At 54.1% G+C, this 115,343-nt stretch carries 107 protein-coding genes and 3 tRNA genes (2 of these 110 cut by a window edge); 35 read left to right on the top strand and 75 right to left on the bottom strand.

Going from position 1 to position 115,343, the window contains the following annotated elements; translation table 11 throughout:
• Together pyrI and ridA are read left to right on the top strand one after the other, a co-directional pair.
• Positions 1-348, top strand: the 3' portion of a protein-coding gene (gene pyrI / locus OOJ59_RS14005; protein WP_003025816.1) for an aspartate carbamoyltransferase regulatory subunit. Its footprint begins 114 nt before the window's first position; the window shows 348 of its 462 coding nt (coding positions 115-462); its start codon lies beyond the left edge, outside the window; its stop codon occupies positions 346-348.
• Between the two features lie 76 nt (positions 349-424).
• A complete protein-coding gene (gene ridA, locus OOJ59_RS14000; RefSeq protein ID WP_000047544.1) occupies positions 425-811 on the top strand; it encodes a 2-iminobutanoate/2-iminopropanoate deaminase in 387 nt (128 codons plus the stop codon).
• Positions 812-902: 91 nt separating this feature from the next.
• Here the strand turns inward: ridA and OOJ59_RS13995 are convergent, their stop codons facing one another.
• The 5 genes from OOJ59_RS13995 to mgtL all read right to left on the bottom strand — a co-directional run bounded on the left by OOJ59_RS13995 (position 903) and on the right by mgtL (position 7,051).
• Positions 903-2,189, bottom strand: coding sequence for a TRAP transporter large permease (locus tag OOJ59_RS13995; RefSeq protein WP_003839607.1), 1,287 nt, complete (start codon positions 2,187-2,189; stop codon positions 903-905).
• 30 nt (positions 2,190-2,219) lie between these two features.
• On the bottom strand, positions 2,220-2,729 hold the full coding sequence (locus tag OOJ59_RS13990; RefSeq protein WP_038636733.1) for a TRAP transporter small permease: 510 nt from the start codon (positions 2,727-2,729) through the stop codon (positions 2,220-2,222).
• Positions 2,730-2,791: 62 nt separating this feature from the next.
• Positions 2,792-3,769, bottom strand: a complete 978-nt coding sequence (locus tag OOJ59_RS13985) for a TRAP transporter substrate-binding protein (RefSeq protein ID WP_087857461.1) — start codon at positions 3,767-3,769, stop codon at positions 2,792-2,794.
• 375 nt (positions 3,770-4,144) lie between these two features.
• Complete coding sequence (gene mgtA, locus OOJ59_RS13980) at positions 4,145-6,853, bottom strand: magnesium-translocating P-type ATPase (protein WP_268063415.1); 2,709 nt, start codon at positions 6,851-6,853, stop codon at positions 4,145-4,147.
• A 144-nt stretch (positions 6,854-6,997) separates the two neighbouring features.
• Positions 6,998-7,051, bottom strand: coding sequence for a mgtA regulatory leader peptide MgtL (mgtL, locus tag OOJ59_RS28220; RefSeq protein ID WP_226809309.1), 54 nt, complete (start codon positions 7,049-7,051; stop codon positions 6,998-7,000).
• A gap of 190 nt (positions 7,052-7,241) precedes the next feature.
• Here mgtL and treR point away from each other — a divergent pair, with 190 nt between their 5' ends.
• The 5 genes from treR (at position 7,242) to nrdG (ending at position 14,599) form a co-directional block, all read left to right on the top strand.
• A complete protein-coding gene (treR, locus tag OOJ59_RS13975) occupies positions 7,242-8,189 on the top strand; it encodes a trehalose operon repressor TreR (protein ID WP_038636723.1) in 948 nt (315 codons plus the stop codon).
• 156 nt (positions 8,190-8,345) lie between these two features.
• On the top strand, positions 8,346-9,764 hold the full coding sequence (gene treB / locus OOJ59_RS13970; protein WP_159121895.1) for a PTS trehalose transporter subunit IIBC: 1,419 nt from the start codon (positions 8,346-8,348) through the stop codon (positions 9,762-9,764).
• Between the two features lie 49 nt (positions 9,765-9,813).
• Positions 9,814-11,466 (top strand): alpha,alpha-phosphotrehalase, encoded by a 1,653-nt coding sequence (treC, locus tag OOJ59_RS13965; protein WP_087857463.1) that lies wholly within the window; start codon positions 9,814-9,816, stop codon positions 11,464-11,466.
• Between the two features lie 409 nt (positions 11,467-11,875).
• The gene (nrdD, locus tag OOJ59_RS13960; RefSeq protein WP_038636715.1) at positions 11,876-14,014 is read left to right on the top strand and encodes an anaerobic ribonucleoside-triphosphate reductase; all 2,139 of its coding nucleotides are present in this window, start codon (positions 11,876-11,878) and stop codon (positions 14,012-14,014) included.
• 120 nt (positions 14,015-14,134) lie between these two features.
• The gene (nrdG, locus tag OOJ59_RS13955; protein ID WP_069324767.1) at positions 14,135-14,599 is read left to right on the top strand and encodes an anaerobic ribonucleoside-triphosphate reductase-activating protein; all 465 of its coding nucleotides are present in this window, start codon (positions 14,135-14,137) and stop codon (positions 14,597-14,599) included.
• Positions 14,600-14,620: 21 nt separating this feature from the next.
• Here nrdG and OOJ59_RS13950 read toward each other — a convergent pair whose 3' ends face one another.
• From OOJ59_RS13950 to tssB, 11 genes are all read right to left on the bottom strand, one after another.
• Positions 14,621-15,142 (bottom strand): toxin-antitoxin system YwqK family antitoxin, encoded by a 522-nt coding sequence (locus OOJ59_RS13950; RefSeq protein WP_160955384.1) that lies wholly within the window; start codon positions 15,140-15,142, stop codon positions 14,621-14,623.
• Entirely contained in the window at positions 15,142-17,106 is a 1,965-nt protein-coding gene (locus tag OOJ59_RS13945; RefSeq protein ID WP_160955383.1) for a type VI secretion system Vgr family protein, read from the bottom strand. Before OOJ59_RS13945 ends, OOJ59_RS13950 begins: the two co-directional genes overlap by 1 nt.
• 137 nt (positions 17,107-17,243) lie before the next feature.
• Entirely contained in the window at positions 17,244-17,492 is a 249-nt protein-coding gene (locus tag OOJ59_RS13940) for a type II toxin-antitoxin system Phd/YefM family antitoxin (RefSeq protein WP_087857466.1), read from the bottom strand.
• Between the two features lie 192 nt (positions 17,493-17,684).
• A complete protein-coding gene (locus OOJ59_RS13935) occupies positions 17,685-18,281 on the bottom strand; it encodes a DNA/RNA non-specific endonuclease (RefSeq protein WP_160955382.1) in 597 nt (198 codons plus the stop codon).
• 8 nt (positions 18,282-18,289) lie between these two features.
• Positions 18,290-20,800 carry a type VI secretion system ATPase TssH gene (gene tssH, locus OOJ59_RS13930; RefSeq protein WP_160955381.1) on the bottom strand — a complete coding sequence of 837 codons (2,511 nt, stop codon included), beginning with the start codon at positions 20,798-20,800 and terminating at the stop codon, positions 18,290-18,292.
• Positions 20,791-21,735, bottom strand: coding sequence for a type VI secretion system baseplate subunit TssG (locus tag OOJ59_RS13925; RefSeq protein WP_160955380.1), 945 nt, complete (start codon positions 21,733-21,735; stop codon positions 20,791-20,793). The genes tssH and OOJ59_RS13925 overlap by 10 nt, the downstream gene beginning before the upstream one ends.
• Entirely contained in the window at positions 21,699-23,420 is a 1,722-nt protein-coding gene (gene tssF / locus OOJ59_RS13920) for a type VI secretion system baseplate subunit TssF (RefSeq protein WP_121529885.1), read from the bottom strand. Before tssF ends, OOJ59_RS13925 begins: the two co-directional genes overlap by 37 nt.
• 19 nt (positions 23,421-23,439) lie before the next feature.
• A complete protein-coding gene (gene tssE, locus OOJ59_RS13915) occupies positions 23,440-23,817 on the bottom strand; it encodes a type VI secretion system baseplate subunit TssE (RefSeq protein ID WP_121529884.1) in 378 nt (125 codons plus the stop codon).
• Between the two features lie 9 nt (positions 23,818-23,826).
• A complete protein-coding gene (locus OOJ59_RS13910; protein WP_121529883.1) occupies positions 23,827-24,309 on the bottom strand; it encodes an Hcp family type VI secretion system effector in 483 nt (160 codons plus the stop codon).
• An 18-nt stretch (positions 24,310-24,327) separates the two neighbouring features.
• Positions 24,328-25,809, bottom strand: a complete 1,482-nt coding sequence (tssC, locus tag OOJ59_RS13905) for a type VI secretion system contractile sheath large subunit (RefSeq protein ID WP_069324762.1) — start codon at positions 25,807-25,809, stop codon at positions 24,328-24,330.
• A gap of 18 nt (positions 25,810-25,827) precedes the next feature.
• Positions 25,828-26,340 (bottom strand): type VI secretion system contractile sheath small subunit, encoded by a 513-nt coding sequence (tssB, locus tag OOJ59_RS13900; RefSeq protein ID WP_038636686.1) that lies wholly within the window; start codon positions 26,338-26,340, stop codon positions 25,828-25,830.
• 372 nt (positions 26,341-26,712) lie between these two features.
• Here tssB and OOJ59_RS13895 point away from each other — a divergent pair, with 372 nt between their 5' ends.
• The 6 genes from OOJ59_RS13895 to OOJ59_RS13870 are packed head-to-tail and all read left to right on the top strand — an operon-like array spanning position 26,713 to position 34,101.
• The gene (locus tag OOJ59_RS13895; protein ID WP_038636684.1) at positions 26,713-27,171 is read left to right on the top strand and encodes a hypothetical protein; all 459 of its coding nucleotides are present in this window, start codon (positions 26,713-26,715) and stop codon (positions 27,169-27,171) included.
• Between the two features lie 14 nt (positions 27,172-27,185).
• A complete protein-coding gene (gene tssK / locus OOJ59_RS13890) occupies positions 27,186-28,523 on the top strand; it encodes a type VI secretion system baseplate subunit TssK (protein ID WP_038636681.1) in 1,338 nt (445 codons plus the stop codon).
• Positions 28,504-29,253, top strand: a complete 750-nt coding sequence (locus tag OOJ59_RS13885) for a DotU family type IV/VI secretion system protein (RefSeq protein WP_160955496.1) — start codon at positions 28,504-28,506, stop codon at positions 29,251-29,253. The genes tssK and OOJ59_RS13885 overlap by 20 nt, the downstream gene beginning before the upstream one ends.
• Positions 29,253-32,792 carry a type VI secretion system protein gene (locus OOJ59_RS13880; RefSeq protein WP_202416033.1) on the top strand — a complete coding sequence of 1,180 codons (3,540 nt, stop codon included), beginning with the start codon at positions 29,253-29,255 and terminating at the stop codon, positions 32,790-32,792. The genes OOJ59_RS13885 and OOJ59_RS13880 overlap by 1 nt, the downstream gene beginning before the upstream one ends.
• The gene (locus OOJ59_RS13875; protein WP_226809247.1) at positions 32,789-33,712 is read left to right on the top strand and encodes a type VI secretion system protein TssA; all 924 of its coding nucleotides are present in this window, start codon (positions 32,789-32,791) and stop codon (positions 33,710-33,712) included. Before OOJ59_RS13880 ends, OOJ59_RS13875 begins: the two co-directional genes overlap by 4 nt.
• Entirely contained in the window at positions 33,709-34,101 is a 393-nt protein-coding gene (locus tag OOJ59_RS13870; RefSeq protein ID WP_069324757.1) for a DUF4280 domain-containing protein, read from the top strand. Before OOJ59_RS13875 ends, OOJ59_RS13870 begins: the two co-directional genes overlap by 4 nt.
• Before the next feature lie 68 nt (positions 34,102-34,169).
• Here OOJ59_RS13870 and OOJ59_RS13865 read toward each other — a convergent pair whose 3' ends face one another.
• The 11 genes from OOJ59_RS13865 to pmbA form a co-directional block, all read right to left on the bottom strand.
• A complete protein-coding gene (locus OOJ59_RS13865) occupies positions 34,170-36,083 on the bottom strand; it encodes a BglG family transcription antiterminator (RefSeq protein ID WP_160955494.1) in 1,914 nt (637 codons plus the stop codon).
• A 21-nt stretch (positions 36,084-36,104) separates the two neighbouring features.
• Positions 36,105-36,845, bottom strand: coding sequence for a 2-dehydro-3-deoxy-phosphogluconate aldolase (dagF, locus tag OOJ59_RS13860; RefSeq protein WP_137346751.1), 741 nt, complete (start codon positions 36,843-36,845; stop codon positions 36,105-36,107).
• Entirely contained in the window at positions 36,842-37,960 is a 1,119-nt protein-coding gene (locus tag OOJ59_RS13855; RefSeq protein WP_061382749.1) for a DgaE family pyridoxal phosphate-dependent ammonia lyase, read from the bottom strand. Before OOJ59_RS13855 ends, dagF begins: the two co-directional genes overlap by 4 nt.
• Positions 37,944-39,077, bottom strand: coding sequence for an amidohydrolase/deacetylase family metallohydrolase (locus OOJ59_RS13850; RefSeq protein WP_268063414.1), 1,134 nt, complete (start codon positions 39,075-39,077; stop codon positions 37,944-37,946). Before OOJ59_RS13850 ends, OOJ59_RS13855 begins: the two co-directional genes overlap by 17 nt.
• Positions 39,078-39,135: 58 nt before the next feature.
• Positions 39,136-39,780, bottom strand: coding sequence for a DUF4310 family protein (locus tag OOJ59_RS13845; protein WP_038636652.1), 645 nt, complete (start codon positions 39,778-39,780; stop codon positions 39,136-39,138).
• A gap of 11 nt (positions 39,781-39,791) precedes the next feature.
• Complete coding sequence (locus tag OOJ59_RS13840) at positions 39,792-40,568, bottom strand: DUF4311 domain-containing protein (protein ID WP_006686375.1); 777 nt, start codon at positions 40,566-40,568, stop codon at positions 39,792-39,794.
• A gap of 22 nt (positions 40,569-40,590) precedes the next feature.
• Positions 40,591-40,890, bottom strand: a complete 300-nt coding sequence (locus OOJ59_RS13835) for a DUF4312 family protein (protein WP_038636649.1) — start codon at positions 40,888-40,890, stop codon at positions 40,591-40,593.
• Positions 40,891-40,892: 2 nt separating this feature from the next.
• Positions 40,893-41,255, bottom strand: coding sequence for an SFCGS family glycine-rich protein (locus OOJ59_RS13830; RefSeq protein ID WP_038636646.1), 363 nt, complete (start codon positions 41,253-41,255; stop codon positions 40,893-40,895).
• Between the two features lie 10 nt (positions 41,256-41,265).
• Positions 41,266-41,574, bottom strand: coding sequence for a PRD domain-containing protein (locus tag OOJ59_RS13825; protein WP_016151467.1), 309 nt, complete (start codon positions 41,572-41,574; stop codon positions 41,266-41,268).
• Positions 41,575-41,883: 309 nt separating this feature from the next.
• The gene (gene cybC, locus OOJ59_RS13820) at positions 41,884-42,270 is read right to left on the bottom strand and encodes a cytochrome b562 (RefSeq protein WP_038636643.1); all 387 of its coding nucleotides are present in this window, start codon (positions 42,268-42,270) and stop codon (positions 41,884-41,886) included.
• 86 nt (positions 42,271-42,356) lie between these two features.
• The gene (gene pmbA, locus OOJ59_RS13815) at positions 42,357-43,709 is read right to left on the bottom strand and encodes a metalloprotease PmbA (RefSeq protein WP_160955493.1); all 1,353 of its coding nucleotides are present in this window, start codon (positions 43,707-43,709) and stop codon (positions 42,357-42,359) included.
• A gap of 95 nt (positions 43,710-43,804) precedes the next feature.
• Here pmbA and yjgA point away from each other — a divergent pair, with 95 nt between their 5' ends.
• A complete protein-coding gene (gene yjgA / locus OOJ59_RS13810) occupies positions 43,805-44,356 on the top strand; it encodes a ribosome biogenesis factor YjgA (protein WP_038636638.1) in 552 nt (183 codons plus the stop codon).
• Between the two features lie 98 nt (positions 44,357-44,454).
• On the opposite strand, the gene mpl is transcribed toward yjgA, so the two are convergent.
• A complete protein-coding gene (gene mpl, locus OOJ59_RS13805) occupies positions 44,455-45,831 on the bottom strand; it encodes a UDP-N-acetylmuramate:L-alanyl-gamma-D-glutamyl-meso-diaminopimelate ligase (protein WP_038636634.1) in 1,377 nt (458 codons plus the stop codon).
• 175 nt (positions 45,832-46,006) lie between these two features.
• Here mpl and fbp point away from each other — a divergent pair, with 175 nt between their 5' ends.
• Positions 46,007-47,005 (top strand): class 1 fructose-bisphosphatase, encoded by a 999-nt coding sequence (gene fbp, locus OOJ59_RS13800; protein WP_032940279.1) that lies wholly within the window; start codon positions 46,007-46,009, stop codon positions 47,003-47,005.
• Between the two features lie 99 nt (positions 47,006-47,104).
• On the opposite strand, the gene OOJ59_RS13795 is transcribed toward fbp, so the two are convergent.
• The 5 genes from OOJ59_RS13795 to ytfQ all read right to left on the bottom strand — a co-directional run bounded on the left by OOJ59_RS13795 (position 47,105) and on the right by ytfQ (position 52,962).
• A complete protein-coding gene (locus OOJ59_RS13795; protein WP_074458528.1) occupies positions 47,105-48,217 on the bottom strand; it encodes a methyl-accepting chemotaxis protein in 1,113 nt (370 codons plus the stop codon).
• A gap of 103 nt (positions 48,218-48,320) precedes the next feature.
• A complete protein-coding gene (gene yjfF, locus OOJ59_RS13790) occupies positions 48,321-49,322 on the bottom strand; it encodes a galactofuranose ABC transporter, permease protein YjfF (protein ID WP_085048453.1) in 1,002 nt (333 codons plus the stop codon).
• Positions 49,309-50,331, bottom strand: a complete 1,023-nt coding sequence (ytfT, locus tag OOJ59_RS13785; protein WP_038642975.1) for a galactofuranose ABC transporter, ATP-binding protein YtfT — start codon at positions 50,329-50,331, stop codon at positions 49,309-49,311. Before ytfT ends, yjfF begins: the two co-directional genes overlap by 14 nt.
• Before the next feature lie 13 nt (positions 50,332-50,344).
• Positions 50,345-51,847 (bottom strand): galactofuranose ABC transporter, ATP-binding protein YtfR, encoded by a 1,503-nt coding sequence (gene ytfR, locus OOJ59_RS13780; protein ID WP_038636628.1) that lies wholly within the window; start codon positions 51,845-51,847, stop codon positions 50,345-50,347.
• Positions 51,848-52,005: 158 nt separating this feature from the next.
• The gene (gene ytfQ, locus OOJ59_RS13775; protein WP_006686362.1) at positions 52,006-52,962 is read right to left on the bottom strand and encodes a galactofuranose ABC transporter substrate-binding protein YtfQ; all 957 of its coding nucleotides are present in this window, start codon (positions 52,960-52,962) and stop codon (positions 52,006-52,008) included.
• A 309-nt stretch (positions 52,963-53,271) separates the two neighbouring features.
• Between ytfQ and ppa the strand changes: the two genes are divergently transcribed.
• Positions 53,272-53,799: an inorganic diphosphatase gene (gene ppa / locus OOJ59_RS13770; RefSeq protein ID WP_038636623.1), complete on the top strand. Its 528-nt coding sequence runs from the start codon at positions 53,272-53,274 to the stop codon at positions 53,797-53,799.
• A gap of 104 nt (positions 53,800-53,903) precedes the next feature.
• On the opposite strand, the gene OOJ59_RS13765 is transcribed toward ppa, so the two are convergent.
• Genes OOJ59_RS13765 through tamA form a run of 3 tightly spaced genes read right to left on the bottom strand, consistent with a single transcriptional unit; the run spans position 53,904 to position 59,757 of the window.
• Positions 53,904-54,248: a gamma-glutamylcyclotransferase family protein gene (locus OOJ59_RS13765; protein ID WP_003025723.1), complete on the bottom strand. Its 345-nt coding sequence runs from the start codon at positions 54,246-54,248 to the stop codon at positions 53,904-53,906.
• 2 nt (positions 54,249-54,250) lie between these two features.
• The gene (gene tamB / locus OOJ59_RS13760) at positions 54,251-58,027 is read right to left on the bottom strand and encodes an autotransporter assembly complex protein TamB (RefSeq protein ID WP_160955492.1); all 3,777 of its coding nucleotides are present in this window, start codon (positions 58,025-58,027) and stop codon (positions 54,251-54,253) included.
• The gene (gene tamA, locus OOJ59_RS13755) at positions 58,024-59,757 is read right to left on the bottom strand and encodes an autotransporter assembly complex protein TamA (RefSeq protein ID WP_038636617.1); all 1,734 of its coding nucleotides are present in this window, start codon (positions 59,755-59,757) and stop codon (positions 58,024-58,026) included. Before tamA ends, tamB begins: the two co-directional genes overlap by 4 nt.
• A 212-nt stretch (positions 59,758-59,969) precedes the next feature.
• Here tamA and msrA point away from each other — a divergent pair, with 212 nt between their 5' ends.
• On the top strand, positions 59,970-60,608 hold the full coding sequence (gene msrA / locus OOJ59_RS13750) for a peptide-methionine (S)-S-oxide reductase MsrA (protein WP_032940276.1): 639 nt from the start codon (positions 59,970-59,972) through the stop codon (positions 60,606-60,608).
• 151 nt (positions 60,609-60,759) lie between these two features.
• Positions 60,760-62,100, top strand: coding sequence for a hemolysin family protein (locus OOJ59_RS13745; RefSeq protein WP_003025713.1), 1,341 nt, complete (start codon positions 60,760-60,762; stop codon positions 62,098-62,100).
• 67 nt (positions 62,101-62,167) lie between these two features.
• Here OOJ59_RS13745 and OOJ59_RS13740 read toward each other — a convergent pair whose 3' ends face one another.
• On the bottom strand, positions 62,168-62,374 hold the full coding sequence (locus OOJ59_RS13740; RefSeq protein WP_003025710.1) for a DUF1107 domain-containing protein: 207 nt from the start codon (positions 62,372-62,374) through the stop codon (positions 62,168-62,170).
• A 327-nt stretch (positions 62,375-62,701) separates the two neighbouring features.
• Between OOJ59_RS13740 and OOJ59_RS13735 the strand changes: the two genes are divergently transcribed.
• Entirely contained in the window at positions 62,702-63,259 is a 558-nt protein-coding gene (locus OOJ59_RS13735; RefSeq protein WP_038636612.1) for a YtfJ family protein, read from the top strand.
• Here OOJ59_RS13735 and cysQ read toward each other — a convergent pair.
• Entirely contained in the window at positions 63,249-63,989 is a 741-nt protein-coding gene (cysQ, locus tag OOJ59_RS13730; RefSeq protein ID WP_038636607.1) for a 3'(2'),5'-bisphosphate nucleotidase CysQ, read from the bottom strand. The genes OOJ59_RS13735 and cysQ overlap by 11 nt on opposite strands.
• A gap of 186 nt (positions 63,990-64,175) precedes the next feature.
• Between cysQ and OOJ59_RS13725 the strand changes: the two genes are divergently transcribed.
• On the top strand, positions 64,176-66,119 hold the full coding sequence (locus tag OOJ59_RS13725) for a bifunctional 2',3'-cyclic-nucleotide 2'-phosphodiesterase/3'-nucleotidase (protein ID WP_038636604.1): 1,944 nt from the start codon (positions 64,176-64,178) through the stop codon (positions 66,117-66,119).
• Between the two features lie 62 nt (positions 66,120-66,181).
• Here the strand turns inward: OOJ59_RS13725 and OOJ59_RS13720 are convergent, their stop codons facing one another.
• The gene (locus tag OOJ59_RS13720) at positions 66,182-66,562 is read right to left on the bottom strand and encodes a winged helix-turn-helix transcriptional regulator (RefSeq protein ID WP_038642973.1); all 381 of its coding nucleotides are present in this window, start codon (positions 66,560-66,562) and stop codon (positions 66,182-66,184) included.
• A gap of 90 nt (positions 66,563-66,652) precedes the next feature.
• Here OOJ59_RS13720 and OOJ59_RS13715 point away from each other — a divergent pair, with 90 nt between their 5' ends.
• The 3 genes from OOJ59_RS13715 to OOJ59_RS13705 all read left to right on the top strand — a co-directional run bounded on the left by OOJ59_RS13715 (position 66,653) and on the right by OOJ59_RS13705 (position 69,452).
• Positions 66,653-67,501 (top strand): SDR family oxidoreductase, encoded by an 849-nt coding sequence (locus tag OOJ59_RS13715; RefSeq protein ID WP_160955491.1) that lies wholly within the window; start codon positions 66,653-66,655, stop codon positions 67,499-67,501.
• Positions 67,502-67,582: 81 nt separating this feature from the next.
• Positions 67,583-68,407 carry an AraC family transcriptional regulator gene (locus OOJ59_RS13710; protein WP_137351294.1) on the top strand — a complete coding sequence of 275 codons (825 nt, stop codon included), beginning with the start codon at positions 67,583-67,585 and terminating at the stop codon, positions 68,405-68,407.
• A gap of 76 nt (positions 68,408-68,483) precedes the next feature.
• On the top strand, positions 68,484-69,452 hold the full coding sequence (locus OOJ59_RS13705) for a DMT family transporter (protein WP_110496170.1): 969 nt from the start codon (positions 68,484-68,486) through the stop codon (positions 69,450-69,452).
• 61 nt (positions 69,453-69,513) lie between these two features.
• On the opposite strand, the gene OOJ59_RS13700 is transcribed toward OOJ59_RS13705, so the two are convergent.
• Positions 69,514-71,085 (bottom strand): methyl-accepting chemotaxis protein, encoded by a 1,572-nt coding sequence (locus tag OOJ59_RS13700; protein ID WP_061382738.1) that lies wholly within the window; start codon positions 71,083-71,085, stop codon positions 69,514-69,516.
• 244 nt (positions 71,086-71,329) lie between these two features.
• Here OOJ59_RS13700 and ytfE point away from each other — a divergent pair, with 244 nt between their 5' ends.
• Positions 71,330-71,992: an iron-sulfur cluster repair protein YtfE gene (gene ytfE, locus OOJ59_RS13695; protein WP_079225626.1), complete on the top strand. Its 663-nt coding sequence runs from the start codon at positions 71,330-71,332 to the stop codon at positions 71,990-71,992.
• Positions 71,993-72,075: 83 nt separating this feature from the next.
• Here the strand turns inward: ytfE and cycA are convergent, their stop codons facing one another.
• Positions 72,076-73,485, bottom strand: a complete 1,410-nt coding sequence (cycA, locus tag OOJ59_RS13690; protein WP_038636591.1) for a D-serine/D-alanine/glycine transporter — start codon at positions 73,483-73,485, stop codon at positions 72,076-72,078.
• 308 nt (positions 73,486-73,793) lie between these two features.
• Positions 73,794-74,414 (bottom strand): FKBP-type peptidyl-prolyl cis-trans isomerase, encoded by a 621-nt coding sequence (gene fklB / locus OOJ59_RS13685; RefSeq protein ID WP_038642968.1) that lies wholly within the window; start codon positions 74,412-74,414, stop codon positions 73,794-73,796.
• A gap of 219 nt (positions 74,415-74,633) precedes the next feature.
• On the opposite strand from fklB, the gene OOJ59_RS13680 reads away from it, so the two are divergent.
• Positions 74,634-75,284 carry an OapA family protein gene (locus tag OOJ59_RS13680; RefSeq protein ID WP_069324743.1) on the top strand — a complete coding sequence of 217 codons (651 nt, stop codon included), beginning with the start codon at positions 74,634-74,636 and terminating at the stop codon, positions 75,282-75,284.
• A gap of 47 nt (positions 75,285-75,331) precedes the next feature.
• Here OOJ59_RS13680 and OOJ59_RS13675 read toward each other — a convergent pair whose 3' ends face one another.
• The 6 genes from OOJ59_RS13675 to OOJ59_RS13650 all read right to left on the bottom strand — a co-directional run bounded on the left by OOJ59_RS13675 (position 75,332) and on the right by OOJ59_RS13650 (position 78,759).
• The gene (locus OOJ59_RS13675; RefSeq protein WP_085048461.1) at positions 75,332-76,255 is read right to left on the bottom strand and encodes a DMT family transporter; all 924 of its coding nucleotides are present in this window, start codon (positions 76,253-76,255) and stop codon (positions 75,332-75,334) included.
• Between the two features lie 141 nt (positions 76,256-76,396).
• Positions 76,397-76,846 carry a 50S ribosomal protein L9 gene (gene rplI, locus OOJ59_RS13670; RefSeq protein ID WP_003025676.1) on the bottom strand — a complete coding sequence of 150 codons (450 nt, stop codon included), beginning with the start codon at positions 76,844-76,846 and terminating at the stop codon, positions 76,397-76,399.
• A 41-nt stretch (positions 76,847-76,887) separates the two neighbouring features.
• On the bottom strand, positions 76,888-77,115 hold the full coding sequence (rpsR, locus tag OOJ59_RS13665) for a 30S ribosomal protein S18 (protein ID WP_000135199.1): 228 nt from the start codon (positions 77,113-77,115) through the stop codon (positions 76,888-76,890).
• A gap of 4 nt (positions 77,116-77,119) precedes the next feature.
• Positions 77,120-77,434 (bottom strand): primosomal replication protein N, encoded by a 315-nt coding sequence (gene priB / locus OOJ59_RS13660; RefSeq protein WP_006686338.1) that lies wholly within the window; start codon positions 77,432-77,434, stop codon positions 77,120-77,122.
• 6 nt (positions 77,435-77,440) lie between these two features.
• Positions 77,441-77,836: a 30S ribosomal protein S6 gene (gene rpsF, locus OOJ59_RS13655; protein WP_003025672.1), complete on the bottom strand. Its 396-nt coding sequence runs from the start codon at positions 77,834-77,836 to the stop codon at positions 77,441-77,443.
• 158 nt (positions 77,837-77,994) lie between these two features.
• Positions 77,995-78,759 carry a TSUP family transporter gene (locus OOJ59_RS13650; protein ID WP_042312783.1) on the bottom strand — a complete coding sequence of 255 codons (765 nt, stop codon included), beginning with the start codon at positions 78,757-78,759 and terminating at the stop codon, positions 77,995-77,997.
• Positions 78,760-79,057: 298 nt separating this feature from the next.
• Between OOJ59_RS13650 and yjfY the strand changes: the two genes are divergently transcribed.
• Both yjfY and OOJ59_RS13640 read left to right on the top strand, forming a co-directional pair.
• Positions 79,058-79,333: a DUF1471 family protein YjfY gene (yjfY, locus tag OOJ59_RS13645; protein ID WP_038636575.1), complete on the top strand. Its 276-nt coding sequence runs from the start codon at positions 79,058-79,060 to the stop codon at positions 79,331-79,333.
• A 168-nt stretch (positions 79,334-79,501) separates the two neighbouring features.
• The gene (locus OOJ59_RS13640; RefSeq protein ID WP_160955490.1) at positions 79,502-80,695 is read left to right on the top strand and encodes an MFS transporter; all 1,194 of its coding nucleotides are present in this window, start codon (positions 79,502-79,504) and stop codon (positions 80,693-80,695) included.
• Positions 80,696-80,757: 62 nt separating this feature from the next.
• Here the strand turns inward: OOJ59_RS13640 and OOJ59_RS13635 are convergent, their stop codons facing one another.
• From OOJ59_RS13635 to ulaA, 6 genes are read right to left on the bottom strand one after another with little or no spacing between them, the layout of a single operon-like run.
• The gene (locus tag OOJ59_RS13635; protein WP_160955489.1) at positions 80,758-81,444 is read right to left on the bottom strand and encodes an L-ribulose-5-phosphate 4-epimerase; all 687 of its coding nucleotides are present in this window, start codon (positions 81,442-81,444) and stop codon (positions 80,758-80,760) included.
• Positions 81,444-82,298 carry an L-ribulose-5-phosphate 3-epimerase gene (locus tag OOJ59_RS13630; RefSeq protein ID WP_160955488.1) on the bottom strand — a complete coding sequence of 285 codons (855 nt, stop codon included), beginning with the start codon at positions 82,296-82,298 and terminating at the stop codon, positions 81,444-81,446. Before OOJ59_RS13630 ends, OOJ59_RS13635 begins: the two co-directional genes overlap by 1 nt.
• A 9-nt stretch (positions 82,299-82,307) precedes the next feature.
• A complete protein-coding gene (gene ulaD / locus OOJ59_RS13625; protein WP_032940270.1) occupies positions 82,308-82,958 on the bottom strand; it encodes a 3-keto-L-gulonate-6-phosphate decarboxylase UlaD in 651 nt (216 codons plus the stop codon).
• Between the two features lie 12 nt (positions 82,959-82,970).
• The gene (gene ulaC, locus OOJ59_RS13620) at positions 82,971-83,438 is read right to left on the bottom strand and encodes a PTS ascorbate transporter subunit IIA (RefSeq protein WP_038636563.1); all 468 of its coding nucleotides are present in this window, start codon (positions 83,436-83,438) and stop codon (positions 82,971-82,973) included.
• 11 nt (positions 83,439-83,449) lie between these two features.
• Positions 83,450-83,755: a PTS ascorbate transporter subunit IIB gene (ulaB, locus tag OOJ59_RS13615; protein WP_001577590.1), complete on the bottom strand. Its 306-nt coding sequence runs from the start codon at positions 83,753-83,755 to the stop codon at positions 83,450-83,452.
• A gap of 15 nt (positions 83,756-83,770) precedes the next feature.
• On the bottom strand, positions 83,771-85,168 hold the full coding sequence (ulaA, locus tag OOJ59_RS13610; RefSeq protein WP_038636554.1) for a PTS ascorbate transporter subunit IIC: 1,398 nt from the start codon (positions 85,166-85,168) through the stop codon (positions 83,771-83,773).
• Between the two features lie 366 nt (positions 85,169-85,534).
• On the opposite strand from ulaA, the gene ulaG reads away from it, so the two are divergent.
• Together ulaG and ulaR are read left to right on the top strand one after the other, a co-directional pair.
• Entirely contained in the window at positions 85,535-86,599 is a 1,065-nt protein-coding gene (ulaG, locus tag OOJ59_RS13605; protein WP_038636551.1) for an L-ascorbate 6-phosphate lactonase, read from the top strand.
• Positions 86,600-86,707: 108 nt separating this feature from the next.
• Positions 86,708-87,463, top strand: coding sequence for an HTH-type transcriptional regulator UlaR (ulaR, locus tag OOJ59_RS13600; RefSeq protein ID WP_042312798.1), 756 nt, complete (start codon positions 86,708-86,710; stop codon positions 87,461-87,463).
• On the opposite strand, the gene yjfP is transcribed toward ulaR, so the two are convergent.
• Positions 87,460-88,209 (bottom strand): esterase, encoded by a 750-nt coding sequence (yjfP, locus tag OOJ59_RS13595; RefSeq protein ID WP_160955487.1) that lies wholly within the window; start codon positions 88,207-88,209, stop codon positions 87,460-87,462. The two genes, ulaR and yjfP, sit on opposite strands and share 4 nt — an antisense overlap.
• A gap of 181 nt (positions 88,210-88,390) precedes the next feature.
• On the opposite strand from yjfP, the gene bsmA reads away from it, so the two are divergent.
• Positions 88,391-88,720: a biofilm peroxide resistance protein BsmA gene (gene bsmA, locus OOJ59_RS13590; RefSeq protein WP_038636544.1), complete on the top strand. Its 330-nt coding sequence runs from the start codon at positions 88,391-88,393 to the stop codon at positions 88,718-88,720.
• 147 nt (positions 88,721-88,867) lie between these two features.
• Positions 88,868-89,143, top strand: coding sequence for a DUF1471 family protease activator YjfN (yjfN, locus tag OOJ59_RS13585; protein ID WP_077223936.1), 276 nt, complete (start codon positions 88,868-88,870; stop codon positions 89,141-89,143).
• A gap of 76 nt (positions 89,144-89,219) precedes the next feature.
• Here yjfN and OOJ59_RS13580 read toward each other — a convergent pair whose 3' ends face one another.
• The 15 genes from OOJ59_RS13580 to nnr all read right to left on the bottom strand — a co-directional run bounded on the left by OOJ59_RS13580 (position 89,220) and on the right by nnr (position 106,854).
• On the bottom strand, positions 89,220-90,842 hold the full coding sequence (locus OOJ59_RS13580) for an isovaleryl-CoA dehydrogenase (protein WP_038636537.1): 1,623 nt from the start codon (positions 90,840-90,842) through the stop codon (positions 89,220-89,222).
• A gap of 120 nt (positions 90,843-90,962) precedes the next feature.
• The gene (gene rlmB / locus OOJ59_RS13575) at positions 90,963-91,694 is read right to left on the bottom strand and encodes a 23S rRNA (guanosine(2251)-2'-O)-methyltransferase RlmB (protein ID WP_038636534.1); all 732 of its coding nucleotides are present in this window, start codon (positions 91,692-91,694) and stop codon (positions 90,963-90,965) included.
• Positions 91,695-91,766: 72 nt separating this feature from the next.
• Positions 91,767-94,229: a ribonuclease R gene (gene rnr, locus OOJ59_RS13570; protein ID WP_268063413.1), complete on the bottom strand. Its 2,463-nt coding sequence runs from the start codon at positions 94,227-94,229 to the stop codon at positions 91,767-91,769.
• Between the two features lie 38 nt (positions 94,230-94,267).
• Complete coding sequence (gene nsrR, locus OOJ59_RS13565) at positions 94,268-94,693, bottom strand: nitric oxide-sensing transcriptional repressor NsrR (RefSeq protein WP_038636528.1); 426 nt, start codon at positions 94,691-94,693, stop codon at positions 94,268-94,270.
• A 216-nt stretch (positions 94,694-94,909) separates the two neighbouring features.
• On the bottom strand, positions 94,910-96,208 hold the full coding sequence (gene purA / locus OOJ59_RS13560) for an adenylosuccinate synthase (RefSeq protein ID WP_003025606.1): 1,299 nt from the start codon (positions 96,206-96,208) through the stop codon (positions 94,910-94,912).
• Positions 96,209-96,310: 102 nt separating this feature from the next.
• A complete protein-coding gene (locus OOJ59_RS13555) occupies positions 96,311-96,508 on the bottom strand; it encodes a DUF2065 domain-containing protein (protein ID WP_006686310.1) in 198 nt (65 codons plus the stop codon).
• An 82-nt stretch (positions 96,509-96,590) separates the two neighbouring features.
• Positions 96,591-97,595 (bottom strand): protease modulator HflC, encoded by a 1,005-nt coding sequence (hflC, locus tag OOJ59_RS13550; RefSeq protein ID WP_003830491.1) that lies wholly within the window; start codon positions 97,593-97,595, stop codon positions 96,591-96,593.
• 2 nt (positions 97,596-97,597) lie between these two features.
• The gene (gene hflK / locus OOJ59_RS13545; RefSeq protein WP_069324734.1) at positions 97,598-98,851 is read right to left on the bottom strand and encodes an FtsH protease activity modulator HflK; all 1,254 of its coding nucleotides are present in this window, start codon (positions 98,849-98,851) and stop codon (positions 97,598-97,600) included.
• A 120-nt stretch (positions 98,852-98,971) separates the two neighbouring features.
• Positions 98,972-100,252, bottom strand: coding sequence for a ribosome rescue GTPase HflX (hflX, locus tag OOJ59_RS13540; protein WP_003025589.1), 1,281 nt, complete (start codon positions 100,250-100,252; stop codon positions 98,972-98,974).
• 74 nt (positions 100,253-100,326) lie between these two features.
• Entirely contained in the window at positions 100,327-100,635 is a 309-nt protein-coding gene (hfq, locus tag OOJ59_RS13535) for an RNA chaperone Hfq (RefSeq protein WP_003025584.1), read from the bottom strand.
• 84 nt (positions 100,636-100,719) lie between these two features.
• Entirely contained in the window at positions 100,720-101,670 is a 951-nt protein-coding gene (gene miaA / locus OOJ59_RS13530; RefSeq protein WP_038636521.1) for a tRNA (adenosine(37)-N6)-dimethylallyltransferase MiaA, read from the bottom strand.
• Complete coding sequence (gene mutL, locus OOJ59_RS13525; RefSeq protein WP_137346741.1) at positions 101,663-103,516, bottom strand: DNA mismatch repair endonuclease MutL; 1,854 nt, start codon at positions 103,514-103,516, stop codon at positions 101,663-101,665. The genes miaA and mutL overlap by 8 nt, the downstream gene beginning before the upstream one ends.
• Before the next feature lie 9 nt (positions 103,517-103,525).
• Positions 103,526-104,857, bottom strand: coding sequence for an N-acetylmuramoyl-L-alanine amidase AmiB (gene amiB / locus OOJ59_RS13520; protein WP_160955486.1), 1,332 nt, complete (start codon positions 104,855-104,857; stop codon positions 103,526-103,528).
• 16 nt (positions 104,858-104,873) lie between these two features.
• Positions 104,874-105,335, bottom strand: a complete 462-nt coding sequence (gene tsaE / locus OOJ59_RS13515; protein ID WP_008786002.1) for a tRNA (adenosine(37)-N6)-threonylcarbamoyltransferase complex ATPase subunit type 1 TsaE — start codon at positions 105,333-105,335, stop codon at positions 104,874-104,876.
• Positions 105,307-106,854, bottom strand: a complete 1,548-nt coding sequence (gene nnr, locus OOJ59_RS13510; protein ID WP_160955485.1) for a bifunctional ADP-dependent NAD(P)H-hydrate dehydratase/NAD(P)H-hydrate epimerase — start codon at positions 106,852-106,854, stop codon at positions 105,307-105,309. Before nnr ends, tsaE begins: the two co-directional genes overlap by 29 nt.
• Between nnr and queG the strand changes: the two genes are divergently transcribed.
• Positions 106,853-107,992: a tRNA epoxyqueuosine(34) reductase QueG gene (gene queG / locus OOJ59_RS13505; RefSeq protein WP_085048474.1), complete on the top strand. Its 1,140-nt coding sequence runs from the start codon at positions 106,853-106,855 to the stop codon at positions 107,990-107,992. The genes nnr and queG overlap by 2 nt on opposite strands.
• 269 nt (positions 107,993-108,261) lie before the next feature.
• Here queG and OOJ59_RS13500 read toward each other — a convergent pair.
• From OOJ59_RS13500 to orn, 4 genes are all read right to left on the bottom strand, one after another.
• A tRNA-Gly gene (locus OOJ59_RS13500) sits at positions 108,262-108,337 on the bottom strand.
• A 156-nt stretch (positions 108,338-108,493) separates the two neighbouring features.
• Positions 108,494-108,569: transfer RNA gene (locus OOJ59_RS13495), tRNA-Gly, on the bottom strand.
• A 37-nt stretch (positions 108,570-108,606) separates the two neighbouring features.
• Positions 108,607-108,682: transfer RNA gene (locus OOJ59_RS13490), tRNA-Gly, on the bottom strand.
• A gap of 241 nt (positions 108,683-108,923) precedes the next feature.
• Entirely contained in the window at positions 108,924-109,469 is a 546-nt protein-coding gene (gene orn / locus OOJ59_RS13485; RefSeq protein WP_006686300.1) for an oligoribonuclease, read from the bottom strand.
• Positions 109,470-109,574: 105 nt separating this feature from the next.
• Here orn and rsgA point away from each other — a divergent pair, with 105 nt between their 5' ends.
• From rsgA to mscM, 3 genes are all read left to right on the top strand, one after another.
• Positions 109,575-110,627 (top strand): small ribosomal subunit biogenesis GTPase RsgA, encoded by a 1,053-nt coding sequence (gene rsgA / locus OOJ59_RS13480; RefSeq protein WP_170973222.1) that lies wholly within the window; start codon positions 109,575-109,577, stop codon positions 110,625-110,627.
• A gap of 90 nt (positions 110,628-110,717) precedes the next feature.
• A complete protein-coding gene (gene asd, locus OOJ59_RS13475) occupies positions 110,718-111,686 on the top strand; it encodes an archaetidylserine decarboxylase (RefSeq protein WP_160955484.1) in 969 nt (322 codons plus the stop codon).
• Positions 111,687-111,703: 17 nt separating this feature from the next.
• Complete coding sequence (gene mscM, locus OOJ59_RS13470) at positions 111,704-115,018, top strand: miniconductance mechanosensitive channel MscM (RefSeq protein WP_038636503.1); 3,315 nt, start codon at positions 111,704-111,706, stop codon at positions 115,016-115,018.
• Positions 115,019-115,112: 94 nt separating this feature from the next.
• Here mscM and yjeM read toward each other — a convergent pair whose 3' ends face one another.
• Positions 115,113-115,343 carry the 3' portion of a glutamate/gamma-aminobutyrate family transporter YjeM gene (gene yjeM / locus OOJ59_RS13465; protein ID WP_038636500.1) on the bottom strand. 1,272 nt of this gene lie beyond the right edge of the window, so 231 of the gene's 1,503 nt are visible here — the last part of the coding sequence; its start codon lies beyond the right edge, outside the window; the stop codon is at positions 115,113-115,115.

Below are 115,343 nucleotides of genomic sequence, written 5' to 3'. Positions count from 1 at the left end.
GACCAGCGAATCACCATCGGTCTGAACCTGCCGTCCGGTGAGATGGGTCGTAAGGACCTGATCAAAATTGAAAATACCTTCCTGACCGACGAGCAGGTTAACCAACTCTCTCTGTACGCGCCGCAGGCAACGGTGAACCGCATTGACGATTACGACGTGGTGGGTAAATCACGTCCGAGTCTGCCAGAGCGCATCGACAACGTGCTGGTGTGCCCGAACAGCAACTGTATCAGTCATGCTGAGCCGGTTTCTTCCAGTTTTGCAGTGAAAAAGCGTGCTGATGACATCGCACTCAAATGCAAATACTGTGAAAAAGAGTTTTCGCATTATGTGGTGCTGGCCAACTAATTAGGGTTGGTTATGAGATCCCTGCTCCCTATAATGAGCGGGAACATTCTATTACCGCTGTAATTCAGGAGAAATCATGAGCAAGACTATCGCGACGGAAAATGCACCAGCAGCAATCGGCCCATACGTACAGGGTGTTGACCTGGGTAGCATGGTAATCACTTCCGGTCAGATCCCGGTCGATCCGAAAACCGGCGCCGTAGCGGAAGACGTGTCCGCTCAGGCGCGTCAGTCGCTGGAAAACGTAAAAGCTATCGTTGAAGCAGCAGGTCTGAAAGTGGGCGACATCGTTAAAACGACCGTCTTCGTGAAAGACCTGAACGATTTCGCTACCGTCAACGCCACCTACGAAGCGTTCTTCACCGAGCACAACGCGACCTTCCCGGCGCGTTCTTGCGTGGAAGTTGCTCGTCTGCCGAAAGACGTGAAAATCGAGATTGAAGCGATCGCCGTTCGTCGCTAAACCACCTTGTGCCGGATGGCGGCTTCGCGTAATCCGGCCTATGCAAACGTAGTTTGTAGGCCCGGTAAGCGCGAGCGCCACCGGGCATTTATCACATCACGCCAAACAGTTTCGGCAGAAACAGCGAAATCGCTGGAATGTACGTCACCAGCATCAGCACCAGGAACAGCACCAGGTAGAATGGCAGCATCGCCTTCACCACCTGCTCGATTTTCTGCTTACTCACCGCACTGGCCACAAACAGCACCGACCCCACCGGCGGCGTAATCAGGCCGATCCCTAAGTTCACCAGCATGATCATGCCAAAATGGACCGGATCAATACCGAGCGCGTTGGTCACCGGTAGTAGCACCGGCGTCAGGATCAGGATCAGCGGTGCCATGTCCATCAGCGTACCGATCAGCAGCAGCATGATGTTAATGCACATCAGGATGACATATTTGTTATCCGAGATGCTGGTGAAGGCTTCGGTAATCCGCATCGGCAACTGCATATAGGTCATGACGGCCCCAAACGCGGCGGCAAAACCTATCAGGATCATGACGATAGTGACCGTCTTCACCGTGCGGAACATCAGCTTCGGCAGCTCTGACCATTTATAGTCACGATAGATAAACATGGTGACAAAGAAGGCCCAAAGACAGGCAATCGCCGCGGATTCCGTTGCGGTAAAGATACCTGACAGGATCCCGCCCATGATGATCACCACCGTCATTAATCCCCACAGTGTATCGACGAAAATCTTCAGCGCCTGGCGAAACGGTACGCGCTCCCCTTTTGGATAACCGCGTTTATGGGCAAAAGCCACGCACATCACCATCAGGCTAAAGCTCAGCAACAGGCCCGGCAGGATCCCGGCGATGAACAGCGCGGCAATCGACACCGTCCCGCCCGTTGCCAGCGAGTAGATAACCGAGTTATGGCTGGGCGGCGTGAGGATCGCCTGCACCGAGCCGCTGGCGGTTACCGCCGCGGCAAAGTCGCGCGGGTAGCCTTTTTTGTCCATCTCCGGGATCATCACTGAACCGATAGAAGCGGTATCAGCCACCGACGATCCTGAAATTGCGCCAAAAAAGGTCGAGGCGACGATATTTACCAGCGACAGCCCGCCGCGGATAAAGCCAACGAAAATATAGGCAAAATTCACCAGGCGGCGCGCGATCCCCCCTTCCGCCATGATTGCCCCGGCCAGAATAAAGAATGGGATCGCCAGCAGCGAAAACTTGTTTACTCCGCTGGTCAGTTGGATCATCACGGCTTCCAGCGGAATATCAATATACCAGGCTCCAATGATGGCGCTAATGCCAACCGCGTACGCTACCGGTACCCCAATCGCCAGCATAATGCCAAGCGTAAAGACGAGAATAAATGCATCCATCTGCTTTCCTTAATGAAATGGGGGCGGTAACTAGCTGGTTGAACCCAGCATGACAACGGGACGTTGATATTGCGGGCCGCGGAAAATCTTTTCTGCGATAAACAGCAGCGTGATAGCGGAGCCAATCGGCAACGGCAGATAGTTTTGCCCGGCGCTTAAAAGCGGGAATTCCGCGACAGGCTGGTCCCACAGCTCAAGACACAGATTGATTCCATACCAGAGAATAAACAGGCTGATCGCCACCAACATGATATCTGCGACAATCGAGCAGTAACGACGGGCGGACTCCCCCAGACGGTCAATCACCATGCTCACCGCGATATGCGAACCTGCGCGATAGCTCACCGCCGCGCCAATAAAGGTGAACGTCACCATACAAAGAATGGCGACCGGTTCAGGCCATGACAGGGCATTGTTCAGGACATAGCGTGCAAATATGCCAATAGGGATAATGGCGACCATAACCAATAATGCGACACCGGCAATCCACATAGAGACCCGATAAAGAAAATCCATTACCGATGAATAACATTCACCCATAATTATCACCTCGAATTAATCAAAAGACTCAGGCAGAGGATTGCTCCCCTCCGCCTGATGAATTACTTCACATCCTGAATACGTTTGATCAAATCCTGGTGGTCTTTACCGTAATTATCCCGCACTGACTGCGTGGCTTTATAGAAATAGTCCGTATCAATATCGTGGAACTGAACGCCATTGGCTTTCATAGTTTCCAGAGATTTCGCATTATATTCTTGCCAAAGTTTGCGTTGTTCAACCTGCGCTTCTTTGGCGAGCTTAATAATGAGTTCCTGGTCTTCTTTTTTCAATTTATCCCATTTGGCTTTGGAAAACAGAAAAAGCTCAGGAATAATAAAGTGTTTGCTCCAGGTATAGTTTTTAACGACCGGTAAATAGTTGTGCGCAACAAATGTTGGCGGGTTATTTTCCGTACCATCAATAACGCCGGTCTGCATACCGCTAAACACTTCGCTGACGCCCATCACGATAGAGTTAGCGCCCATCGCCTTTAAGGTATCCAGCGCTATCGGACTCGCCTGAACGCGGATTTTCATACCGTGTAAATCTTCCGGTTTCACCACCGGATTTTTGGTAATCAGGTTGCGCGTCCCGGCGTCCATCCAACCCAGGAATACCAGCCGCGATTTCGTATTGGCCGTCAGGCGGTCGCCAATCTCCTGACCGATCATGCCGTCAAGGACCTTATGCATATGGTCTTCATCGCGAAAGATATACGGCAGGGTAAATACGTTAATTTCAGGAAGAATGGCGGCAACAGGCGTCATTGAGACGCGAATAATATCGATAGCGCCTAATTGCGCCTGCTCAATCATCTGTTTTTCATCACCTAACACGCCACCTGGAAATGTTTTAATCTCCAGACGACCATCGGTCGCGGCGCTGAGTTTCTCCCCCATATGTTTCACTGCGACGACGTTCGGGTAATCAGCCGGATGCACATCCGCGGCGCGAAAAGTTTGTGCCAGCGTTGCATGACTCGCCAGTAATACGGACGCGCCAATACACAGACTTAACAGGTTTTTTGTCAGTTTCATTTGTCCTTCTCCAGAAGTTCATAATATCCATTAACAGGAATAGCTTGCAGAGCAAATGACTGCCGGAATTAAAACGGGCAGCGAGAAACTTTCTTAACGACGTTACCTGCGCAGCCTAGCTGGTGTAACAATTTATTTCGATGACTGCGTTCACAAAAAATCGCAGACGCTAATAATTTTTAGCACAGTGTTTCATTTTTGCAACGCAGATCGTTTTATTGATAAAAAAGCAACGCAAAGAAGGCGATTTGATACTAATTCCCTCAGCTAGCATTTCAATAAAAATAAAACACTACGATTTCGCGAGAATATCTTTCGAATGAAAAAGAGAAATGCAGGATGGTATTTACACCATCCTGCTGAGAAGTTTGATGTTTACTGCCAACCGTAGCGACGGCTATAAAAACCTTTCACTAATTGGGTCAATGTCATGTAGCCCGCCAGAATCGCAATCAGCCACGGGAAGTAGCTCAGCGGCAGCGCCTGCAATTGCAGATAGCTGGCCAGCGGCGAGAACGGTAAGGCAATGCCCACCACCATCACGACCAGCGTCATTAGCATCAGCGGCCATGCGGCGCGACTTTGGATAAACGGCACGCGACGGGTACGGATCATATGCACAATCAGCGTTTGCGACAGCAGGCCCACCACGAACCAGCCCGAATGGAACAACGTCTGATGCTCTGGCGTATTGGCATGGAAGACAAACCACATCAGGCAAAAGGTCAGAATGTCAAAGATCGAGCTGATCGGCCCAAAGAAGATCATAAAGCGGCCCAGTTCGGCGGGATTCCAACGCTGGGGCTTTTTGATCTGCTCTTCGTCGACGTTATCAAACGGAATCGCCACCTGGGATACATCATACAGCAGGTTCTGAATCAGTAAGTGCAGCGGCAACATCGGCAGGAACGGTAAAAAGGCGCTCGCCACCAGCACGCTAAACACATTACCGAAGTTAGAACTGGCCGTCATTTTGATGTACTTCAACATGTTAGAAAAGGTACGGCGTCCTTCGATCACCCCTTCTTCCAGCACCATCAGGCTCTTTTCCAGCAGGATAATATCCGCCGCTTCACGCGCAATATCGACCGCGCCATCAACAGAGATACCGATGTCCGCCGCGCGCAGCGCCGGAGCGTCGTTGATGCCATCGCCCATAAAGCCAACCACGTGACCTTCACGCTTGAGCAGCGTGACAATACGCTCTTTGTGCATTGGCGTCAGGCGGGCAAACAACGTAGTGCGCTGAGCAAGCGTTGCCAGTTCGTCATCGCTTAATCCTTCAATGCTGCTGCCAATCACCACATCGCCCGCATCCAGCCCCACTTCATGGCACACTTTTGCCGCCACCAGCTCGCTATCGCCGGTGAGAATTTTCACCGTAATACCGCTGGCTTTCAGCGCCTTCAGCGCCGGCGCGGTGGTCTCTTTCGGCGGATCGAGGAACGCGATATAGCCTTCGAGGATCAGATCCGACTCATCAATACGCTGGTAATCACCTTCACGCGCGGGCAGGTACTTGGTGGCCACCGCCACTACGCGCAGCCCCTGACGGTTCAGCGTATCGGTAACGCGTTTCACCCGACGCAGCATGCCCTCATCCAGGGGGACAATCTCGCCGTTGTGGCGCACCTGGGTGCAGACGCTGAGGATCTCCTGCAGCGCGCCTTTGCACACCAGGTGGTGCACATCCGTTTCTTCCGCCACCACCACCGACATGCGGCGGCGTTCAAAATCAAACGGGATCTCATCGATTTTCTGCCAACGGGTAGAAAGCTGGCGGGCAGACTCCTCATCCACGCCTTCCAGTACCGCCGTATCCAGCAGATTCTTCAGCCCGGTCTGGTAATGGCTGTTCAGCCACGCGGAATGCAGAACGTGCTCGCTGGGTTTTCCAGAGATATCAGTATGATTCTCCAGCACAATTTTATCCTGCGTCAGGGTCCCGGTTTTATCGGTGCACAGGATATCCATCGCGCCAAAGTTCTGGATGGCATCAAGGTGCTTGACGATGACTTTCTGTTTAGACAGCTTCACCGCCCCGCGCGCCAGCGTCGAGGTGACGATCATCGGCAGCATTTCTGGGGTCAGCCCTACCGCAACAGACAGCGCAAACAGCGCCGCCTCCCACCAATCGCCTTTGGTATAGCCGTTAATGATGAGCACAATGGGCGCCATCACCAGCATAAAGCGGATCAGCAACATGCTGACGCGGCTGATCCCTTTCTGGAAGGCATTCTGCTCGCTTTCCTGCTCGCTGACGCGGCCCGCCAGTTGCCCGAACCAGGTATTGGCTCCGGTCGAAATCACAATAGCCTGCGCCGTGCCGCTCACCACATTGGTCCCCATAAAGCACAGCGTATCGCACTCCAGCGGGTTGCTTTGCTGCGGGTCGCGGCTGGTTGCGACTTTCTCCACGGGCAGCGATTCCCCGGTCAGCGAAGCCTGCGCCACAAACAGATCGCGCGCCTGGACGATACGTAAATCCGCCGGGATCATATCCCCTGCCGCCAGCTTGATGACATCACCGGGTACCAACTGGTCAATTGGCAGTTCAACCCAACTGTTCTCGCCTTTTTCGTTGATAACGCGCAGCACCGTAGCGGTGTTGCTGACCATCGCTTTTAGCGCATCTGCCGCTTTGGTGGAACGCGCCTCCTGCACAAAATTCAGCAGCGTCGAGATGGCGACCATCAGCGCGATGACGCCAGCAGCAAACAGATCCTCAGTGGCATAGGAAATGGCGCCAAGAATGGTCAGCAGAATATTAAACGGATTGCGGTAGCAGACCCACAGATGCACCCACCACGGCGACGGCTTCTGCGCCGGCAACTGGTTTTCGCCATGGATTTCGCGGGCGCTCTCGACCTCTGCGGCGTTTAATCCTTCCGGATGTGCGCCAAACGTTTTCCACAGCGCGGCTTCGTCCATCAGCGCCATTTTCAGGCAATGTTCGCTCAGCGAGGGCGGGATCGGTGTGCTGGCAACGGTCTGCGCATTGGGCAACGGATCGCGATGCACCAGACGATGTGGTAAATGGCGGTTAAGCCGGGCAAACAGCTGGCGAGTAATATTTTTGAACATAGGCAGTCCCCCTGCGCCAGTCTTAACAGGCGCAGTAAATCTTTCAGGCGTGGCAAAGCCTTGCCTGATGGCAATTTTAAAATCACAACAGGGACGTCAGAACGTCACTGTCTTACGCATCCGGTAAGACAGTGAAAGACAGGCTTACCGGAAAGTGTTGTTTCTCCGTCTCGGGAGAGGGGTGGGATCGGGATCCATATAGCCTCCGGTAAGTGAATGATAAGCGCCGCGGATTATACGCAGAAAACCATAAGGTTTGTGGCAATTATGGCGGTATGATAAAGCATAGAAACTAAACCAAACGTATACCAGACTTTGCCCATTGCACTGTGCTTGAGTAAAGTTATTCTCTTTTGGCATAACTTCACACGCGACACGGGAAAACAGGATGCAAAATCGGCTGACCATTAAAGACATCGCCCGCTTAAGCGGTGTGGGGAAATCCACGGTTTCCCGCGTTCTCAACAACGAAAGCGGCGTCAGCGAACGTACCCGTGAACGCGTCGAAGCGGTGATGAATCAGCACGGTTTTTCCCCTTCCCGCTCCGCACGCGCCATGCGTGGGCAAAGCGACAAGGTGGTGGCGATTATCGTCACGCGCCTGGATTCTCTTTCAGAAAATCTCGCCGTGCAGACCATGCTGCCCGCTTTTTATGAACAGGGTTACGATCCGATCATGATGGAAAGCCAGTTCTCGCCTGAACTGGTCGAAGAACATCTGGGCATGCTCAGACGCCGTAATATTGACGGTGTGGTGCTGTTTGGTTTTACCGGCATTACCGAAACGATGCTCACCTCCTGGCAGGATTCTCTGGTGCTGCTGGCCAGAGATGCCAAAGGCTTTGCCTCCGTCTGCTATGACGATGAGGGCGCTATTCATACCCTGATGCAGCGTTTATACGATCGCGACCACCGCCATATTAGCTTTCTTGGCGTCCCCCATAGCGACGTGACCACCGGTAAGCGCCGTCATGAAGCCTACCTGGCATTCTGTAAGAAACACAAACTGCATCCGGTTGCCGCGCTACCGGGCCTGGCCATGAAGCAGGGCTATGAGCAGGCTGCCAATGTCATCACCCCGGAAACCACCGCCTTAGTCTGTGCGACGGATACCCTTGCCCTTGGGGTCAGCAAATATCTGCAGGAGCAGCGGATTGATAATCTGCAGTTGGCGAGTGTGGGCAACACACCGCTAATGAAATTCCTCCATCCGGAAATTATCACCGTCGATCCCGGTTACGCTGAAGCCGGACGACAAGCGGCCTCGCAGCTGATCGAGCAGATCAACGGCCGTAGCGAACCGCGACAAATCGTTATTCCCTCCACCCTCGCCTGATCGCTTTCTGAGCGCTAATTTGTGATCTTCGCTGCGTTTCGGGAACGTTCCCGTTTTTAAATATTCATCGAAGATATACTCTTGCGCCAACAACGCGGGAGTTGCCGGATGGCGACCTAACGCGTCTTATCCGGCCTACGGGGAATACACGTCATCATGAGCAAAATAAAACAAGCAGACATCGACCGGCTGATTGAGCTGGTAGGCGGGCGCGACAATATCGCTACGGTGAGCCACTGCATCACTCGCCTGCGTTTTGTGCTGAATCAGCCTGCGAATGCCAGGCCAAAAGAGATAGAGCAGTTGCCGATGGTCAAAGGCTGCTTCACCAACGCCGGGCAGTTTCAGGTGGTGATTGGCACCGAGGTGGGCGATTACTACAAAGCGCTGCTGGCGACCACCGGCCAGGCCAGTGCCGACAAAGAGCAGGCGAAAAAAGCCGCCCGGCAGAACATGAAGTGGCATGAACAGCTCATTTCTCATTTTGCAGAGATCTTCTTCCCGCTGCTGCCAGCGCTGATTAGCGGCGGCTTGATCTTAGGTTTTCGCAATGTGATCGGCGATCTGCCAATGAGTAACGGGCAGACGCTGGCGCAGATGCATCCGTCGCTGAAAACCCTCTACGACTTCCTGTGGCTGATTGGCGAAGCGATCTTCTTCTATCTGCCTGTCGGGATCTGCTGGTCAGCGGTGAAGAAAATGGGCGGTACGCCGATCCTCGGTATTGTGCTGGGTGTGACCCTGGTTTCGCCGCAGCTGATGAACGCCTATCTGCTCGGTCAACAGGTGCCGGAAGTGTGGAACTTCGGCCTGTTCAGCATAGAGAAAGTGGGCTACCAGGCGCAGGTTATCCCGGCCCTGCTGGCTGGCCTGGCGCTCGGGTTTATTGAAACGCGCATGAAACGCATCGTCCCGGATTATCTGTATCTGGTGATCGTCCCGGTGTGCTCGCTGATCCTCGCTGTGTTCCTTGCACACGCGTTTATCGGTCCGTTTGGCCGCATGATCGGCGACGGCGTGGCGTTCGCGGTTCGTCATCTGATGACCGGCGGCTTTGCGCCGATTGGCGCGGCGCTGTTCGGCTTCCTGTATGCGCCGCTGGTGATCACCGGCGTACACCAGACCACGCTGGCTATCGACATGCAGATGATCCAGAGCATGGGCGGTACGCCGGTATGGCCGCTGATTGCGCTGTCAAACATCGCTCAGGCTTCTGCGGTGGTCGGCATCATTATCTCCAGCCGCAAACACAATGAACGCGAAATATCAGTACCTGCGGCGATCTCGGCTTATCTCGGGGTAACGGAACCGGCGATGTACGGGATCAACCTGAAATACCGCTTCCCGATGCTGTGCGCGATGATCGGCTCCGGTCTCGCCGGTCTGCTGTGCGGCCTGAACGGCGTGATGGCGAACGGCATTGGCGTCGGCGGCCTGCCGGGTATCCTCTCCATTCAGCCGACTTACTGGCAGGTGTTTGGCATGGCGATGGTCATCGCGATCGTTATCCCGATGGTACTGACCTCATTCGTCTACCAGCGTAAATACCGTCAGGGCACATTACAGATTGTGTAACTTTTCTTCGGGGCGCAGTTGCGCCCCATCGTATCTCCAGGAAACAGCAATGAATATTCCACACTGGTGGCAAAACGGCGTTATCTATCAGGTGTATCCCAAGAGTTTTCAGGACACCACCGGCAGCGGCACGGGTGATTTGCGCGGCGTAACGCAGCGCCTCGGCTATCTGCAAAAGCTGGGCGTGGACGCTATCTGGCTGACGCCGTTCTACATTTCGCCGCAGGTTGATAACGGCTACGATGTCGCCGACTACATGTCAGTTGACCCGGCTTACGGCACGCTTGCAGACTTTGACGAACTGGTAGCAGCGGCGAAAGCGCGCGGCATACGCATTATTCTGGATATGGTGTTTAACCACACCTCAACCCAGCACGCCTGGTTTCGTGAGGCGCTGGATAAAGACAGCCCGTATCGTCAGTTTTATCTCTGGCGCGACGGCGAACCGACCACCCCGCCGAACAACTGGCAGTCAAAATTTGGCGGCAGCGCCTGGGGCTGGCACGCCGAAAGCGAGCAGTATTATCTGCATCTCTTTGCCCCTGAGCAGGCCGACCTGAACTGGCAAAACCCGGCGGTACGCGCCGAGCTGAAAAAAGTGTGCGAGTTCTGGGCCGATCGCGGCGTGGACGGCCTGCGCCTCGACGTAGTCAATCTTATCTCCAAAGATCAGGACTTCCCGAACGATCCCGACGGCGATGGTCGCCGTTTTTATACCGACGGTCCGCGCGCGCATGCGTTTTTACGCGAGATGAACCGCGACGTTTTCACCCCACGTAGCCTGATGACAGTCGGCGAAATGTCTTCCACCACGCTGGAAAACTGTCAGCAATACGCCGCGCTGGACGGCAGCGAACTGTCGATGACTTTTAACTTCCACCACCTGAAGGTGGATTACCCCAACGGGGAAAAATGGACGTTAGCCAAACCGGACTACGTGGCGCTCAAAACTCTGTTCCGCCACTGGCAGCAGGGCATGCACAACGTCGCATGGAATGCGCTGTTCTGGTGTAACCACGATCAGCCGCGCATCGTGTCGCGTTTTGGCGATGAAGGGAAATACCGTGTGCCCGCCGCCAAAATGCTGGCGATGGTGCTGCACGGTATGCAGGGCACGCCCTATATCTACCAGGGGGAAGAGATTGGCATGACCAACCCGCACTTCCGCCAGATTACCGATTACCGCGATGTAGAAAGCCATAACATGTTCGCCGAATTGAACGGGCAGGGACGCGATGCCGAAGAGTTGCTGGCAATCCTCGCCAGTAAATCCCGCGATAACAGCCGCACGCCAATGCAGTGGGATGCCAGCCAACACGCGGGTTTCACCGCGGGCGAACCGTGGATCAATCTGTGTGACAACGCAGCCGAGATCAACGTTGCAGCGGCGCTTGATGATGCTGATTCTGTGTTTTACACCTATCAGAAGCTGATCGCCCTGCGTAAAACGGAGCCGGTTATCACCTGGGGCGATTACCAGGATCTGTTACCAGACAGCCCACACGTATGGTGTTATCAGCGCGAATGGCAAGGACGGCGGCTGCTGGTTATTGCCAACCTGAGCGATACCTTCCAGAGCTGGCAACCGACGCATGCCGACGGAAACTGGCAGGTGCTGATGCACAACTATGCCGAGGTCGCCAGCCAACCCGTTGACATGACGCTGCGTCCTTTTGAAGCCATCTGGTGGGTGCAAAAATAGCTTGCAATGATGTTCAGGCCCGGTACGCATAGCGTGGCCGGGCGTTGTCGCCTACGCTCAGCTTACCTTCCTGTTTTTGCTGAATAATTAATCAGAATTTTCCAGGGGTAATTTACAATCGGCTGTAGCGCCCGTCATCTGTACGCTCCGATTTTTACTTTGCGCTACATCAAAAAAATCGTAAACATCCTTGATGCAAATCACTACATATAGAACTTAAAATGCACGCCGACCCAATATGTTGTATTAATCGCCTATAATTGCTACAACTACAATGCACCGCTTCACGGTGGAATTGTGGATAACGTGGGTCAGGATTGCGGGAAGTCATTGGCAATAGAGATGAATAAAGCCATGGTCGCTTCCCCAACCTCTGTGGATAACCTGTTCTTATAAATATGGAGTGATCATGACACCGCATGTGATGAAACGAGATGGCTGTAAAGTGCCGTTTAAATCAGAGCGCATCAAAGAAGCCATTCTGCGTGCAGCTAAAGCAGCGGGAGTCGATGACGCAGATTACTGTGCCACCGTCGCAGAAGTCGTTAGTAGCCTGATGAATGAGCGCAGCCAGGTCGATATCAACGAGATCCAGACAGCGGTAGAAAACCAGCTGATGTCTGGCCCGTACAAACAACTCGCCCGTGCGTACATCGAATATCGCCACGACCGTGATATCCAGCGTGAAAAACGTGGCCGTCTGAACCAGGAGATTCGTGGTCTGGTTGAGCAAACCAACTCTGCTCTGCTGAACGAAAACGCCAACAAAGACAGCAAAGTGATCCCGACCCAGCGCGATCTGCTGGCCGGTATCGTCGCCAAACACTATGCGCGCCAACACCTGCTGCCGCGTGATGTCGTTCAGGCGCACGAGCGTGGTGATATTCACTATCACGATCTCGACTACTCGCCGTTCTTCCCGATGTTTAACTGCATGCTGATCGACCTGAAAGGCATGCTGACGCAGGGCTTTAAGATGGGTAACGCGGAGATTGAGCCGCCAAAATCCATCTCTACCGCGACCGCCGTGACCGCGCAGATTATCGCGCAGGTTGCCAGCCATATTTATGGCGGTACTACCATTAACCGTATTGATGAAGTTCTCGCGCCGTTCGTGACCGAGAGCTTTAATAAACATCGCAAGACCGCTGAAGAATGGCAGATCCCGGACGCCGACGGTTATGCCCATTCCCGTACCGAAAAAGAGTGCTACGACGCTTTCCAGTCCCTTGAGTATGAAGTGAACACCCTGCATACCGCCAACGGTCAGACGCCGTTCGTCACCTTTGGTTTTGGCCTGGGCACCAGTTGGGAATCGCGTTTGATCCAGCAGTCTATTCTGCGTAACCGCATTGCTGGCCTCGGTAAAAACCGTAAAACCGCGGTGTTCCCGAAACTGGTGTTCGCGATTCGCGATGGTCTGAACCACAAGTTTGGCGATCCGAACTACGACATCAAGCAGCTGGCGCTGGAATGCGCGAGCAAGCGTATGTATCCGGACATTCTGAATTACGATCAGGTGGTCAAAGTCACCGGTTCGTTCAAAACGCCAATGGGCTGCCGCAGCTTCCTCGGCGTGTGGGAAAACGAGAACGGCGAACAGGTTCACGATGGTCGCAACAACCTCGGCGTTATCAGCCTCAACCTGCCGCGTATCGCGCTGGAAGCCCATGGCGATGAAGCCACCTTCTGGAAACTGCTCGACGACCGTCTGGTGCTGGCGCGTAAAGCGCTGATGACCCGTATCGCGCGTCTGGAAGGCGTAAAAGCCCGCGTTGCGCCCATTCTGTACATGGAAGGTGCCTGCGGCGTGCGTCTGAAAGCGGACGATGACGTGTCTGAGATCTTTAAAAATGGTCGCGCCTCTATCTCTCTGGGCTACATCGGCATTCATGAGACCATCAACGCGCTGTTTGGCGACAAACATGTCTATGACAGCGAGCAGCTGCGCGCCAAAGGTATCGCCATTGTGGAACGTCTGCGTCAGGCGGTCGATCAGTGGAAAGACGAGACCGGCTATGGCTTTAGCCTGTACAGCACGCCGAGTGAAAACCTGTGTGACCGCTTCTGCCGTCTGGATACCGCCGAGTTTGGCGTGGTGCCGGGCGTAACCGACAAAGGTTACTACACCAACAGCTTCCACCTCGACGTGGAGAAAAAGGTGAACCCGTACGACAAGATCGATTTCGAAGCGCCATACCCGCCGCTGGCGAGCGGGGGCTTCATTTGCTACGGCGAGTACCCGAATATTCAGCACAACCTGAAAGCGCTGGAAGACGTTTGGGATTACAGCTATCAGCACGTGCCGTATTACGGTACCAACACGCCAATCGATGAATGCTACGAGTGCGGCTTTACCGGTGAGTTCGAGTGCACCAGTAAAGGCTTCACCTGCCCGAAATGTGGTAACCACGACGCCGCGCGCGTGTCGGTCACCCGCCGCGTGTGCGGTTATTTAGGCAGTCCGGACGCACGTCCGTTTAACGCCGGTAAGCAGGAAGAAGTGAAGCGCCGCGTTAAGCATTTAGGCAATGGGCAGATAGGTTAATATCCGTTTGCAAAGGCCGTAGGCCTGATAAGACGCAATCGCGTCGCCATCAGGCATCACAATGTTGCCGGATGCGGTGCAAGCACCTTATCCGGCCTACATGCTTTCTGGACATCCTCTATGCGCTACCATCAATACTATCCTGTCGATATCGTCAACGGCCCAGGAACCCGATGCACCCTGTTTGTGTCAGGGTGCGTGCACGAATGCCCCGGTTGCTATAACAAAAGCACCTGGCGGCTCAATTCCGGCGAGCCGTTTACCAAAGAGATGGAAGATAAGATCATTGCCGATCTGAACGACACGCGTATTCACCGTCAGGGAATTTCGCTGTCGGGCGGCGATCCGCTGCATCCGCAAAACGTGCCGGATATTCTGCAACTGGTACAACGTATTCGCGCTGAGTGTCCGGGAAAAGATATCTGGGTGTGGACCGGCTACAAGCTCGATGAACTCAACGCCGCACAGATGCAAGTGGTGGATCTCATCAACGTGCTGGTTGATGGCAAATTTGTGCAGGACCTCAAAGACCCGGCGCTGATCTGGCGCGGTAGCAGCAACCAGGTCGTGCATCATTTGCGATAAAATCACTCAGGAGAGGCGTGTTCACAGCCTCTCCGTCCATTTACTCATTCGCGATTGCGCTTTACCACGGGCATCAATGGCACGCCCATCCGGCAGCCAGCGCTCCGCTTCCCCTTTCAGTATCCCCTTTTCGTAACAGAGACGCTGGGCAAGCGAGCCGTCCGGATAGAACTGTTCGCTGAGCTGGTGACGCAACCCCTGACACCACTGCTCACGCTGCTGTAGCTGCCCGGAAGGATAAAAGCTGCGGCATTCGCCGTGCAGCAGGCCGTCAAGCCACTGCTCTTCTCGCAGTAGCTCGCCATTTTCCGAGAAGTAACGAGCAATACCGTCCGGCCTGCCCTCACGGTACGCCTGCTGCATAGCTAGCTGACCGTTAGGATGCCAGCGCTCCATTATCCCATGCAGCGCCCCCTGTTGATATCGCAAAACTGCCAGCAGGCGTCCGTTCTCTTCAATTCTCGTCTCACCGTTTAGCTGGTCGTTCGCAAGATTTGCCCGTAGCAGGGTGTTATCCAGGTGATATTCCTGCGTATCGCTCATCAGTTAATCTTCACCAGGCCACCTTTAATCATCAGCATCCCGCCACCATCCACCGTTTGGGTCGCGCTGGCTTTGCTGGTGAGCGTGGCTTTTGCTTCGTGGCTGATGGTTGCGGCTTTCTGGGTCAGCGAGGCTTTCGCTTCACTGGCTATGCTGGTGGCATCCAGCTTCATGCTGCCCGACGCGCTGGCGTTAAGACCCGACCCGCTCTTGATGTCCAACGTTTTACCGCTCTCGAGAGTTAGTGTACCGCTGACCTTAATCGTCAGGTTGCCATCGACGTTCAGCGTATAGTTGCCCTTTACCTTATGCGTCTCGTTGCCGTCGATGGCGTACTCCTGATCGCCTTTCACCGTCACGCTGCGCTTCTCTTTTACCTCCAGTGTGTCGCTGCCTTTTTCGATTTTCACCGCACGATTGCCTTTTTTTAGGGTGACGGTTTCGTTGCCCTCTTCAACGGTACGCGTGCGGTCGTTTTTGACGTTCTGAATGTCGTCATGGCTGATAGTCGTTTTGCTGTCGTTAAGAACGGTAAGCTGGAAGTCTTTTTGCGCCTGCATCGCCAGCAGCTCGGCATCTTTTTTGTCGTCGAAGCGTAGTTCGTTGAAGCCTTTTTCACTTTTGGTTTTAATGCCCGACTGGGTCTGGTTCGCCGGAAGTGCGTACGGCAGCGCATTCGCGCCGTTGTAGACGCAGCCGGTAATCAGCGGTTTATCCGGGTCGCCGTCGATAAAGCTCACCACCACTTCCTGACCGATGCGCGGGATAAACTGCGCGCCGAAGCCGTTGCCGCTCCACGCCGTCGCCACCCGCAGCCAGCAGGAGCTGGTTTCGTCGCTTTTGCCCTCTCTGTCCCATGGGAACTGCACCTTCACCCGACCAAGTTTGTCGGTCCAGATCTCCTCGCCGCTTTTACCCACCACCGTCGCCGTTTGCGTATGCATAAAGGGCTGTGGCGTCACGGCGAGGGGGCGATACGGCGTGGCCTTTGGAATAGCAGTGAAGCGGTTGCGATAGCGTTCACCGTCGTACTCGTGGCTAACGGCGGTGATTAGCCAGTCGATGTTCAGAGATTTGTCGTCATGATCGGTTAGCGTAAACCAGTGCCCGGCCATCAACGCCGCGCAGTCGCTTTCACCGACCAGCTGTTTCGCCTGCGCTTTCAGGGCGTTAACCTTCCACGCCGTCAGCGCGTCGCCTTCGGCTTTAACGCTAAAACGCCCCGGATGCTGATACTGCATCCCGCCCTTCTTCTCACCGGCCTGCGAAAACAGCGCCGCTTTTGGTTGTTCGTAGTTAAAATCCCTGCTCTGGAAGCCCTGGGCGGTGGCCTGTAAATGCAGTTCTGCCGAGCGAATCATCCCGGTTTCCCGTGCGCCGCTTGCTGCGGCCTGATACTTCACTTTTTTGTCGCCAGGTATCGGCAGAAAAGCGCTGTTATCATCCGCCAGCACCAGGGTGTGCTTGCCCGCTTCATAGGTGAAGAACCAGAAGATCCCCTCCTGCTCCAGCAGGCGCGAGACAAAATTAAAATCGCTTTCGTTATATTGCAGGCAGTATTCGCGTTTTGCCGGTTTGGTTTTGAGCTGGAATTTATAGTCGCTAAAACCGCCGTCCTTAAACACCTGCTCGACGATCTCCTGCGCGCTGAGGTTCTGGAACACACGGTTGTTACTGGCAAGCGTCAGCCACCACAGCCAGGGACGCAGGACAAACTGGTAGCGATCGGCGTTAGCGGTGGCGGGGAGCTGGTGCGCCTCGGCAATCAGCCCGTCGTAGCTGGCGTTGTTGATGGTGGCGGTCAGATGGGTGGCCAGCGCGCTGTCTAAGGTTAACGGCGCGGAGGTGGTTCCAGCGATGGTGGCGGTGGTCAGGCCGTTAAGCTGTGATTCGTTGTACGCGGTGGCGGCGGTAAGACCGGTTAGCGCCGGGGCGGTGAGTTTGATGATGGTGGAATCTGACATGGGAAATTCCTTTTATATTTGTAGAGTACGTAATGCCCGGTGGCGCTACGCTTACGCGGGCCTACTGAATATGCAGCCTTTGTAGGCCGGATAAGGCGAAGCCACCATCCGGCGGTTCTGCATTCAAAATAACGTGATTACAGATCATTTAAAGACACCTTTATTCGCTTTCCACCTTCACGCTCGTCGGCAATGCGGGTAAGTTCGGCGTCTTCTGCCAGCTCCAGAAGATAGGCATAAACCGCAGGCGGCACGCAGTAGAACGCAGGCTCATTGCGGTTCAAAATCGCCACCGCTTCACCCTCCCCGGCGTTTACCGTTCCCATTGGGTTACGTTTCAGATCGGTAATGCTGGCAGCGGTCTTGGTCAGGATATAAAATGGCATGGTTTTTTCCTCTTTAGTGAGGTTTTAGTATAGGCCATAAAAGATCCTTTAAAAGTACCATTAAAGGCATCTTAATAGTATTAAGAATTACCCTCGCCCAATCTGTATATTTTGTTTGCTGTTGGTTTTAGAGAACACAATGAAGTCATTCACTACAGTTAAAGTAGCTGATTATATTAATTCCTCATTAAACTATGCAGCAAAACACCCTTTACTTATATGTGCAGCACTACCTTCATGATGTTTATATATCCCATTAGGGATAATAACTGCGTCACCAAGTCTACTCAAAGAAGGTACATCGAGGATCATTACAGATGTGTTTATTTGAAAAAATTCAATAGATAAAGATTCAGGGCATGGAAATGGGCAATATGGATTTCCCATTGCTCCTAATGGAGAACCATAATGGGTTAAGCTTGTCGGCACAGGTACATATTTTGAAGCGTCATAATTTGCAGTTACCTTATAAATGAATTTCATCCCGGGATTTGCTTTAACATGTTTAAATACTCTCTCTTCAAAATCATACATAAAAGGATGATTAGTACCGTCAATAAGCGTAACAAGGTTTCTTGCATCCCCCCCGTCACCACCTAATTTCATGCCTATCATATGGCCTCTCTGGTGATGATAAGGGCATCCACCATTAATAAAACCAGGTGGTTTTATTTTTTGATCAGCTGTAGAACCTTTATCCATATTATTATAAACTAAAATAGCTTCAGCAGTATAAGGCAGATCCATCCCTCGAATATTTGTTGATGTATATGTTGGTGTTAAAGGCATAATAGCTCCTATTCATTTTTACCCATCACTTCCCCAACCACCAGATTCTCAACATCCCTGGCTCCGGCGCCCTTACATTTCTCCATAACCCTTTCTACCAGCCCATCCTCCATATTTAATTTCTCCCCCGTCGCCACAAAATACCGCTGAGCTAATTTCTCCAGCTTCGCCAGCACAATGCCTTTTAATATTTTTTCATCCAATGCCCGATAGACCACCGTGGTCATCCTTGCTAAAAACGCCGGGCGGAAATGTTTTAATAACTCCTCGCGCAATGCCTCGTTAAAGCGCTCGCTGTTTAATTCAGCCGCTGGCGTGTCGAGAATTAATTCCGCGCCGACGTTGCTGGTCGCCAGCATCACCGTGTTTTTAAAATCAACAATCAACCCGGTGCCATCTTCCATTACCCCTTTGTCGAAAACGTTATAAAACGCCTCCAGCACGTCCGGGTGCGCTTTTTCGATTTCGTCGAGCAGTACCACCGAATAAGGTCGACGGCGCACGGCTTCGGTTAACGCCCCGCCGCTGCCATAACCGACGTAGCCCGGCGGCGCGCCTTTGAGCTGGCTGACGGTATGCGCCTCCTGATATTCCGACAGGTTAATGGTGATCAGATTGCGTTCGCCGCCGTACAAAGCATCGGCCAGCGCATAGGCGGTTTCGGTTTTACCCACGCCGGTTGGCCCCACCAGCAGGAACACGCCGACCGGCTTTTGCGGGTCGGTCAGGCCGCTGCGATAGGCGCGCAGACGTTGGGCGATGGTCTCCAGCGCTGCCTGTTGTCCCATTACCCGTTCGCTCATCCGTGTAACCAGCGTGCGCAGGGCGTGGGCTTCATCGGTCTGCATCTGGCCGATTGGGATCCCGGTCCAGCCGCTGATCACCGAAGCCACCGTGGCGGGATCGACGCAGTCCGGCACCAGCGGCACTTCGTCACGTAGCTGGGCGGCGGCAGTTTCCAGTTTGCCGATCAGCGCGGCGCACTCAACCAGTTCCTCTTCCAGTTCATCATCCTCTTCCAGCCGCACGCTGAGATCCAGCATTCGCTGACGGGCGGCCTGTAGCTCGCCGACCCGCTGGCGCTCGTCCTGCCAGCGCTCCTCCACCTCCCGCGCCTGCTGGTGGAGTTTTTCCGCCTGCGCTTCCAGTTCACACAGTCGATCGTGATGATCGACGCCCACCAGCAGCTCACGATTCAGACGTTCGCTCTCTTCTTCAATGGCCGCCAGATGCTGACGGATCTCCTCAAGCTGGGGCGGCACATCATGCTGCGCCAGCGCCACCCGCGCGCAGGCGGTGTCGAGCACGCTGATCGCTTTGTCCGGCAACTGGCGACCAGAGATATAGCGCTGCGAGAGGCGCACCGCCTCGCGGATCGCCGTATCCAGAATTTGCACGCCGTGATGCGCCTCCAGTTTATCGGCCACCGCCCGCAGCATGATTACCGCGCTGTTCTCGTCCGGTTCCTCGATCTGGATACGCTGAAAACGCCGGTCCAGCGCCGGATCTTTCTCGAAATATTTTTTGTACTCCTGCCAGGTGGTGGCGGCGATGGTACGCAGTTCACCACGTGCCAGCGCCGGTTTCAGCAGGTTGGCGGCATCATTACCCCCCTCGGCGCCGCCCGCGCCAATCAGCGTGTGGGCTTCGTCGATAAATAAAATGATCGGCTGCGGGGATTTTTTAACGGCGTCAATGACGCCTTTTAGTCGCTGCTCAAATTCACCTTTCACGCCCGCTCCCGCCTGCAACAAGCCAAGATCGAGCGCCAGCAGAGCGACATCACGCAACGGCGGAGGCACGCTGGCTTCGGCGATGCGCAGCGCCAGCCCTTCTGCGACGGCGGTTTTGCCCACACCTGGCGCACCCACCAGGATCGGGTTGTTCTGCCTGCGACGCAGCAGGATGTCGATACACTGGCGGATCTCCGCGTCGCGCCCGATGATCGGATCGATCCGCCCTTCCCGCGCGTCACGCGTCAGATCGTGCGTATATTGATCCAGAACCCCGCCTTCACGCTTCGGGGATTCGCCCTTGTCAGGGTCTGCAGCCTCCTCAACGGAGTTGCGACACCAGTTCTGCCACTGGCTTTCCAGCTCCGCAGCCGGAAGCTGTAACAATAGTGGCATTCCCTGCGCCAACTGGGTACGCAGCCGTTCTCGGGTGAGTAAGGTCAGGAGCAATAAGGCCGAACGAACCAGAGGAATACGCTGGAACGTCGCCTGCAAAATCGCCCCTTCCAGTAGCTCTATCAGGTGTACGGAAAACACCGGCATCCGCGTACAGCCCGTTTTGAACTGCGCCTGAGCACGCTGGATCTCTTCACGTAACGTATCGGTGGAGATCGCCGCGTTGCTCAGGCAATACGCTAAATCACAGTGTTCATCATCCAGTAAAGCCAGCAGCATATGCTCCGGCTCAACGAACCAGTGTCCCTGCGCCCGGCTGCGTTCGGCGGCCTGTTCCAGCGCACGAAAACAAATTGGGTTCAGTCGTTTTACCAGCGCTTTCAAATCCATTTACTGTTCTCCTCAAGATGCTGTTGGCAATGGAACATGGCGGGCTTGCGCCCTGCCAGTTGCGCGGTATAACCCAGACGCGGCGGTGCAACGCGGGTTAAGCGATGATCCAGAGTCAGGGTTGCGCGCATCATCAATTCCAGCGTTATTCCCGCACCAAACCAGATTTCCGCTAATTTGCTCAGTTGAATAAATCCCCGTCCGCCAGGTAAAAATGTTCGCCACTGCGCGGCATTTTCCGCACACAGATGCACCCGTAGCGCCGCATGCTGATTCCATATTCGCCGACCGGCGACGCTATTGCGCCCCAGCCGACACCCGGTCCGGCTTTGAGACGCCAGCGGCAAGGATTGCCAGCGCCCGATAAACTCCTCAATATGGACGGTGATACCGAGCGTTGCCGCCACCAGCGCCACAAATCCCGCCGTTGAACGCCGACGATTCGCCAGCCCGCTGCTTTGCGACAGCAGACGCTGTAGCTGCCCAGACTGAGGCTTTTTTACGGCATCCAGATCAAAACCACACAGCACCCGCATCAACGTAAACCCCGGCGCATCTTCTCGCCTGGCGTAAGGCGTTGCCAGCCGATACAGGCTCAGGCTACGGCAGTGATGTTGAATCAAGCGCTGTTGAAACAGATGAATAAAGTCCTGCGACGCGCTGTTTTTATCCTGCGCCGCCTGTTGCAGCCATTCCAGCCAGCCGTAGGGCAGCACCCCATCGGCTCCGCCCGGCCCCAGGCTGTGGACCTGAAGGGTACCGTCGCGCAGCGACACCTCCGCAGGCGTGAACGCCAGCCCCAGTTCCCCCCGCAGCGCGGGCGTTTCACCGCTCGCCCGTAAGATGCGGATACACTGCTCGAGCGAAAAGCGCCACGGCTCGCGCCGCAATTGGGCGATTACGCTATCAGCGCGGTCTGTTCGGCTTCTGTCCATAGCGACAGTTCCTCTCCATCTTCCTGCAATACCGTACGAACAAAGCAGTTCGCGGTGGCATTGCGAGCCAGAAAACGGGCGATGATGCCGGCAAATAGCAGTCGGCTATTGCCAGTAAATGATTGTGGTTCAAGGGCTAACGTCACCCGGATGCCGTTATGCCAACCGCGCCAGGCATCACCTCCCCGATGCTCACTGACCCGTTGGCAACGCATCTCGCGAATACCATTAATCTGTTGCCAGACGGCGGGTGACGCGGCGGAAGGGGCATACAGCGCCAGCAGCTCTTTCAGCGACGCCAGCGCCATCTCGCCTTCCACTAGCGACAGGTGATTGAGCGCCAGCGAGGAAAGCAACTTCCAGCGCGTGTCTCGCTGTAATGCTGGCTCAGAAGGCGTGGTCGGCGTACCCAGTAAATGTACTTGCGCAACCGGGCCCGGCACTTCGAAGGTCAATGGCGTTCCCGCTGTAAGTTGTGCGGCCTGCTCACCGTTGCTGCACCAGAGCGTTGCCGTCAGACTGGTTTCTTCATCCGCCACATACGGGTCAAAACGACTGTCCACCAGCGTTAGCCACAGCGCATTCCCCTGGTGGCGGTGACGCCGTGCATACCAGAACCAGCGGGCCTCGCTATGTCCCTGGGCTGAGTAGTACGCAGGAACGCGCCAGGCTTTCTCACGGCGACTCATCCACAGCGCCTGTACGCGGTAGATGTGCACATTTTTGTCATGATGATCGGCGACCAGCCGATGTTCGCTCTGGGTATGTTCGACAAACAGCGGCTCTGAGGTGCGAGTGAAAAGGTTTATTACCGGCACGCAGCCCAGACGAATATCGCCAGGTTTAATATGCTGTGCTGCCTGTGGAGCATTGTCGAAAGGGATACACACCGTGATACTGTCGCCCTCGCCCGTCGACGGCAGCGGTAAATCAAAATACATCAGCGTCTGCGGACAATTCATCCAGGCACTGAGCGCCAGCACGCTGGACTCTACGCCCGGTTCGCTGGGCAAAATCTTTTCGGCATTCAGCAGGCCAATGGGATGTGGGCGCAGCGGCCCAATGACATGGGCGTATAACAAATCAAACAGCGTGGCATTGATTTGCGGCGAACCGCTGAGATGAATGCGCAACTGTGTTACCGCCAACATTGAGAACTGATGCGGCGGCAGGCAGCGTAGCTGAATACGCAATGCGCCACGCGCCTGCGCCATTCCGCTCAACTGCCGGGCTTGTGCGGCATCACACCAGACAACATTTTCAATCTCGATAGGCCATAGCGTTTGCGCCAATGCCGTGCGCCACCAGACCGTTTCTCCACTTTCCGTTTGCGCGTATAACGGCGTTCCGGCAGGAAGCATGTAGCCCTGACTCAGATCGCCCGCCAGCGGATCGGCGGTAAAACAAGCGGTTGCGCAAGAAGGAAAAGGGCGTAACAAATGGGGAGAGAGCTGTTCCAGTAGCGAGTCGCATAGCTCACCAAAGCCGTCATCAAGACGCTGATGCAGCCTGGCGCTTTGCAACGCAAAGCCTTCCAGAAGTCGTTCAACATGGGGATCCGGGCAATCGAATTCACTCAGCCGCAGTCGGGAAGCAACATGCGGATGCCGACGAGCGAATTCACCGCTGGCGGTTCGCAGCCATCGTAGCTCTTGCAGATAATCATCAAGCAATCGATCGTCCATTGATCTCCCCTGATACGGGTTATCGCCAACCGCCATTTTGGTACGCCAGCTCCAGCGTTAGCGGTTCGTCGTCGTTCCACAGCATCGCGTCAAGTTGCAGCGCCAGCGTCTGATGATGGGCATCTTTTACGCTCACGATCAGCGCCTGAATCCGGGGCTCATGGCGCAAAATAGCAGCGCGCAGCTGACGGCAATACCAACGCAGCACCCGTTCATCGCCTGCGTTCAGCCCGTGCCATTCCGGGACGCCCCAGGCAAGCAGCGCCGGCAATATGTCAGCATCTTCTGCCGCACGGGAGTTGAACAGTCTTCTCAACTCCCGGCAAACCGACTCACGCGGCGTAATGTCCTCATCCATCAGTCTGTCGAGCAGCGCGACGGGTAGTGACATGGGCATTACCTCAAGTTACGGTTTCTTATTCATCGCCATATCCCAGACGGAAGAGACGTTACCCTCTTTCTGACCTCCCAGTTTCTGAGCGGTGATTTCCCATTTAATTTTGGTGAAGTTCAGCGACATCGTTTCCACCGGTTTGCCACCGGAACCGCCGCTCACGCTCAGATGCGAGATAACCACGTTATCCAGGGTATACACGATAAGTGGCAGCATTTTGCCGTCATCATTCCGACATAACGTCAGTACAGCCTCTTTAATCATCTTCCCACTACAGCAGTACTCGTTAAGCTTCGGCGTGGAAAGGTCGACAAACTTGGTCAGCGACATTTCCCCCACGTGCGCCCGTCCGGAGGTGCGTTCGGTGTTACTGACGTCGTTGGTGACCTGCATTGCGACGTTATGGCTGTAGGACATGATCTCTATCTGATCTTTAAATCCATCAACCTGACTTTCGCCTTTGATATCGTCGAGCTTTAAAAAAATTGCATCCATGGTTTATCTCCTTAATGATCAAGCGGCTGCCGGTGGCGGCAGTTCGGCGACCAGACGGATAGAGGTGGTTAACTCTTCTAACTGGAAGTGCGGACGCAGGAATACAACCGCGCGATAGACCCCCGGCTTGCCAGGCACAGCACTTACGTCCACCCGCGCTTCGCGCAGTGGATAACGCGCTTTGATCTCCTGTGGGGCGCTGTCGGTGAGCAAGACATAATCGGCAATCCAGTTGTTGAGGTAGCTTTCGATCTCGTCACGGCTCATAAAGCTGCCAATCTTGTCGCGCATAATAACCTTCAGGTAGTGCGCAAAGCGCGAGGCGGCCAGGATGTACGGTAGCATCGCTGAAATGCGCGCGTTGGCGTTGGCTTCCGGCGTGTTGTAGATTTTTGCCTGATTAGTCGTTTGTCCACCAAAGAATGCGGCGGTGTTAGTATTCTTTTTATGGCACAGCGCGATAAACCCGAGATCGTTCAACTCTTTCTCACGGCGATCGGTGATGGCTATCTCCGTTGGGCAGCGCAGACTGATATCGCCGGATGGCGTAGAGAAGGTATGCGCTGGAAGATCTTCCACCAGTCCACCGCCTTCAGCGCCACGAATCGCCGCGCACCAGCCATACAAGGCAAATGCCTCGGTAATGCGGTTAGCCAGCACCCATGCGGCGTTGCCCCACAGGTATTTACTCGCGTCCATGCCGTTAACATCTTCAACGAAGTTAACCCCTTCTACCGGCACCGTATCCGGTCCGTACGGCAGACGCTGCAACACATGCGGTAACACCAGCGAGACATAGCGGGAGTCATCGCTATCGCGGAAGGCTCGCCATTTAATCAATTCGGTGCTTTCGAAGATCTTCGCCAGATCGCGCGGGACGCCCAGCTCAGCGAACGATCCCATATCAAATAAGCGCGGACTGGCGGCAGCAATAAATGGCGCATGGGCCGCTGCCGCCACCTGGGAGATTTTCTCCAGCAGCGCCACGTCCTGCGGATGTCGACCAAACTCAAAATCGCCCACCAACACGCTGTAAGGGTTGCCGCCGAAAGTCCCGTATTCATCTTCATACAGTTTTTTGAACAACGTGCTCTGGTCAAACTCGACCGCTTTTTCCAGATCGTCCTGCAACTCCTTACGTGACACATTCAGCAGACGCAATTTCAGCCGGGTGCTGGTTTCGGTATTCATCACAAATTGATGCAGGCCACGCCAGGAGGCTTCCAGTTTCTGCATCTCCGGGTGATGTAATACTTCATTCAACTGGTCGCTGATGAGCGCGTCAATCTGCGCGATGCGGTGGTTGATCATCGCTACGGTATCGCTTTCAATCACCATCCCTTCATCAAGAATCTGCGTAGCCAGTTCTTCCAGCATGTCACGCGCGTAGGTCTGCTGTAGCTCATCGCGCGCCATTCGCCCTTCCTGAATAATGCGGTCCAGCACGCTCAGCGTAACGGTTTGCCCACCGGTTTCAGCTTGTTCCTGAACATTGTCCATTGTTCTTCCCCTTTTTAGTTACGCGTTGTCAGTCGGTTTTTCTTCAGCAATGGGTCTTAACGCCTGAAGCTCAGCGTTGTCATTGACTACCTGCTGCAACAACGTATCCAGATCGTCGTTACCATCCAGTTTGGTTAGCAGGTCGCGTAAGCGTTGACGGGCAAGAAAAAGACGTTGGAGGGGTTTAACCTGATTAATGATATTGAGAGGAGAAAAGTCGTCGAATTCGTTGAAGTGGAGTTCTACGTTCAGTTTACTGCCATCATTAGCCAGACGATTTTCAACCTGTATCGCCAGACGAGGCGAGGCAGAAGAGAGTACATCGTCGAAATTATCACGATCGATTTCAACAAAACGGCGCTCACGTAATTTAGCCGGTGGAGATGCCGGATGCCCGGATAGATCCGCTAAAATACCAACAACCAAAGGAAGTTCTTTTTTCTCAATCGCGCCACCAGTTTCCACGTCATAGGTTATTTGCACGCGCGGCGGCCTAATACGGTTGAGTTTATGCTGAATGCTCTCTGCCATATTTAATCCTTTTTATTGCAATAGTATCCCTGGTGCTATTTTTGCCGCACCATTATTCGAAAATAGATTTTTCTGAATAACTACATGCAATATAAAAAACACAACAAAAAATAAATATCAACTTAATTTTTCAGTTTTTACACCAGGATTGCCGCTTTGATAAAAATCAAAAGCAATTAAATAACCCACTAAAATCAATAAGATACAAATAAATAATCACTGAAATGATATTTTCAACAAAACTAATTCACCATGTGAATAAATCAAGTAAAACGTTTTTTATTTTATAATCCGCGCTGAATAATGATTTAAATCAAAAAACAAACCTCAACCATTAATTACCGTTCTTATAACAATATAAAAGGACTTTATATGAAAAGCGGCATATGCCATTCGGCCATATTAATATTATTCAGTACCTTAACGTTACTGAATAGCGGCTGTTCATTGTGGCAAAACCGTGTGGCATTTAATGATGTAATTATTGAAACAGTTCCGGATGCCAATGATAACGCACCGGTAGCAGTAGATATTGTCGCTATTACCGATAGCGCGCTGTTACCCACCGTCCAGTCACTCTCCGCGACACAGTGGTTTAATGCCAAATCACAATTATTGCGTGATAACCCTGACGGATTTCGCGTCTGGTCTCTGGAACTGGTGCCAGGTTCACGTTTTGTTGCACAAGAAAATCCCCTGCAGGGCGTTACGACAGAAGCAACACTACTGTTTGCGCGTTATCGCAGTGAAGGCGATCACCGGCTCCGGCTGGATAAAGTCAGTTCACTGCATCTGCTACTGATGACGGATGAGGCAATTCTGGCGCCCTGAACAAGGAAGATACTATGAGCACGATTCCGGCAATGGTCTGCTGGTACGAAGGGATGGCGATGTTGCCGCAACATTTCCAGTTACAGGCGCTGCGCAATGAAATGCTTCCCGCCATGCTGGCGCGGTGCGCCAATCCCGGATTCTGGGGCGTTAACCACCTACATATCGACGAAGCCGCACTGTGTGCCGGTATGCTGCGTATCCTGCGTCTTGAGGCAATCATGCCCGACGGCACGCCGGTTGAGTACGATATCAGCCGCGACTCGCCGCTGGAGTTCGACTGCCAACATCTGCTCCCCGCCGCGCCGGACAGTGAACATATTCTCTGGCTGGCGCTGCCGCCGCTAAACCGCGCCGGACAGTGGCAGTTGATGAATGACCGCTATCGCTCAACGAACAGCGCCCCAATGCCGGATCTGAGCAGCGGAGAATTTCCTGAAAGTATTTCACTGTGGCAGCCCGCACCACGCCTGGTTTGTCAGCATGAACGCGCCGATTTAATCTGTCTGCCGCTACTTCAGATAGTGTATACCGAAGCAGGATTTCGTCAGAGCGACTGGTTTCCGCCCTCGCCCAGCGTCAGTGAAGAGAGCTATCTTTCCCGCAACACGCGACAACTCTGCTTACAGGCAAGAGAAAAAATTCTGTTTTTAAGCCGGGAAATGCAGTTGGCGCAACAGAGCCAACGCACCAATGACTGGCTGTGGCTAACGCTGTCGTTACAAAGTATTCAAGGGGCTTTACCGCTGCTGGAAAGCCTGATTAACGGTGGGCGTCCACACCCTGAGGATCTTTACCGCGCGCTGTGTTTATTTCTCGGGCAGACGGCAATTCTGACCCAGGATAAAACCCTGCCCTTGCTGCCGACCTTCGATTATCAAAACATGCAGCCGGCATTCGCCTCCCTTTTCACCATGTTGAAAAATCAATTGGCGCATATTCATCGCCGCTATCAACGGATCAACTTCAGCAAACTGGATAACATGTTTTCGCTTCAGCTCCCCGCGAATATCCATGCCGGAGAACAGGTGGTGATTGGTCTGCTGATGCCTGCTGGCAGCACCTCCAGAGCAGAAAGCTGGTTACAAAAGAGCCTTATCGCCAGCCAACCGTTTTTGGCCGTTTTGCGTCGTCAGCGAATGCATGGGATGACACTCACTCCACTGTCCGCCGAACAGCACGGCGACTGGGAAGTCGACAGCAGTATCGCCCTGTTCACGTTAACGCTTACCACCCAGTGGTTTGAAAAAGAGACGCCGCTGGTCATTGCTCCGCTGCATGAAACCGATGACATGCCGCAGCGGATCATGCTTTACCGTCAGGAGGATCGCCATGACGCCTACGAATCCTGATATGCCTGCCTGCCGTCTGTTTGATGACGTCTTCTCTCGCTGGCTGGCGCAGTTTGAACGCTGGAAAAGCACCACGCTGCCGCCTGATGAATTGCACACGGAGGCTTTTGAGTACGCCAGTCAGGCGGTGGCAGAGTATAACCGACGTCTAATCCGTGAATTGGGTACCCCCTTTCAGCAGCAGATTGATGACGCGGTTTACGCCCTGGTCGCGCTGATTGATGAATCTGTACTCTATGGCGACTGGCCAGCCCTCTCACTCTGGCAGAGTTGCCCGCTGGAGTACCATTTGTGGCAGACCCATAGCGCCGGCGATCTGATCCCTCATAAGATCACCGCGTTACTCAATGAGCGCAGCCCCGGACAACGCGATTTAGCCGCGCTTTATTTACGTTGCCTGACGCTGGGGTTCGGTTCCCGGCGTGACGATTTTGATCCACAGACCCACCAGGAAACCTGTCAACTGCTATGGCATTTTGCTTTCCAGCATGACGCCAGGTTCAGCGATATTGCCCAGCGAATGGAATCTGCAGCACTGGGAACGCCATTACAGCTTCCGGCGCACCGTCGCCTGCCTGACAACTCACGTCTGCACCTGATTGCCCTCATCATACTGCTCGCTCTGCTGCTGTTAAGCCAACGATTGTGGCTAAGTATTGAAGATGCTATCGGCGTGAATACGTTGCCTGATTTCCCGGTGACCCAGTCCTGCCAGGGAGATTCCAGGTGATGCAACACTGGCTGACTCTGCTGATTATTGTGCTGGTGCTGCTGGCGATTACCCTCTGGTGCGTCTGGTGGCAGTGGGAATACCGCAACGATACGTTCATCCGTGCGCAAAAAGAGATCCAGCGCGCCTGCGGCGGTCAGGATCCTTACGACAGTACGCGCATACTGATGCTGGGCGACGAAGAAGATAACCGTCTGCTTTGTCGCAGTTGGTCACTCACAGACGGCCAGGAGTATTGGTTCGGGCAATGGTGGTTTAACCCTCAGTGTAGTGTTTTGTGCCTGCCGCAAACGTTGCAAACTGCCGCGAAAAAACGGCTTATTCGCCAGAATGACTGGCAAAAAATGCTCGCGGCATTGGTGAAAAGTCGTCCGCAGCGTCCACTGGACGCACTGATTATCACCCTGTCGCTGGATGAGTTGCACGGCGATGAGGCCGCTCGCGCCAGCCTACTGAACAACTGCCAACAGCTACAGCAAGTATGTGGGTTGAGTTTACCGGTCTACCTGCTGATAAGCGGTGTAGAAGCACTGGAAGGGGCTTCGTCTTTGTTAGCCATGTTGCCGGAGGAGGCTCGTCGCAGCCCCATCGGCAGTGCCATCCCGGTCGCCAGAGAGGCCATCTGGAAGCCACAGTGGATAGACAGCGCGCTGGACAATACCCGAAGCTCACTGCGCATGCTCATCACGGAACTCGGCGCGCTGCGGGGAAATACGCCGGAAGATCTGTTTCGTCTGCCGGAAAACCTCCTGCCGCTAGCCGCCCCGCTGCATGATTATTTCGATTCTCTGTTTAACAGCAACGCCCGCGATGAACCTCCACTATTGCGTGGGATCTGGTTTGTCGCCCGTACGCTAACCCATGATAAACCACGGATGCAGTTTTGCCAGACGCTACTGAGCGGCAAAATTGCCGCCGAGCGTGGTCTGGCGCTCCCGGTCCGCCGCCTGCTGCGCCTGAATCTGCGCCGCCATTTCATTACCCTCGCCTGTTATAGCTGCCTTTGTGTTATCTGGCTGGCGGCAATGATCTGGAGCTGGCAATACCAACATACCAACGCCGTTTTACTACACGATCGTCTGCAAGTGCTGGCCACACAAACCCTGCGCGCCAATAACGCAGGCGAACGATCCACCGCACTGTACTGGCGAGTGCTTAACGGTATTCCGCAGTGGCAGTTTCGATCTGTTGTCTGGCCCGGTTCCTTGTTCAGCCATACCGACACAAAATTACGGGACACCTTTAATAACGCCACGTTAGCCAGCCTGTTATTACCTGCGACCAACAGCATCTGTCTGCAAAGTCAAAGTGAGAAGATGTCAGAGCAGGAGGAGCTACTGCCCGAGGAGCGTTACCGCCAGATTCAGCACCTGCTTAGCCAGGCAAAGCAAATGGAGTCGCGTTATTTACCATTACTGCAATTAATGCAGGTGAAGCAACCCACTATACAGACGCTGGCAAACGTCAGCGCCAGCATCTGGGGCGTGACCGTAGATACAGAATCGCTACCGTCGCAGGATCGTCTGAATGGGATGATTGCCACCCTCAACCTTTCACGCCTCAAGTTGCCTGACGCCAGCGAATTAACGCAGCGAAACAGCGAGTATTTTTCTCGCGAAACGATGCGCTGGCTGGAGCAGAATTATGGCAACACCAGTCTGGATAACAACGAAGAGCAGCTCGAACAGTTACTGACGTTATTCAGCAATGACTCACGGGTTACTCCGCTATTTGTGCGTTCCTTAATCCGTCAGGTCAGCCGTTTACAGGCCACGCTAACTACGATTAATAATCTTAGCCGCGATGTGACTCACTCACCTATTCGGCTGCCGTTGGATGAGCTCCTCATCCAGGCACGCACGCTCCGACTGATCGACAATGATGTGATTCAAGACGTTTTACGTCATGAAGCCTTATTGCGCCAACGCTTTCTGGCACAGGTCGATGGTTCCCGTCTGCATTTCTCCTCACTAACCGAGCAGTCGCCGGAAGGCGAGTTCAGCGTGTCACCGGATGTTGTCGCGCTGCAAAAAAGCCTGCGCGATCTGCTCAATCAACCGTTTTGGCAGCGTGGGGCGAGCCTACCAACCGACAGAACAGCAGGTTATCCCGGGAATCTACAACTCCAGCAGGCACTGGCGCTGTTTGGCGGATATGAGCGTTTTATACAACAACTTCCGGACAGTATCTGGCGTCCCAAACTCACTATGCTGGCCCGGCAAGCAGTTGAAAACGCCATGCTTCAGGCACTGTACACGGGGGCTGCCGAGTCACCTGACCATAGCAATCTCAGTACGGCTAGCACGGATCAACTCATTGACGCATTCAACCAGCTTAATCGTCCTCAGTTTGCCATCGCATTACGTCAGCAGGCCGCAGCCCAGGTGATTGCCCGCGTGCGCCAGGACGGCGGCGCGTTACTGCCGGCGATCGCCCCTCCCGCCGTGAATTACGCCACGGCAGAGCAGGCGCAGGTCAGCGGGCAGAAGATTGCCGGTTGGGCCAACGCGCAAGCCGCGCAAATCTCCGGCGCATTGACCCGCTATCAGCAGGATATCGACTGGCTCGACAAACAGCGTCCATGGCTTACCACGACGGAAAACCAGCTTATCGTCCGCTGGAGCAGTTCACTGGCCACAATGCAACGGCTGCAACAACAGGATCCTGGCAGCCCGCCGATGCAAATGACCACGCTTGCCGCCGCGCTGCCCACGCTTTCCGCTCAGAATTGTCAGAGCGAGCTGGCGCAGTTCACCACTTCCGGCGGTAACGATTTTTACAGCCAATCGCTGAACGCGCTGGTAAACGCATCGCAGCAAACATGCCAGCAGCTACGCCAGCAGGCGAGCATAGGCGCGGTGGGGCAAATCTTCACACTGTACAACGTCTGGCTGGCGGGGCATTTCCCCTTTACCGCCGCGCCACAGGCACCGGATGCCGATGTCGATCGGGTTCGCGAACTCACGACTTTACTCGCGCAGCTCCCTCCAGAAACGCTCTCTGCGCAGCCGCCATTGATTCAACAACTGGCGGCGGCGCAGCCATTACTTTCCTCGCTGGTCAGTCCGGAAGGGGTTACGTTACGCGTTATCTGGCGCACCTCTCGTCACCGCGAGGTCGGCGCTGACCAAATTGCCGACTGGCGGCTTACCGGCAATCAACAGGCAATAAGCTACCCCGGCGGCACGACGGATCTGCACTGGCGTATCGGAGACAGCCTGAACTTTAGTCTACGCTGGGCAACAAACTCCGCCTGGCGACCAATGCCAGGTCTGTCACAGACAGGTGTAACGGTAAGCGGTGATACTGGTCGCTGGCGCTGGCAGGGGGCATGGTCACTGCTGAGGATGATCAAACAACAGCGCGTCGGCGGCGCGCTGGCGCAACCGCTGCCATTACGCTTTTCGCTTCCTGTGGGAGATGGTCAGCAACAGTCACAAACCACCATCTTTTGGCAGATCGCGCTGTTGGATGCACAGGGCAAAGCGCCGCTACCGTGGGTACCGCTTACCGAACAGGGATTATCACAAGGAAAATGATGGAACATATTCAGGCATTACTGACGCCTATTCAGGCGGATAAACCGTGCGGAGACGCGATCCGCTATTCACCAGAGTTCGACCGACTGGTCGCCGCTCGCCAGCAGGATGACGAAACGCTGCCCACGGGCGTCTGGCAAAGCACGCCGCGACGCGCTGACTGGGACGCCGTCGCACAGATCGCCACGTCGCTGACAAAAACGCTCAGCAAGGATCTGGTGATTATGAGCTGGCTGGGTGAGGCATGGATTCGGTCACAAGGCTTAACGTCTTTGCCCGATGCGCTGGCATTGGCCACGCTGGCGCTGGAGCGTTATCCAGAGGAATTGCACCCAAAAATCAAAGAGGGCGACTATGATTATCGCGCCGCCCCACTTTGCTGGATGGCGCAGCATTACGCCGTTCTGGTCGCCGAAGCTCCGCTATTTATAGCGAATGGAGAGCATATCTCCTTATCACAGTGGCAGCAGGGAAAATTATCAGACGTTCCCCTACCCGGGGCGGAAGAGTCGATCGTTACGGCGCTAACAGCAAGTCTTGAATGGCTTACGCGGCTTAATACCGTATGTCAGGGCTGGCCCGCAGCATCCGCACCGTCTTTCAATCCGCTGGAACAAAAAATTAAAACCTGCCTGCAAGCATTGGGGGCTAACGTGCCAGCCCCCTCACAGCCTGTCGTACAAGAAGCGGCACCAGCGCCTGGTAATCCCGCCGCATTTGCCCACCGCGGGGAAGCGTATCGGATGATTAAAGAGGTCGCGGATTACCTGGCGCGTACTGAACCACACAGCCCGGTGCCTTATCTGCTCTATCGCGCCTTTGCCTGGGGGAATACGCCGCTACCTGAATTGCTCAATGAACTGATTAGCAGCGATGAGTCCGCTCGCCGACTGTGGAAACAATTGGGGGTACTGCCATGAGTTGTCCTGCCGTATGTACTGGCGCGATGCTGCAATGCTCGTTTGGCATTGCGCCAGCTACACTGAACGTGTTGCCCACCAGCCGAACCATCGTCAACAACATGCCGATGGCGAATATTATGGATAACAAACCGTTTGTAAACATTCTGCCATTCGGGATGTGCAACAGCATCGCTAACCCGACCGTTGCAGCCGCAACCGCGGCGGCGCTCGGCGTGCTAACGCCAATGCCGTGTATCCCCGCCACACCGGCCCCCTGGGCGCCGGGCTCACCCACGGTATTAGTGGGAAATATGCCCGCACTCACCGCCCAGTCAAAGCTGATCTGCATGTGGGGCGGCGTGATCCAGATTAGCTTCCCCGGCCAGGTAATGACCGTTGTGCCGTGATGTGATGCCCTTGAAATTAAGGGGGGAACGATTGCAGGAGACGACGCTGCAGGATAATCGCAGCGTCTTTAAAAGCGACTCACGCACTCCATGGCGACCGTTTTGAACTCGGTGAAATTCCGGCACGCGCAGAGTCGCGTCATGGCCCGCTCGCGCAGGAAAGTGACGAAAATATCATAAATCGCCATTGCTTCTTCATACTCGCTTTTACTGATAGCGAGCAGGAAGATCACGTGCGCCGTTTCATCGCCCCAGGCAATACCCTGCGGGGCGAGAATGGTGTAGACCACCGTTTTCTTTGCCAACAGACCGAGGGAGTGCGGCAGGGCGATGCCGTCACCCAGCATAGTGCTGACGATGGCCTCACGCTCGACAACCGAATCAAGAAACTCCGCATCGACAAAGCCTTCATCCTGCAGCTGACGGCATAGTGTATTGAACAACGTTTGTTGATCCATTGGGCCATCGATAACGCGGAAATGGGCGGCATCGAAAAATTTGTTCAGCATCCACGGACGGGTTCTGTCGACCAGCACCAGTTTGCCAATCTGCTCCAGTTGATAATCGGTAGGGAACGGCGCAATCATCACCACAGGCTTATCTTTTTCTCCGAGCCGCGCGGTCGAAATCACGAAGTCTTCGCTGATGCTTTCCCGCTGTTCGTAGTCGCGCAGCGTCACGGTATCGACGATTTCTATCTGCGGATACTTACGCGCCAACACCGCTTCAATCATCCGTGCCATCGCATTTCCGGCATCGCATACCAGCAGAACTTTCGGTTGCCTTTGATAACCAATGTTGTAACTACGTTCCAGCCCAACGCCGATATGCAGGACAAGGAAACCAATCTCATTTTCACTGATGGTGTACGGCGTATATTTGCCCCATCCCGAGACGGCGGCCAGCGTCATATCCCATGCCATCGGATAGTGTTGTTTAATATTTTCCAGTAGCGGATTGGGGATCATTATCTGGTAACGCACCCGGGTGATCATCGTTTTAATATGCGTCAGCAGGTCGGCATGTAACTGCTTGTCATTCAACAGGTTGTAGTTGTACTGGCTGTTGATAAACCGCAGGATGTAATTGACCAGCGCTTCATCATCATCCGCATTGATGGCACTGGGAGCGATCTCCTGAACCTGGCGAGCAGCAATATGCACCTGCAGCCAGTTCTCTTCAGAAATGGAGAGCGGTTTATCCGCCAACCGATGCAATACCGCCGCGATTTCCCGTGTGGCCAGGCATACAGATTGCTCGGCTTCTTCTGCGGCAAATTCCGGTAGCGGATACCCTTCGCTAATCCGCCGTACCGCCACCGCGCAGTACAAGCGCAAAAACAGCTCGCCCTCATCGGTCAGGCGGATATGAAAACGGGCGAAAATGTCCTGCAAAACGGGTTGCAGCCGCTCAGGAAGCCTGGCATTCAATGCTTCTTCCGTCACCAATGGGTGCTGCGGATCCTGCTGTGCCAGCATCCACAGCAGATCGGTCAAACAGGCGCGGATCGCCATCTCGCTGCCGAACAGCTTCATGCCGTGTCGCGGGCGCGTTTCCAGCGTCAGATGATAACGTTGCAGATGTTCGCGCACCTCTGCCATATCGTTTTGCAGCGTCGCGCGACTGATAAACCATTCATCAGCCAAATCTTCCAGCTTCAGCGAAAAGGCCGAAGTCAGAAAGCGAACCACCAGCCAGTGAACCCGTTCCAGGCTGGTGCGTGGGATACGCAGCAACGAGTCGGGCTGCTGCGTCTGCAGGGTATGAAAACTTGCCGGATCGTCAATTTTGAGCTGATAACCGTTACCCCGGCTGAGGACAAACTGCGCGCCATACTGGGAGAGCAGCGCGTTTAGCGCGGTGATGTCCGCCCGTACGGTGCGTGTGGAAACCGACAACCGCTGCGCCAGCTCGTCCTGTGGAAGCGCTTCGTTTTGCAACATGCCAAATAGCTGCGCTAAACGTTGGTTGGGGAATCGCACGTCAGTTTCCTCATCTGTCAATTAGCCTACGCAGGCCCGGGTCATCGCCATCAGTTGGCGTACGTCGTCCGGACGGGTGTTACCACTCACCTTATCAATAATCGAACTATAGATGTGAGGAATGATTTTGCTCACGCCGGCATCGAGGGCGATCTGCAGGATTTCACTGAAATTATCCAGATCGATCCCGCCCGTTGGCTCCAGCCAGAAGTCATGACGCGCGCAGGCCTGGGCGACCGCGATGTACTCGTCACGGCATTGCAGGCCACCCATTGGAAAGTATTTAATTGAGCTACCGCCCATATCTTTGAGCAGCGCAATGGCGGTTTCTACCGGCACAATGCCGTCCGGCGCTTTGCTGCTTAGCGGACCGGTGGATATCTTTACCAGTCCCGGCGTACCGGTTGGTGAAACCAGACCGTTGACCACCGTGTCCTGCTGGCCCAGCAGCGCACGACTGGTCGCTACGCCGGTAAAGACCTGATTAACATGCTGTGGCTGCACCTGACGGGAAATTTCACTGACCATCGCCGACTGGTTAGGATCGCCCGCCCCCAGCCCCACGGAGAGCGCATTGTCGATCAGCGCCGCGTATTCACGCATATCCGTTACCGCGCTTGCGACATCCGGGTAATTTTTTGACAGTACGCCAACCAGCACATGCCCTTCCGCCGCCGCGTAAATCTCCCGGGCGTTTTCTTTGGAGCCTGCCAGTACGTTCAGGCAGACGCGGTCGCGATAAAAATTAGGGATCAGTTTCATGCTTTTTTCTCCTGCGAAATCACTTCACCAATTCGACGGGCCACAATCTCCAGTTGCGCGCGATCAACGCTGCGTACATCGGCTTCGATAATGCCTTCGTTGGCTTTGTAACCGCGGAAGTAAATCGCGTACTCCCCTTGCTTCAGCGCGTCGACCAGCTCGCCCGTGGCGATCCCGGTTACCGCTTCGTCAAATTTAATTTCCGTGCGTGCGATATCGCGCCCTGCGCTGTCCCACACCACGCGGGCGCTTACGCCGTGAAGCTGATTCAAGTTATTAATAAACGGCGTCATTTTCTCGACCATTTCCGCACCGCTCTCTTTCTGCGCGTTGAGGTACAGTTCAATAGCGCAGGTCAGGCCAAGTATTCCCTCTTTACCCACCTTCATTGCCCGGCCAATACCCGCCGTTTGACGTTTTACCCACTCAACGTATTGAGTTTTACCGATCACCAGACCGCTGGTTGGCCCCTCAATCGCCTTCGCGCCGCTGTAGATAACGAGATCTGCGCCCACGCGGTAGTAGCACTGCAAATCTTCTTCCGCCGCCGCGTCCACAATCAGCGGTAGATTATGCGTGCGCGCCACCACCGCAGCCTGCTCCACGCTGAGCATACTTTTCTGTACGCAGTGGTGAGATTTGATATACAGAATGGCCGCGGTGCGCGGTGTGATGGCCGCTGCCAGTTGCGCCGCGGAACATTCATTGGCATAACCGGCTTCTACGACCTTGCCGCCGCCAAGCGCTACCATGGTGCCCACCGGCGCGCCAAAGTTGACGTTGTGGCCTCTGGGCAACACGATTTCGTTGTTGTCGATGGGCGTGACGTGCAGGTTCTCCAGCAACCAGTCGCTGTCTTTAACCAGCACAGCCGCGACCGACTGGGCGATCCCGGCCGAAGCGCAGGAGACAACGGTTGCCCCTTCCACTTCCAGCAATTTCGCGATGTAGTCACCGGTTTTATTCACCAGGTCTTTCATCTCAAAGTATTGGTTCATCCCCGCCATCGCGGCCTCAACCACTTCGGGTCGCGGCGTAGAGACACCGAGCGCCGTCATGCGGCCTGATGTGTTAATCACCTGTTTTAATTTGTATTTCTCAAAAATCGAAGGCATGTTCCGCGCTCCCTTGTTCGGTCATATAGCCCTTACCCGCACGTATTGCGGCAAGCGGCACCAGCAGTTGTTCAGCCTGCAGGCTGTCGTTTTCTGCATCTACCAGCACGGTTGGCTGGCGCTTAAGCGTAAAGAGGGTTAAATCGGCATCCAGACCGACCTGCAGTCGCCCCTTCTGTTTCAGGCGCAGACCATCGGCAGCATGGGCGGTAACGCATTCAATGACCTGCGGAAGCGACATGCCAATGGCGAGGAATTTCGACATTACATTCGCCAGGGAATGCACCGGGCCGCTGATACGGTTGCGACAGTAAATATCGGAGCTGATGGTGTGCGGCAAAATACCCAGGCCGATAGCGCGTTTTGCCACCGCAAAGCTCAGGCTGGCGGTGCCATGCCCAACATCCAGACGCACGCCGCGTGAAATCGCCCGCGTCACTGACGCCCGCAACTCACCTTGCGGCGTCAGAATGCGGTTCGGCTTACCGTTGTAGCAGTGGGTAATAATGTCGCCCGCGGTGAGGCGTTCGGCGATCTCATCCAGATCCGGCGGGTTGTTGCCGATGTGCACCATCAGCGGCAGGCCACCGTTCTGCGCCTGCATCGCTTTGGCGCGATCCAGCGACGTGATGCCGTTAACCCCTACCACGCTGCTGCTCATGCGCGCCTTCAGGCCGACGATAAAGTCCGGGTAACGTTTCACCGCCTGCCGCACCGCATCGGCGTCAATATTGGCCATGTCAGCCAGCTCGTTTTGGGCAATAAGCCCAACGCGTGAAACATTCAGCAGCGCATAAACCTCGGTGGCCGCGCCACGGGTCAGCGTGTAAAAATCGTCAATATCATCAGCGCCAGTACTCCCGGCATCCACCACGGTGGTTACGCCAGTGGCAATACCCACGCTGTCCGGTTCGTCGTGGTAAATCGGCGATTTCGGGTAGCAGTGAACGTGAGAATCAATCCAACCCGCGCTAACGTAACATTCGCCGCGCAGGTCAATGGTTTTCAGCGCCGGACCATCAACGTCACCCAACGCCGCGATTTTGCCATCCTGAAGGGCAATATTAGTCAGCGTGTCATCGACCAGACGCGCATGGCGCAGGAGTAAATCAAACATCGTTCTCTCCTTTGCCGGATGGCGGCGTAACCGCCTTATCCGGCCTACAAATCAACAGTTAGCTAATCGCAATCGGGAAGATGGAACCGAGGATCATCGCGCCGAGAATCGCCCCGCCGGTGATCGGTTTTTGCCAGATATAAAACAGCAGCGCACCCAGCAGCGAACCCACGCCAATCGGAATAGAGGCCGTCATCGCGCTGAGGATAATCAAGGGACCGAGGAAGCGGCCAGAAGCGTTACCGGCCCCCATCATCACGTCCGCTCCGTAGGTTGAGTCGCTCTGATTGATGGTGAACTTACGCGCCAGAATGATGATGTAGCCAATCGCCAGACCAATCACCAGGCCGGTGACCAGCGAGGCAGCGAAGTTGGCGACCGGGAAGATAATGCCCGCGCCCAGCAGCAGCGCCGGAACGCCTAACCCGACCCCGGTCTGGATCGCCCCGCCGATATCCAGAATCCCCACCAGCGAACCTTCAATGATGCGGGCAAACAGGAAGCTGGCGCCAAATGCCGCTACCGCCCCGTAGGAGCCAGTGTCCATTCCCGCTTTCAACATCGCCACGAACGCCACTTCGTTGAATGCGCCGATACCGTACAGGTAGTACATGTGCGTTCCGGCAAATACGCCGGATGAGAGCAGGCCAACGAAGATCGGGAACGACCAGTCGGCGAACCAAAAACCTTTATTCTGTTCCATGATGGCCTCCGTTATTTACCGCTGAGCGAGTTATGGATAAGTTCCAACCAGTCAGGCACGGTCAGATGGAAGGATTCGATCATCTTCATGTCGAAGCCGCGGAAGAAGCCGCTCAGGACGAACAGCGCGACGATAGCCACCATCATCACTTTCGTCACGTGGTTCCAGCCGCTCTCTTCAACACCTTTGCCGATCAAAATGCCCAGAACCAGACCCGGGACGGCGTTACCCATAATTAACTGCGCCGCGCCGCCAAAAACGGTAGCCCAGAAGCCGGATTTCTTGCCGGCATCAATCGCCGCCAGCCAGAAGATCACTGGCATCACGGTGTTGACCAGCAGGTTTGCCGCGGGCACCAGCACCTTAACGGCAGTAACCTGTAGCGCTTCCGGTACGGATGACGCGGTGAGGTTCAGGAAGGTCACGACAATCATGCCGATAACACCGCAGGCGATCGCCATGCGCTTAGGATCGTGCAGCGTTTCACCAACGTTGCGATTTTTGATCATCAGCGCGGCGGCCCCCCAGTTGGGGATGATGCGATGGTCGACGTCCTGCGTGAACGCCCCTGCGGCAACGGAAGAAGCCCAGGCGTTAAAGAAAAAGCCCAGACCGAATGAGAAGTGAGAAGCCGGATCCCCTTCACAGGAATTCAGTTCTCCCAGAGTACGAAACGCGCCCATCCCTTGAGTGGTCGGCGCATGAAACATGCGTGCAGCCCCAGCGCCGACACCGACGCCAACCAGGCCGCCGATGATGAGCGATTTTATTAATATTATCAGGAACATAATTATGCCTTTTAATAAAAGATCAGCGTTGCGTAACGAAATCCACTTTGTCGAGATTGATGGCAGTCACGTTGACGGTCACGTCCAGCTCCACGCTGAAGGTGCGTCTTTCCCGGCGCAGGAAGAGGAACAAAAACGCCTCTTTGCGCACCGTTTCACGCGCTTGAACAACCTGCACATCCTGTGGCTCAATACGCAGTAAGATATGCGGGGACGCTTTCATCACCGCAGCCTGAACGTGGTTCAGGGCGTCGGCAAAGGCGCGCGCTTTAGCCTCCCCCTTACCCGTGACTCTCACCGTGGTGGTGAATTGCTCTTTCATGCTTAAGCGCCGTATTTCTTTTGCCACGCCTGTACCAGGCGCTCGCCGAGTTCTTCTTTGTCCATAAAACCGAACCCCAACACGTTGCAGCCTTCGTTGATGGCGGTTACCCCTTCATCGACCGAGCGCATGCCATATTTCGCCTTGTAGCCATATTTGGTTTGCGCGGTAATCGCGCCCGCCCCGCCGCTACCGCAAAACGAGATCCCAAAGGTGGCGTTTTCCGCTTTCATCACATCGCCCAGCTTCATATCTGCCGCGACACCCGGCACCACGACCGCGCGGCCACCCGCTTTCTCAACGCCTGCCGCCACTTTCTGGCCTTTACCCAGGCGATCGCCAATCACTACGGTAATTTGATCCATCTTTTGCTCCTTAAAGGTTGTCTTTCGCGACTTCGAAGTGCACCGACAGCAGCCAGGCCTCTTCCTCAGGAAGATTGCCAAACTCAGCGACCACGTCGCGGGCAAGCGCCATTGATTCGGCAGATATTTCATCAAACAAACTGGCATCGACTTCTGGTAAGGGTTCACCCGTTACCGAGCGGTGCGCCATGGCGCGAACATGCGATGTCAGCATCTGTTCCTGTACGGCGTTGGGAATAATGTGGCGTTCACGCAGCAAGGCATACACTTGCGCCAGCATGCGGTCGGCCAGTTCAACCGATTCCCCCATGTCATTCATTACAGCTCCGTTATTCACTCGTCTTACCCCACTAATGGCTCTGAGGGTAAATTAGCGGCGGGGGTTAAAAGTTTGTAGCGAGTTGTTTTCCACTTCGAAGTGGAAAGAGGCGCAGCGATAGTGATCTATGCCGCAGAAAAGGCGATATTTGCGCTTTAGTGGCGGGAAACTGTGACGGGCATCGCAAGAGATGAGCAGAAAACAGCCAGTTCGGCGAATGACTTCTCTAACTCTAAAGTTGAAAAAATGTGACGGGGATAGCCTTTGGCGTCTTATCCGGCCTACGATTTGCAGGCCGGATAGAGCAAATTAACGGAACTTCTTGTGGTTTTCGTTGCGTGTTTTTTTCAGGTCTTCCGCAACGGCTTTCGCCTCTTTGACTTTACCTTCGTTCGCCAGCTTCAACGCGCCGTCGATCTGACCGATCAGCGTGTCAAAGCCGTGGCGGAAATCCTTCATCTCCGGACTGTCCGGGGATTTGTTTTCCAGCTTCGGCGGCGTTCCCTTTTGCGCGTCCAGCGCGGCTGCTCGCATTTTGGTTAACGCGTCTTTCAATTCAGTCGCATTATCCGTTTTTTCGACGATTTTCAGGTTGTCGTTGAGGATCCCCATATCGTCTTCAAGATCGGCTGCAAACGCAGAAGAACCAAGAATCAGCGTTGAAGCTGCGACGATCGCTAACAGGTGTTTACGCATTGCTCACTTCCTTTTTTATTATTCAAAAATAAACAAACGCCAGATGCCCTCAATAATTCACGCCACAGCTTGAAGTATGACGGGTATTATTGCCCGGCGATCTTCATCTCCGGCAACAGGACTGAACCACACTGAATATTACTGCGCGTTTCAATATCGTTGCCAACGGTGACGATATTACGCCACATCTCTTTTAAGTTACCGGCGATGGTAATTTCACTCACCGGATACTGAATTTCGCCGTTTTCGACCCAGAAGCCCGCCGCACCGCGCGAGTAATCGCCGGTAATGCCGCTTACGCCCTGCCCCATCAGCTCGGTCACCACCAGGCCCGTGCCCATCTCTTTGAGCATCTGCTCGAAGCTTAGACCTTGTCCGGGAATACGCCAGTTGTGAATCCCGCCCGCATGACCGGTGCTCTTCAGCCCCAGCTTACGGGCAGAGTAGTTGGTCAGCAGCCACTGGGTCAAAATGCCCTCTTTAATAATGTCACGACGCTCTGTGCGTACGCCTTCGCTGTCAAATGGCGAGGAGGCCAGCCCTTTCAGCAGATGGGGATGCTCTTCAATGGTCAACCATTCCGGCAGAATTTGTTTGCCCAGCGAGTCCAGCAGGAAAGTGGATTTGCGATATACAGAGCCACCAGCAATCGCGCCGACCAGGTGTCCGAACAGTCCGGTCGCCACTTCATTGGCGAAAATAACCGGCGCTTTCATGGTGGAAAGCTTACGCGGAGACAGGCGCGATAAGGTACGGCGCGCACAGTCTGCCCCTACCCATTCCGGCGTTTGCAGATCGCCCATCGCCCGGCCAATGGTGTAAGCGTAATCACGCTCCATATCGCCATTTTCTTCCGCGATCACGCAGCTGGAAAGGGAATGACGCGTGGAGCAGTAGCCCTGCAGCATGCCGTGGCTGTTGCCAAACACTTTGATGCCATAGTGGCTGTTAAAGCTGCCGCCTTCGGTATTGGTGATACGCTTATCAGCCTGCAGCGCCGCCTGTTCAGCACGAGCAGCCAGTTCGATGGCTTCGTCAGGGGAAACGTCCGCGGGGTGGAACAGGTTCAAATCGGGCGCATCAAAGGCCAGCAGTTCTTTATCTGCCACGCCCGCGCACGGATCCGGCGAGGTGTAACGAGCGATGTCCAGCGCGGCCTGCACGGTACGGGCAATCGCCTGCGGGCTTAAATCGGTGGAGGATGCGCTGCCCTTACGGTTCTGGTGATAAACCGTAATCCCCAGCGCACCATCGCTATTGAATTCTACGTTCTCCACTTCACCATAACGGGTGCTGACGCTAATACCCGTGGTCTTGCTAACAGCGACTTCCGCGCCATCCGACTTACCTGACGCTAATTCCAGAGCCGTCGAGACCGCTTCTTCCAGAATCTTACGCTGCGCTTCAACTTGTGAGATTACTTTCATCGCAAATGCCATAATGTAGAGAGAGTTTCTCTGAAGTCTAACAGAGAACCGTTTTTCAGTGCGCATCTTAACTGGTAACATTAGCCTCTTTTTTTAAGGAGCCTGACATGACTAAGCAGCCCGAAGACTGGCTCGACGACGTTCCCGGTGATGACATCGAAGACGAAGACGATGAAATTATCTGGGTCAGTAAAAGTGAAATAAAACGTGACGCCGAGGAGTTAAAACGCCTGGGTGTGGAACTGGTAGAACTGGGGAAAAACGCGCTGGATAAAATCCCGCTCGACGCGGATTTACGTGCCGCCATTGAGCTGGCCCAGCGCATTAAGATGGAAGGTCGCCGCCGCCAGCTGCAGCTGATTGGCAAAATGTTGCGCCAGCGCGATGTTGATCCTATCCGTCAGGCGCTGGACAAGCTGAAAAACCGTCACAACCAGCAGGTTGTTGTCTTCCATAAGCTGGAGCAACTACGTGACCGTATGGTTGACGGCAGCGATGAAGCCATCGAAGAAGTGATGAACCTGTGGCCTGACGCCGACCGTCAGCAACTGCGTTCTCTGGTGCGTAACGCCAGGAAAGAAAAAGCGGGCAACAAGCCGCCGAAATCAGCGCGTCAGATTTTCCAGTACCTGCGTGAACTGGCAGAAAACGAGGCGTAACCTCTTCGTCTGCCGAAAGTGCCGGATGGCGGTGCAAATACCTTATCCGGCCTACAACGCATCGTAGGCCCGGTAAGCGTAGCGCCACCGGGCATTTTTTACTCTTCTTCTGCCTGAGCTTTCTTCGCCAGGCCATCCAGCAGTTTTTGATGGATGCCGCCAAACCCGCCGTTGCTCATCACCAGGATATGATCGCCAGGCTGTGCGGTTTTCACCACCATATCTGCCAGCGCATCGACATCGCCGCTCCAGTGCGCAGGCTGTACGCAGGCCTCAGCGACTTCCGCCACTTGCCACGGAATATGCGGCGGTTGCAGCAGGAACACTTCATCCGCGCGTCCTAACGACGGCGCCAGATCGTCTTTGCTCAGGCCCATTTTCATGGTGTTCGACCGAGGTTCCAGTACCGCGATAATGCGCGCGGTGCCGCCCACTTTACCGCGCAGTGCGGCAAGCGTTGCCAGAATCGCCGTCGGGTGGTGAGCAAAATCGTCATACACCGTCACGCCGTTTGCTTCGCCGCGCAGTTCAAGACGACGACGGGCGTTGATGAACGAGCCCAGCGCATTCGCCGCGTCGGCAGGCGCTACGCCAACATGACGGGCAGCCGCAATCGCCATCAGACCGTTGTGCATGTTATGTTCGCCGACCAGGCCCCACTTCACCTCGCCCACTTTTTCACCGTCCAGCCACACTTCCCAAACGGATGCATCGGTGGTCAGCTTTTTCGCCTGCCAGTGACCCTGTTCACCCACCAGCTCTTGTTCGCTCCAGCAGCCCATCGCCATCGTCTGTTTCAGATTGATGTCGTTTTCCGGGTAGATGATGCGTCCCTGGCCCGGCACGATACGTACCAGGTGATGGAACTGTTTCTGAATAGCTTTCAGATCGTCAAAGATGTCCGCGTGATCGAACTCAAGGTTATTGAGGATCAGCGTACGCGGGCAGTAATGCACAAATTTAGAACGCTTATCGAAGAAGGCGCAGTCGTACTCATCCGCCTCAATCACGAAGAAGTCGCTTTCGCCCAGACGCGCAGAAACCTCAAAGTTGCCCGGTACGCCGCCGATCACAAAGCCAGGCTTATAGCCGCAGGCTTCAAGGATCCAGGTCGCCATTCCGGCAGTGGTGGTTTTACCGTGCGTCCCCGCAACCGCCAGCACCCAGCGATCGCGCAGCACAAAGTCATGCAGCCATTGCGGGCCGGACATGTATGGAATGTTTTTCTCAAGCACCGCTTCCACGCAGGGATTACCACGGGTCATGGCGTTGCCGATGATCACCAGGTCCGGCTGCGGGTCGAGCTGGCTGGCATCGTAACCCTGAATTAAATCAATGCCTTGCTTCTCAAGTAAGGTACTCATCGGCGGATACACATTGGCGTCCGAACCGGTTACTTCATGACCAAGCGAGCGCGCCAGCATCGCCAGACCGCCCATGAAAGTGCCACAAATTCCCAAAATATGAATGCGCATACGTCACTATCCTTTTTTAATCTGGGGGCCATTTTACGCACATGTCCGGCAAGTGAGAAACGCATTTCAGGATATTCCGTAGTTTGCTGGCGCGATTCACCTAAGCGCAACAATGGAAATATTTGTTAATATTGTTGCGGTCGCTTTACTCCACATAAATTGCAGGGAAAGTGTTATGAAAACGTTAGGTGAATTTATTGTCGAAAAGCAGCACGAGTTTTCTCATGCTACCGGTGAACTCACTGCTTTGTTGTCGGCAATAAAGCTGGGCGCCAAGATCATCCACCGCGATATCAACAAGGCCGGTCTGGTCGATATCCTGGGTGCCAGCGGTGCTGAGAACGTGCAGGGAGAGGTTCAGCAGAAACTCGATCTGTTCGCGAACGAAAAACTGAAAGCTGCACTGAAGGCGCGCGACATTGTGGCGGGCATTGCCTCGGAAGAAGAAGATGAAATCGTCGTCTTCGAAGGCTGCGAACACGCAAAATATGTTGTGCTAATGGATCCGCTGGATGGCTCATCCAACATCGATGTTAACGTCTCTGTCGGTACGATTTTCTCTATTTACCGCCGCGTAACCCCAGTCGGCACACCGGTTACGGAAGAGGATTTCCTGCAGCCGGGCAACAAGCAGGTTGCTGCGGGCTACGTGGTTTATGGTTCTTCCACCATGCTGGTATATACCACCGGCTGTGGCGTACACGCCTTTACCTACGATCCTTCTCTGGGCGTATTCTGCCTCAGCCAGGAACGTATGCGCTTCCCGGTAAAAGGCAGCACGTACTCCATTAACGAAGGCAACTACATCAAATTCCCGAATGGCGTGAAGAAGTACATTAAATTCTGTCAGGAAGAAGATAAGTCAACCCAGCGCCCGTACACCTCGCGCTACATTGGCTCTTTGGTTGCGGATTTCCATCGCAATCTGCTGAAGGGCGGGATCTACCTGTACCCAAGCACCGCCAGCCACCCGCAAGGGAAACTGCGTCTGCTGTACGAATGCAACCCGATGGCCTTCCTGGCCGAGCAGGCGGGCGGCAAAGCCAGCGATGGTAAAGAACGTATTCTGGATATCATTCCGGAAAGCCTGCACCAGCGCCGTTCCTTCTTCGTGGGCAATGACCATATGGTTGAAGATGTAGAACGCTTTATCCGCGAGTTCCCGGACGCGTAAACGCCCTATCCCGGCCTACTGTACGTTGTAGGCCGGATAAGCGAAGTCGCAATCGGCATGATTCAGTGACCGACTTCGCATTATCAGGCCTACGTTCGGTTACGTTGTCTGTAGCTTAAACGCCGCCATCGCCTCCAGCAGCGCATGTGACTGCTCTTCCAACGAGCGGGTAGCCGCTGAAGACTGCTGTACCAGTGCCGCATTTTGCTGCGCCGTTTCATCCATCTGAATCACCGCGATATTCACCTGCTCTATGCCGCGACTCTGCTCCTGGGACGCGCTGGCGATTTCACGCATCAGCTTAGTCATGCGCATCACCTCAGTGGCAATCTCATCCATGGTTTCGCCCGCCTGTTGCGCCAGCTCGCTACCTTCACCGACGTGAGTGTGCGAATCGCTGATTAACGCGCGGATCTCTTTTGCCGCTTCGGCGCTGCGGCTGGCCAGATTACGTACTTCACCTGCGACAACCGCAAAACCCCGTCCTTGCTCACCGGCCCGCGCCGCTTCAACGGAGGCATTGAGCGCCAGAATATTGGTCTGGAATGCGATGCCGTCTATCACGCTAAGGATGTCGGCAATACGACTGGAACTGCCGGCAATATCGCGCATTTTCTCGATCACATAGCACACCATCTCGCTGCCGCGATCGGCGGTATCCGATACCGATTTTGCCAACTGGTGCGCCTGTTCGGCGTTGTCCGCATTCTGTTTCACGGTCGCCGTTAACTCTTCCATGCTGGCAGCGGTCTGTTCCAGCGACGTGGCTGTCGATTCAGTACGCTGCGCCAGATGCTGGTTTCCGGCCGTCAGTTCACGGCTACCGATATCAATTTGCGAGCTGGCGTCACGCACGCGTTGCACCGAGTCGCCCAGCGCATGGCGCATTTCATCCATTGCCGCGTTGAGACGGTTGAATTCGGCGCTGGCCGACGGCGCGCTAACTGGCGACAAATCGCCTGTCGCCAGACGTTCCAGCTGTTCAACAATGTTATCCAGCGGTTTGAGAAACTTATTTCGCAGCATAAACCAAATAACCGCCAGCAAGGCGATGGCCGCCAGCATTGCTGCACTCATAATACCGTGATAAATCAATGAAGTAATAATGCGGGTAGAGGCATATAGCCCCATCCCGCCGGTCAGCAACAGCAGAAACGCCAGCAGAGACAATAACACCAACAAACTTGATCGAATTGAAAGGGATTTTGGCATTGTTATATTTCCGGTTGTAGGGTTAAAACAGACCTGTACAGAACCTATCGACTACAACCGGAAAAAGTTTAGGTATTTAAATGTCTCTTGAAAAATCAGGACGTTACTTTGGTGTCGCTGCCGTGCTTACGCGGCTGACCGGCGAGCTTTGACGATTTTCCCAAAGCACCGTGAGACCGCGTTGTAAGGCAATAAAAATAAACAATAAAATACCAATCGCGATCTTGGTCCACCAGGAACTTAATGTGCCGTCAAAATTAATGTAGGTCTGGATCAGGCCCTGAATAGCCACGCCAAACAAGGTGCCTAAAACCGTACCCACTCCGCCGCTCAACAGCGTACCGCCAATCACGACTGAGGCAATCGCATCCAGCTCGACACCGACGCCCGCCAGCGCATAACCGGCCTGGGTGTAAATTGAAAAAACAATGCCGGCAAGCGTGGCCAGGCCGGTAGACAACATATAAATACGGATGGTGGTGCTGCGGGTGGAGATCCCCATCAGGTTAGCAGAGGTGGCGTTGCCGCCAATCGCATATACCTGATTGCCAAACCGTGTACGGTGCGCGAGGAAGATGCCGATGACCACCACCGCCAGCATCAGCAAACCCATCGCACTCAGACGACCGCCGCCGGGAATTTTCCATGCCAGACTGGAGAGCGTGTCATAAACCGGATGGTTAATCGGGATCGACTCTTCAGAAACCAGATAGCTAACGCCGCGCAAAAAGAACATTCCCGCCAGGGTAATGATAAACGCCGGGATCTTCAGCGCATCAATCAGTAATCCCATAAACGCGCCAAACGCGCAGCCCATCAGCAGAATCAGGGGGAAGGCCAGTAACGGAGAAATCCCCCAGTAGCCAATCGCCTTTGCCAGAAATACGCCGGTAAAGGCAATCACCGAGCCAACGGAAAGGTCGATCCCGCCAGAGAGAATCACGAAGGTCATGCCGACGGCGATAATCCCTAAAAAAGCGTTATCGGTCAGGATATTGCAAATCACCCGGGTGGAAGCAAAAGCCGGAAATTGCGTCAAGCAGTAGAGGTAGCCCAGCACAAACACGCCGAGGGTGATCATCAGCGGTAAATTACGTTTTATCATGACCACGCACTCCTTTTATCAGGCTGATAAAGCGTTGTGACTGCACAACCAGCACACACAACACCACGACGGCTTTGACCACCTGATTCAGTTCCGGCTGGAAGCCCGACAGTAAAATCCCGGTGTTCATCCCCTGAATAATTAACGCGCCTATCACCGACAGCAGCAGGTTAAAGCGCCCGCCCATCAGCGAACCGCCGCCAATGACCACCGCCAGAATAGCGTCCAGCTCCAGCCATAATCCGGCGTTATTCGCATCCGCGCCGCGAATATCCGCGGTAACAATGATCCCGGCAATAGCGGCACACAGGCCGCTCAAGACATAGGTAAGCATCACAATAATGCGGGTGTTGACCCCGGCGTTTTTCGCCGCGCGAATGTTGATACCCACCGCTTCAATAAACATGCCCAGCGCCGTTTTCCGCGTCAGCAGCCAGAACACCACCAGCGTCAGTAGCGCAATAATCACCGGCGTGGGGAACAGTAACAGTGAGCCGCTGCCAAGCCAGGAAAGCTCAGGCGAGTTGAAGGTGACGATCTGCCCGGAGGTGATCAACTGCGCGACGCCGCGCCCGGCAACCATCAGGATCAGCGTGGCGACGAACGGTTGGATCTTGAGGATGGCCACCAGAACTCCGTTCCACAATCCCGCCAGAATGCCGGAGCCTAAAGCGGCAAGCAGCACTACCGGCAGGCTGTGCCCGGCCACCGTCATCGCCGCGGTCGTCGCCCCGGCAATGGCCATCACAGCGCCAACGGAAAGATCAATGCCGCCAGTGGCAATCACCAGCGTCATACCAATCGCCAACAGCGCCACGGGTGCGGCGCGGTTGAGAATATCAATCGGGCTACCGAACAGCCGACCATCCTGCAAAATCACCTGATAGAAGTGCGGCGCGACCAGACTGTCCACCAGCAGCACCAGCAGTAGCGCCACCAGCTGTGGCATTCCCTTGGGCCAATGAAACCGTCGTTCAGGCGGATTGGATTGAGGGAGAGATTGAGGCATCACCATAGTCTCCTTAGGCCGCAATGGCGTTCATGATCGCCGGGACGGACAATTCAGCCAGTGGGATCTCGGCCACCTGTTTGCGATCGCGCATAATAATGACCCGATCGGCATAACCCACCAGTTCTTCCAGTTCCGATGAGATAACCAGCAGGGCCAAACCATCGGCACACAGCGTTTCGATCAGGCGGATGATCTCGGCATGCGCGCCGACGTCGATCCCGCGCGTGGGTTCATCGAGGATCAGAAACTGCGGTTTGGTCAGTAACCAGCGCGACAGCAAGACTTTTTGCTGATTGCCGCCGGAGAGAAATTCGATCGGCTGTTCGGCGTTAGGGGTGCGAATACCAAGCTGGCGAATAAAGCGCTCGGCAATCTCGTTTTGTTCTTTGCGGGGAATGGGGCGCAACCAACCGCGCTGCGCCTGCAACGCCAGAATGATATTTTCCCGCACCGAGGCGGCGGCAATAATGCCATCCGTTTTGCGATCCTCCGGGCAAAAACCGATCCCCAGGCACGAAGCCTGATGCGGCGATCGCAAGGTCTGCGGTTTACCTTTGATCAGTGCGCTGCCGCTGTCGGCGGGTTTGATGCCGAAGATCACCTCCGCCGTTTCCGTTCGCCCGGATCCCAGCAGTCCGGCGAGACCGACGATCTCACCGGGACGCACTTGCAGATCGAACGGGGCGATAGTGCCTTTCTTACCAAAATCACTAAACGCCGCCACCGGTTTATCGCTCAGCAACGTGCGGCCCGCACGCTGTAACGCGTGGGTATCCAGTTCGCGGCCCAGCATCATTTTGACCAGTTCGATCTGCGGCAGCGCATGGGTTTCACGGCAGCCCACAAAGCCGCCGTTACGCAGGACGGTGATGCGATCGCTGACCTGATAAACCTGATCGAGGAAGTGGGTGACGAAGATCAGACTGACGCCGCGATCGCGCAGATGCCGCATCAGGCCGAACAGCATTTCAACTTCCTGGGTATCGAGGCTGGCGGTAGGTTCATCGAGGATCAGTACCTTCGCGGAGAGATCGATCGCCCGACAAATGGCAACGATCTGCTGCATTGCCACGGAAAAGCGGTTCAGCGGCTCGCGCACATCAAGGGAAAAACCGTACGACGCCATCAGTTCCGTCGCGCGCTTTTCCATCTGTTTGCGCTGCAACAGGCCAAAGCGCCGCGGTTCGCGGCCAATAAACAAGTTATCCGCTACCGACATATTGGGCAGCAGGTTCACTTCCTGGTACACGGTACCAATCCCCAGTTGCTGGGCATGGGCGGTATTTTTGGGGGAGACAGGCTGGCCTTCGAGCCAGATCGTGCCGCGATCGGCATGATATACACCGGTCAACGCTTTGATCAGCGTCGATTTCCCCGCCCCGTTTTCGCCGAGCAATGCCATGATCTCGCCGCGTCGCAGGCTGAAATCCACGTTATCCAGCGCTTTGACGCCGGGAAAGAATTTACTTAAGCCCTCTGTACGGAGGATTTCCTGGTGTTGGTCGGTGGTCATGGCATTCCTCCGGTACGAGGTCACGGCGTTTCGTAGGCCTGATAAGCGCAGCGCCATCAGGCAACAAATGCCGGATGGCGGCGTAACGCCTTATCCGGCCTACAAAGAGCTTAATGTAGGCCGGGCAAACGCAGCGCCCCCGGCAGTTTCATGAAGGCTCAGTAGCCCATGTTTTTCTTCTTCTCTAGCTCTTCTTTCGCGGTATCCGGCAGATAGAGGATCGATTTGGTAATGGTCAGCTTCTCAGGCATCGTGCCGTCTTTTTTGAATTTCTCCAGCGCGTCAAATGCCGGGCCAGCCATATTCGGCGTCAGCTCGACGCTGGCGTTGGCTTCACCATCAATCATCGCTTTGTAGATATCCGGTACGCCGTCGATTGACCCCGTCAGAATATCTTTGCCTGGTTTCAGGCCCGCCTCTTTGATCGCCTGAATAGCGCCGATCGCCATGTCATCGTTGTGGGCGTAAACCATGCAGATGTTCTTGCCGTTGTTTTCCGCTTTAATAAAGCTCTCCATCACTTCTTTCCCTTTACTGCGGGTGAAGTCGCCGGACTGAGAGCGGATAATTTTGATGTTTGGCGCGTTAGCGATGGCTTCAGCGAACCCTTTCTTACGATCGATCGCCACGCTGGCGCCAACGGTTCCTTGTAGCTCAACGACGTTACACGGCTTGCCGTTCACTTCTTTAATCAGCCAGTCGCCGATTAATTTGCCTTCCAGCACGTTATCGGCGGTGACGGTAGTCATATAGAGAGATTTGTCTTTTACATCGATGGAACGATCGAGCAAAAAGACCGGAATGTCGGCATCTTTGGCCTCTTTTAACACCGGCTCCCAACCTGTTGCCACGACCGGCGCAATAAAGATGGCATCGACGCCCTGGGCAACAAATGAGCGGACTGCTTTAATCTGGTTTTCCTGCTTTTGCTGGCCGTCAGCGATTTTCAGCGTAATTCCGCGCTTTTCGGCCTCGCTTTTCGCCACGTTGGTTTCTGCGGCGCGCCAGCCGGATTCAGAGCCAACCTGCGAAAATCCTACGGTTAATGGGGCTGCCATTGCCATAGACGACATGGCTGCCGAAACTGCTGTGACTAAAAGTAAGCGCTTCCACATAAGTGCGTCCTCGTAGGGTGATTATTGTTGGTTAATAAACCGTCGCGAAAAAACTATAGACAATTGAGCATGTAACGGATTGCGTTACATCACACTTCAAAAAAGTAAATAAAACGTTAATCACAAGTTTGTAATCGCTTTCATATCACTATGAAAAATGCGGCTGAAGATATGGATTTTTCTGTCACCAGAGAGGAGCAAAAAGAAGACAATGGGAGTAGAGAAAGCGAAAACAAGCGGAGACATTCCGCGCGAGTTGGCTATAATACCCGCCACTTGTTTGCCATAGCTTATTTAAAGGAAACAGACATGAGCTTACTCAACGTCCCTGCCGGTAAAGACCTGCCGGAAGATATCTACGTTGTTATCGAGATCCCTGCCAACGCAGATCCGATCAAATACGAAGTTGACAAAGAGAGCGGCGCCCTGTTCGTTGACCGCTTCATGTCCACCGCGATGTTCTATCCGTGCAACTACGGTTACATCAATCACACTCTGTCTCTGGATGGCGATCCGGTTGACGTTCTGGTCCCGACTCCGTACCCGCTGGAGCCTGGTTCAGTGATCCGCTGCCGTCCGGTTGGCGTTCTGAAAATGACCGACGAATCCGGTGAAGATGCGAAACTGGTTGCGGTACCGCACACCAAGCTGAGCAAAGAATACGATCACATCAAAGATGTGTCCGACCTGCCGGAACTGCTGAAAGCGCAGATCACCCACTTCTTCGAGCATTATAAAGACCTCGAAGCTGGCAAATGGGTGAAAGTTGACGGTTGGGACAACGCAGAAGCTGCTAAAGCTGAAATCGTTGCTTCCTTCGAGCGCGCGAAGAAGTAATTCTTACTTTTGATGCTAAGCCCCGCATGCCGGGGCTTTTTTGTGCCCAAATGCGAGTGCAACGGGCACATAAAACAACGCCACCCGAGGGTGGCGTGTTCACATCAGTACTGGTCTCTGTCTAACCAGTTACCGCTTTCAATCAGCGTTAAGCCATCAACCGGACGTTGGTACACGTACATCCATGCACTTCCGTACGGCGTTTGAATTAGCTGGCGTGCGTATTCACCACCACGGGTACGCAGAGCGTCAAGCTCTGCCAGCGTGGCGTTATCAATACGATAAACTTCCCCGTGTACTGTTCCATTTCCCGGAACGGCGCCTGGATAGTGGCCCAGGCTGTACAACTGGTAGTTGTCGATACTGAAATTTCCCAGCAACAGGGCATTGGTCATCCAGTGGCTGTTGCCTTGTTTGGTTCGTAAACTGCCGTAGACAAATATTCGCATTGCTAAAACTCGAACTGATAGAGCAAATCAAGTGCCTGATCTACGCCAGACACTGCTTCCAGATATAGCTTAGGCATCAGACGATAACGTAGCGTGAGTGTCGCTAAGGAGTCAAATATACCCACACCATATTTCACCTGCAGACCTGGCAGTACGTATCCGCTGACAACGACCTGAGATGAGTCACCCACCCCTTGCGTGTCCAGTGCCAGATTGCTTACGCCAAATGTCTCCCCGATTTTACCCACAACCTGACCACTTTGTGCAACCCCCAGGCCAATAAGCATTGAAGTCATCGCCGCGCTGTCGCTCTGTTCACTATCCAGTCCTTGCCCACGAAGCAGGTAGGACAGCGCCATTTGCTGCGACATCGCCGGGTCGGAGAAGATCTCCGCTTTCGGTTCATCAGCCGTGCCCGTGACGCGAACGCCGGCGATCACGTCATCTTCTGTAGCATCCGGGTTACGAATCGCTTCAATATTGAGCAACGGCTGATCCGGCGGACCGGAGAATAACAGCTCACCCTTACGCACAATCAGATCCTGACCATAGGCATGGAAGCGACCGCTCGGGATATTAATCTGCCCGTTAAGCCCCAGCCCCTGTTTATCCTGCACCACCTTCAGATCGCCCGTCAGACGCGCTTTCAGACCAAAGGCATCAAGACGCACGTTATTACCGACGTGGATATTCAGGTTGCTGTTGATCGGGATCCCGGCGGTCTGTGGTTTCTCGGGCTGCAGATCGTTATTAAGCATCACCATATCGCTGGACACCCCTACCGCGCTTTCCGGCAGATCGTGGACCACGATACGCGCCCACGGCACATCGACATTGCCGTTCAGGGTAAACAGGCTCGGTGTCGCTTCAAATTCCACATCCGGCGAGACATCCAGACGCACCATCGGCGGCACGGTGATCCGCACCCGGCTGCCTTTCGCCGCAACGCGCGCCCGCCAGTTGTCGATCTGACTCCAGTCTGCGTCGCCACTCAGGTTGATTTCCCCCTGCTGCGTACGCACCACACCCGCCAACGTTGAGCGTGTTCCGGTGAAGTTAACGGCTAACTGGCTTGGCTGCATGTCAAACGGCATAAAGTTACCGTCGATATCCAATCCGCTCAGTTGCAGTTGTCCAAGCAGTTGCGGGCTTTGCACATCGCCGCCCAGACGCAGGTTGGCGTTGATCGTCCCCGCGGCCTTTTCACCACGTGAGAAGATAGGGTTCACCATCGCCAGATTGAAGTTGCGGATATTGACGTTGCCGCCCAGGTTACGGCGCCCTTGTGGATCCGTCACCTGCACCTTTCCGTCAAACTGCCCGTTATTAGTCAGGCGAATCAGCCAGCCCAGCTCGGCACGGTTGTCGTGCAGGTCGGCGGTCAGATTCAACGTTTCAAATGCCACAGGCAGCGGCGCATCGTTCACGCTTTGCGTGACCTTCACGTTACGCCCGGAAAGCGTGACCTGCCCCTGCGGCAGCCCCTCTTTGGTCGTGTCCCAACTGACATCGGCTTTGCCGGTGAACACCCCGCTGGCCTGAGTCGTATCCGGCATAAACGGTTTCAGCATCGCCAGGTCGAAACGGTTGAGATTCACCACCGCGCGTCCTTCTGCACCAGCATCAATGGTTTGTGGTACGCACAGCTCCGCATTCGGGTTGTTCCAGCAATGCGGTCCAATGCTGATTTTTTGTTCCTGATTGCGATAATCCAACGCGATCGCACGATTGAGCGCCCACGGACCAACCGGCGTCTGGAAACGGGTATTGCTTAATTCCCCTTTCCAGCGCTGCTCTTTGCGATCAAAGCTGCCTGCCAGGGAGAGCTGCCCTGAGACCGGCTCGCCCTGAATGCGCAGCTGTAGCTCATGCTGCTTCTCACTGCCTTTGGCATCGAGCGTCACCAGGCCGATATTCACGTCAGGTTGTACAATCCGTTCTACGCGAACGTTGAGATTACCGGCGATTTGCTCCGCCGATTTCACGTCGCCTTCGACGCGAACCTGAGCAACGGAAAGCTCCTGCCAACGCAGGCCGCGGGCGGTGATGTCCGCCAACAGCTGTGGCGCTTCTACCGTACCGCGAACTTTTACCAGCCCTTTCGCCGTGCCGCCTAATCCCGGCAGCGCGTTATCCAGGCTCGGGGCATCAATCGTCGCGTCGAGATTGAGGTCCTTAACCCCCAGTTCCCCTTTCACGTCCGCACTGTTGCGCCCCAGTTCCAGATGCAGGCCCGGGATCGTCCACTGCAGGTAGCTGTTCCCCTTCAGCGAGCCGTTTACATTAACCTTGTTCTGCTTCACGTTACCGGTCAGCTTCAGCTCAGGAATCTCCATCTGCCAGCTTCCGCCGTACAGACTGCCGCGCGTTTTCACCAGACCATTCAGCTTTGACGGCCAGTCCGGGATTGTTTTCGCGGTGTTGATACCATCCAGCGTTAACTCCCCGCGCCAGCTGATCGCCTGCTGCCAGTCCACCAGCGCTTTCAGTTCGGTTTTCCCTTCCAGCGCCGCAATGCTCAGTTTGTCGAGATTAATCTGCTGTTCGTTGCCTTTGGCGTCCAGCGTAATGGTAGCCGGAGGAATATCCTGCCCTTTCACCGCGGTACGCATCGACAACGTATAGTCGGTCATTTTGCCGGTCAGCTTGAGCTTGATGTCATCGGCCTGGAATTGCTTGTCGCCGGTAAACGGCCAGTAAACCTGCTTACTCACCACTTCCAGATTGAGCGGTAATCCGGCTTCTGCCAGACGCGTCTGCGCACGCAGGTCCATATCAACCGGGCCAGACAGATTGACGCCGACTTCCAGCTGGTCACGCAGCGCGCCGCCGACCTTCAGCTTCACCTTTTCGCCTTTTAATGGATCGACGTTCAGCGTGCTGTTGAGGGTAATATCTACCGGCCATGTGTTGGTGAGCTGCGCCGTACCGCTGGCGTTTACCGTGCCCTGATTAGAGTCGATATCCAGCGCGTCGAGCTTCATGTTGCCGTCAATACTGCTCACTTTGAGCAGCATGTTATGCACCGTTAAATCCGTATCCCCGGTCACGCGCAGTTGCTCGCCGCGAAACTCTTCAATATTGAGGTTGAGCGGCAGATGGACATCGGTCATTTCCGGTAGCACCGGCTTTGAGAACAGATCTTTTAGCGTTTCGCCGAGCGGTTTTTCATCCGGCTGCGGGTTTTGAATCTTCGGTTCAACGACCTCTTCCTGCGCCACTTCCGCCACTTTAGGCAGGGCAATCAGCAGGCCCTGTAATGACGTTGGCTTCAGGGTCAGCGTTTTTTCCTGCCAGTTCAGGCCGGAGGTAAAATCGAGCACTGAAACCGTGGTGTCATCGATTTTGATATTGATGTTGTTGAGCGCCACGCGTGAAAGCGTAATCGGATAAGGTGTGGAAAGGTTAAGCGGGCCGCTATCCTCTTCCTCAACCGGTACTGAAGGCGGCATCTTTTTGCTGTCGATCGCCACGTTGATATTTTTCAGCGACAGATCGTTGACGCACAGGCTGCTATCCCAAAGACACTCCAGCCCGACGGCCAGATGCACTTCGCCGGCATTCACCGCCACGCCAGGCTGGTCATAACGAATATTTTTGAGCGATAAATCCCGCCAGCCGCCGGTGACCTGACCAATTTCCAGCCCCGGAACCCAGCGATTAGCTGCTTTGAAGATCAGGTGCAGGCCCGAGGTGGTGCCGACAAGAAACGCCACCGTTCCTAACAACAGCAGGATAAAAATCAGCACGCCGAGGCTTATCTTCTTCCATAAACTCATAATTCAGGCCCCAGACCGATGTAAAACTGTAAACCATGTTCATCTTTGTCGCCGACAGGAACGGCAAAGTCGAGCTTGATGGGACCGACCGGCGATTGCCAGCGTACGCCGACCCCGGCGCCGGTTTTGAAATCGCTTTTGCGGATATCGCTGACCGCTTCGCCGCTATCGACAAACATCGCACCCCACCATTTCCCGGTCACGTTGTACTGATATTCCAGCGAGCCAGTTGCCAGCTTCGAGGCCCCTTTCAGCTTACCGTCGCTGCCTTCAGGCGAAATAGATTTGTATTTATAGCCGCGAATACTGCGATCGCCCCCGGCGAAGAAACGCAGATCCGGTGGCACTTTGTCGAAGTCCCCGGTTTCAATCCAGCCGAGGTTACCGCGCATCACAAAGCGATGCTTGTCGTACAGCGTGCGGATCCAGACGTTTTGCGCCTGGAAGACGGAGAAATCAACGTCTGAGCCCCAGGCCGTATTGGAGTAATCAATGGAATAACGCTGTGAATCGCCCCAGACGGGCATCAGACCGCCGCGCGAACGTGTCCGGCTAATCATCACGCCCGGATAGAGCAGCATAGTGGTATTGGTGACGTTACCCTGCGTAAAGTGGTCGAGGCTCCAGCGCAGGTTAATCGCGCGCTGCCAGCCACTGGAGAGATCCCAGTAGCGGGAAACCGCAAGCGTCGTGGAGTCCTGCTCGGTGTCGTTTAAATCGGTACGCTTAAAGCCGCCCTGCACCAGGTAATACTGCTCCAGCGGGTTCTTTAACAGCGGCATTTTATAACTAAAATCAAGGACCTGCTCTGGCGCAGAGATGCTGGCGCTGGTGGTCAGGCTGTGGCCATAGGAGTTCATCCACGGCTTTTTCCACGAGGTCTTCACCCGTGGCCCGACGTCAGTGGAATAACCAACCCCGGTTTCGATGGTGTTTTCGGTACGCGGCGAGACCACGCCTTTTAGCGGCAGCACTTTGGTTTTGCGGGCTTTATCAAATTCCGGCGCGACAACCACAGAATTAAACCATCCGGTCGCCGACAGACGACGGTTCAGTTCCCCCAGATCTTTCGACTCGTACTCTTCACCTTCTTTAAATGGCACCAGGTTTTGCAGGTACTCATCACGAATTTGCGAGCCTTCAAAGGTGACATGCCCAAAGCGATAGCGTTCGCCGCTGTTGTAATCGATATCCCAGAACGCCTGACGGCGCTCAAGCGCTATTCCAAGCTGGCTTTTATTAAATTCACTGTCGAAATAACCTTTGCGCAGCGCCACGCTGGTGAGGGATTTTTTGAAGTTGTCATAGTCTCCCTGATTCAACACGGTGCCGATTGCCGGGCGCGTTTTCAGCAGATCCAGGTAATCTTTATCCGTACGCGCGCCACCGCGCAGAATCACTTCGGTGCCGCCAATCAGCACCGGCTCGCCGGGGGTTACTTTGGCAATCAGCACCTGGCGTCCTTTCGCCGGTGGCGGGCGCAGCTCAAAATCGATGGTCGGCTCAAAGTAGCCCAGCGCTTTTAGCCCTTCGCGGATGGCATCATCAACGCGCGCACGAAAGCGTCGGTCTGGCGTGACTTCATCACTTTGAATCGTGGACAGCTGCGCACGGACGTTTTTCTCCAGCGGTCCTGATAATCCTTCGACCTGTAAGCGAACATTCGCGGCGGCGGCGGAGCCACTTAAGCACAGTAATCCCACCCAACATAACTGACGGATATGTGGCACATTTTCTCCTGAATATCCTTTTTTCCCACCCCTGGAAAAAAATACTATGCCGTTCCTCGGCTTAACAAAAAATCAACAATAAGAGTTGAAAAACAGACGGCAACCCAAATATTTCTTATGTTTAACTCTAGACGTATTCATGCCGTTTATTGTGGGCAAAGACGCGTCTCGTTACAACCTTAACCCAAATGACTGATTTCGGGAGAACGGCCATGAGTTTATTTGATAGAAAGCATCTCGTTACTCAAGCAGATGCGCTACCTGGACGCAACACCCCGATGCCAGTGGCAACGCTGCATGCGGTTAACCAACATTCGATGACCAACGTGCCCGACGGTATGGAAATCGCCCTTTTCGCCATGGGATGTTTCTGGGGCGTGGAGCGTTTATTCTGGTCATTACCCGGCGTGTACAGCACCGCAGCCGGATACACCGGCGGCTATACCCCTAACCCGACCTATCGGGAAGTTTGCTCTGGCGATACCGGGCATGCCGAGGCGGTACGCGTCGTCTATGACCCGCATGTTATCAGCTACGAGCAACTGCTGCAGGTGTTCTGGGAAAATCACGACCCGGCGCAAGGTATGCGCCAGGGGAACGACCAGGGTACGCAGTATCGTTCCGCTATTTATCCCTTAACGCCAGAGCAAACCGCCGCAGCACAGGCCAGCCTTGAGCGTTTTCAGGCGGCGATGACCGCCGCTGGCGACGAGCGGACCATTACAACGGAAATCAGTACGGCAACCCCGTTCTATTATGCCGAAGACGATCACCAACAATATCTGCACAAAAACCCTTACGGATATTGTGGAATTGGCGGGATTGGCGTGTGTTTGCCACCACAAGGATAAATTTCCCCCTCTGGCGACGTTACAGTACCTTACGCTATACTAGCTTCTGAATTTACCGGCTCACTTCCACGAGCCGGTTTTCAATGTGTATTTCACACGGATTTATCAACTTCTCCCTTCCGAGGATCTGACCCGAACGGTCGGATAAGATATGTTAAACAGTATTTTAGTCATTCTCTGCCTGATCGCCGTGAGTGCGTTTTTCTCGATATCCGAGATCTCGCTTGCCGCATCACGCAAAATCAAACTTAAACTGCTTGCCGATGAAGGCAATGTAAACGCACAGCGTGTTTTGAAGATGCAGGAAAACCCCGGCATGTTTTTTACCGTGGTGCAGATTGGCCTTAACGCGGTCGCCATTCTCGGCGGTATCGTTGGTGATGCGGCCTTTTCCCCGGCGTTTTACAGTCTGTTCTCAAAGTACTTCGCTCCAGAGCTGTCCGAACAGTTAAGTTTTATTCTGTCCTTCTCACTGGTTACTGGCCTGTTCATCCTGTTCGCGGATTTAACCCCGAAACGCATCGGTATGATTGCGCCAGAAGCTGTGGCTTTGCGTATCATCAACCCGATGCGCTTCTGTCTGCTGGTCTTCCGCCCGCTGGTGTGGTTCTTTAACGGTCTGGCAAATAACATTTTCCGCCTGTTTAAAATCCCGATGGTGCGTAAAGATGACATCACGTCAGACGACATTTACGCCGTGGTCGAAGCCGGTGCGCTGGCGGGTGTTCTGCGCAAGCAGGAACATGAGCTGATTGAAAATGTGTTCGAACTGGAATCCCGTACCGTACCGTCTTCAATGACCTCGCGCGAGAACATTATCTGGTTCGATCTTCACGAAGACGAGCAGAGCCTGAAGAACAAAGTGGCGGAACACCCGCACTCCAAATTCCTGGTGTGTAACGAAGATATCGACCACATCATTGGCTATGTCGATTCAAAGGATCTCCTCAACCGCGTGCTGGCCAACCAGAGCATGGCACTGAACAGCGGCGTGCAGATCCGCAATACGCTGATCGTCCCGGATACGCTGACGCTCTCTGAAGCGCTGGAAAGCTTCAAAACCGCAGGCGAAGATTTTGCCGTCATCATGAACGAGTATGCATTGGTGGTGGGGATTATCACGCTCAACGATGTGATGACGACGCTGATGGGCGATTTAGTCGGTCAGGGCCTGGAAGAGCAGATCGTGGCGCGTGATGAAAACTCATGGTTAGTTGACGGCGGTACGCCGATTGATGACGTCATGCGCGTCCTGGATATCGACGAATTCCCGCAGTCCGGCAACTATGAGACCATCGGCGGCTTTATGATGTTCATGTTGCGTAAAATCCCGAAACGCACCGACTCGGTGAAATATTCAGGCTACAAATTTGAAGTGGTGGATATCGATAATTACAAGATCGATCAGCTGCTGGTGACGCGTCTGGACAGTAAACCTACCGTTCTGGTCCCAAAACTGCCGGATGCGAAGGAAGAGGCGAAGGCGTCATAGCGCCTTGCAGAAACATCAACGGCTCCAGTCCTGGAGCCGTTTTTTTAACTACCGCATAGCACTTTGATCAAGCCATCTCAGTTTGCAGACGCAAGACCTGACGGTTAACTTCGGACATCACCGAAAAATGCAGCTTGTCCTTCACTTTTGGGATAAGAATCTTACCCTTATCAAATTCAAAAGCGCCTACGTCCTTGATATATAACCGTCCACGAAACAGGATCTTCACGTACTTCGCCACCTGCAGCGGGTTGTATCGTTGGAAAATTTTCATTGTTGTCTCCTGCTGAGCATTACGCCTTTGCGGTACCACAATCGGTCCGACAATCCTCAGGCGCAAATTTTAATGCCCTATGACTATAGACTATCTCGTTGATGTTTCCAGCGTGTATAAGTTTATTTACCTTCAAGTTACAATTATTCAGAATTATCTTTTCAACGCTTCGCTGTCTTCAGTATAAGCCTTCAATTTTCGCAGGATTTGTGCGCCCGTCCGCAAACTGGCATCGCGCTTGCGGGAAAAAGCATCAATCGCACATATGATTAAATTCCAGACCCAAGTGGTCGGATCACCTGCAAAATAAAGAAAGAAGGAAAACCTATGACCTTACGAAAACTGCTGGCGCTGTCGTGCCTGCTGCTGCCGATGATTGCCTCCGCCCATAAGTTTGAGACTAACCAGCGCGTACCACCGGTGGGGATCGCCGATCGCGGCGAACTGATTCTTGATAACGATAAGTTTAGCTACAAAAGCTGGAATAGCGCGCAACTGCCCGGCAAAGTACGGATTGTGCAACACATCGCCGGGCGCACCTCCGCTAAAGAGAAAAACGCGAACCTGATTGAAGCCATCAAAGCAGCGAACCTGCCGCACGACAAATACCAGACCACCACTATCGTCAACACGGATGACGCCATTCCCGGCTCCGGTATGTTTGTGCGCAGCAGTCTGGAGAGCAACAAGAAGCTCTATCCATGGTCACAATTTATTGTCGACAGCAACGGCATTGCGCGTAAAGCCTGGCAACTGGATGAAGAAAGCTCCGCTATTGCGGTACTCGATAAGGACGGACGCGTACAGTGGGCAAAAGATGGTGCATTAACGCAGGAAGAGGTGCAGCAGGTGATTGCCCTGCTGCATAAATTGCTCAGTAAATAGAGACCCGGAAGCCGGGGTTGAGGAACGATTCACGTGGGGTGTAGTCCAGCGGTTTCCCCTGCCAGTCGTGAACGTGCGCTCCGGCTGCGGCGGCAACGGCGTGGCCAGCGGCGGTGTCCCAGACGTTAGTTGGTCCAAAACGCGGATACAGCTGCGCGTGCCCTTCCGCCACCAGGCAGAATTTCAGCGACGAGCCAATCGACGTGGTCTGGTGTTCGCCCAGTTGTTGCAGATACTCTTTTAACTCATTGTCGGCATGCGAGCGGCTAATTACCACCAGCGGTGGACGCGCGTCACGTACCAGGATCTGTTTGCGCACACCGCACTCTTCTTTCCACGCTTTACCTTCTGCCGCGCTGTACATGACCTTCATTACTGGCGCGTAAACCACGCCAAGCACCGGCTTTCCCTGTTCAATCAGCGCAATATTGACGGTAAATTCACCGTTACGTTTAATAAACTCTTTGGTACCGTCCAGCGGGTCCACCAGCCAGTAGCGCTGCCAGTGCTGGCGAACATCCCAGCCAGGAGGAGCTTCTTCAGACAGAACCGGAATATCCGGCGTCAACGCCTGTAATCCTTCGAGGATCACCGTGTGCGCAGCGATATCCGCCGCCGTGACCGGAGAATCATCCTGCTTGCTGGTAATCTCCATCGGTTTGATTCCATCGTAGACCTGCATAATGGCATCGCCCGCGTTCCGTGCAAGCTGGCATACATGTTCTAACATTCTCCACCTCGTTTGTCAGTGGTGTTAACTCGTTGTTTTACTTATACCCGATCGTCAGGGGATCCGCCAACTGTGATAGCGTCTGCGGTTTTAAACGCTATATTCATGTCATGATTCACAGTTCTGTAAGCAAGAAGATTTATATACATTTTCTTTTGTGGCTTAGATCTTAAAAGGATGCCCCTGATGATTAAGTTTAGTGCAACGCTTCTGGCAACGCTGATTGCAGCCAGCGTGAATGCCGCGACCGTCGATCTGCGAATAATGGAAACCACTGATTTACATAGCAATATGATGGATTTCGATTATTACAAAGACACGCCGACTGAAAAATTTGGCCTGGTGCGCACGGCAAGTCTGATCAACGCCGCGCGTGGTGAAGTCAAAAACAGCGTGCTGGTTGATAACGGCGATCTGATTCAGGGCAGCCCGCTCGGGGATTACATGGCGGCCAAAGGGCTGAAAGCGGGCGAAACTCACCCGGTATATAAGGCGCTCAATACGCTGGATTACGCGGTGGGTAACCTCGGCAACCATGAATTCAACTATGGTCTGGCGTATTTGCATAACGCGCTGGCCGGAGCGAAGTTCCCCTACGTTAACGCCAATATCATCGATGTTAAGACCAAAAAGCCGCTATTTACGCCTTATTTGATCAAAGAAACTGAGGTGGTCGACCAGCAAGGTAACAAGCAGACGCTGAAGATTGGCTATATCGGCTTTGTGCCACCACAAATCATGACCTGGGATAAAGCTAACCTTAGCGGCAAAGTGACGGTAAATGACATCACCGAAACCGCACGTAAGTATGTGCCGGAAATGCGGAAAAAAGGCGCTGATGTCGTGGTGGTGATTGCTCACTCCGGCCTTTCTGCCGACCCGTATCAGACGATGGCGGAAAACTCCGTTTATTATCTCAGTGAAGTACCGGGTGTGGATGCCATTATGTTTGGTCATGCTCACGCCGTTTTCCCGGGTAAAGATTTTGCCAATATTAAAGGCGCGGATACCGCGAAAGGCACGCTCAATGGCGTACCGGCGGTGATGCCGGGCATGTGGGGCGATCATCTGGGCGTCGTGGATTTGGTACTGAATAACGACAGCGGTAAATGGCAGGTCAGCCAGGCGAAAGCAGAGGCACGCCCCATTTATGACGCCGCGGCGAAAAAATCACTGGCCGGTGAAGACAAAAAAATCGTAGAGATCCTGAAAGCCGATCACGACGCCACCCGTGAATTCGTCAGCAAACCGATCGGTAAATCCGCCGACAACATGTACAGCTACCTGGCGTTGGTTCAGGATGACCCGACCGTGCAGGTGGTGAATAACGCCCAGAAAGCCTATGTGGAACATTTTATTCAGGGCGATCCGGACCTGGCAAAATTGCCGGTACTTTCCGCGGCCGCGCCGTTTAAGGTCGGTGGACGCAAGAACGATCCGGCCAGCTTTGTCGAAGTCGAAAAAGGCCAGTTAACCTTCCGTAATGCCGCTGATTTGTATCTCTATCCCAATACCCTGGTGGTCGTGAAAGCCAGCGGCAAAGAGGTGAAAGAGTGGCTGGAATGTTCCGCCGGGCAGTTTAATCAAATTGATATTCACAGCAGCAAGCCGCAGTCGCTGATCAACTGGGATGGGTTCCGTACTTATAACTTTGACGTGATCGACGGCGTGAATTATCAGATTGATGTTTCACAGCCCGCCCGCTACGACGGCGAGTGCCAGACCATCAACCCAAAAGCAGAGCGGATTAAGAATCTGACCTTTAACGGTAAGCCTGTCGACCCTAACGCCACCTTCCTCGTCGCGACCAACAACTATCGCGCCTATGGCGGTAAGTTTGCCGGAACCGGAGACAACCACATCGCGTTTGCGTCACCAGATGAAAACCGCTCGGTGCTGGCCGCATGGATTGGTGCTGAGACGAAGCGTGCCGGTGAAATTCATCCGGCGGCAGATAACAACTGGCGTCTGGCGCCGATTCACAGTGATACGCCACTGGATATTCGTTTTGAAACGTCACCGTCTGAGAAAGCCGCAGCGTTTATCAAAGAGAAAGGGCAATATCCGCTGAAAAAAGTCGCTACCGATGATATCGGCTTTGCGATTTATCAGCTGGATTTGAGTAAGTAACTCTCGTGCCGGATGCGACGCACTAGCGTCTTATCCGGCCTACAAAACACACTGCCAACCTATCACGCAACCCGCTCTTCCCGTTGCGCCAAAACCTGCGGCAAATTCAGTTCTATCCAGTCCGCCAGCGCGGCGACTTTATCGCTCACCTGCTCACCCAACGGCGTCAGGCTATATTCCACGTGCGGCGGCACCACCGGATAAGACACCCGATTGATAAACCCGTCCTGCTCCAGTGCCTGCAGGGATTGCGCCAACATCTTTTCGCTGACGCCGCCCATCTTCCGGCGCAAATCGCTAAAGCGGTGCGTACCGTCGCGCAGCGCCACCAGAATTAACACGCCCCAGCGGCTGGTGACGTGTTTTAACACCTCGCGTGAAGGGCATTGCTCGGCAAACAAATTGCCATCGCGTAATTGCTGGGAGAGGGTCGACGCTGTCATTTTCATACTAACCTTTTTGTGCGTACTTACTAAAAGTAAGTTTAAGTGTTAGCGTGATTAAACACAAGACCAATACCAAGGAGTTACCCCATGATCGCAATTACCGGCGCCACCGGCCAACTGGGCCAACACGTTATTGAATCGCTACTGAAAACCGTTCCTGCCAGCCAGATTGTGGCTATCGTGCGTAACCCCGCTAAAGCGACGGCGCTTAGCCAGCAGGGCATTACCGTTCGCCAGGCGGATTACAGCGACGAAGCCGCGTTTTCGACTGCCTTACAGGGTATCGACAAGATACTGCTGATCTCCTCCAGCGAAGTGGGACAACGTGCCCCACAGCATCGCAACGTGATTAATGCAGCAAAGGCTGCCCACGTGAAATTTATCGCCTACACCAGCCTGCTGCACGCCGACACCTCCCCGCTGGGGCTGGCCGATGAACACATCGCCACCGAGAAGATGCTGGCTGAATCCGGTATCGCTTATGCGCTACTGCGCAACGGCTGGTACACCGAAAACTATCTCGCCAGCGCGCCAGCTGCACTGGAACACGGCGTCTTTATCGGGGCGGCGGGAGAAGGCAAAATCGCCTCGGCAACCCGCGCCGACTATGCCGCTGCCGCCGCGCGCGTCATCAGTGAAGAGGGGCACGCCGGTAAAACCTACGAACTGGCGGGCGATGCAGGCTGGACCCTGAGCCAGTTGGCTGCCGAGCTGGCAAAGCAGAGCGGTAAAAAAGTGGTGTATCAGAACCTGAGCGAAGCTGATTTTGCCGCAGCGCTGAAAGGCTTTGGTCTGCCTGCCGGGCTGGCGGAGATGCTGGCTGATTCTGACGTTGGCGCCTCTAAAGGCGGTCTGTTCGATGACAGCCATACGTTGAGCAAACTGATTGGCCGCCCAACCACATCATTGGCTGACAGCGTCAAAGGCATCGTATAAGTGTTAAAAATTAGTTAATTGTGGTGGCATCCCCGCGCATCCTCTCTGATAATGACAGGATGATGCGTGGGGAGAGAAAACGTGCAAGGTGTACCTGAGCAGTTTATTGATGAGAAAGACAGCGCCCGCTTTCGCCATCTGGCGCAGGTGCCGGGCGTTGAGCTGTATCATGCGCACATCTCACGTTACGCCTTTGAACCACATACCCATGAAGCGTTTGGCATTGGCGCGATAGAAGCCGGAGCCGAACGTTTTCGCTATCGCGGTACGCAGTACGTCGCGCCCGCCCATTCTGTCGTCACCATGAATCCCGATGAGCTGCATACCGGCGAAGCCGAAACCGCCGACGGCTGGCGCTATCGGATGATCTATCTTGAGCCCGATCTTCTGGAAGAGGTCACCGGGATCCGCCACTGGTGGTTTCATGACGTAACGCGTCACGATCCGCTGCGCTCGCGCCAGATCTGCTCGCTGATCCACGGCCTGTGGAACACGGAGGATGCGCTGGCGCAAAAAGGGTTATTGCTCGATCTGATCGATACGTTCCAGCCGCTGGCCCGCCATGCGCCAACATCTACAGAGGGGGCGCATCGCTTTGAGCGGGTACGCGAGTATCTGCATGATAATTACATGCACCCGATAACGCTCGACGAACTGGCGCGGGTTGCCTCACTGAGTCCCTGGCATTTTCAACGCCAGTTTAAATCTCATTTCCACGTTACGCCGCACCAAATGCTGATGGCCATTCGCCTGTGGCGAGCCAAAGGTTTTCTCACTCACGGAATGCCCGCCGCAGAGGTCGCCGCCGCAACCGGTTTGACCGACCAGTCGCATCTCACCCGCGCATTTACTCATCGTTACGGCATTACGCCGGTACGTTATCAGAAGCAGGTTTATTCGCGCTAATGCGCAATCTCATACAATACGGCTGCACTCTCCCTGCCTACACTCAACGCAATGTTTAATGATGTGGATGTTAACAATGATTAGCGGCGTGCTGTACGCCCTGCTGGCAGGGCTGATGTGGGGATTAATTTTTGTCGGGCCGCTGATCGTGCCGGAATACCCGGCAGTATTACAGTCGATGGGACGCTATCTGGCGCTGGGGCTGATCGCCGTGCCGATCGCCTGGCTGGGACGCGCGCGTCTGCGCCAACTGACGGGTAAAGACTGGATAACGGCGCTGGCGCTAACGATGATGGGTAACCTGATTTATTACGTTTGCCTGGCCAGCGCCATCCAGCGTACCGGCGCGCCAGTATCAACGATGATTATTGGTACATTACCGGTGGTGATCCCGGTCTTCGCCAATCTGCTCTATAGCCAGCGTGACGGTAAATTATCCTGGTGGCGTCTGTCACCTGCGCTGATATTAATTGCTATTGGCCTGCTGTGCGTGAATATCTCGGAGCTGAACCAGGGATTACCCGATTTCAGCGGCTGGCGTTATGGCTCTGGTATCGTGCTGGCGCTTGTCTCAGTGGTGTGCTGGGCGTGGTATGCACTGCGTAATGCCCGCTGGCTGCGCGAGAATCCAGATAAGCATCCGATGATGTGGGCGACGGCTCAGGCGCTGGTGACGCTGCCCGTTTCTCTGCTGGGGTACATTGCAGCATGTCTGTGGCTGCATGGGCAAACGCCAGGTTTCGCCCTGCCCTTCGGCCCGCGTCCGGATGTGTTTATCGGCCTGATGATAGCCATTGCGGTGTTGTGTTCGTGGGTTGGCGCGCTGTGCTGGAACGTCGCCAGCCAGAAGCTGCCGACGGTGATCCTCGGCCCGCTGATTGTCTTCGAAACGCTGGCTGGCCTGCTGTATACCTTTATGCTGCGCCAGGCTTTTCCGCCGCTGCTGACGCTAAGCGGTATTGCGCTGCTGGTAATAGGCGTGGTAATTGCGGTGCGGTCAAAACCGCAGAAACCGGCGGTAGTGCCGGTTTCAGGGGATGCCTGATGGCGCTGCGCTTATCAGGCCTACAAGGACTGTACGATCTCATGTAGGCCGGATAAGGCGTTTACGCCGCCATCCGGCGCGACACTTTAAATACCGCCACGGTCTGGTTCAGTCGTGCTGCCTGCTCTTCAAGGGCGGCGGCAGCGGAAGCGGACTCCTCCACCAGCGAAGCATTTTGCTGCGTCACGCGATCCATCTCGGCAACGGCCTGGCCTACCTGATCGATACCCCGGCTCTGTTCATCAGAAGCCGAGGCAATTTCGCCCATAATGTCGGTCACGCGGGTGACGGCGCTGACAATCTCCGCCATCGTTTCGCCTGCTTCATGCACCAGCGCCGTACCGGCATTGACCCGATTGCCCGAGTCATCAATCAGCGCCTTAATCTCTTTTGCCGCCTGAGCGCTACGCTGCGCCAGAGTACGAACTTCGCCAGCGACCACGGCAAAACCACGGCCCTGTTCGCCCGCACGCGCCGCTTCTACCGCCGCGTTCAGCGCCAGAATATTGGTCTGGAAGGCAATACCGTCGATAACAGAGGTAATTTGCGCGATTTTGCTGGAACTGGTGGCGATTTCGTCCATCGTACGCACTACGCCATCAACCACGGTTCCACCTTTCAGCGCCGTCTGTGAGGCGTTTTTTGCCAGACTGGTCGCCTGACGCGCGTTATCCGCGTTCTGCTTCACGGTGGCGGTGAGTTGTTCCATGCTGGCAGCGGTCTCTTCCAGAGAGGCAGCCTGCTGCTCGGTACGTGAAGAAAGATCGTTACTGCCTGCGGCAATTTCACCCGCGCCGGTGTAGATAGTGTCAGCCCCGTCACGCACCACGCTGACCGTATTCGCCAGCGCCTGCTGCATGTCACGCACATTACTTGCCAGCAGCGCCATTTCATTGCTGCCATCGGCGTTGATGCTATGCGTCAGGTCACCCGCAGCGATGTGGCGAATATGTCCCATCACCTCGTGGAGCGGCTTGAGCAACACGCGCTGCATCGCCAGCCAACTGGCGACAATCACAGTGACGACAGTCAACATCACGGCAGACAACAGCCAGATTATCTTGCGGTAATCACTCTCATTGTCCTGCACGCCGGCAGTGGCCAGCGCCGTTTGCGCGGCACGCCATTCCCGATATACTTCCTGCATGGCCGTCTGCTTCTGCTCAGCATTCTGCTTGAACATCTCTTCCAGCTTACCTTCAGCCAGCAGCGCGTTCATTTTAGCCAGCGTCGCAGAATAGATGCCGTACTGTTCTTCCAGTCGATCGGCCAGACGCTCATCCAGCCCCGGCGTTTCTGGCAGGGCGTAGTATTTATCGTAATGCTCTTTCGACTCGGCCAGCAGACGATTTGCCGTGTTCACCAGTTCTTTCAACTGACCACCGTTGATCTCGCTGGCCATCGTTCCCTGTAAACGCAGCATCCCCCGGTTGAGCGTGACGCGAGCCTGGTTCAGGCTAATCCACGCATCGGTAAATTCAGCCACATTCTGACTGGAAAGCTGAGAGACATTAAAGTTCTGTTTATCGTTATTGAGTGCGCCAATAAAGACGCCTGCGGAGATGAGCTGCATCGCGCCCAGCGCGAGTAACACGGTGATAAGTAAGGTTATCACTTTGATTCGTTTGAACATCTGTTGCCTTTTATTATGCAGGTATTGTCTGAGGTCTAACTATCGGCAGCGGCGTGCGCTTATTTAATTCTCTGGCGCAGCTTTTTTCGCCATTTCTCCCCTTTTCAATAAGATTCAGCACCTTAACGAAATAAGAAATTTTCGTGACGCTCATCACAAAACACCCCACCCCGAAAGGGTTATAGCCTTCCTTATAAGTTGCATTTAAAATACACCTTATATTATTGAGAATGAGGTAACGGCAATGTCTTATCGCGATCAACCTTTAGGTGAACTGGCGCTCTCTATTCCTCGCGCTTCGGCCCTGTTTCGTAAATACGATATGGATTACTGCTGCGGCGGTAAGCAAACGCTGGCACGCGCTGCCGCGCGTAAAGAGCTGGATTTAGACGTTATTGAGGCGCAGCTCGCGCAACTGGCTGAACAGCCGTTGGAGAAAGACTGGCGTACCGTGGCGCTGGCTGAAATCATCGACCATATCATCGTGCGTTATCACGACAGACATCGCGAACAGCTGCCGGAACTGATCCTGCAGGCCACGAAAGTTGAACGCGTCCACGCAGACAAACCGAACGTACCGCGCGGTCTGGCGAAGAACCTGAGCATGCTGCATGAAGAGCTGTCCAGTCACATGATGAAGGAAGAGCAGATCCTGTTCCCGATGATTAAACAGGGCATGGGTAGCCAGGCGATGGGACCAATCAGCGTGATGGAAAGCGAGCATGACGATGCCGGTGAACTGGTCGAAGTGATCAAACACATCACCCATAATGTGACGCCGCCGCCAGAAGCCTGCACCACCTGGAAAGCCATGTATAACGGCATTAACGAGATGATCGACGACCTGATGGAACACATCAGTCTGGAAAATAATGTGTTGTTCCCGCGTGCCCTCGCAGGTGAATAAAAAAAGGCGCCCGAGAGCGCCTTCCTGAAGTCCGAATTCGGCCACTGCTTATGTGGCCTTTTTTATGTCCGATATGGCTACGCCTAACGCACGCCTGCCATACGTTTCTTACCGATAAACAACCAGCCCAGACCCAGCGCGATGAACCACAGCGGCGTCACGATCAGCGCCTGGCGGGTATCCTCTTCCAGCGTCAGCAGTACCAGTACGAAAACAAAGAACGCCATACACACCCAGCACATCAGCTTACCGAGCGGCATCTTGTAGATTGATTTTTCATGCAGGTGCGGACGCTGCTTGCGGTACACCAGGTACGAGCAAAGAATGATGGTCCATACGAACATGAACAGAATCGCCGACACGGTGGTGATCATGGTAAACGCGCCAATCACGCTCGGATTCACATACAGCATCACCACGCCGCCCAACAGGCAGATACAGGAGAAGGTTAAACCTTTCGCCGGAACCGCGCGTTTAGACAGCTTGGCAAACGCTTTAGGCGCCACGCCTTCCTGCGCCAGACCAAACAGCATACGGCTGGTAGAGAACACGCCGCTGTTTGCGGAAGAGGCCGCAGAAGTTAGCACCACAAAGTTGATCAGGCTCGCCGCCGCGGGCAGACCGACCAGGACAAACAGTTCAACGAATGGGCTCTTGGATGGTACTACCGAGCTCCACGGCGTGACGGACATAATCACAATCAGCGCGAAAACGTAGAACATGATGATACGGATCGGGATCGAGTTAATGGCGCGCGGCAGAGATTTCTCCGGATCTTTGGTTTCCGCAGCGGTTGTCCCCACCAGCTCAATGCCCACAAACGCGAACACCGCAATCTGGAAGCCGGCAAAGAAGCCGCTCAGCCCTTTCGGGAACCAGCCACCGTCATTCCACAGATGCGTGAACGATGCCTGAACGCCAGTTGGCGACTGGAAGTGCGTCAGCACCATCACCAGGCCGACGACAATCAGACCGATAATGGCAACGATTTTGATCATCGCAAACCAGAACTCCATCTCACCGAACATTTTTACCGTGGCGAGGTTAAGGCTCAGCAGCAGCACGATCACCGCCAGCGAGGCGACCCAGTCTGAGAGTTCAGGGAACCAGAATTGCGCATACGCCGTAATGGCGACAACGTCGGCCATCCCGGTAACAACCCAGCAGAACCAGTAAGTCCAACCGGTAAAATACCCGGCCCATGGCCCAAGCAGGTCGGAGGCAAAATCACTAAATGATTTGTACTCCAGATTCGAGAGCAGCAACTCTCCCATTGCCCGCATCACGAAAAACAGCATGAAACCGATGATCATATACACAAAGATGATCGACGGTCCGGCAAGACTAATAGTTTTACCGGAGCCCATAAACAGGCCGGTACCGATAGCGCCGCCAATGGCAATAAGTTGAATATGACGGTTTGTGAGATTGCGCCGTAGCGACTGTTCAGACGAAGCCTCTTCTGCGGCTTCGACTTTTACCTGATCTACCATGTTTTTTCTTCCTGTACCTGTCTGTGTTGTTCAGGCTCTACGGCCTTTAGTGTGTCTATGATACGACGATCCTGTTAGCAGGACTCATCGATATTAGGTAAGAATTGGCGGGATGAATACTAAGATTTAGATATAATGTTAATTTAATGTTTAAAGTGAGTGTCATATCACTCTGATAGCGCGAATCAGCTCACAAAAATACACGCTGGTGAGGCATTTGCAAGATAAAATATCGACAACGGCGTAACTATAGCTTTTCACGCTATTTCTTTGCTCCCCCCGGCCTCGGGGGGAACAGAAGTCACTGCTTACAGAATCTCAAGCAGTTCAACGTCGAATACCAGCGTGCTGAACGGAGGAATGGACGCGCCAGCGCCACGCTCGCCGTAAGCCAGTTCCTGAGGAATAGTCAGTTCCCATTTGGAACCCACCGGCATCAGAGTCAGCGCTTCAATCCAGCCAGGGATGACGCCGTTAACCGGGAATTCAGCCGGTTCGCCACGTGCGACAGAACTGTCGAACACGGTACCGTCGATCAGTTTACCAGTGTAATGCACGCGAACGCGGTCGGTGCGTGCCGGGATAGCACCTTCGCCCTGGGTCAGAACACGGAACTGCAAACCGGATTCAGTGCTGTTCACACCCTCTTTCTCACGGTTTTCTTCCAGATATTTAACGCCATCAGCGGCCATAGCCTGGAAACGCTCGCGACGAACTGCATCAGCACGCTCGTGGATTTCACGCAGTGCGCGATGCACAACATCAACCGGCACTGCCGGATGCTTGCCTTCCAGCGCGTCAGCGATACCCGCTACCAGCGCTTCAGGCAACAGCCCTTCCAGACCGGATTCGCTCAGCTGCTGTCCTACCTGCAAACCAATGCCGTAGCTTGCTTGCGCTTCGATAGTGTCAAAAGTCGGGGTAGCCATCATATTTCCTTTCATCGGATGTAAAGTAGCGGGCAGCATATCAGCCATGCCGCATCCGGTAAAACTTTGTCTCGGGAACTGATGACAAATCGCGAGGAAAAAGAAACAATGACTATTGTCCGCATGAATGTCACGAAAGCGGGTACCCGAACAAGTATCATAGAGTTAGCGATCTATACTCTATGACTGAGGAACGAGACGCGGAGCAGGAGGAAAGCCATGCCCGGGCGCTTTGAATTAAAACCAACCCTGGCGAAAATCTGGCATGCACCGGACAATTTTCGCATTATGGACCCGCTGCCGCCGATGCACCGCCGCGGCATTATTGCTGCTGCTATCGTGCTGGTGATCGGTTTCCTGCTCCCTTCCAGCGACAACAGCGATGCACCAGTGGTCGCGCGTACTGCCCAGTTGGATTTGCAGTCGCAGTCACAGCCGCCGACGGAGGCCCAGCTTCAGGCACAACTGGTCGCCCCGCAAAACGACCCTGGCCAGGTCGCGCCGGTTGCGCCGGAACCCATCCAGGAAGGGGAACCAGACGCACAACCGCAGGCCCAGCAATCTCAGCCACAGACGCAACCTTTCCAGCCGGATAGTGGAATTGACCAGCAGTGGCGTTCCTACCGCGTAGATTCGGGTAAAACGCTGGCCCAGGTATTCCGTGACCACAATCTCCCGCCAACCGATGTGTACGCCATGGCGCAGGTAGAAGGAGCCGGAAAACCGCTGAGCAATTTGAAAGACGGACAGATGGTGCAGATCAGGCAGAATGCCAGTGGCGTAGTGACAGGGTTAACCATCGATACGGGTAATGGCCAGCAGGTCCTGTTTACCCGCCAGCCTAACGGCAGTTTTATTCGCGCCCGATAGCCAGCACACCTGATAAGCGCAGTGCCATCAGGCAGCAAGGTGAAGCGTTAGCGTTTCACCTTGTTCACCCACCAGATCCCCGAACAGACCAGCACCAACGCTACTGCATATTTCCATTCGAGAATATTTTCGCCGAGGAAAATGGCCGACAGTACCGCGCCTGAAACCGGGATCAGGAAGTTAAACGGCGCAATCATCCCCACGCGGTTGTGTTTAAGCAAAATACTCCACAAGGCAAATGCCACCGAAGAGAGCAACGTCAGGTAGCCCAGAATCGCCAACGAAGACGCGCCGTGTACGGTCAGCGTGCCACCAAAAGCGTAACCGCCGATCACCAGCGCCAGACCGCCACCGCCCAGTTGATACCCCGTCATTACCGTCGGGTCGACCGTCTGAGAAATGCGTTTGCCGTATAACGTAGCGGCGGAGAGAATAAAGGCTGCCATCACTACCGAGCCGTCCCCTAACAGGCTGAAGCTAAAATCCAGTCCGCTGTTAAAGTTCACCACCATCACGCCGAGAAAGCCCAGGATACAACCCAGCGCCTTGTTGTAGCTGAGTTTATCGTTCTGATAGATAAAATGCGCCAGCAGCACGCTGAAGAACGTGCCAGTCGCGTTCATGATGGACCCTTTCACCCCCGTCGTGAACGCCAGGCCAATATAAAAGAAAATATATTGCAGCGAAGTCTGCGTCAGCCCCAACAGCGTGAGCTGACCATATTGACGCGGGCTTAACCGGCCAATCGGTTTACGCTGCGCCACCGCCAGCAGGAGCAGCAATAATCCCGCAAACAGGAAGCGATAGCCGGCAAAGACAATTTTCGAGGGAATGTCATCCGTGGCAATCTGGAAGATCTCGTATCCACTTTTGATCGCCGGGTAGGCGCTCCCCCACAGCAAGCAGCAGAATGCCGCGCTCAGATAGACAACATTTTTACGCGCAAACAGAGGTTGGTGCGTTGGTTCCATTCCATCACCACTTTGAAATAATGTTTTATTTTTGTGATTATCCCGAAAAGGACAAAGAATAGCCAGAGAGAAAGACGGGGAACAGAAAAGCAAAACGCCGGCACAGGGCCGGCGCTTTTACGCGGTTAGCAGAATAAAAACTTATTCCGCAACTACGTTTACAGTCAGCTTAGCAAACACTTCGCTGTGAACCTGGAAGCTCACTTCGTGCTCGCCAGTGGTACGCAGAACGCCGTTCGGCAGACGAACTTCGCTCTTAGCTACTTCAACGCCAGCTGCAGTTACAGCGTCAGCGATGTCGCGAGTACCGATGGAACCGAACAGTTTACCTTCGTCGCCTGCTTTAGACGCGATGGTTACGGTTTCCAGTGCGTTGATTTTCTCAGCACGAGCTTCAGCAGCGGACAGAACGTCAGCCAGTTTAGCTTCCAGCTCAGCGCGACGCGCTTCGAAAAATTCAACGTTTTTCTTGGTAGCAGGAACAGCTTTACCCTGTGGTACCAGGAAGTTACGAGCATAGCCCGCTTTAACGTTAACCTGATCACCCAGGCTACCCAGGTTTGCTACTTTATCAAGCAGAATAACTTGCATTACCTTATCCTCTCAAAGTCGTATTAATGGACCGTGACCGATTACTGATGACGATCAGTGTACGGCAGCAGGGACAGGTAGCGAGCGCGTTTGATAGCGCGAGCCAGCTGACGCTGGTATTTTGCACGGGTACCGGTGATACGGCTTGGGACAATCTTACCGCTTTCGGTGATGTAGTTTTTCAGCGTAGCGATATCTTTATAGTCGATCTCTTGAACGCCTTCCGCGGTGAAACGGCAGAACTTGCGACGACGGAAATAACGTGCCATATGGCTAGTCTCCAGAATCTATCAATTCAATCTGCTCGGCATGCAGAACCATTTTGCTCAGGCCGTTCTTTGCCTTATGGCAAGAGATGAACCCCTGAACGGTTACTGCGCTACCGACCGTTATACTGTGAGTAATGGCCTGGTTTTCGTGTCCGCTAACAATAACGGGCATTTGGCACCACGCCTGCCGGTGAAACCCGGCTTCCTCCTGCACAGAACGATGCTCAAGCACGAACTGGCAATGAGGAATTCCTGATGGACTGACCTTTCGAAGGGGGGCCCTGCACACGGTGCCGGACAACGCCAGACGGTTGGTCATCAGAAATTACTCTTCAGAATCCCCAGCTTCAGCATCATCTGCGGTTTCGTTTGCGAAATCATCGCGACGCTCACGGCGCTCGTCTTTCGCTTTAACCATCGGAGATGCTTCGGTAACAGCGTGTTTAGTACGCATAACCATGCTGCGGATAACGGCATCGTTGAAGCGGAAGGTAGTTTCCAGCTCATCGATCACTTCCTGCGGCGCTTCAACGTTCATCAGAACGTAGTGAGCTTTGTGCAGTTTGTTGATCGGGTAAGCCAGCTGACGGCGGCCCCAGTCTTCCAGACGGTGGATCGTGCCTTCTGCGCCAGTGATGGCAGCAGTGTAGCGTTCGATCATACCCGGAACCTGTTCGCTCTGGTCAGGATGGACCATAAAAACGATTTCGTAATGACGCATCGAATTGCTCCTTACGGATTATTCAGCCTCCTGTCTGGGTCAGCCGAGGCCCATGGAGGCAAGGAACGTGTTAAAGGTCGGCTGAAAAATGACGCGTCATAATACTGGGGTCAGCCGGTAAACTCAAGGTGCTTGTACGATTATTTACCATGTCGCCATTAATACATATCCAGCAGCATTTTGACGCTAATGCAAATGGAGACAATGACAATCATCGGCCGGATAACTTTCTTTCCGCGCGTCAGTACCACCGTTGCGCCCAGGCGCGCGCCGAGCGATTGTCCGGCAAACATCACCAGCCCCAGCGACCAGATCATTTTGCCGCCGAAAATGAAGAACAAAATCGAGGCGATATTCGATGCAAGGTTAATAAAATTCGAGTGAATTTGTGCCTTATCGATGCTGTATCCCCACAACAGGATATAGCAGAGCGTATAAAAGGAACCCGCACCAGCGCCAAGAAATCCATCATAAAAGCCAATGCAGCCGCCGCAGATCAGAGAAAAGAAAAACAGGGATACCTGCTGCTTTCTTTTCGGTTCGCTGAGATTGGGAGCGGAAATAAAGTAGATGGCGACGGCGATAATCAGTACCGGAAGCAGTTTTTTCAACACCTCCGGTTCAATGAACTGAATGAGCGTCGTGCCTAACGCTGAGCCGATAAAAGCAGACAGGAATACATACTTGTGCTCCTGCACGTTGATATGTCCCCGGCGTAAAAAGTAAATCCCGGAGGTTAGCGAACTGCCCAGCGCCTGAATTTTATTGGTTGCCAGCGCATTCGCCGGGGGTAAACCAGAAATTAACAGTGCGCCAATAGAGAGAAACCCACCGCCGCCCGACACCACGTTAATAAAGCCAGCCACCAGTGCGACCATAAACATAATCACGAAGTAGCTGAAATCCATGAATGAAGTATCCATAAGTTTTTGCCTTATTATCATAAAGTTATATTAATTATACGGCTCACTATAAACAGGGTATCCATCCGTTTAAATTGACTATTTGGTAAGAGCTTGTGCGCGAAAGACAGGTATTTTTTAACGCAGCGGTATCTATCAGTTACCTGTAAATAAAAGAAAAGGCGGGTATGCGGTAATTTTTTGAACAACTGCATCAGAAATGGTCGCTAACGCCTGCGCCGGTAGCGGTTAAAATTACATCAGAAGCTCATAACTCACAGGAGAGAAGCAACCAGAGACCGCAGTCGAGGAGGTACATATGCGAGCCCGTGTTTTGACCCTTCTGGCTGTGCTTTTGCTCAGTGCAAATGCAACGGCAGCCATCCAAATTGACAATCATCAGGCCAGGAATATGGATGATGTGCAGAGCTTAGGCGTCATTTACATAAATCATAACTTCGCCACTGAAAGTGAAGCCACTCAGGCCCTGAATGAAGAGACCGATGCGCAAGGCGCAAACTACTACCACGTGATCCTCACCAGGGAACCCGGCAGTAACGGAAATATGCACGCCAGTGCGGATATTTATCGCTAGCACCAGAAACAACCAACGAGAACATTGCCACCGTTTGACTTGCCCCCCTCACCGGGGGCTTTTTTTTGCACATCAGGTAAATGAGAATTATTTTTCTTTGTATCTTATCCTGGTCATCATTTACTGATTAAATAAAGCATTACCGAACTGATACTCTGGGGCGAAACCATGTTTGCACGCTATGCGACGCTGAATCGCATACCAAAAGGCGTTTGGGTGCTGGGCGGCGTGAGTCTGCTTATGGATGTCTCCTCCGAAATGATCCATAGCCTGTTGCCGTTGTTTATGGCAACCACGCTGGGAGCCAGCGTCATTATCATTGGTCTGATTGAAGGATTAGCTGAAGCCACCGCGCTGATCATTAAGGTTTTTTCCGGCGTTCTCAGTGATTATCTGGGAAAGCGCAAAGGGCTGGCGATGCTCGGTTATGGTTTGGGGGCGCTGAGTAAGCCCCTGTTCGCGATGGCGGGCTCATCAGGCATGGTACTCAGCGCTCGCATGATTGATCGTGTGGGTAAAGGTATTCGCGGCGCTCCCAGGGATGCGTTAGTCGCGGATGTCACCCCGTCCGAAATCCGCGGCGCCGCTTATGGTCTGCGCCAGTCTTTGGATACCATTGGCGCATTTCTGGGCCCCCTGCTCGCCGTCGGGCTAATGCTGCTATGGAACAACGATTTTCACACTATCTTCTGGGTTGCCGTCATCCCTGGGGTGCTCTCTATCGCCCTGCTATGGTTTGGCCTGAGTGAACCGAAAACCCCTGTCACTGATAAACGCACCAATCCGTTACGACGGGAAAACCTGAAAAAGTTGAGTGCAGCCTACTGGTGGGTCGTGGGACTGGGCGCGCTCTTCACGCTCGCCCGCTTTAGCGAAGCGTTTCTCGTGTTGCGCGCATATCAAATGGATATCCCGCTGTTTGCCATTCCGCTGGTAATGGTCGCCATGAATCTGGTCTACAGTCTGTCGGCTTATCCTTTTGGAAAAATGTCTGACAGTATGAACCACTCCCGCATGTTACAGGCGGGCCTGCTGGTCCTGATCGCGGCGGATATCACTCTGGCGCTGAGTCACCACTGGAGCACGTTACTGATAGGCGTGGGACTGTGGGGGATTCATATGGGCATGACGCAAGGGTTGCTGGCTGCCATGATTGCGCATACCGCGCCAGCAGAACTACGCGGTACGGCCTTCGGTATGTTTAATCTGATCAGTGGCATCGCCCTGCTGTTAGCCAGTACCGGCGCGGGCATTCTGTGGGAAACGATGGGCGCAGCCTCGACGTTTTACGCTGGTGCTGTCATTTGTGCGATAGTTTTAGCAGGAATGCGATTTACGCCAGCGGCTTACCAGCAACGCTGAAGATTGCCCCGAACAGATCGGTGACGCACATCCGTAGATGCACGTTGTCCGGGGCAGAGACGTTACTTCTGCCCGTAGTAGGCGTTTGGGCCGTGCTTACGCATGAAGTGTTTATTCATCAGATAACTGTCGATGGGGCTGAGGGTCGGATTAATGCCACGCGCAATCCATGCCATCTTCGCGACCTCTTCCATCACTACAGCGTTGTGTACCGCGTCGTGCGCATCTTTACCCCAGGCAAACGGACCATGCTGATACACTACCACGCCGGGCGTATGCAGAGGCTCCACGTTCCCCAGCGTTTCGATAATCACCTTGCCGGTATTCAGCTCATATTCGCCCTCAACCTCTGCTTCAGTTAACGCCCGCGTGCAGGGGATATCACCAAAGAAGTAATCCGCATGCGTCGTGCCGAGTGCAGGTATTGCCAGACCCGCCTGCGCCCATGCCGTCGCGTGGGTTGAGTGGGTGTGCACCACGCCGCCAAGAGATAAATAGCGGCGATACAGCGCCAGATGGGTGGCGGTATCGGAAGAAGGACGATAACGTCCTTCCACCACGTTGCCATGCAGATCCACAACCACCATGTCATCCACTGTCATTGTTTGGTAGTCGACGCCGCTGGGCTTAATCACCACCAGCCCCCGTTCGCGGTCGATGGCGCTGACGTTACCCCAGGTAAACGTCACCAGCCCGTAACGCGGCAGATCCATGTTGGCCTCAAAAACCTGCTGTTTAAGTTTTTGCATTACACCGTCTCCACCAGACCTGCGCTGGCCATCCGCGCTTTCACCCAATCGCGCGCCTTCGCCACTTCACGCGCCGGATCGTCCGTTGTTTCACTCCACATCTCAATCAGGTATGGCCCGCAATACCCACTCTGCTTGAGCGTTGCAAAACAGCGTTCGAAATCGACAACACCTTCACCAAACGGCACATTTTTGAACACGCCGGGTCTGGTGTCCTTCACGTGAACGGCCACAATATGGCCTATACCTGCCTGCAACTCCATCTGTACATCGTTATCCCACGCCGACAAATTGCCGATATCGGGATACAGCTGGAACCACGGATTATTGAGATAGTGGGCATAACCCAGCGCCTTACTGATCGAATTCATCAGCGGATAATCCATGATCTCCATCGCCAGCGTCACCTGCGCGCGACTTGCCATCTCAACGCTCTCTTTTAGCCCCTCGCGAAATCGACGACGCGTTTCGTTATTGGCCTGCTGGTAATAGACGTCGTAACCCGCCAGTTGAATCACGCGAATACCAATATCCTGCGCAAACTGAATGGCTTTCCGCATGATCGCCAGTCCCTGATCGCGCACCGTATCATCTTCGCTCCCCAGCGGGAAACGGCGGTGAGCGCTCAGGCACATAGAAGGTACACGTACTCCCGTTTCGGCGATGGCGGCCACCAGCGCCAGACGCTGCTCGCGGCTCCAGTCAAGGCGCGCGAGGCGGGCATCGGTTTCATCAACTGACATTTCGACAAAGTCAAAACCTAACTCGTTCGCCAGCCGCAAGCGCTCCAGCCAGCACTCCCCTCCGGGGAGCGCTTTTTCATAAATACCGAGCGGGAACTGTTTCGACAGCATAGTCGCTCCTTAGCCCCACAACTGGGCGATGGAACGTTTGAACTGACGCGCCGCCTCAACCGGAGAAGCGGCATCACGAATGCTGCGGCCAGCGATAAAGACGTGAATCGGAATCCCCTGGAACAGCGGCAGATCCTCCAGCGCCAGACCGCCGGTGACGGTGACTTTAAAGCCCATATCAGACAGGCGTTTGATGGCACTGATATCCGCCTCTCCCCACGCCACACCTGCGGCCTGCGCATCACGACTGCGATGATAGACAACCTGCCCGATACCCGCGTCACGCCACTCCTGAGCCTGTTCCCAGGTCCAGTAACCGGTTAGTTCAATCTGTACGTCGCCGTTAAATTCTTTCGCCACCTCGAGCGCACCTTTGGTGGTATTGATATCCGCACAGCAGATAACAGTGACCCAATCAGCGTTGGCCTCAAAACACATGCGAGAGAGAATTTTACCCGCATCGGCGATTTTGGCGTCCGCCAGCACAATTTTATGTGGGTAGAGCGCCTTCAGGTCACGTACGGCACGTACGCCCTCAGCAACACAAAGAATGGTGCCCACCTCAATAATATCGACCTCTTCGGCGATCAGACGCGTCGTTTCATACGCAGAAGACATTGATTGGTTATCCAGCGCAACCTGCAACATAGGTAATGACATTTCGGTATCCTTTTAAACAGCCGCCGCAGTGGCGTTATCAATTAAATCCAGCACTTCCTGCGCGGTGCGGCAGGCACGTAGACGGTCGAAATTGGCTTCATCATCAAACAAATTCACGATCTGCATGATGCCCACTTCCTGATGCGTGTTGGCGTCGACCGCCGCCATCGTGATCAGAATATCCACCGGGTCGTTATCTTCGTGGTTAAACACCAACGGTGTTTTCAGCGTCACCAGCGCAAAGCCGGTCTTCTTAACGCCTTCTTCCGGGCGCCCGTGCGGCATCGCCAGTCCTGGCGCAATCACAAAGTACGGACCAAACTGTTCAACCCCATCAAGAATGGCCTGGTAGTAGCGCGGTTCAACCACGTCGGCCTTAACCAGCAGATCGACGCCCAGCTTTACCGCTTCCTGCCAGGTGTTGGCCTCAGCCTGTAGAAGGATGGCGTTATTGTCTGCCAGCGAATCACGTAATTTCATATGCCGTATCCTTACTTCACGTCCTGTGGGAAATGCGCTTTGATCACTTCCAGCAGTTTTGGTCCAAAATCGGCGGGCGACAGCATGTTGCGTACGCCAACAACATATTTATTGCCAGTTACGGTAATTTCACCGGCAATATGGGTAGAGGCGATGATGATATCCGCGCCGTTCAGTTCACTTTTGTACTCACCCACTGCGCAGCTGTTCACTGTATGGTCAATATTTGACTGGGTTAAAAACTGGTCCACTTTCATCTTCATGATCATGGAACTGCCCTGCCCATTGCCACACACAGCCAGAATACGTACGGTCATAATCGGAACTCCTTATTAAGCAGAGTGTTCTGCCAGTTGTTTTTCTGCGTCTTCCTCAGCGCGCAACGTGCGTCCTGCGAAAAACATATAAGCCAGTGCAATCAGAATAATGACGGCCATAAACGCGATGCCGATGGAGGCAAAGCCCTGCATCATCGGCGGCGCCAGAATTGACCAGTCCGCCATCCCCATCCACGCGCTCATACCGGTGAGTTTCACCGCCCAGACGCAGCCAAAGATTTCAATCATCCCCATCACCAGACAAATCTTGAGCGCCGCGCGCCAGCCGCCAAAGTGGTTCGCGAACACGCCGATAGTGGCATTAGAGAAAAACATTGGGATAAAGCCGGGGATTATCAGGATGGAAGAGCCGCAACCCACGAGGATGCCGACCGCAATCAGTTGGCCGATGGTGCCCCACATGAAGCCCCACACAACGGCATTCGGCGCAAAGCTATAGATGGCGGCACAGTCAATCGCCAATACCGCGCCCGGGATCAGACGCTGGGAGATACCGTTGAACGCTTCTGAAAGTTCGGCGACGAACATACGTACGCCCTGGGTGATGATGAAGATCGCGACGGCAAACGAAAAACCAGTCTGCAGGATGTACACCGTCCAGTGCGTTTTCCCCGCCATCGCCTGAACCACATCAATGCCGAAAGAAAGCAGGATCGCCCCGAAGAAAATGGTCATGACAATCGCGGTCGAAACGATGTTGTCATGGAAGATATTCAGCCAGCCAGGCAGTTTCAGATCTTCTACGCTCTCCTCTTTTTTACCCAGATAAGGCGCGACCTTGTAGGCAATCCATGAAGCGAACTGCTGCTGGTGGCCGATGGAAAAACCGCAGCCGTCGGTCACTTCCTGCGTCGGCTTGTACATCATATTGGAGGTAATCCCCCAGTAGAGCGACACCAGCACCGCCGTGCAGATAATGGTGGTCCACATGGAATAGCCGAAGATATAGAAAGAGACCGCAATTAAGCCCGCCTGCTGGAACATGATGTGCCCGGTGAGCATGATGGTGCGAATGCCGGTAATACGCCGCAGCAAGACGTAACAAATGTTCAGCGCCAGCGCCAACAGCACGGCATAACCTACCCAGCTATAAGCGTCTCCCATACGTTCAATGGTTGCCATCATGGAGGCATACGTATCGGAAATCGCACCATTGATACCGTAAACCTCGGACATCTTCGCCACCACCGGTTTAAACGTGCTGGTCAGAATGCCCGATCCCGCCTGTAGCAGCATAAAACCGATAATCGTTTTGATCGTGCCTTTGATAATGACGCTGACGCTTTTGCGCAACAGGATGTAGCCGAGGCAGGTCACAATACCCAACAGCAACGGCGCGTTGGTCATGACCTGATTAAAAAAGACGGTAAAGATGTTGTAGAGGATCTCCATAACGATCTCCAGTAGACAAAGTTGCTGAACATTCATTACAGATGTTCAGGATGTTGTGCCCCCACTCTAATTTTCAAAAGTAATCACAACAAGATTGAATTTGATTAAATGTGATGGAGTACGCAAATAAATCTCTTACCCGAGCCAGGGTTTTATGGAACATTCATAGAGCAAAAAATAAAACTCATAAAAACAATAAAATACAAAAATAGATTGCTACAAAGCATCCCGTTACGTTGTGAGTAATAGATGCTTTACGACGGAATCAGAAAAATCCACGCATTGCCTTCTTGATAAATTGATGTCAGTATCAATCAAAATAAATCATAATTTGATTCAACTTGAACCAACATGAAGGTAAATGCGATGAGTAAAGTAAAAAGCATCACGCGCGAATCATGGATTCTGAGCACATTCCCGGAGTGGGGAAGCTGGCTGAATGAAGAGATCGAACAGGAACAGGTCGCACCTGGCACCTTTGCTATGTGGTGGCTTGGCTGTACCGGAATTTGGCTAAAGTCGGAAGGCGGGACTAACGTCTGCGTCGATTTCTGGTGCGGAACAGGTAAGCAAAGTCACGGTAATCCGCTGATGAAAACCGGTCACCAGATGCAACGCATGGCGGGCGTGAAGAAACTGCAGCCAAACCTGCGTACTACGCCGTTTGTACTTGATCCGTTTGCGATTCGCCAGATCGATGCGGTGCTGGCTACGCACGATCATAACGATCACATCGACGTTAATGTCGCGGCTGCGGTCATGCAGAACTGCGCGGACGACGTGCCGTTTATTGGGCCACAAACCTGTGTGGATCTGTGGGTCGGCTGGGGCGTGCCGAAAGATCGCTGCATCGTGGTAAAACCCGGCGATGTGGTTAAAGTGAAAGATATTGAAATTCATGCGCTTGATGCTTTTGATCGTACCGCGTTGATTACTCTTCCCGCCGATCAGAAAGCGGCGGGCGTGCTGCCGGACGGTATGGACGCGCGCGCCGTTAACTATCTGTTCAAAACACCGGGTGGCACGCTGTATCACAGCGGCGACTCACACTACTCCAACTATTATGCAAAACACGGCAATGAGCATCAGATCGACGTCGCGCTCGGATCCTATGGCGAAAACCCGCGTGGCATTACCGACAAGATGACCAGCTCCGACATGCTGCGTATGGCCGAAGCGTTGAATACAAAAGTCGTCATCCCCTTCCATCATGACATCTGGTCAAATTTCCAGGCAGATCCTCAGGAAATACGCGTGCTGTGGGAGATGAAAAAAGATCGGCTGAAGTATGGCTTTAAGCCATTCATCTGGCAGGTAGGTGGCAAATTCACCTGGCCGCTGGATAAAGATAACTTTGAATATCACTATCCACGCGGCTTTGATGACTGTTTCACGATTGAACCGGATCTACCGTTTAAATCCTTCTTGTGATTCACACCAAATGCCGGGCATAACCCGGCATTTTTTCCCCATTTACTTTAGTATTTCCAGGCTATTTCAAATATCATCTTTTCAAATCAATTTGTATCGGAATAGCTCATGACTGAAGCACAAAGACATCAAATATTGCTGGATATGCTGGCGCAGTTGGGCTTTGTTACCGTTGAGAACGTAATTGAGCGCCTGGGGATTTCACCCGCCACAGCCCGCCGGGATATCAACAAACTCGACGAAAGCGGCAAACTCAAGAAAGTTCGTAACGGCGCAGAAGCCATCACTCAGCAGCGCCCGCGCTGGACGCCAATGAATCTGCATCAGGCGCAGAACCACGATGAAAAGGTTCGCATTGCCAAAGCGGCCTCTCAACTGGTGAATGCCGGTGAAAGCGTGGTGATCAACTGCGGATCGACCGCCTTCCTGCTCGGACGTGAAATGTGCGGCAAGCCAGTGCAGATCATCACTAATTATCTGCCGCTGGCGAACTATTTGATCGACCAGGAGCATGAGAGCGTGATCATCATGGGAGGACAATATAACAAAAGCCAATCCATCACGCTTAGCCCACAAGGTAGTGAAAATAGCCTGTATGCCGGGCACTGGATGTTCACCAGCGGCAAAGGGTTGACCGCAGATGGACTGTATAAAACCGATATGCTGACCGCGATGGCGGAACAGAAGATGCTTAACGTGGTGGGCAAACTGGTGGTGTTGGTCGATAGCAGTAAGGTCGGTGAACGCGCGGGGATGCTGTTCAGCCGCGCCGATCAAATCGATATGCTGATTACCGGCAAAAATGCGAACCCTGAGATCCTGCAACAGCTCGAAGCTCAGGGTGTAAGCATTATGCGCGTTTAAAGGTGCTGGCGGAAAAACGTCACCGTCGCAGTCAGCGCTTCTGGCGTAATGCGGTGGCGTACGCCTGCTTCCCACAGACAGGTCAGGTTATTGTCCAGACCTGCCTGAATCAGCGCCTGCTGTAAGCGAAAAGTTTCCATAGCCGGTACCACATCATCTTCCTGCCCATGCCATAGTAGCAACGGTCTGTCGGCCAGGTGTGGCAACTGGTGCGTCACTTCCCATTCGGCCAGCGGCGCGATGAGGACATCAAACGCAGCCTGTTGTTCTGGCGTCTGGACCAATAAAGGCGGAAAAAGCGTCTGCGCAAGCCGGGTAAAGTAGCCCGAACCCATCAGGCTGGCTACACATTTCACCTCGGGGTGACGAGCCATAATGCCCAGGGCCGTCATTCCCCCCATTGACGCCCCGCCTACGGCAAGCCGTTCATCTGACAGCCAATTTTCTGCCACCAGCGCCGCACGTAACGTCGAAAATTCCTGCATGTTTTGCTGCAATATGTTCCAAAAGCGGTATATCCGCCCCTGTGCGTCACCCTTGAAGCGGGCACCATGGTCTGGCGCATCTGGCATCACTGCCCGGAATCCAGCCTGAGCCAGAGCAACGGCAAAATAGCTGTAGACCAGGCTGGATGATGTAAATCCGTGATAGAAAATAATACAGGGGAGTGAACATGCGCGTTTGCCAACCGGAACGGCGTGCAGGACAGGGATACCCGCCAACTGTCGTGTTTCAATTTCGATCATTTGTCGCCTCTTTCTTTCTGGTATGCCACGCAGCAATACTTAACGCAAGCGAATGTGTTCGACAATGATTCATAATGTTGAGAACTGGGTTACGCTTTCGCAACATTTTCATTCGAAAATCGCGTGAGAGATAACAATTCGGGAACATTCCCCTAAAGGGAAATTAATAAGGCACTACACTATGGCTATCAGGAAACGAGATAGAGTTATGCGTCGGTTTGCCTCTTTGTTGCTGGTTTTATTTTTAAGCGCCTGTAGCGTGCTACAGGGGACGCCGCAACCCGCACCGCCCGTTGCCGACCACCCGCAGGAGATCCGCCGTAACCAGAGTAATGGGTTACAGCGAATAGGGACGGTTAGCGCGCTGGTAAGAGGCTCACCGGATGATGCGCTGGCTGAAATCCGCGACAAAGCCGTCGCGGCAAAAGCTGATTATTATGTGGTCTTATTAGTCGATGAGACCATTGTGACAGGCCAATGGTATTCACAAGCGATTTTGTATCGTAAATAACATTGGTTTGAAATTTAGTCAGCTTTACATTGCTTTGCGCCCCTATGCGTTTACCTGTGCACAATAAACCAACAGCAGGAAGCTTGAGGTTTATTATCGCGATGGAATGCCCTGCCGTGTGTAGGGGTACGAATAATGGAGCTGACGATGAAACAATCACTAGCCTTATCCTCACTGCTGCTTTCTACCGGACTGGTAGGTACTACGGCGCAGTCTGCCGAGTTCGCCAGTGCTGACTGTGTTACCGGCCTGAACGAAATAGGGCTGATATCCGTCAGTAACATTGCAGGAAATCCGCAGGATGTAGAACGTGTCGTTGCGTTAAAAGCGGATGAACAAGGTGCTTCATGGTATCGGATCATTCAAATGTATGAAGATCAGCACCCCGATAACTGGCGCGTCCAGGCCATACTCTATGCGTAACAGATTGCCGGATGGGGTAAACTTATCCGGCCTGCTTTAATGATAAGACGCGCCAGCGTCGCCATCAGGCATATTATTACCGTAATCCTCCCGTTGCCCGTAGCAGCAGATCATTCTGTACCTGTTCAGACAATCGTCGTCCACCACGTGTATCCAACATCATCTGACACCAGGCCTGCGCCACTGGCGGAGAGGCATAGCGCAACATTTGCGCTCCGCAACCGAGCAGGAAAAGCTGCTGCGTAATCTCCCGTCCCAATTCTTCAATGGGTTTACGCAGGTGTTGCTGCAACTGACGAACCATCCGATCGTAATGACGATCCTGCCCTTTGACCTCGGCAAAGGCTTCGCTGAGCATATCGTAGATACCGGGTTGTTTTGCCAGCACCCGCAATACATCAAGACACATAATATTGCCGGAGCCTTCCCAGATACTGTTTACCGGCATCTCACGGTACAGACGTGGCAGCTCACTCTCCTCGCAGTAGCCAACCCCACCCAATACTTCCATCGCCTCAGCGACAAACGGCATCCCGCTTTTGCAGACAGAATATTTCGCCGCTGGCGTAAACAACCGAGCCCACAGCGCTTCTTTGGCATCAGCGCGGCGGTCCCAGGCCCGTGCCAGCCTAAACAGTAACGCGGTCTGGCCTTCCAGTTGGAGCGCCATTCGGCTTAAGACCTGACGCATCATCGGCTGTTCAATCAATGGCTTGCCAAATACCTGTCGTTGGTGCGCATGATAAATCGCCACGGAAAAGGCACGTCGCATCATGCTATGGCTACCGAGCGCACAGTCAAAACGCGTCATACCACCCATTTTCAGGATATGGCGTATACCTTCTCCTTCTTCGCCCAGCAGCCAGCCAATAGCATCGTGGAATTCGACTTCGCAGCTGGCATTGGAGCGGTTGCCTAACTTATCTTTCAGCCTCTCGAGACGGATAGCATTACGTTGACCATCGGGTAAAAATCGCGGTACAAAAAAGCAGGATAATCCCCCCTTTGCCTGCGCCAGCACCAAATGGGCATCGCTTTGCGGCACAGAGAAAAACCACTTATGTCCCACCAACCGATACGAGCCGTCTGCGAGGCGTTCCGCCTGGGTGGTATTGCTCAACACATCTGAGCCCCCCTGTTTCTCGGTCATTCCCATACCGATCAGCAGCCCACGCTTTTGCCCACCCGGCAATAAATGCGAGTCATAACGGTCGCTTAGCAGCGGCGTAAACCAGTCGTGAAATTGTGAAGGTAGCATCTGCAGTAACAGCGGCGTGGCGGCAAAAGTCATGGTTACCGGACACAACGTGCCTGCTTCCACCTGCGCATGCAGCATGAAACGCGCTGCGCGGGCAACAAATGTTCCCTGCCGCGCTTCGTCTTCCCAGGCAAGGTTATGCACGCGGTTGGCGCACAGCCCCTGCATCAGCAAATGCCAGGCAGGATGAAAACGCACATCGTCCAGTCGCTGCCCCTGCGGATCGTAGCGCAAAAGCTCGGGTGGAAAAGCATTAGCCAGGCGACCCAGTTCGAGCGACTCCGCGGTACCTAGCTGCTGGCCAATACTCGCCAACACATCGCTGTCCCAGCCCGCCCCTTCGCGGATAACCGCTTCGCACAGGGCGCCATCGGACAGGTATAAGTTGCTGTTATTGAGCGGTACAGGTTGGTTAAAAACGGTATGCGTTTGCCAGTGCATTGTGTTTCCCTCCGTCAATGGCCGTGGCCTTAAGTATGGCCAGCCAGACAAGAGAGTGCCTGGGATGAAGGTCACAAAAAAGCCATCCCAGGGGATGGCTTGAGAGAAATTGAGAATGAATTAGCCGCGCTGACGAACGGCCTCAAACAGGCAGATGCCGGTCGCGACTGAAACGTTTAGCGACGAAACGCTCCCTGCCATCGGGATACTGATCAGTTCGTCACAATGTTCGCGGGTCAGACGACGCATTCCTTCGCCTTCAGCCCCCATGACCAGCGCCATACGTCCGGTCATTTTGCTCTGATAGAGAGTATGGTCGGCTTCGCCAGCGGTGCCCACAATCCAGATATTCTCTTCCTGCAGCATACGCATCGTGCGCGCCAGGTTAGTTACGCGGATCAGCGGTACGCTTTCAGCCGCGCCACAGGCCACTTTTTTCGCCGTCGCATTCAACTGTGCGGAACGATCCTTCGGTACGATAACCGCATGTACACCAGCAGCATCCGCGCTACGCAGGCATGCGCCCAGGTTATGCGGATCGGTGACGCCATCGAGGATCAAAAAGAACGGCTGATCGAGCGCAGCAATCAGATCCGGCAGATCGTTCTCCTGATACTGACGGCCCGGCTTCACGCGCGCAATAATCCCCTGATGTACCGCACCCTCGCTTTTCTCATCCAGGAACTGACGGTTAGCCAACTGAATGACAACGCCCTGCGCTTCCAGTGCATGGATCAACGGCAGCAGGCGTTTATCTTCACGGCCTTTGAGAATAAAGACGTCCTGGAAGCGCTCAGGCGCACGTTCCAGCAGAGCCTGCACCGCGTGGATGCCGTAAATCATTTCACTCATGAATGTACTCGTTAATAGTTTGTGCGTAACGCCGGGCAACATAATAGTTGCCCGACTTACAGTTTATGGCTGTTATTGTGCGACGTTCTTTTTCGCCGCACGTTTAGCTTTGGTGGCGGCAGCGATTTTACGCGTTTTTGCCGATGGCTTTTTCGCTTTTTTATCGCCTTTCTTCTCAGCCGTTTTTTTATCCGCCTGAGGTTTGGCTCTGCCTTTCTTCTCGCCGCGGAATGCGCTGTCCGGCTCGAAATTCACCTTTTTGCCCATTTGACGACGTTTACCGGTAGTTTTACCTGCATCGCCTTTTTTAGCTTTTTCGCGTGCGGTTTTGCCCTCATTGCGCGGCGCACGTTCGCTGGAGATCAAACTGAAATCGATTTTACGCTCGTCCATGTTGACCGCTTCCACGCGAACTTCCACACGATCGCCCAGGCGATACATCTGACCGCTTGACTCACCCGTCAGACGCTGCCCAACCTGGTCAAAGCGATAGTAGTCGTTATCCAGGGAGGAGACATGCACCAAACCGTCGATAAACAGTTCGTCAAGACGGACAAAGAAGCCAAACCCGGTCACGCTGGCAATTACGCCTTTAAAGACGTTACCCACCTGATCCAGCATGAAGTCACACTTCAGCCAGTCAGAGACGTCGCGCGTAGCTTCGTCAGCACGGCGTTCGGCCATCGAACAGTGCTGGCCCAGTTGCAGCATCTCTTCCATTGAATAATGGTAGCCACCGGTTTCCGTGGTGTTGCCTTTATGGCCCTGCTCCTGCGCCAGCAAATATTTAATTGCACGGTGCAAAGAGAGATCCGGGTAACGACGAATCGGCGAGGTAAAGTGCGCATAAGATTGCAGCGCCAGACCAAAGTGACCCCGGTTTTCTGGATCGTAAATCGCCTGCTTCATCGAGCGCAGCAGCATAGTTTGCAGCATTTCCGCGTCAGGACGGTCGGCAATCGACTCCAGCAATTCAGCGTAATCGCACGGCTCGGGTTTATTGCCGCCAGGCAGTTCCAGGCCCAGTTCGGCCAGTACGGAACGGAAGGAGGTAATCGCTTCGGTCGTCGGCTTATCGTGAATACGGAACAAGGCTGGCTCTTTGGCTTTCTCAACGAATCGCGCCGCTGAGATGTTCGCCATGATCATGCACTCTTCAATCAGCTTGTGCGCGTCGTTACGTTGCGTCTGTTCGATACGTTCAATACGACGTTCAGCGTTGAAAATAAACTTCGCTTCTTCACTTTCAAACGAGATACCGCCGCGTTCTTCCCGGGCTTTATCCAGCACTTTGTAGAGATTATGCAGCTCTTCAATATGTTTCACTAACGGCGCATACTGCTCGCGCAGTTCCTGATCGCCCTGCAGCATGTGCCAGACTTTGGTGTAGGTCAGACGCGCATGGGAGCTCATTACCGCTTCGTAGAATTTAAAGCCGGTTAACCGACCTTTCGACGAAATGGTCATTTCGCACACCATACACAGACGGTCTACCTGCGGGTTCAGCGAACACAATCCGTTAGACAGCACTTCCGGCAGCATCGGGACAACCTGCGACGGGAAGTAGACAGACGTGCCACGGCTGCGCGCTTCCTGATCCAACGGAGTCGGCGGGCGGACGTAATAGCTTACGTCCGCAATCGCCACCCATAAACGCCAGCCGCCGCCGCGTTTCTTCTCGCAGTAAACCGCATCATCGAAGTCACGCGCATCTTCGCCATCAATAGTGACCAGCGGCAGATCGCGTAGATCAACACGTCCAACTTTCGCCTCTTCCGGCACTTCTTCTTTCAGCCCGGCAACCTGTTTTTCGACTGCCTGCGGCCAGATATACGGGATTTCATGGGTACGCAGGGCCATATCAACAGCCATGCTGGTGCCCATGTTGTCGCCCAATACTTCAACGATTTTACCCACAGCTTTGGTGCGACGGGTTGGACGCTGGGTCAGCTCAACCACGACCACAAAGCCCATACGCGCCCCCATCACCTCTTCCGGCGGAATAAGGATATCGAAGCTCAGGCGGCTATCGTCCGGGACGACAAACCCGACCCCAGCGTCGGTGAAGTAGCGGCCGACAATCTGGCTGGTTTTCGGCACCAGTACACGCACAATACGCGCTTCGCGACGACCTTTACGGTCCGCGCCCAGCGGCTGCGCCAGCACCTGATCGCCATGAATGCAGGTTTTCATCTGCTCGCTGGACAGGTACAGGTCATCTTTGCGGCCTTCAACGCGCAGAAAGCCGTAGCCATCACGGTGGCCAATAACGGTACCTTTCAGCAGGTCGAGACGTTCCGGCAGCGCGTAGCACTGACGACGAGTGAAGACCAGTTGCCCGTCACGCTCCATCGCGCGCAGGCGACGACGCAGCGCTTCTTGCTGTTCTTCACCTTCAATGTTGAGTTCAGCGGCCAACTCATCGCGGTTGGCCGGTTTTTCACGTTTAGTTAAATGTTCGAGGATAAATTCCCGGCTCGGGATAGGGTTCGCGTATTTTTCAGCTTCGCGTTCCTGGAAAGGATCTTGTGACATCTCGGTTCCTCCGTTGTCATCTCTGATGAAGATTTTCGTCACTCCACCAGCAATAATTTATAAAGCGGTTGATTTTCTTCAACCAAATCAGCAAGTGTGTAGTTGTCCAGTTCCGTGAGAAAACTTTGCACTGCTTTAGAAAGCGCCTGTTTGAGTCGGCAGGCAGGGGTTATGTGGCAAAACTCGCTGCTACAGTTGACCAGCGATAAGGGTTCCAGCTCGCGAACCACATCACCAATACAAATATCCTTAGCGGGTTTACCCAGGCGGATACCGCCATTTTTTCCTCGAATAGCAGTAACAAAGCCCGCCCGGCTAAGTTGATTGATTATTTTGACCATATGATTACGGGACACGCCGTAGACTTCTGTCACCTCAGAAATACTGGTCATACGTCCTTCGGGAAGTGACGCCATGTAGATTAGCGCACGTAATCCGTAATCGGTGAAACTTGTTAACTGCACATCAACCTCAGGAAAAGGGATAAAACGGATAAACCTGGTGGTATTAATTATATTGATGATAAACCAGCCACCAGCCAGGTCGCTAATTTATTTCAGTTCGGGAAGGAAAAAAGCGAGGAACTTACGTGATTTTAAGCCGGATTCTAATGCAAAACGCCTCATCCGGCCTAAGATAGTGCAAGCGCAGCGCCATTCGACGCTACGCCATAACCAGAATTATGCGTCGAACGGGTCGCGCAGGATCATGGTTTCAGTACGGTCTGGGCCAGTTGAGATAATATCAATCGGCACACCGGTCAGTTCTTCAATACGCTTGATGTAGTTCAGCGCCGCCTGCGGCAGACCACTACGTTCCTTCACGCCAAAGGTGGATTCAGACCAGCCTGGCATGGTTTCGTAAATCGGCTCGATACCTTTCCAGTCGTCAGCCGCCAGCGGGGTAGTCGTAACTTCACGGCCATCCGGCATACGGTAAGCGACACAGATTTTCACCTCTTTCAAACCGTCCAGTACGTCCAGTTTGGTCAGGCAGAAGCCAGACAGGGAGTTAATCTGTACTGCACGACGCACGGCAACGGAGTCCAGCCAACCGGTACGACGACGACGACCAGTGGTTGCGCCATACTCGTTACCTTGTTTGCACAGGAACTCGCCAACGTCATCAAACAGCTCTGTCGGGAACGGACCCGCGCCAACACGAGTAGAGTAAGCTTTGATGATACCCAGCACGTAATCCACATAACGTGGGCCCAGGCCGGAGCCAGTCGCCACGCCACCCGCGGTGGTGTTGGAGGAGGTGACGTACGGATAAGTACCGTGGTCGATATCCAGCAGCGTACCCTGCGCGCCTTCGAACATGACGAAATCGCCACGCTTACGCGCCTGGTCCAGCAGATCGGAAACATCAACAACCATAGAAGTCAGGATGTCGGCAATCGCCATCACATCATCCAGCACTTTCTGGTAGTCAACCGCTTCGACTTTATAGAAATTCACCAACTGGAAGTTGTGATATTCCATCACTTCTTTCAGTTTTTCAGCGAAGGTTGCTTTATCAAACAGATCGCCAACGCGCAGACCGCGACGAGCCACTTTATCTTCATAAGCCGGGCCGATACCGCGACCGGTAGTACCGATCGCTTTCTCGCCACGCGCTTTCTCACGAGCGTTATCCAACGCAACGTGATAATCAAGGATCAGCGGACAAGCTTCAGACAGCAGCAGGCGCTCGCGAACCGGGATACCACGATCTTCCAGCCCTTTCATTTCTTTCATCAGCGCGGACGGAGACAGTACAACACCGTTACCGATGATGCTGATGACATTCTCGCGAAGAATACCTGATGGAATAAGATGGAGGACGGTTTTTTCACCGTTGATTACGAGAGTATGGCCTGCGTTGTGTCCACCCTGGTAGCGCACAACATATTTAGCCCGTTCAGTCAGAAGATCGACGATCTTCCCTTTACCTTCGTCACCCCATTGGGTGCCCAGTACGACGACGTTGTTACCCATTTTTCAAAATCACCGTTTGCTTAAAAATGGATTCTACCACCGCTTTTTCAGATATACAGCACTTTTTGCATGCTAAAATCCGCAAATTAGGCTACTTATTGATCAGCCAATCGTTTTCCTCAACATGTAGTAGACCACAACGCCCGCAACCACAAGACCTCCACCAAAACGACGCAAAGTATTTTCGGGGAGTTGCGCCATCGCGGAGATCATTTTCTTCCATGCGCCGGGATAAAGCATCGGACCCAGGCCTTCCAGCACCAAAACCAGCGCGAGCGCCAACAAAATTGTGGAATTCATCCATCGTCCTTATATAAAAAGAAAACCACCGCATCCCTGGGGACGCCGGTGGTTTTGCTGGTTTAAAACCGCTGAAACTATTTTAGCGTGTCGCGGTATTCGGTGTCTTCATGTAGCGGAAGAAATCGCTGTCCGGGCTCATGACCATCACGTCCTGGTTACCTTCAAAGCTCTTCTCATAAGCACGCAGGCTACGGATGAAGGCGTAGAAGTCAGGATCCTGGCTGAACGCGTCGGCAAACAGTTTAGCGGCTTCTGCATCGCCTTCACCGCGCATAATGCGGCCCTGACGCTCAGATTCTGCCAGCGTTTTCGTTACTTCGTAATCCGCCGTTGCACGCAGTTTTTCCGCTTCTTCCTGACCTTGTGAACGATGGCGGCGGGCTACCGCTTCACGCTCAGCGCGCATACGGTTGTAGATAGCCTCAGACACTTCCGCAGGCAGGTTAATTTGCTTAATACGCACGTCAACCACTTCGATCCCCAACGCCGCCATACTGTTCGGGTTGATGACCGGTACTTTACCGTTCGTTTCAGCCTGAACACGCTCAGCCGCTTCGGCAATCGCACTATCCGCCGCCGGCGTCGCGACTTCATCTTCCGTACCAGCAGAACCGGAGTTCAGCGCGTCACGGACTTCCAGAGTCAGACGACCACGGGAATCGGTAACGATGTCTTTCACGTCGAGACGACCGATTTCAGAACGCAGACGGTCAGAGAACTTACGTTTCAGCAGGACTTCTGCCTGAGAAACATCGCCACCGCCCGTTGCCAGGTAGTAACGGCTAAAGTCACTGATGCGCCACTTGATGTAGGAGTCAACGATCAGGTCTTTCTTCTCTTTGGTGACAAAGCGATCGGCCTGGTTGTCCATGGTCTGAATACGCGCATCCAGCATCTTCACTGATTCAATAAACGGAATCTTGAAGTGCAGGCCAGGTGCAACGACCAGCGGCTTGTTTTCATCGTCACGCAGAACTTTACCAAAGCGCAGCGTAATACCGCGCTCGCCTTCTTTGACCACAAAGACAGACATGAACAGAACTACCAGAACGATGATGATAATCGCAATAACTGACTTACGCATCGTTATTCCCCCTGACGCTGGTAGTCGTTACGCTGCGCGTTCGCGCGGCGTTGGTCCATAATATCGCCCTGACTGGTGGACGAGGTGTTGCTTGCTCCAGTGCTGGAGGTCGTCGCTGGCGGCAGACGCAGCAGGTTTGAACTGCTGTCACTCTTTGCTGCTGGCGCACTACCGCCTTTCAGCATTTGATCCAGCGGCAGAACCATCAGATTGCTGCCTTTATCGTTAACCAGGACTTTACGGGTATTGCTCAGCACTTTTTCCATGGTCTCGATATACAAACGCTCGCGAGTAATTTGCGGCGCGGCTTTATATTCCGGCAGAATTTTCGCGAAGCGCGCCACTTCACCCTGAGCTTCCAGGATGGTTTGCGTTTTGTAAGCACGAGCTTCTTCCAGAATACGCTGCGCCTGACCGTTCGCACGCGGCTGAACTTCGTTGGTGTACGCTTCCGCTTCACGGATGTACTGCTGTTCGTTTTCGCGCGCGGCAATCGCATCGTCAAACGCGGCTTTTACCTCTTCCGGCGGACGTGCGGCCTGGAAGTTGACGTCCAGCAGGGTGATACCCATGTTGTACGGACGGATCGTTTCTTCCAGTTCACGCTGGGTATCGCTACGAATAACGGTACGCCCTTCGGTCAGGATACGGTCCATAGTGTACTTCCCGATAACGCCACGCAGTGCGCTGTCGGTTGCCTGACGCAGGCTGTCATCCGCGCTGGTTACGCTAAACAGGTAACGCTGCGGATCGGTCACGCGGTACTGCACGTTCATTTCAACGCGCACAACGTTTTCGTCAGATGTCAGCATGACGCCAGATGCGGCAAGTTCACGCACGGCTTCAACGTTGACCGGAGTCACTTCGTCGATAAAGGTCGGTTTCCAGTTCAGACCCGGCTCAACCAAATGGCTGAATTTACCGAAGCGTGTCACCACGCCGCGTTCCGCTTCTTTAATGGTGTAGAAACCGCTGGCCGCCCAGATTATGACGATAGCGGCCGCAGCGATAGTAAAGACCCGACCGCCCAGTTGCGGACGCGGACCTTGCGATGAACTACCGCCGCCAGAACCAGTACCTTTACCGCCGCCCAGACCACCGAGCTTTTTGCTCAGTTTGCGGAAGATATCATCCAGATCGGGAGGTCCCTGATCGCGCCCACCTTTGTTTCCATTTCCCTCAGGGTTGCCGCCAGGTTTGCTGCTTCCCCACGGGTCGCGGTCTTGTCCGTTATTACCGGGCTGATTCCACGCCATTTTTGTGCTCCATATTTGTTATGCGATGCTATACCTGCGTCTTTTGTGCTGCCGATGCGTTGGCTACGCAAAATCCACAAGGTATAGAGGCGAAAAAATCTTCAGGCCATATCCGTCAGATCAGACAACATAGTCTTCCAGTGCCGGTTCTTGTTTACAGAGGCGACGCCAGTCTACGATCGGCATACGAACCTGCAGACCTACGCTGCCGTCCTCCTCCATCCACTCTTTTTCTATTGCCTGAAGTTGATAAAACCGGCTTCTCAGACGCCCTTCCTGCGGCGGCAAACGCAACGTATGCTGCGCCACCTCACCGGAAAGCCGCTCAGTCAAAGCCTGAAAAAGCTGTGGTATACCTATTCCCGTTTGCGCTGAAACCCAAACGCGAATGGGTTTATTCTCTTCATCTCTGTCGATACGCGGTTCAAAGTCATCCAGCATATCGATTTTATTCATCACCAGCAGGGTCGGGATCTCATGCGCATCGATCTCCTCAAGCACCGTATCGACGGCCTCGATGTTTTCTTGCACACGAAAATCTGCTGCATCAATAACGTGCAGCAGCAATGTCGCCTGACGTGTTTCCTGCAAGGTGGCTTTAAATGCCGCCACCAGGTCGTGCGGTAAGTGACGGATAAACCCTACGGTATCTGCCAGCACGGTTTCACCGACATCCGCGACGTCGATCCGCCGCAGGGTCGGGTCCAGGGTCGCAAACAGTTGATCCGCTGCGTAGACCCGGGCTTCAGTTATCTGGTTGAACAGGGTGGATTTTCCGGCGTTGGTATATCCCACCAGTGATACGGTCGGGACATCCGCTTTCTTACGCGACTGTCGCCCCTGCTCACGTTGCTTTTCAACTTTTTCCAGGCGCGACTGTATCTGCAAAATGCGATTACGCAGCAAACGACGGTCGGTTTCGAGCTGGGTTTCACCCGGACCGCGCAAACCAATCCCGCCCTTTTGCCTTTCAAGGTGGGTCCAGCCACGGACCAAACGCGTAGCCATATGGCGCAGTTGCGCCAGCTCAACCTGCAACTTACCCTCATGGGTTCGCGCACGCTGGGCAAAAATATCCAGAATAAGACCAGTCCTGTCGATAACCAGACACTGGCACAATTGTTCCAGGTTACGTTCCTGGGCAGGGCTTAGAGCATGATCAAAAATCACCACCGCAGCGCCAGTCGCTTTTACGGCTTCGGCAATTTCGATTGCCTTGCCTTCACCAACAAAATACTTCGGGTGCGGTGCTTTACGGCTCCCGGTAATCACCTGCATTGCTTCGACACCGGCGGAAGAGACCAGGGATTCAAACTCCTGGAGGTCTTCCATATCTTTGTCTTGCGAAAAATAGATGTGTACCAGTACCGCCTGCTCACCGGCATCATAACGGTCAAACAAGCGTCAACCCCTTAATATGTATCAACGGGGAACGCAGGTTCGCTGGCTCCCCGTATGTAAAACAGCAATCAACCTTATTCGGTTTCTTCGCTGTCCTGTTGCGCAGATGAACCTTGCGCGTTGCTACCGTGATGGTAGTTGCTGCCAGTGCCGCCGGTGGCATTATTGCTGTGATGAGAAACCGGGCGAGACGGGACAACAGTAGAAATCGCGTGCTTATAAACCATCTGGCTGACCGTGTTTTTCAACAGGATCACGAACTGATCAAAAGACTCGATTTGACCTTGCAGCTTAATACCATTCACCAAATAAATAGAAACTGGAACACGTTCCCGACGCAGTGCGTTCAGGAACGGATCTTGTAAAGATTGCCCCTTAGCCATTCTCTCTTTTCCTTATATGCTTATTTGTACTTTGAACCTTTCGATTCTGAAAAATTGCGCACGATACGTTTCAATTGTACACATTCAGTTCGCGATAGCACCAACAACCTGTAATACTTCGTTTCGCGCCTGGTCAGGCTTTTCACTGTCAAGCCAGTGCACCCCTTCCCAACCACGCAACCAGGTCACCTGCCGCTTCGCCAACTGCCTCGTGGCGCAAACACCTCTATAAACCATTTCATCGTATGAAATTTCGCCTTCAATGTATGACCACATCTGGCGATACCCGACACAACGAATGGAAGGCAAATCCGTATGCAAATCTCCACGGGCAAAAAGCGCCCGGACTTCTGCTTCAAAACCTGAAGCTAACATCTGATGAAAACGCTGCTCAATTCGCTGATGGAGCAGTTCACGGCTCGCCGGGGCGATTGCAAACTGATGCACCTCATACGGCAAAGCATCTCCTGACGTTTGCGTCAGCTCCGTTAAAGTTTTACCCGAAATGAAAAAAACTTCCAGTGCCCGGGAAAGTCTTTGCGGATCATTTGGATGAATACGCGCGGCAGCTACGGGATCGATCTCCTGAAGCTGTCGGTGTAACGCATCCCACCCATGCTCTGCCGCCTGCTGCTCAATTCTGGCCCTGACGTCCGGGTCTGCCGACGGTAACGGCGACAGCCCTTCAAGCAAGGCTTTGAAATATAACATTGTGCCGCCCACCAGCAGCGGAATACGCCCCGCGGCGGTGATATCGGCCATCTCGGCTAACGCATCGCGGCGAAAATCCGCAGCAGAGTATGCTTGCGACGGATCGCGAATATCCAGTAATCGGTGCGGCGCGGCCTGTAATTCATCTGCATCAGGCTTGGCTGTACCGATATCCATCCCTTTGTAAATAAGGGCGGAATCAACGCTTATCAACTCTACAGGCAAAACTTTACGCAATTCAATTGCGAGCGCTGTTTTACCGGAGGCCGTTGGCCCCATTAAAAAAATCGCCTTTGGCAGGCTCGCCTTACGGGTATCACTCATGTTTCAGGGCATTCATTACCGAATGTAAATCAACAGGTTGTAACAGACCACCCGGCGGCGCCTTCACGAGTTGTGGGCAAAGCCGCTCAACATCCGCTAACAGCGTAATCGCCTGGGCCATGCTCCACTGCGGATGCTCGCTAATCAGGTTACGTGCAATCCACTGTGCAATATTGCCCGGCTCGAATACGGACTGCTGCGCCAGGTAGCCTATCAGTTCAGGAATCAAGATTTGTAAATTTTGTTGGCGTAAGGGTAAAGGCACTGCCCGGATGGTCACATGCTGCGCATCCAGTTGAAATTCAATGCCCAGATCGGCCAGTTGGCTCTGCCCTTTCTGCAGCGCCGCTTTTTCATCGGCGGTCACTTTTAGACGTAAAGGAATCAGTAATGGTTGGGCGCAAACAGCCCCCTGTCCAGGCGTTAATTGCGCCTGACGCAGCCAACGTTCCGCCACAGGTAATGCCAGTAACCGAATATGACCATCGCATTCGAGTAACGCGCAGTCCGCACCGACAATCGTTAGCACCCGACCAAACCCCTGACTGTTGCCGGTCAGAGGAGCCGATGGCGCTTCAGATACCGGCGCTTTACGCGTTGGAACTGGCGTCTGCAGCAGTTGCTGATAAATCTCACCCTGCTGCTTTTGATATCCAGGCTGGGCATGAGGCCAGCTGGCGCCCGCCTGACGACCACCACCGCCAGCGGGGGCAGAGTAGCGAGGTGCAGCAGCTTCACGCGCCGGAGCGGGCTCGGCAAAATGGTTACGTCCGGCTGCAACGCGGTTTTCCGGGATGTGCCGTGGGGCAGGTTCGTCGTCATCCGCCAACGGCAGCGGCGTTTCAAGCTGCTGTTGCAGAACGCTCAATACGCCCTGGTAGATAAAATCATGCACCAGACGCGACTGATGGAAACGGACTTCATGCTTGGCGGGATGCACATTAACATCCACCTGATGCGGATCGATTTCCAGATATAAAACAAATGCCGGCTGCTGATCGGCGCCCAGCTTATCTTCACAGGCCTGGCGAATAGCGTGGTTGATCAGGCGATCACGCATCATCCTGCCATTCACGTAACAGTACTGGATTTCCGCCAGCGCCGTTGTTGTGTGGTGAGGATCGGCTACCCAGCCCCGTAGCGTCAAATCGCCATGCTGCCATTCAATCGCCAGCGCATGTTCCAGAAACGGCATACCGCAAATCGCGCCCAGACGGCGCTCTTTTTGTCCATCCGCAGCCACTGCACGGTACTGACGCACCACTTTGCCGTTGTGCGACAAATTAATCGTCACATCAAAACGCGCCAGCGCAATGCGGCGGATAATCTCATCGATATGATTAAATTCGGTTTTCTCGGTGCGCATAAACTTGCGCCGCGCCGGGGTGTTGTAGAACAGATCCAACACCTCCAGCGTGGTACCCACCGGATGCGCGGCGGGTTTAACCGTGACATCCATGTCGCGTCCTTCAGCATAGGCTTGCCAGGCTTCAGGCTGCTCTTGCGTGCGCGACGTCAGGGTTAAACGTGAGACCGAGCTAATACTGGCTAACGCTTCGCCGCGAAACCCAAGGCTCACGATGGCTTCGAGATCGTCAAGCGAGGCAATTTTACTGGTGGCATGACGCGCCAGCGCCAGCGCCAGCTCGTCTTTTTTAATCCCGCAGCCGTTGTCACGAATACGAATAAGCTTCGCGCCGCCGCGTTCGATATCAATATCAATACGCGTCGCGCCGGCATCGATACTGTTTTCCACCAGTTCTTTAACCACTGACGCAGGCCGTTCTACCACCTCGCCCGCGGCAATCTGGTTCGCCAACTGTGGCGGTAGAACCTGAATCGGCATGGCTAATCCTTAATTTGTTAACGTGTTGCCAGGCGACACGGCGCTGGCGGTTTGCGCCGGTGCGCCCTGCGGCCCGGTTTGCATCGGGTGCGCCTGGAAATAGTTACGTAATCCTTTGTAAATCGCCTCGGCCAGTTGCTGCTGGTAATCATCGCTCGCCAACAGACGCTCTTCGCTGTTGTTACTGATAAAGCCAGTTTCAACCAGCACTGACGGGATATCCGGCGAACGGAGTACCCCAAGACTGGCGTGTTCCGGCCGACGTTTATGCATTGAGCCAATACGTTCTAACTGACCGATCATGCTGGTCGCCACATCATACCCGACGCGTTGCGAATGACCGAACTGCAGATCCAGCACGGCCTGGCTGAGGTAAGGATCGGCCTGGCTGTTGGCCAGCACATCGCCCGCACCACCTAACAATTCTGATTGCTTCTCATGCTGTTCCAGCCAGCCAGCCATTTCACTGTTCGCCCGGCGGTTTGACAGTACCCAGACGGAAGCGCCAGTGGCATCCCGGTTTGGCGCGGCGTCAGCATGAATCGAAACCAGGAAGTTGGCGTTTTGTTTACGCGCAACGTCGGAACGTCCCATGACCGAGATGAAGTAATCGCCATCGCGGGTGAGGACGCCTTTAAACATCGGGTCATCATTCAGCAAACTGCGTAGTTTACGCGCCACGGCAATCGTGACATTTTTCTCACGCGTACCGCCGGGACCAATTGCGCCGGGATCCTGTCCGCCATGCCCGGCATCAATGGCAATAACCACTTTGTCGCCGCTATTGGTGCTGGCGCGCGCCGCAGGTCGCGTGGACGTATTACTGCTGGTAACCGCCGTAGTGCGATCGTTTTCCGCTTTAAACGGATTACGTGCAGGCTCGGCAGAGCGCGGGGCGACAACCGGCGCTTCGACACGTTTCGCAACCACCGGAGGCGGTGGAGGCGGCGGTGGCGCATCGGCCTTGATGGTAAACACGACGGTATAATTACCGCCGTTCTGGCGTTTTACGGCATCGGCTTTGCCGTTCTCGGTTAAATCCACCAGCAGGCGCAGAGACTGCGCGTCTTTTGGCGTACCGGAACGGATAGATTTGACCAGATTATTACCGCTAAACAGCAACGGTAATCCCTGAATCACACCGGTTTGTTTAATATCCAGCGCGACGGTTCGTTTCCCATCCTGCGAAACGGCGTATTCAGGATCGCCGATAAAACTCAGCGTAATCCGCGCCTGTTGTTCGCCGTTGGAAACCTGAAGATCGGAGAGGCTGGCGGCCCCTGCCTGCGCGCACAGCAGGACCAAGGTTGCCATCAGCCAGTTTCTGATGCGATAAATCATCCCGCCACCCTTAAGGTTAATCGGCTAAACGCGCCAGCAATAAATCACCCGATGAGGAGACTGCGCTGACGCGCGCCTCTCGACCTTGTGCCTGGTATTCGATGTGTATTTCGACGTCCGGGTCTGGCAGAACACCTTTACCTTGTTGCGGCCATTCCACCAGGCAGATGGCATCATTGGCAAAATAATCGCGGATCCCCATAAATTCCAGCTCCTCCGGGTCCGCAAGTCGATACAGATCGAAGTGATAAACCATCAAATTATCGAGCGAATAGGGTTCAACCAGCGTGTAAGTCGGGCTTTTGACATTACCTTTATGACCTAACGCCTGCAGGAATCCACGGCTAAAAGTGGTTTTGCCCGCTCCCAGGTCGCCGTACAAATAAATTACCGTCGCGCCGTCACAGGCTTTGGCTACCCGCAGTCCCAGGTCTAAAGTCGCCTGTTCATCAGGTAGTGGAATTACTCGATTCATCATGATAAACGTCAATCACATCAGGGTTAACAATACGCTGTAGCGTAGTAAAGAGATCGGTCGCCAGCATGCCGCGCGTACCAAAACGCGCCGCCAGCACATCCGCCGCCGCACCGTGCGCAACACATCCCGCACATGCTGCATCATACGGGGTAAGCTTCTGTCCGAGCAATGCGCCAATAATACCGGAAAGCACATCACCCATTCCGCCGCTGGCCATGCCTGCATTGCCGGTATCAATAATACCCAACTCAGCCGGTTCAACAGCAACAACCGTACCCGCGCCTTTCAGCACTGCCACGCCTCCGTACCGTTTTACCAGACGTTGTGCACAAAGTAAGCGATCGTCTTCAATTTCTGCAATGGAACAGCCCAGCAGTCGCGCGGCTTCTCCCGGATGCGGCGTGATCACGCGATTGTGACGTTTATCGGGGTTGAATGCCAGCAGGTTGAGCGCATCGGCATCCCAGAGCATCGGTTTGCGAAAATTCTCGACCTTTTGCAGCGCTTTTTTGCCCCACTCCTGCTGACCAAGCCCAGGACCAATGACGACAACATCCGCCCACGCCAGGCTTTCATCCAGAGTCTGCGGCGTTAGCGTATCAACCATCAGTTCCGGCCTGGCGGTCAGAATCGGAGCGATGTTTTCACTGCGGGTCAGCACTTTGACCAGCCCGGCTCCTGCACGCAGCGCCGCTTCACCGGCCATACGTATTGCGCCTGCCGTCCCGTGGTCCCCCCCGATAATCACCAGCCGACCGTGGGAACCTTTGTGCGAGGTAGGTCGGCGTGGCGTCAGCCAGTGCGCAAGCTGTAGAGCATCAAAACGTTGAACTGGCGCATTCTGCCCAGCCAGCCAGTCGTCCAGCCCAAGCGCGTTAACATGTAGGCGTCCGGTGACATCGCGCGCTTTACCGGTTAACAGGCCTGGTTTGAGCGCAATAAAGGTGACGGTATGCGCCGCATTGATGACCGTACCCGGTGTCGCCCCTGTTTGCGCCAGCAGGCCGGAAGGAATATCTATCGCCACGATGGGGGCTGGGTAAGTATTGGCACGTTCAATCAATACCGAGAGAGCCTCACGCGGCGCGTGTTTTAAGCCAGTCCCTGACAGCGCGTCGATGATGACGTCCACGCTACCAGGCCAGGTGATATCCGCAGCATGAATGACGCCACCGGCGTTAAGCCAGGCATCGCGCGCCTGCTGTGCTTCCTCCGGAAGTGGTTTGTCACTCTCTTGCGCCAGCAGCGTGACCTCAAGCCCCTGCGCTTTGGCAAGCCTTGCCACTACGTAGCCATCGCCGCCGTTGTTGCCATGACCGCACAGCACCAGCCAGTGTTGAGCGTGCGGATAGGCTTCGCGGGCGACCTGAAACGCGGCCTCTCCCGCCCGTTGCATCAGTTCGTACAACGTCAGCCCTAAGCTGTCTGCCGCCTCTCGCTCCATCCGCCTGATGTCATCGGCGTACCAGATGGAGTGTGGTATACTTGCGGGGTTTTTCTTCATTGTATGGTCCGTCATGTCAGAGCCCCTAGATCTCAATCAGTTAGCGCAAAATATTAAGCAGTGGGGGCTGGAGCTTGGCTTTCAGCAGGTCGGTATTGCCGATACCGACCTCAGCGAAGCGGAGCCCAAACTGCAGGCCTGGCTGGATCAACACTATCACGGCGAGATGGACTGGATGGCCCGTCACGGCATGATGCGCGCCCGACCTCACGAATTATTGCCCGGTACGCTACGTGTCATCAGCGTACGTATGAACTATCTCCCTGCCAAGGCGGCCTTTGCCAGCACGTTGAAAAACCCCTCTCTGGGTTACGTCAGTCGCTACGCGCTTGGGCGCGACTACCATAAGCTGCTGCGTAACCGCTTAAAAAAGCTGGGCGAGATGATTCAACAACACTGCGTTTCGCTGAATTTTAGACCTTTTGTCGATTCCGCGCCCATTCTTGAGCGTCCGCTGGCGGAAAAAGCCGGGCTTGGCTGGACAGGTAAGCACTCACTTATCCTTAATCGCGAAGCCGGTTCATTTTTCTTCCTTGGTGAATTACTGATCGACTTGCCCTTGCCGGTCGATAAGCCAGTAGAAGAAGGATGCGGGAAATGTGTCGCCTGTATGACCATCTGTCCCACCGGGGCCATCGTTGAACCCTACACCGTAGATGCGCGCCGTTGTATCTCTTATCTCACTATCGAACTGGAAGGCGCTATCCCTGAAGCGTTTCGACCCTTGTTGGGGAATCGCATTTACGGCTGCGATGATTGTCAGCTCATTTGTCCCTGGAACCGCTATTCGCAGTTGACGGTCGAGGATGACTTTAGCCCACGCAAGCAGCTTCATGCTCCGGAGTTAATAGAGCTGTTTAGCTGGAGCGAAGCGTGGTTTTTAAAAGTCACTGAGGGGTCTGCCATTCGTCGTATCGGTCATCTGCGCTGGCTGCGAAATATCGCTGTTGCGTTGGGCAATGCACCCTGGGATGAAGCCGTAATTAACGCCCTGGAAAACCGTAGAGGTGAGCACCCACTTCTCGACGAACACATAGAGTGGGCGGTTGCTCAGCAAATTGAGAAGCGAAACGCCTGCGTAGTTGAGGTGCAGTTGCCGAAGAAACAACGTTTAGTCAGGGTCATCGAAAAGGGTCTACCGCGCGACGCTTAAGTCATCCACAGCTTGTGTATAAAAATAAAAACACATTGATATTCAAGAGGGAAAAAATCGTCAAGTGATCGCATTAACAATTTGAAATGATAATTAATCCAATAATTTCAATGTGTTAAAATGATACTATTAACCAGGCGAAGTTTTTTGCATTCCAGGAATAATACCCGGGCCTGTGGATAAGTCTGTTTACAAGAGTATGTCAACGACGAAACAAAACGTCCCCAACGCGATTCTTCGTTGTGGATATTTTTTTTGAGGTAAGAATTTGGAGCGGGAAACGAGACTCGAACTCGCGACCCCGACCTTGGCAAGGTCGTGCTCTACCAACTGAGCTATTCCCGCATAATCTTCGTCTTTCGAACCGCTACTGCGTTGGCTGCCTTCACTCGCCTTAGTCACTTACTTCAGTAAGCTCCTGAGGACTCATTCAGTTGCCGCCTTGTCGCAATTCGAAATCCTGCGATTGGTGGTCTGTGCTTAATAAGCACTTTCAAATTTTGGAGCGGGAAACGAGACTCGAACTCGCGACCCCGACCTTGGCAAGGTCGTGCTCTACCAACTGAGCTATTCCCGCTTGGGTGCGTCTGTGCTTAACAAGCACTTTCAAATTTTGGAGCGGGAAACGAGACTCGAACTCGCGACCCCGACCTTGGCAAGGTCGTGCTCTACCAACTGAGCTATTCCCGCAAATCTGTACTGCTTTTGTTGCTGCCGTAACGCGTAATTCTCTGTCGTTACGGGAGGCGCATTATACGAGAAATCCGTTTAGCTGCAACCCCCCTAAAAGCGATTTTCTTGTTTTTTCGTTTAAGTGCTGAATTTATCGGCAAGTCGTTTAATTTAGCGACAATCCTGACTTAGTGCAAGCTCGCAGGAACGATTTTCGTAGGCCGGGTAAGGCGCAGCCGCCACCCGGCAATCCACAAAATCAAAGCTTAATAAAATGTTCGCGGTAGTAAGCCAGCTCAGCAACCGACTCACGAATATCATCCATCGCCTGATGCGTTCCCTGCTTGGTGAAGCCAGCAAGGATTTCCGGCTTCCAACGACGCGCCAGTTCCTTCAGCGTGCTGACGTCGAGATAGCGATAATGGAAATACGCTTCCAGCTCCGGCATGTATTTAAACAGGAAACGACGATCCTGACCGATGCTGTTGCCGCAGATAGGTGATTTTCCTGCCGGAACCCATTCTTGCAAAAAGGCCAGCGTGGCCAGTTCTGCTTCGCGATCGCCCATGGTGCTCGCCTTTACCCGTTCCACCAGCCCACTACCGGTATGCGTACGTACGTTCCAGTCATCCATTAATGCCAGTTGTTCGTCGGACTGGTGCACCGCAATCGTCGGTCCTTCAGCCAGAATATTTAGGTTGGCATCCGTCACCAGCGTGGCGATCTCAATAATGCGATCGCGCTCGGGATCCAGACCTGTCATCTCCAGATCGATCCAAATCAGGTTGTTTTCATTGGCACTCATGCTATTTTCCACCCTTCAGCGTCACATTCAGTGTGACTATATTCATCTAAAATTGCGTGTATCATAAATGTTTTGCCCATCATGGGCGACCAGGAGCCAGTCCGATTGAGTAAGAATAAACTCTCCAAAGGCCAACAGCGCCGTGTGAACGCCAATCACCAGCGTCGTCTGAAAACGTCCGCGGAGAAGCCAGACTACGACGACAACCTGTTTGGCGAAACCGCTGAAGGCATCGTTATCAGCCGTTTTGGCATGCATGCCGACGTGGAGTCTGCTGACGGCGACATTCACCGCTGCAACATCCGCCGCACAATTCGTTCACTGGTTACCGGCGATCGCGTAGTCTGGCGACCAGGTAAAGCGGCAGCAGAAGGGGTAAATGTCAAAGGCATCGTTGAGGCGGTTCACGAACGTACCTCGGTGCTCACACGTCCTGACTTTTACGATGGGGTAAAACCCATTGCCGCCAATATCGATCAGATCGTTATTGTCTCAGCCATCTTACCGGAGCTGTCGCTTAATATTATCGACCGCTATCTGGTCGCCTGCGAAACGCTACACGTTGAACCGATTATCGTACTGAATAAGATCGATCTGCTGGATGCCGAAGGTATGGCCTTCGTTAACGAACAGATGGATATCTATCGCAACATTGGCTATCGCGTATTGATGGTATCAAGCCGCACGAAAGACGGTCTGAAACCGCTTGAAGAAGCGTTAACCGGTCGTATCAGCATTTTTGCCGGCCAGTCGGGTGTAGGTAAATCCAGCCTGCTCAATAACCTTCTCGGCCTGCAGGAAGCGATCCTGACCAACGATGTCTCCGACAACTCCGGTCTTGGGCAGCACACCACCACCGCTTCTCGCCTGTATCACTTCCCGCACGGCGGCGACGTTATCGACTCCCCTGGCGTACGCGAGTTCGGACTGTGGCATCTGGAACCGGAACAAATCACCCATGGCTTTGTCGAATTCCATGACTACCTGGGTCATTGCAAATATCGCGACTGCAAGCATGATGCCGATCCAGGCTGCGCTATCCGTGAGGCTGTAGAAAAAGGGGAAATAGCCGAAACTCGGTTTGAAAATTATCACCGCATCCTGGAAAGCATGGCGCAGGTAAAAACGCGTAAAAACTTTTCTGATACTGACAACTGACAACTAAGCTAAGCATCGCTAGAATCGTCCCCTTTTTCAGGATCCGGCCCATATGCCGGATCGGGAACAAATTATGGCCTGGAGGCTACCTTGTTAAACTCATTTAAGCTTTCGCTACAATACATTCTGCCGAAACTATGGCTCACTCGCCTGGCGGGCTGGGGTGCGAGCAAACGAGCGGGATGGCTGACCAAACTGGTGATCGAGCTGTTCGTGAAATATTACAAGGTCGATATGAAAGAGGCGCAAAAGCCGGATACCGCCAGCTATCGCACCTTTAACGACTTCTTTGTTCGTCCCCTGCGCGACGAGGCTCGTCCAGTCAATACCGATCCGAATGTACTGGTCATGCCTGCCGACGGCGTGATCAACCAGTTAGGTAACATCGAAGAAGACAAGCTGTTACAGGCCAAAGGGCACAGCTATACGCTTGAAGCGCTGCTGGCCGGCAACTACCAGATGGCGGACAAATTCCGCAACGGTACGTTTGTGACCACTTACTTATCACCACGCGATTACCACCGGGTACATATGCCATGTAACGGTATCCTGCGCGAAATGATGTACGTGCCAGGCGACCTCTTCTCTGTAAACATCCTGACAGCGCAAAACGTACCTAATCTGTTTGCCCGTAACGAACGCGTTATTTGCCTGTTTGATACCGAGTTTGGCCCAATGGTGCAAATTCTGGTCGGGGCGACTATCGTTGGCAGCATTGAAACCGTATGGGCTGGCACCATTACCCCACCGCGCGAAGGCGTAATTAAACGCTGGACCTGGCCTGAAGGCGAAAGCGAAGGGTCAGTGGCACTGCTGAAAGGTCAGGAAATGGGCCGCTTTAAGCTCGGTTCCACCGTCATCAACCTGTTCGCACCGGGCAAAGTTAACCTGGTTGAGCAATTGCAGGACCTTTCAGTCACGAAAATCGGTCAGCCAATGGCCATCTCAACCGAGACTTTCGTGACGCCAGAGGCAGAACCTGCCCCGCTGCCGAAAGAAGAGATCGAAGCAGAACACGACGCCAGCCCGCTGGTTGACGACAAAAAAGACGAAACTTAAACATAGGAATCGCTGCTGTGCGCCTGATTATCACTTTTCTGATGGCCTGGTGCCTCAGCCTGGGGGCGTACGCTGCGACGGCCCCCGACGCCAAACAACTCACCCAGGAACTGGAGCAGGCCAAGGCGGCGAAACCCGCTCAGCCAGAAACCGTCGAGGCTCTCCAGTCCGCGCTGAATGCCCTTGAGGAGCGGAAAGGCTCTCTCGAGCGCGCCGCGCAATACCAGCAGGTTATTGATAACTTCCCCAAGCTCTCCGCAACGCTACGCGCACAGCTTAGCAATCTGCGTGACGAACCGCGCAACGTACCAACCGGACTGACAACTGATGCGTTAAACCAGGAGATCCTCCAGGTCAGCAGTCAGTTGCTGGAAAAGAGTCGTCAGGCCCAGCAGGAGCAGGATCGCGCCCGGGAAATCGCCGACTCGTTAAGTCAGCTTCCTCAACAGCAAACCGATGCCCGCCGCCAACTAAATGAGCTTGAGCGGCGTATTGGTACCGCCAACGCCAATCCCGCGCAGAATCAGGCGATGCAGGCTGAGTCCGCCAAACTCAAAGCCCTGGTCGATGAACTGGAGCTGGCGCAGCTTTCCGCCAACAACCGTCAGGAACTGGCACGTATGCGCTCAGAACTGGCGGAAAAACAGAGCCAACAGCTCGACGCCTATCTGCAGGCATTACGTAATCAACTCAACAGTCAGCGGCAGCGTGAAGCTGAGCGAGCGCTGGAGAGTACCGAACTGCTGGCGGAAAACAGCGCGGGGCTGCCCGAAGGCATTGTTGACCAGTTCAAGGTAAACCGCGAACTGTCCCAGGCCTTAAACCAGCAGGCGCAGCGTATGGATCTGGTCGCGTCGCAACAGCGTCAGGCCACCAGCCAAACGCTGCAGGTGCGGCAGGCGTTGAATACGCTGCGCGAACAGTCCCAGTGGCTTGGGGTCTCGAATATGCTGGGGGAAGCGCTACGCGCGCAGGTATCTCGTCTGCCCGAAATGCCCAAACCTCAGCAGTTAGATACCGAAATGGCGCAGCTACGTGTGCATCGTATGCGCTATGAAGATCTCCTCAATAAACAGCCGCAACTACGCCAGATCCATCAGGCCGATGGGCAACCGCTGACCGCGGAACAGAGCAGCATCCTCAACGCCCAGTTGCGCACTCAGCGTGAATTGCTGAACTCTCTGTTACAGGGTGGCGATACGCTGATCCTTGAGCTGACCAAGCTAAAAGTCTCCAATAGCCAACTGGAAGATGCGCTAAAAGAGGTCAACGAAGCGACGCACCGCTATCTGTTCTGGACGTCTGACGTCAGCCCTATCTCCCTCTCATGGCCTGTCGACATTGTTCAGGATCTGCGGCGTCTGATCTCATTAGATACCTTTAATCAGTTAGGTAAAGCCAGCATCATGATGCTGACCAGCAAAGAAACGCTACTACCGCTGTTCGGTGCGTTGGTACTGGTTGGATTTAGCCTCTATTCTCGCAAACACTTTACCCGTTTTCTTGAACGCTCGTCCGCGCGGGTGGGTAAGGTGACCCAGGACCACTTCTGGCTGACGATACGCACGGTATTCTGGTCAATACTCGTCGCCTCGCCGCTACCGGTACTGTGGGCCACCCTGGGTTACGGTTTGCAGGAAGCCTGGCCTTATCCGTTGGCCGTCGCTATCGGCGATGGCGTAACCGCCACGGTGCCCATGCTATGGGCGGTGATGATTTGCGCCACCTTTGCACGCCCTAACGGTCTGTTCATTGCCCACTTTGGCTGGCCGCGTAATCGCGTCGCGAAGGCTATGCACTATTACCTGATGAGCATCGGACTGATTGTCCCGCTGATCATGGCAGTAATTATGTTTGATAACCTCAATGACCGGGAATTCTCCGCCTCATTGGGACGCTTGTGCTTCATCCTGATTTGCGGCGCACTGGCGGTCGTGACTCTGAGCCTGAAGCGCGCCGGAATACCGCTGTATCTCGATAAAGAGGGCAACAGCGATAACATGGTCAACAGCATGCTATGGAATATGCTGATGGGCGCGCCGCTGATTGCCATCCTCGCGGCCGCAGTGGGCTATCTCGCCACATCGCAAGCTTTGCTGGCGCGTCTGGAAACGTCCGTGGCTATCTGGTTCTTGTTACTGGTGGTATATCACGTCATCCGCCGTTGGATGCTGATCCAGCGCCGCCGCCTGGCGTTCGACCGCGCCAAGCATCGACGCGCCGAAATGCTGGCGCAGCGCGCGCGGGGTGAAGAAGAACCGCCGCACTCCACCAGTCTTGAAGGCGCGATTGACGTTGATGAAAGCGAAGTGGATCTGGACGCGATCAGCGCGCAATCGCTGCGTCTGGTGCGCTCTATTCTGATGCTTATCGCTCTGCTTTCAGTCATTGTGCTGTGGTCGGAAATTCATTCCGCATTTGGCTTCCTGGAAAACATCTCGTTGTGGGATGTCACCTCTACGGTGCAAGGCGTGGAAAGCTTAGAGCCGATCACGCTGGGCGCGGTGCTCATCGCGATACTGGTATTTATCATCACCACCCAGTTAGTGCGCAACCTCCCCGCGTTGCTGGAGCTGGCGCTGCTGCAACATTTGGATTTAACCCCCGGCACCGGTTACGCCATTACCACCATTACCAAGTATTTGCTGATGCTGATTGGCGGTCTGGTTGGCTTCTCGATGATCGGCATTGAGTGGTCCAAACTGCAATGGCTGGTGGCTGCTCTCGGTGTTGGTCTGGGCTTTGGTTTGCAGGAAATCTTCGCCAACTTTATTTCCGGCCTGATTATCCTGTTTGAGAAACCGATTCGCATTGGCGACACGGTGACCATTCGCGATCTTACCGGCAGCGTGACGAAGATTAACACTCGCGCCACCACCATCAGCGACTGGGACCGCAAAGAGATCATCGTGCCCAATAAGGCCTTTATCACCGAGCAGTTTATCAACTGGTCGTTGTCAGATTCGGTCACCCGTGTGGTGTTAACTATCCCGGCGCCGTCAGAGGCTAACAGCGAGGAGGTCACGCAGATTTTGCTGACTGCCGCGCAGCGCTGTTCGCTGGTTATCGATAACCCGGCGCCAGAAGTCTTTCTGGTAGATCTGCAGCAGGGGATTCAAATCTTCGAACTGCGTATTTATGCCGCAGAGATGGGACACCGTATGCCGCTGCGCCATGAGATCCACCAGCTGATTCTGGCAGGCTTCCGCGAACACGGTATTGATATGCCATTCCCGCCGTTCCAGATGCGTCTGGAGAGCCTTGGCGGTAAACAAACGGGAAGAACGTTAAGTTCTGCGGGCAGAGCCAGCCGCCCGGCGGGAAGTTTGTAGCGCATAATTCAGGCAAGACATGCCGGATGGCGACCCGTTGGGTCTTATCCGGCCTACGAAAATGCTTCTTTGTAGGCCGGATACGCCAGGACGGTTACTCCACCGCCCACTCAGGTTCGTTGGCCATGCGACGGCTATAGTTCTGATAAATCGCCATCGCCAGCAGCGAGAAGAAGATCGGGCCGCCGGTCATCCACAATGCGCTGTTCCAGTCCCCGGCTTCAATCACCGGCTGGATGATGGTGAACACGTTGGCAAACGTCACCACCAATACCACCACGCCTGTTGTCAATAACGTCGCCGCCCGCGTTTTAAAAATCACAAA

This window comes from Citrobacter sp. W9 (genome assembly GCF_026719375.1).
Lineage (GTDB): Bacteria > Pseudomonadota > Gammaproteobacteria > Enterobacterales > Enterobacteriaceae > Citrobacter > Citrobacter werkmanii.
The sequence above is the reverse complement of the archived record's forward strand: the minus strand, read 5'-3'. Positions and strand labels throughout refer to the sequence as shown.

Bases quoted from the DNA above. Each gene is read 5' to 3' on its own strand.
- ridA (WP_000047544.1), top strand. From the start codon at position 425: ATGAGCAAGACTATCGCGACGGAAAATGCACCAGCAGCAATCGGCCCA.
- OOJ59_RS13995 (WP_003839607.1), bottom strand. From the start codon at position 2,189: ATGGATGCATTTATTCTCGTCTTTACGCTTGGCATTATGCTGGCGATT.
- OOJ59_RS13990 (WP_038636733.1), bottom strand. From the start codon at position 2,729: ATGGGTGAATGTTATTCATCGGTAATGGATTTTCTTTATCGGGTCTCT.
- OOJ59_RS13985 (WP_087857461.1), bottom strand. From the start codon at position 3,769: ATGAAACTGACAAAAAACCTGTTAAGTCTGTGTATTGGCGCGTCCGTA.
- mgtA (WP_268063415.1), bottom strand. From the start codon at position 6,853: ATGTTCAAAAATATTACTCGCCAGCTGTTTGCCCGGCTTAACCGCCAT.
- treR (WP_038636723.1), top strand. From the start codon at position 7,242: ATGCAAAATCGGCTGACCATTAAAGACATCGCCCGCTTAAGCGGTGTG.
- treB (WP_159121895.1), top strand. From the start codon at position 8,346: ATGAGCAAAATAAAACAAGCAGACATCGACCGGCTGATTGAGCTGGTA.
- treC (WP_087857463.1), top strand. From the start codon at position 9,814: ATGAATATTCCACACTGGTGGCAAAACGGCGTTATCTATCAGGTGTAT.
- nrdD (WP_038636715.1), top strand. From the start codon at position 11,876: ATGACACCGCATGTGATGAAACGAGATGGCTGTAAAGTGCCGTTTAAA.
- nrdG (WP_069324767.1), top strand. From the start codon at position 14,135: ATGCGCTACCATCAATACTATCCTGTCGATATCGTCAACGGCCCAGGA.
- OOJ59_RS13950 (WP_160955384.1), bottom strand. From the start codon at position 15,142: ATGAGCGATACGCAGGAATATCACCTGGATAACACCCTGCTACGGGCA.
- OOJ59_RS13945 (WP_160955383.1), bottom strand. From the start codon at position 17,106: ATGTCAGATTCCACCATCATCAAACTCACCGCCCCGGCGCTAACCGGT.
- OOJ59_RS13940 (WP_087857466.1), bottom strand. From the start codon at position 17,492: ATGCCATTTTATATCCTGACCAAGACCGCTGCCAGCATTACCGATCTG.
- OOJ59_RS13935 (WP_160955382.1), bottom strand. From the start codon at position 18,281: ATGCCTTTAACACCAACATATACATCAACAAATATTCGAGGGATGGAT.
- tssH (WP_160955381.1), bottom strand. From the start codon at position 20,800: ATGGATTTGAAAGCGCTGGTAAAACGACTGAACCCAATTTGTTTTCGT.
- OOJ59_RS13925 (WP_160955380.1), bottom strand. From the start codon at position 21,735: ATGGACAGAAGCCGAACAGACCGCGCTGATAGCGTAATCGCCCAATTG.
- tssF (WP_121529885.1), bottom strand. From the start codon at position 23,420: ATGGACGATCGATTGCTTGATGATTATCTGCAAGAGCTACGATGGCTG.
- tssE (WP_121529884.1), bottom strand. From the start codon at position 23,817: ATGCCCATGTCACTACCCGTCGCGCTGCTCGACAGACTGATGGATGAG.
- OOJ59_RS13910 (WP_121529883.1), bottom strand. From the start codon at position 24,309: ATGGATGCAATTTTTTTAAAGCTCGACGATATCAAAGGCGAAAGTCAG.
- tssC (WP_069324762.1), bottom strand. From the start codon at position 25,809: ATGGACAATGTTCAGGAACAAGCTGAAACCGGTGGGCAAACCGTTACG.
- tssB (WP_038636686.1), bottom strand. From the start codon at position 26,340: ATGGCAGAGAGCATTCAGCATAAACTCAACCGTATTAGGCCGCCGCGC.
- OOJ59_RS13895 (WP_038636684.1), top strand. From the start codon at position 26,713: ATGAAAAGCGGCATATGCCATTCGGCCATATTAATATTATTCAGTACC.
- tssK (WP_038636681.1), top strand. From the start codon at position 27,186: ATGAGCACGATTCCGGCAATGGTCTGCTGGTACGAAGGGATGGCGATG.
- OOJ59_RS13885 (WP_160955496.1), top strand. From the start codon at position 28,504: ATGACGCCTACGAATCCTGATATGCCTGCCTGCCGTCTGTTTGATGAC.
- OOJ59_RS13880 (WP_202416033.1), top strand. From the start codon at position 29,253: ATGCAACACTGGCTGACTCTGCTGATTATTGTGCTGGTGCTGCTGGCG.
- OOJ59_RS13875 (WP_226809247.1), top strand. From the start codon at position 32,789: ATGATGGAACATATTCAGGCATTACTGACGCCTATTCAGGCGGATAAA.
- OOJ59_RS13870 (WP_069324757.1), top strand. From the start codon at position 33,709: ATGAGTTGTCCTGCCGTATGTACTGGCGCGATGCTGCAATGCTCGTTT.
- dagF (WP_137346751.1), bottom strand. From the start codon at position 36,845: ATGAAACTGATCCCTAATTTTTATCGCGACCGCGTCTGCCTGAACGTA.
- OOJ59_RS13855 (WP_061382749.1), bottom strand. From the start codon at position 37,960: ATGCCTTCGATTTTTGAGAAATACAAATTAAAACAGGTGATTAACACA.
- OOJ59_RS13850 (WP_268063414.1), bottom strand. From the start codon at position 39,077: ATGTTTGATTTACTCCTGCGCCATGCGCGTCTGGTCGATGACACGCTG.
- OOJ59_RS13845 (WP_038636652.1), bottom strand. From the start codon at position 39,780: ATGGAACAGAATAAAGGTTTTTGGTTCGCCGACTGGTCGTTCCCGATC.
- OOJ59_RS13840 (WP_006686375.1), bottom strand. From the start codon at position 40,568: ATGTTCCTGATAATATTAATAAAATCGCTCATCATCGGCGGCCTGGTT.
- OOJ59_RS13835 (WP_038636649.1), bottom strand. From the start codon at position 40,890: ATGAAAGAGCAATTCACCACCACGGTGAGAGTCACGGGTAAGGGGGAG.
- OOJ59_RS13830 (WP_038636646.1), bottom strand. From the start codon at position 41,255: ATGGATCAAATTACCGTAGTGATTGGCGATCGCCTGGGTAAAGGCCAG.
- OOJ59_RS13825 (WP_016151467.1), bottom strand. From the start codon at position 41,574: ATGAATGACATGGGGGAATCGGTTGAACTGGCCGACCGCATGCTGGCG.
- cybC (WP_038636643.1), bottom strand. From the start codon at position 42,270: ATGCGTAAACACCTGTTAGCGATCGTCGCAGCTTCAACGCTGATTCTT.
- pmbA (WP_160955493.1), bottom strand. From the start codon at position 43,709: ATGGCATTTGCGATGAAAGTAATCTCACAAGTTGAAGCGCAGCGTAAG.
- yjgA (WP_038636638.1), top strand. From the start codon at position 43,805: ATGACTAAGCAGCCCGAAGACTGGCTCGACGACGTTCCCGGTGATGAC.
- mpl (WP_038636634.1), bottom strand. From the start codon at position 45,831: ATGCGCATTCATATTTTGGGAATTTGTGGCACTTTCATGGGCGGTCTG.
- fbp (WP_032940279.1), top strand. From the start codon at position 46,007: ATGAAAACGTTAGGTGAATTTATTGTCGAAAAGCAGCACGAGTTTTCT.
- OOJ59_RS13795 (WP_074458528.1), bottom strand. From the start codon at position 48,217: ATGCCAAAATCCCTTTCAATTCGATCAAGTTTGTTGGTGTTATTGTCT.
- yjfF (WP_085048453.1), bottom strand. From the start codon at position 49,322: ATGATAAAACGTAATTTACCGCTGATGATCACCCTCGGCGTGTTTGTG.
- ytfT (WP_038642975.1), bottom strand. From the start codon at position 50,331: ATGCCTCAATCTCTCCCTCAATCCAATCCGCCTGAACGACGGTTTCAT.
- ytfR (WP_038636628.1), bottom strand. From the start codon at position 51,847: ATGACCACCGACCAACACCAGGAAATCCTCCGTACAGAGGGCTTAAGT.
- ytfQ (WP_006686362.1), bottom strand. From the start codon at position 52,962: ATGTGGAAGCGCTTACTTTTAGTCACAGCAGTTTCGGCAGCCATGTCG.
- ppa (WP_038636623.1), top strand. From the start codon at position 53,272: ATGAGCTTACTCAACGTCCCTGCCGGTAAAGACCTGCCGGAAGATATC.
- OOJ59_RS13765 (WP_003025723.1), bottom strand. From the start codon at position 54,248: ATGCGAATATTTGTCTACGGCAGTTTACGAACCAAACAAGGCAACAGC.
- tamB (WP_160955492.1), bottom strand. From the start codon at position 58,027: ATGAGTTTATGGAAGAAGATAAGCCTCGGCGTGCTGATTTTTATCCTG.
- msrA (WP_032940276.1), top strand. From the start codon at position 59,970: ATGAGTTTATTTGATAGAAAGCATCTCGTTACTCAAGCAGATGCGCTA.
- OOJ59_RS13745 (WP_003025713.1), top strand. From the start codon at position 60,760: ATGTTAAACAGTATTTTAGTCATTCTCTGCCTGATCGCCGTGAGTGCG.
- OOJ59_RS13740 (WP_003025710.1), bottom strand. From the start codon at position 62,374: ATGAAAATTTTCCAACGATACAACCCGCTGCAGGTGGCGAAGTACGTG.
- OOJ59_RS13735 (WP_038636612.1), top strand. From the start codon at position 62,702: ATGACCTTACGAAAACTGCTGGCGCTGTCGTGCCTGCTGCTGCCGATG.
- cysQ (WP_038636607.1), bottom strand. From the start codon at position 63,989: ATGTTAGAACATGTATGCCAGCTTGCACGGAACGCGGGCGATGCCATT.
- OOJ59_RS13725 (WP_038636604.1), top strand. From the start codon at position 64,176: ATGATTAAGTTTAGTGCAACGCTTCTGGCAACGCTGATTGCAGCCAGC.
- OOJ59_RS13720 (WP_038642973.1), bottom strand. From the start codon at position 66,562: ATGACAGCGTCGACCCTCTCCCAGCAATTACGCGATGGCAATTTGTTT.
- OOJ59_RS13715 (WP_160955491.1), top strand. From the start codon at position 66,653: ATGATCGCAATTACCGGCGCCACCGGCCAACTGGGCCAACACGTTATT.
- OOJ59_RS13705 (WP_110496170.1), top strand. From the start codon at position 68,484: ATGATTAGCGGCGTGCTGTACGCCCTGCTGGCAGGGCTGATGTGGGGA.
- OOJ59_RS13700 (WP_061382738.1), bottom strand. From the start codon at position 71,085: ATGTTCAAACGAATCAAAGTGATAACCTTACTTATCACCGTGTTACTC.
- ytfE (WP_079225626.1), top strand. From the start codon at position 71,330: ATGTCTTATCGCGATCAACCTTTAGGTGAACTGGCGCTCTCTATTCCT.
- cycA (WP_038636591.1), bottom strand. From the start codon at position 73,485: ATGGTAGATCAGGTAAAAGTCGAAGCCGCAGAAGAGGCTTCGTCTGAA.
- fklB (WP_038642968.1), bottom strand. From the start codon at position 74,414: ATGGCTACCCCGACTTTTGACACTATCGAAGCGCAAGCAAGCTACGGC.
- OOJ59_RS13680 (WP_069324743.1), top strand. From the start codon at position 74,634: ATGCCCGGGCGCTTTGAATTAAAACCAACCCTGGCGAAAATCTGGCAT.
- OOJ59_RS13675 (WP_085048461.1), bottom strand. From the start codon at position 76,255: ATGGAACCAACGCACCAACCTCTGTTTGCGCGTAAAAATGTTGTCTAT.
- rplI (WP_003025676.1), bottom strand. From the start codon at position 76,846: ATGCAAGTTATTCTGCTTGATAAAGTAGCAAACCTGGGTAGCCTGGGT.
- rpsR (WP_000135199.1), bottom strand. From the start codon at position 77,115: ATGGCACGTTATTTCCGTCGTCGCAAGTTCTGCCGTTTCACCGCGGAA.
- priB (WP_006686338.1), bottom strand. From the start codon at position 77,434: ATGACCAACCGTCTGGCGTTGTCCGGCACCGTGTGCAGGGCCCCCCTT.
- rpsF (WP_003025672.1), bottom strand. From the start codon at position 77,836: ATGCGTCATTACGAAATCGTTTTTATGGTCCATCCTGACCAGAGCGAA.
- OOJ59_RS13650 (WP_042312783.1), bottom strand. From the start codon at position 78,759: ATGGATACTTCATTCATGGATTTCAGCTACTTCGTGATTATGTTTATG.
- yjfY (WP_038636575.1), top strand. From the start codon at position 79,058: ATGCGAGCCCGTGTTTTGACCCTTCTGGCTGTGCTTTTGCTCAGTGCA.
- OOJ59_RS13640 (WP_160955490.1), top strand. From the start codon at position 79,502: ATGTTTGCACGCTATGCGACGCTGAATCGCATACCAAAAGGCGTTTGG.
- OOJ59_RS13635 (WP_160955489.1), bottom strand. From the start codon at position 81,444: ATGCAAAAACTTAAACAGCAGGTTTTTGAGGCCAACATGGATCTGCCG.
- OOJ59_RS13630 (WP_160955488.1), bottom strand. From the start codon at position 82,298: ATGCTGTCGAAACAGTTCCCGCTCGGTATTTATGAAAAAGCGCTCCCC.
- ulaD (WP_032940270.1), bottom strand. From the start codon at position 82,958: ATGTCATTACCTATGTTGCAGGTTGCGCTGGATAACCAATCAATGTCT.
- ulaC (WP_038636563.1), bottom strand. From the start codon at position 83,438: ATGAAATTACGTGATTCGCTGGCAGACAATAACGCCATCCTTCTACAG.
- ulaB (WP_001577590.1), bottom strand. From the start codon at position 83,755: ATGACCGTACGTATTCTGGCTGTGTGTGGCAATGGGCAGGGCAGTTCC.
- ulaA (WP_038636554.1), bottom strand. From the start codon at position 85,168: ATGGAGATCCTCTACAACATCTTTACCGTCTTTTTTAATCAGGTCATG.
- ulaG (WP_038636551.1), top strand. From the start codon at position 85,535: ATGAGTAAAGTAAAAAGCATCACGCGCGAATCATGGATTCTGAGCACA.
- ulaR (WP_042312798.1), top strand. From the start codon at position 86,708: ATGACTGAAGCACAAAGACATCAAATATTGCTGGATATGCTGGCGCAG.
- yjfP (WP_160955487.1), bottom strand. From the start codon at position 88,209: ATGATCGAAATTGAAACACGACAGTTGGCGGGTATCCCTGTCCTGCAC.
- bsmA (WP_038636544.1), top strand. From the start codon at position 88,391: ATGGCTATCAGGAAACGAGATAGAGTTATGCGTCGGTTTGCCTCTTTG.
- yjfN (WP_077223936.1), top strand. From the start codon at position 88,868: ATGAAACAATCACTAGCCTTATCCTCACTGCTGCTTTCTACCGGACTG.
- OOJ59_RS13580 (WP_038636537.1), bottom strand. From the start codon at position 90,842: ATGCACTGGCAAACGCATACCGTTTTTAACCAACCTGTACCGCTCAAT.
- rlmB (WP_038636534.1), bottom strand. From the start codon at position 91,694: ATGAGTGAAATGATTTACGGCATCCACGCGGTGCAGGCTCTGCTGGAA.
- rnr (WP_268063413.1), bottom strand. From the start codon at position 94,229: ATGTCACAAGATCCTTTCCAGGAACGCGAAGCTGAAAAATACGCGAAC.
- purA (WP_003025606.1), bottom strand. From the start codon at position 96,208: ATGGGTAACAACGTCGTCGTACTGGGCACCCAATGGGGTGACGAAGGT.
- OOJ59_RS13555 (WP_006686310.1), bottom strand. From the start codon at position 96,508: ATGAATTCCACAATTTTGTTGGCGCTCGCGCTGGTTTTGGTGCTGGAA.
- hflC (WP_003830491.1), bottom strand. From the start codon at position 97,595: ATGCGTAAGTCAGTTATTGCGATTATCATCATCGTTCTGGTAGTTCTG.
- hflK (WP_069324734.1), bottom strand. From the start codon at position 98,851: ATGGCGTGGAATCAGCCCGGTAATAACGGACAAGACCGCGACCCGTGG.
- hfq (WP_003025584.1), bottom strand. From the start codon at position 100,635: ATGGCTAAGGGGCAATCTTTACAAGATCCGTTCCTGAACGCACTGCGT.
- miaA (WP_038636521.1), bottom strand. From the start codon at position 101,670: ATGAGTGATACCCGTAAGGCGAGCCTGCCAAAGGCGATTTTTTTAATG.
- mutL (WP_137346741.1), bottom strand. From the start codon at position 103,516: ATGCCGATTCAGGTTCTACCGCCACAGTTGGCGAACCAGATTGCCGCG.
- amiB (WP_160955486.1), bottom strand. From the start codon at position 104,857: ATGATTTATCGCATCAGAAACTGGCTGATGGCAACCTTGGTCCTGCTG.
- tsaE (WP_008786002.1), bottom strand. From the start codon at position 105,335: ATGATGAATCGAGTAATTCCACTACCTGATGAACAGGCGACTTTAGAC.
- queG (WP_085048474.1), top strand. From the start codon at position 106,853: ATGTCAGAGCCCCTAGATCTCAATCAGTTAGCGCAAAATATTAAGCAG.
- nnr (WP_160955485.1), bottom strand. From the start codon at position 106,854: ATGACGGACCATACAATGAAGAAAAACCCCGCAAGTATACCACACTCC.
- orn (WP_006686300.1), bottom strand. From the start codon at position 109,469: ATGAGTGCCAATGAAAACAACCTGATTTGGATCGATCTGGAGATGACA.